Consider the following 84029-nt stretch of genomic DNA (forward strand, 5'->3'; position numbering starts at 1 on the left):
AAAATTTACGATATACGATTTTGGATTTACGATGTGTGATTGTTGATTTTTGATTGATGACTGCTAATTACAAAAGTTGATGACTATTTTTGACAATGAAAATTTACGATATACGATTTTGGATTTACGATGTGTGATTGTTGATTTTTGATTTTTGATTGATGATTGATGACTGCTAATTCAGACTAAAGAACAGAATGGTCATAGATTGTTTCAGAAAATCACAATCCGTATTAGTTATACAGTCCATACATTTCACTAACATGTTTTTTTACTTTATCTCTAAACCATTCTGGTTTTACGACCTCCACCATATTACCCAGTTTCAAAATTTGCATTTCAAATTCGTAATTAGGTTTCAGTTTATAAGTAACTGTTCCCCAGTCGTTGGAGCCATCGATACAGATTTGAGATTTATGAATAGGTAAACTGCGCAAGTATTTGATCTGGTTGTTGTGTGCTCTCAGCTCAATATTTTCTAGTGTGGTTTCGGTATAATTTAAGCCTACCACGTCGTCATATTGCTTTAACTGCTCTTGGAAATTTTCGAGTATTAGTGCATTCTTGTTTTCTATTTTAAGATCAGATAGTCTATCAATACCAAAATTTCGGATGTCATTTTCTCCATCAGCCACTGCAATTAAATACCAGCGATTTGCATATTCCTTAAGGCATAATGGAGAAACGGTGTATTCCTTTTTTGTTCCCCCGTAATAATTTTCCTTTAGGAATGTGAGCTTATGATTTATAGAAATCGCATGAATCAATTTCTCGAAATGTTGTACGCCATCAAATCCAGAACTATCTTCAGGAAGTATCCATTTTTGAAATGATTTATAATCTTTAATGCCGCTTTCGTACACCTCCGCCATTGCGGCAAATTTGGCAAACTTGAAAAACTGATTCAAGGCCTCTTCGTTCTCTTGGACACTATAGCCAAGTGTAGTATAGTTATACTGGATTGAAATACCAAAGTCCGACTCCAAAATACTCTTATCACGTTCAAATGTACGTTCGGAAACATCTACATCATAATCATTGCCCAAACGTTCTAAGAGGTTTTTCTTAGTGATGTCTGGATAGGACTTAATCAGCTGTGCAATACAATTTAATCGCTTGAGAACTTTATAATTGGCCATAGTTGATATTTATTTCAAAAATAGAAGAACAGAAGAATAAAACAAGCTGTTCACATTAATTTTAAAGCTGTTTTTTTAGTACGACATCATTTGGCGAAGTCAGTTCCTTTATTTGTATAACATTAGGAAAAACTAAATTTTAAATACTATTATGAAAAATGATTACTTACTCCAAAAAGAATTTACCAAGTGGTTACAGTTACAAATCGAGACCCTAAGTTTGACGCCTCATTTTTACAGTTCTCAAATAAGTAAACTTTATAAAATCAATTTGTTTGGTTATGGTAGTAGATGTATATGGGATGCCTTAGAAAATGAAATTAGTTGTAATAATTATGGTGGCATTGAAGAAATAATTTTGGAGGTACTAGATAAAATGGAGCAATTAGCATTTCAAAACGACTTAAACGTAACTATTATAGAGTTGGAAGGATTGCGGATTGGGTTGTTAAAATACAGGATGTTTCTTCATCATTATATAGCTGTTCGCAATTCAAATTATAAAAGTAGAAAGCGTACTTCCCATTATTTATCTGAATCAAAACAAGTGCGATTACAAGCATTATTTAATAGCGGCACAAGCTACTCCATACCGATCTATCATGATGTTTATACTTATAATGAACCTCAAATTGACACTTTTTGGAAACAGCTTTTAACAGTGTTTGCACTTAAAAAAGTCGAATCCACAGAAGACCATTTGATATTGAATTATGCTTTAGAAACTTTAATCGTAAAAAGGTGCGATGATAAGAATTTAGAAGTTGTGGACGGAGGAAACTCTTTAATCCTGATTTCCATTTTGAGGCATGTGCTTGCAGAAATTTCAGATAGTAAGAATATATCTGAAATTAAAACTAGAAATCCTTCTCAATTGCTCACATTCCAAACGGGATTAAATGATCAAAAAATGTTTGAGGTAATGGTGAATAATGGCATCATTGTGAATGCGACGACGGCCAACACCATAAGTAAGGGCACCTCTTATCAATTGGAAGAACTTGGTCTAAATGAAGGATATCATTTTTTGCAAACTGCGTTTCGTTTTGTGCAATTAATAGAGATGTCAAAAAATCCACAATTCGACTATTATATTGAAGAATTAGATGTTTTTATAGCCAATGTTTTTGAAACCATGAGCATAAATTGCAAACAGCTAGATTTTGAGCATAGCGACAAAACCTATTTAAATCAGAATATTATTCTATTGGAAAATATTATGGAGTGGTTGTAATAGAATTTAAATATATAGCGAAAATGAAGATAACAAAAATCAATACTATGAATACTAACATTTATTATCTAGTAGAATCCAAATATTGGCGCAGAGAAGTTCCGAATATTCATGATGAAATTTCAATTGGAGTACCAACTTATACGGATATAGCAGAAACGAAAACGAGATTTAAAAACACCAATTCGATTTTGGCTAGAGCGAATGCTTTTAAACATTATTTCAGCATTTTGGATGTGTTATACGATGGGTTAGGGAAGGAGCAAAGCACCGATGCGCAAGCACGAATCGATTTACAAACTTACCTCGATTCTGGTAATGCCATAGAACTTGGGAATGCGGCCAAATTTAAATCCTCTCCTGACTTTGACAAAGGGATTGAAATATATGTGGTTATCGAAAATCTGTCGCAAAAATCTGTAGAGAAATTCTTAATTCACGGCATCCGTTATCTGGAGTATCCAGATCGGTTAGATCCGGGGATACAGGAATCTCTTCAAGGTCTGATTAAGGAATACAGCTACTATACAGAAAATGGATTGGCGTTAAAGCAGCATGTAGAAGATTTAAATTTGGAAACTGTTGGAGGTAAAGAGGTTTCTATAATTAAAACGCCTTTTAACTGGCAAAAGCTGTTATTGGACTATAAGGGGTTTGATTTGTGTGAGGTGTGGTAGGTTATTATACATGAATAATTAATGGGGATTGAAGTTTAAGTGAAGCGTGAAAAATATGTAACTCACTTGGGAAGGCTCCGAAGTACCATTTTTTAATTGCCTTTCAACCTTATGTTCGAATTCTTATAATTAATTCCGATATTGGCAACAACATCATGAAATCAAGGAGGAACAATATACTTCTTCCTTGGCTTCTTGTTTCATTTTTTGCCAAATTTCAAGTTGTATTGATGTCGTATAGGTCTGAGAATTAGTAGATAAGAGATGAGGGGAGTATAGTGATGCAATTTAAAAGTAAAGATTAGATACCGTTATAGGTTACAAAACACATTTATGGCAATAAAGAAAACAGAATTATACCGCTCACTTTGGGCAAGTTGTGATGAATTACGTGGCGGCATGGACGCCTCTCAATACAAAGATTACGTACTCACGATGTTATTTGTGAAGTACATTTCAGATAAAGCAAAACAAGACCAAGACTTCGCCATCGAAATTCCAGAAGGTGCTTCTTTTGATGATATGGTCAACTTGATTGGAAATACCGAGATTGGAGATAAAATCAACAAAGAAATTCTAAATCCGATCAAAGAAGCCAATGGACTGAATGATTTTCCTGATTTTAATGATGAAAACAAATTAGGAAAAGGAAAAGATTTGGTAGATACCGTCTCAAACTTGGTACGTATTTTTAATGATGACGCTTTAGATTTCTCTAAAAACTCAGCTGAAGGCGATGATATTTTAGGTGATGCCTACGAATATTTAATGCGTCATTTTGCTACAGAATCTGGAAAATCAAAAGGACAATTTTATACTCCGGCTGAAGTTTCTCGCATTTTGGCCAAAGTCATCGGCATTACGTTTAACAATGCCACAACGCAAACTACAGCTTATGACCCAACATGCGGTTCAGGATCGTTGTTGTTGAAAGTAGCCAACGAAGCCGGAAAGTCTATTACCCTCTACGGACAAGAAAAAGAAACTACCACCGCCAACTTAGCACACATGAACATGATTTTGCATGGTGCAGAAACAGCAGAAATAGTAGCGGATAATACTTTGACACGTCCTGCTTACAAAGAACAGGATGGCAGTCTGAAGCGTTTTGATTATGTAGTTGCCAATCCGCCGTTTTCATTGAAGAGTTGGAGCAATGGTGTGAATATAGAAAGTGATGAGTACAACCGTTTTGAATTGGGTGTGCCGCCTGAGAAAAATGGCGATTATGCCTTCTTACTGCATATTCTACAATCCATGAAGAAAACAGGAAAAGCAGCCGTGGTATTACCACATGGTGTTTTGTTTCGTGGAAATGCAGAAGGCGAAATACGTAAAAACGTCTTAAAGAAAGGGTACATCAAAGGGATAATTGGGTTGCCAGCCAACTTGTTTTATGGTACGGGTATTCCTGCCTGTATTATTGTGTTGGACAAAGAAAATGCCGAACATCGCAAAGGCATCTTTATGATAGATGCCAGCAAAGGCTTTTTAAAAGATGGCAATAAAAACCGTTTGCGTGAACAAGATTTACGAAAGATTACGGATGTGTTTACCGATATGCAAGAAGTATCTAAGTACAGCCGCATGGTACCGATGAGTGAAATTGCAGATGCCAAAAACGACTATAACTTAAATATTCCTCGGTATATCGATACCCAAGAAGCCGAAGATGTCCAAGACTTATTGGCGCATTTGCAAGGTGGGATTCCTGTGCGTGATTTGGAAGCGATGCAAACCTATTGGAATGTCTATCCAAATCTTAAAAATGATTTATTCTCTCCTTTGCGTGAGGGCTATATGCAGTTGAATGTAGAATTGGGTGCCATCAAAAACACCATTTTTAAACATCATGAATTTAAAGAATTTAATGCCATTTTAGACGTCACTTATCATTCATGGTTGGGGAAACAAATGCAGGTTTGGGAACACATGGCAGAACATGTGAACGGCAAAGAACTCATTGCCGAAATGAGCGAAAGTCTGTTGCAAGCTTTTGAAAACAATAGTTTGGTAGAAGCTTATGATTTGTACCAGTACCTGATGAGTTATTGGCAAGAAGTGATGCAAGACGATGTGTACTCCATTTCTTTAGACGGTTGGAAAGCTGGAAACGAATGGCAGCGAACCGTGATCAAAGGAAAGAAAGGAAAAGACGGCAAACCCGGAAAAGATAAGGAAGTTGCAGGATTGGCTGGTATAGTAGGCCGGATGATCTCACCTGAATTAATTAGCGAAGTGTATTTCAAATCTATTTTAAATAAGATAGAAGAAGCGCAGCAAACAACCGAAAGTAGTCAATCTCTTTTGATAGAAATTGAAGAAGAGCAAAGTGGTGACGAGGGATTATTTGCCGATTTAGATAAAGTAAATGCCACCGAAGTTGGTAAGTTATACAAGCTAAAACAGAAGGAAGAACTAGCGATGGCTGCCGAGCCTAGCGCTTCATATGGCAATAAGGAATCACTAAGCGAAATGGAAATTTTGAAGAACTATATGGATGCCACCGATGACATCAAGAAATCGAATGCAACGATAAAAGCATTACAAGCGAAGTTAGAAAAAGAAGTCATTGCCCAATACGCAAAACTGAGCGAAGCCGATATCAAAGACTTGGTATTGAACCACAAATGGGAAGCCCATTTATTATCCACTTTACACCAAGAACAAGATAAAATCTCACAAGGCTTGACCCAGCACATTCATGCCTTGGCAGAACGCTATGCGACGACTTTACCGGAATTGGAAGCTGAACTTGCTAAAGCCTCAGAAAAAGTATCGTCTCATCTTCAAAAAATGGGATTGGTATGGTAAAGGAAAATAAGATGCAGGAAACGGAGATTGGTTTGATTCCGGAGGATTGGGAGGTGAAGAAACTAGACGAAATTGCCTCATTGAAACGGGGAAAGTTTACCCCACGTCCAAGAAATAATCCGATCTATTATGGTGGCAACATTCCCTTTGTTCAGACTGGTGACGTTACAAATTCTAATGGAAAAATTGTTGACTATTCACAAACGTTAAATGAAAAAGGTTTAGCGGTTAGTACATTATTTAAGAAGGGTACTATTTTGATGACTATAGCCGCAAATATTGGTTATACTGGAATTTTACAAATTAATATGGCTTGTCCTGACAGCTTGGTTTCTATAGATGGCTTTGACTGCATCAACAACAATTTTCTTAATTATTATTTAAGTTTTAGTAGAGAAAGATTAGATAGTCTAGCAACATCAGGTGCTCAAAAGAATTTGAACATTGAGTTACTTTCTCCTTTTTTAGTTCCCCTTCCACCCCTTGCCGAGCAAGAAGCCATTGCAGCGGCATTAAGTGATTGCGATGCGTGGATTGATAGCATCGAACAGCTTTTAGCGAAAAAACGCCTCATCAAACAAGGTGCGATGCAGGAATTGTTGATGCCTAGGGAGGATTGGGAAGTGAAAGAGTTAGGTGAGATCTCAGAAATAGTTATGGGACAATCTCCATTGTCTATTTATTATAACAAAAATGGAATTGGACTTCCGTTAGTGCAAGGAAATGCTGATATCGAAAATAGAAAAACAATTGTTAGAAATTATACTTCTCAAATCACGAAAAGAGGAAGAGTAGGAGATATAATTATGTCTGTCAGAGCACCAGTTGGAGAGATAGCATTAGGAACTTTTGATTCTTGTTTAGGAAGAGGTGTCTGTGCAATCAGATATCAAAACGATTATCTATATCACTATTTAATTTATTCAGAAAATTTATGGGGTCAGTTTTCTACAGGTTCAACATTTGATAGCGTGAATTCAAGTCAGGTTAATCAATTTGAAATTAATATTCCAAAATCTCTTACCGAGCAAACCCGCATCGCCACCATCTTATCGGATATGGATTTAGAAATCGAAGCCTTAGAGCAAAAACTCAACAAAGCCCGCCAAATCAAACAAGGCATGATGCAGGAATTGTTGACGGGGCGGGTGCGGTTGGTTTAAATGAATTTGAAATGGACATGTTTTGGCGTGTTGGGATTTATATTTGGAGGGATAGAAATTTTAATAAAATAGCAACAGTGTATGTCAATAGATAGAAGGTTTCTTTAAGATAATAACATGTTTAATTATTCTAAATCGTCTTACTTTCAATAAAAAATTGGATATATACATTTAAAAAATAAGAATATAAAAGGGCTCTATACGGATAGAGTCTTTTTTATAAGTAATTAACTAAAATTTAAAAACATTAAATTATGGCAACATTTGAAGGGAGTTTAAAGGAATTTAACGATTTCGTAGGTCCTGTAGCAAGAAATATTGTATGCAATTTATCAAGAAAACATAAGCAAAAAACAACTTGTCGACATGAAGGTTGCAATAAACGAAAACCCTTAGAAGCAGCACATATTAAAGGGAAGGAAAGACCAGTAATCATAGGAGAGATTTTGAAATCATTTCAAAAAGATGATGATCTGTTTTTAGTCGATTTAAATATATTCAAAGCTGAATTTATCAAGGCACATACTCCAATTGAGGATGTTATATTACCGATGTGTAAAGAGCACCATATGGAATATGATAAGAAAGAACAAATTGATTCAGAATATCCTATAATATTAGATGAATTTGAAACAGAAGATGGGGATCGTTCGTATACTGAAGAAGAGCTTACTATTCTTGAAAAGAAGGATTTTGAATTATTAAATAAAACAATTCAGAAATCTCTTTTAAATACAGTGAAAGATGAGGTAAGTGGGAAATATGGTATCAATAAATCTCAGATTGCCTTTTCAAGAATTTCTGAATCAAATGGTCTATGGAATTTTGATATTAATAAGCAAAAGTTTGAAAAAGATTTTGCGTTTATATTTTATAATCAAATCACAAAGAAGTTTAATGTTGGTTTAATTAAGGGAAATACACTTGTTGTAAATAATTTTTCAGAAAAAAATGACGATGTTATTCGCTTTTTTGTAAATGAAGATTTAAAGGATCGGTCAGGGTTTGATTTTAATAAATATTTGGTTGAATAAATAAAAGTATAACTATAGATATTGTTGGTTGGAACGGTTGGGATTGGTGTTGCAAGGAAGAATGTGCAGATAGAGTTCGTTGATCTATTAAATGTTGTATTTGAACGTGATAGTTATGATAAATAATCATTAGATTTGGGTTAAATGGCCAAATATCAAAATAAATACCGCAGCGAATCTGCCCGTGCCACCTGGTGGCATTACGGATGGGCCGGGGCGTATTTTATTACCATTTGCACCGGAAATAGGGATCATTATTTTGGGGAGATCATTTCTGAAAAATCGAATAAAATGATTTTGTCCAATTGCGGTGTTTTGGCCGATATTTTCTGGCACGAAATAAAAAACCATGCCAAAAATGTGGAATTGGGTGCATTTGTGGTGATGCCCAATCATATTCATGGGATATTGATATTGACGACGGATTCCGTTGTAGGGACAGGGCGCGACGTTGTAGGGACAGGGCATGCCCTGTCCCTACAATCACCACCACCACCACAACCACCACCACAAACGTTAAACGAAATTCCAAATAAATCCATTGCCCAAAACCGTTTTCAAAATCAGGGAAAAAACACTATTTCATCGATTGTTGGGTCGTACAAATCTGCCGTAACAAAACACGCCAACCGTTTGGGGTTTGAATTTGGATGGCAAACGAGATTTCACGACCACATAATTCGTAATGATGCCGAATATCAACGCATCAATAATTATATAGAATCCAATATTGACAATTGGAAAAACGATAAATTTTTTTAAGATAAATTTTAGATACAGGGCACGCCTTGCATCTAATTATAATTATGCCAAATGATCAACCCAATAGAACGTATTACCCAAAAGCGCATCGTCCAATTGTTCAAAGAACAATTAGGATATTCTTATTATGGCAATTGGGAAGATCGCCCGAACAACAGTAATGTCGAAGCAACATACCTCAGAAGATTTTTGCAAAAGCAAGGTTATACAAATACGTTGGTTGAGAAAGCGATTTCTGAAGTCACACAATTGGCTACCTCCAATGCCGGAAATTTATATGACCGCAACCAAAAGATGTACAATTTGTTGCGTTATGGTGTAAAAGCACGTCCGGAATTGGGAGAGCAATTTGAAACCATTTTCCCAATAGATTGGAAAAATTGGGATAATAATGAATTTGGGATTGCAGAGGAAGTGACCTTAAATAACAAACAACATAATCGACGTCCTGATATTGTGCTGTACATTAACGGCATTGCTTTTGGAGTTTTAGAACTCAAGCGAGGCACAGTTGATATTGCAGAAAGTGTTCGTCAGAATATCTCGAATCAGCAGGAAGTGTTCTCACAAGGGTTTTTCACTACCATTCAAATGATTTTGGCGGGGAATAATACCCAAGGTTTACGTTATGGGACAATAGAAACTCCAGAGAAATATTATTTGGCTTGGAAGGAAGATGAACTAGATAATGAAGATTACAAATTAGATAAATACCTGAAGAAGTTATGTGAGCGATCACGAGTCATTGACATATTATACAACGGTATTATCTACGATGCAGGTGTAAAGAAATTGCCACGTCCGCATCAGTATTTCGGTTTGAAAGCTGCTCAAGATTTTGTGAAGCGAAGAGAGGGTGGGATTATTTGGCATACTCAAGGCTCAGGAAAATCCTTAATGATGGTCATGCTCGGGAAATGGATATTGGAAAACATTCCAAATTCGCGAATTGTCATTCTAACGGATCGTACGGAATTGGATGATCAAATTGAGCGTGTATTTAATGATGTTGGCGAAACAGATATAGCAAAAACAAAATCTGGTAAAGAGTTGATGCATTATTTGCAAGCTTCTAAACCACGATTAATTTGTTCTTTAATCCATAAGTTTGGCAATAAAAATGAAACCGATTTTGAGGCGTTTATTAAGGAGTTAAAAGACAATCCGATACAAACCCAAGGGGAGATTTTCGTTTTTATTGATGAATGTCACCGTACCCAAAGTGGAAAGTTAAATCAGGCGATGAAAGCCATATTACATACGGCTGTTTTTATTGGTTATACAGGAACTCCACTTTTGAAAGTCGATAAAAAAACAACGATGGATGTGTTTGGTCGTTACATTCACACTTATAAATTTAATGAGGCTGTAGCCGATGGTGTTGTAAAAGACTTGATGTATGAAGGCCGCAAAATTGAGCAGAATCTCACTTCGCAGTCAAAAGTAGATCAATGGTTTGATGCGAAAACAAAAGGACTGAATGATTTCCAACGCAATGAGCTGAAGAAGAAGTGGGGCACGATGCAAAATGTATTGAGTTCCAAAGGGCGCATGGAAAAAATTGTCGCTGATATTGTCGTTGACTTTAGTACCAAAACACGTTTAGCTAGTCAAAATGGGAATGCAATTTTGGTAGCAGGAAGTATTTACGAAGCGGCAAAATATTACAATCTTTTTCTACAAACGGAATTTAAAGGGAAATGCGCAATTGTGACTTCATATAATCCAAATGCAAGTGATATTTCTTTAGAAGATACAGGAGCGACAACAGACACCGATAAAGAGTTTATTTATAAAATCTATACGAAATTATTAAAAAATGTAAGTCCGAAAGGAAATAAATCCAAGACAGAAACCTACGAGTCAGATGTAAAAGAGTTGTTCAGAAAGCAACCAGCACGAATGAAGTTGTTGATTGTGGTTTCTAAATTATTAACCGGATTTGATGCGCCGCCTTGTAGTTATATCTATATCGATAAAAAGATGCAAGATCATACGTTGTTTCAAGCCATTTGCCGTGTGAACCGTTTGGATACAGATGATAAAGATTATGGATATATCATCGATTATATGGAGTTGTTTGGCCAAGTGACCGATGCTATTGATGTTTATACTTCCGAATTGGATAGCGAAGGTTTTTCGAACGATGAAGTTTCCATTCAGCTAAAAGACCGATTGAAAGTAGCGGCTGATCGATTGGAAGTCGCTTTGGAGACCTTAGAAGCTTTGTGCGAAAATGTGCCTTTACCAAAGTCAGATTTAGATTTCATCAAATATTTCTGTGGAAATACAGAGATTCCAGAAGATCTAAAATCTCGTGAATATAAGCGAATGGCTTTGTATAAGACGATTGTTGAATACATTCGTGCGTATGCAAATATGACCACAGATTTTGAGCTAGCAGGCTATAATAATAAACAAATTAAACACTTCAAGGATCGACTGGATTTCTATTTAAATGTCCGTGAAGTCATTCGTATTGCCAGCAATGAAACTATTGATTTAAAAGTTTATGAAGCCGATATGCGCTTCTTGTTGGATACGTACATCCGAGCAGATGAATCTGAAGTCATCTCTCCTTTTGAAGATATTTCTTTATTGGATTTGATGGAAACGGATATGGATGAAGCGATTGATGCCTTACCGGACTCAGTTAAAGGAAATAAGGAAGCTGTAGCCGAAGTGATTGAAAACAATGTGAGAAGTAAAATTGTAGAAGATCATTTACTCGATCCAAAATATTTTGATGAAATGTCTGTTTTATTAACAGAACTAATAGAATCACGAAAACGAGCAGCAATTAGCTATCAGGAATATTTAATCCGAATGGCCGAATTAGTGCGTTCAGTAAATAGAGGACAGAAGGATGATATTCCTAAATCAATTAATACCAAAGGTAAAGTTGCATTGTACCACACTCTGGAAGACGAGGCATTAGCATTGGCTTGTGATTATGAGGTGCAATACGCCAAACAGGAAGGATTTAGAGATAATTTAATGAAACAGCGCAAAGTAAAAAACGCCATCAAACGAGTTATTGAAGATGAAGATTTGGTAGAACAAATTTATCAAATTATTGAACAACATAAAGAAGATTATTAAAATGCAAACTACGCATTTAACCATAGGCAATGTTGAAGTGGAAGTGAAGTTCAAGCCTATTAAAAACCTACATTTAAGCGTGCATCCACCGTATGGAAAGGTAACAGTGTCCTCTCCAGAGTTTTTTGATTTGGAGAAAATTCGGGTGTATTTGATTACCAAATTGGCGTGGATAAAACGGGAACAGAAAAAGATCATTCATCAAGAAAGAGAAGGTGAGAAGTTGTTCATCACGCGAGAAAGCCATTACTTTTTAGGAAAACGTTATTTATTAGAATTTAAAGAATCTACTGCCAATAAAATAATTTTAAAACACAGTCACATTGAATTGTATGCCAAACCAGAGGCTTCAGTGGATGCTAAAAGGAAAGTGCTATACGACTGGTATCGGAAAGAATTAAGGTCGCAAATCGCTATTCTTATCCAAAATTATGCCGCGGTTATAAATCTTCCCTTACCTGAATTTGGCATCCGAATTATGAAAACCAAGTGGGGAAGTTGTACCACTGAAAGTAGAAAGCTTTGGTTTAATATAGAGCTGGCTAAAAAACCCATAGAATGTATCGAATACATTGTCGTTCATGAAATGGTGCATTTGATAGAGCGGAATCACAACAAGAATTTCATCATTATGATGGATCGTTATTTGCCTAATTGGCGTACTCAGAAGAATGTTTTGAATGAGTTGCCGATTTAATGGTTTAGGCTAATCGCTTTATATTAAAGATATTATAAAGGTTTTTCTATGCCTAGAAACAAAGAACTCATGCGCATTTTTAAGGACTTGGATTTGGTGGAGCAATTAGGATCTGAAATTCCTAGAATTCTTCAAGCGTATCCTAAAGATTGCTTTCAGTTTTCATATAATTTTTTAAGGATTACAAGGCCATCAGTTCAAGATACCCCTCAAGTCTCCCCCAAGTTGAAGAATTTCTAAAAGTATTTACTGGAATTCATAATAGAAGTGAATTACAAGAAAAATTAGGGTTAACAGATAGGGGAAATTTCAGAATAAACTATTTAAATCCGTCGATTGAGATGGGGCTAGTATCACTTACGATTCCCGATAAACCTACCAGACATAAATAGAAGTGTTATTTAACAGAGAAAGGGAAAGCATTTATTCAACTATGATTTATACCGAATTTATAGTATAGTCTTTAAAAATAAAATGGTTCTTCAATTGTGGATTATGTGCCATGCTTGTTCACAATAAATGACTGTTCATGAATAATGAACATACTAAAAAAGTGAACAAAGTGTTCAACATGAGATCAAATGTTGCATTTAATTTTTGCACTGCGTCAAGAAATGGAATCTTTTGAAGGCTTGGGAATTGATTACGAAGAAAAGGCTTTTTATGATATTTTAATTGCGGTAAGAGAACAATTCCAATTTGAATATCCTGATGATAAAACTTAGGAGTTGGCAAAAGTAATTAAGGCCTATTTTGACATTAAGGAAGAAAAAAGTAAAGTAAAACAGAGTAAAAGAAAATTTTAGAAATGTAGGTTTTTAAAATATAATCCTAGCAATGGGACAAAATTATTGCATCGGAAAGTAAATTCTGTTTCTACACTTTGGTTTATAAACCATATTTTTGATTTTTTTTATACAAAATCAATAAGATTATGATCCATAAAAATCACCTTCTGTTTTTTCTTCTGTTAACTTTAGGTACCCTAATACTATCCGCACAAGAATGTCAAAGTCTTGATCTAAGAGAGGCTCAGAATGAAATAGCAATTATTCCTGGGGAAACCATGGGGCAAAAACTTGAAAGTCTGCTCTTTTGGACGCAAGAGGAAAAAGATCGACGCTTCCCTATCATGCACGAAATTTTTCCAAGTATTCAGGTTTCTAAAGGTATTCGAAGTGCTGCTTTTCAAGTAGAGCAAAATCTTACTCCTAAGTGGCAAGATAAAACTACTGTGGCGTCCTATATGGAGGACAATCATATTCAAGGCATAATTGTGCTTCAAGACAATAAAATAAGGCTGGAGGCGTATGCAAATGGTGTAGATGAATCAACTCTTTGGACCTCTTTCTCCGTTGCAAAATCAGTTTCCTCTATGTTGTTGGGCGTCGCTCTAAAAGAGGGTGCTATTGGCAGTTTAGATGATGCTCTAGAAAATTATATCCCCGAGTTTAAAGGTCAAGATTACGGGAAAGTAACTGTGCGTCAATTATTAACCATGACCTCAGGCATTGCTTGGAACGAAGATTATGAAGATGCAAACTCAGATGTAGCACAGATGTATCAAGCTCCTTGTCAAGGCACAGAGGCTCATATTTTGACTTATATGAAATCTTTAAAGTTTGCCCATGCCCCTGGAACCCATTGGAATTACAGCACAGGTGAAACGGATTTGATCGGTATTTTAATTCAAAAAGCTACTGGAAAAAGTTTAGCGGAATATCTCTCTGAAAAGATCTGGAAACCTTGGGGAATGGAACATTGTGCCTATTGGCTGGCCGATGAGTGTAGCAACTTAAACATTGGAGGCAGTGGGCTTTCAGCTAGTTTAAGAGATTATGCTCGCTTGGGAACGCTGATGTTAAAGGAAGGTAAACTCGGAGATGAGAGCATCTTTTCTGAGGAATATATAGATAATGCTAAATCCCTCCTATATGAAGTCAACGATGAAGGCGGGGGGTATGGGTATTTGTGGTGGCGGAATAATAATGGTAGCTACGCGGCAGTTGGAATTTTTGGTCAGATGCTATATGTGGATCCAGCTAAAAATCTAGTTATTGCTCAAATTGCAGCTTGGCCTAAAGCGGGTTCTAAAGAACTCACACAACGAAGACAGGCTTTTATCGATGCCGTTCAACGCGTGATTGATTAAAGTGAGACTACCCCAAAAAAGTAACACTAATTAAAATCACGTCCGATTGTTGTTTAATGACTCCAAAACAAGTTTTCAACACTTATGACCAATACGGAGATGAATAGCTTCGTGTTTAATTATTAGAAATAACTATTGACTGGCAAAAGAACCAAGACCACTCTGTTGGTAGAACATAAAATATAGACTTGTGTCGTAAAGCACTTAAAACGTTGGTCTTATAATTTAGAAGCAAGTCTAAATGCACATTTTTCATAAGCTTTTCTAATAAAAACAAAAGAATTGCATAGTTGAACAAAACGTTAAAAACCTCTAGTTATAAAAGGTTGCCCGAAGTAGTTCAAGTTTTTTCTATCTGTTTAAAACGGTAACTTTCCTTGATTTTTCTCTTTTACGGGATAGGACGAGCAAATTAAACCATCCATAGATGAAGAAAGACGCCATTCGTCTAAATTCATAAAGGCATATATGGACAAACTTGGTTGACGTTAAAGGTAAAGATGGTTTTAGTTGAAGTAAGTCTTCCAATTTTTTAAAGCATATTAAGGAGCATTGTCCTTTCTAGCAGAGATAAACTTTTGTTCTGGAAAGAGCTAGTAAATCTGCTCAAATTCATATTTTGATTCTCCCATAATATTCTTAAATTTAGCGCCATGGACATTCAATCTTTCAATGATATCAAGGAATTGCTCACTGCTCTGAAAAGAGAAGACAGACTTTTTTATGAAATGTTTGGAAAGCGAAAGTCGTTGGAGTTTAAACTTTCTTATGCTCTGGAACTGGTCGATTATGATGAAGCGCGCATAGATTATCTAGTCAACAAGTCGGTGTTGCGGGAAAACGGGGGACTGTTGGAAATCGATGGTCTATTTTTGGAGTTTTTTGAGCAAGTCCTTGAAGTGAATGAGGAAATTAATTTGGCCTCCATTGATGAAAACATCAAATCCATTCAGGAAAACATTGTTTACTTTTTAAATGAAAATAGCGAGCATAGAAGGCATGCCTATCTACGAGAGATAAAAAGAACTTTTCGCAAAATAGGCGTTGTAACGATCCGTAGCGTTATTGACCTGAGACGTAAAGTTGACAATACCTTTAAAAATGAGCCGAATTTTAAAAATAAGCAACTCAAATTAAAACATCTTGATGAGAAAAGAGTGATGGTAAAAAAGCTGAGTGGTCAAGCACTTGATCTTATTAATGAAAACCAGCCCGTCTTTTTTAAAACCTCCCAAGATGAGGAATTGAAACGGATCATTACAGAGTTGAAGCTTCAGCTGAATGAATGTTCCCATAACTTGATCGAAATTGAAAAACAGATCATTGATTATCTGAATCAGATTAAGCACCAAGGCTTGTTTTTGGAGAAGCTTCGTAAATTAAAATATCTAAAGGATCATTTTACCATTGCAGCAGAAACGGATATCAAACAGCACTTAGCGAAAAGCAATTCCTTAATTTTTGAACGAAGATTGGGCGAACCTCTTAACCTTTCATTGGATTTTATTCTCAATGAAGAAAGGGCTTTTGCATCCATTAAGAAAGTTGCTAAAAATTATAAATCCAGAACACACATCGTTCCCGAGCTAGCAGAAACTATTGCAACCGATTTTCTTGAAAATAATGTGGAGCAAGAAGTCATGATCAATCTGGAGGAGGTACGAAATCATTTTTTGGCCACAGGCGATAATCTGTTCAACTTTATCGTAAACTACAACTTTAACAAGGACGTCGGTTTTGAGGAACGGGTTACAGTATATTGTCAACTTGTGTCCATTTATGATCAGGAATTCACGATTGCCAATGAATTTGAAAATTTTAATGGTGTGGAATACGCTATGGTTTATCCTAAATAAATAAAGATGAAAACAAAATACACCTCCGAAATTTTTGAAGTGCTTCGCCGTGGTCGGTTTATATGCTCCAATAGTCCCGACGATCGTCTAAAAATGCTCTACAACATTCTTGAGGAGGAGGAAACATTTTACGAGTTGCAAAATTATTTCGCCCATATCAATTACAATTTAGAACACGGAAACGAATATTTCTATTTTAGTCGCTTGGAAAGTAATACGGATCTGGATAGGAAACTTAATAAGGCCTTTGGCTGGATTGACTTGCTGGACTTTTTAAAAACATTTGACACTTCTTTTGACGTGGGTTTTAGGTTTTCGCCTGCAGAAATTGTCAATCAACTAAAGAACAATGCCGATTTAAAAAATAAATTGGACAATTTAAAAAGGCTAGGCGCCGATAAAAAGAATTATTCCGAAAGAGTTAAAAAAATAATCGAGCAATTGGTTAAGGACGATTTTGTGGCCTTAGAAAATGAAATGTCCGAAACCTATAAAGTGCTTACCTCTTTCAATTATTTAAAAGAATTGGTTACCGCTATTAATATTCCTGAAGAAATAGAGAATGAGATACCTTAATAAAATTATTTTTATAAACAGCGCATCGGTGGCCTATGCTGAGATTGAGCTTGACGGCAACGTGCATTTGATTGGCACCCAGGGTGTCGGAAAAAGCACGCTTTTACGTGCTATTTTGTTTTTTTACAATGCTAACAAAGTCAAACTTGGAATTCCACGTGAGAAAAAAAACTACGACGATTATTATTTTCCTTATCAAAACTCCTATGTCATTTATGAAGTGATGAAAGATGGCGTTCCATTTTGTGTGCTTAGTTACAAAGTGAACGGCAAAGTAGCTTTTCGGTTTTTTGACTCTGGGTATGAGCAACAGCTTTTTATTGACCATCAAAATCGGGCATTTGAGAACTGGGAGCAGATTCGTCAGGCTTTTGGCAAATCAATTTATTATACGTCTATCATTTCAAGTTATGATGAATTCCGAAGGATTATTTATGGCGATAATAAATCCCTTAAACCTGAATACAGAAAATATGCGATTATAGAAAGTAAGCAGTATGAAAATATTCCGCGCACCATTCAAAATGTATTTTTAAACTCCAATCTGGAAGCTAAATTCATCAAGGACACCATCATTAATTCCCTTAATGAGGAAGAGTTTACCATCGATCTGGAGAATTATTCCAAAAACCATCTTCGTGAATTTGAGAGTCAAATTAATGATATCGCTATTTGGTCCAAAGCAAATAGGAAAGGAGAAGTGCCTATCAGGAAACAGGCGGATAGCATCATTGACCATTACCGTATTCATAATTATTTGAATCGGGAGAAATTGGAGCTATTTCGGAATTTGTTGTCGCGAATGGATTATGTAGAAAAACAAAAGCCACTACTTCAGGTCGATATTTCGGAAGAAAGACAAACAAAGGATAGATTTTACAAAGAATTTGAAAATCTCAAAGATTTACATCAAAAACGGGAACAAAAAATAATTTCTGAAATAGATTATTTCAAGAAACAGATTGCGGAAGCACAGAGGAAACAACAGGAATATCAAAGAATCGAAATTGATATATTGATTTCCAAGGTTGCGGAGAAAGAATCCTTGCAACAGGAAAGTGGCGCATTGGCTGAAGAAAAAAACCTGCTCACTTCAAGATTTGCAGATATCAGGACAAAATATGAAAACTTGATCCGGCAAATCGAAAATGAAAAGCAAGCTTACTTAAACACCAAAACTTCAGAAATCAATCAACTGGAGCAGGAGTTTGGAAATTCCAAAATGGAACTTTTTACCAGCTATCAAAAAATAGTTAACGACATTAAAATCAATTCCGAAGCAGAAAAAACAAATGCGGTAGAAGAGATCGAAAGACTTAAAAATGAGAAACACCGTCTCGATAATCAAAAATCAGAATTAAAATATCAAATATTTTTTGAAAGTGAAATAGGAGCGGGCAAACAAAATCAGGATCAGTTGATTGCCAAGATTTCTGCAGGTAATTCCACAATTACAGATTCAAAGTACCAAATCAAAAATGTTAGAAAAGAATGGGAACTTGAAGCTGAAAGAATAGACGCCCGATTTGAAGTTGAAACGGCAAAGGCGAACCATCAAAGCGCTGAAGTTGAAAACGTGATAAAGGAAATAGAGTCTAAACTATTTCATAGTGAAGATTCCTTTTATGGCTGGTTAAATAAAAATGTTTCGAACTGGGAAAATACTATTGGGAAAGTGGTTGATGAAAATGTTCTTTTTCACTCGGATCTTGAACCAGAACAGTTTGAAAAGGAAACGGAATCCCTATTTGGTGTTCGCGTCAATTTGGAAGTTCTCGAGAATAAAATCAAAAGTGTTCAAGAATATCGGAAGGACATAGAAAGATTGAAAAAACAGCTGGAGCAAATCCAAAAAAATAGTCTTCTGATAGAGGCTGAAAAAGAAACGGAACAAATTAAATTGAAGAGCGGTTACACCAAAAAAATCAAAAGTTTAAATGATTTAATTGCAAAAGAAGACTATCAGTTAAATCAGAATGAGGAAAAACAGAAGATCAATAGCGTCCAATTGAAAGAATGGGTTGAAAAATCAGAAACTGAAAAGAAAATAAGAGCCACCGAAATCGAAAAGAAGTTAGAAAATTGTTCTTATGAACTTTCAAAAGCAACAGATCAGTTAACGGCGGTTAAGAAAAATATTTCTAGAAGGATTTCATTAAAGGAAACGGAACGGGATAAAAAGACTGTTGATTTAGAAGCAAGTAAAAACGAAAAAGTTTCAACCTATCAATCTTCTATTAACAATCACAAAGAGCAATCCGACCTTCGCATTGAAGTACTCCGCAAAAATCAGATGGATGAATTGGAGGATAAAGGTGCAGACAGAAAACGATTGGAAGAAATAGATGGGAAATTGTCTACTATAATAAGTTCCTTGGAATTTATAGCACAAAATGAAAAAACGGTCATCGAATACCAAAAAGATAAACGAGAGTTATTTGACCTTCTTCCGCAATGGAAAACTGATAAAATTACGCTAGAAAAACAACAACTTCATAGTGCTGACACCCACAAGATTGAACTTTCAAAGTCCCGTCAAAAGCTAAGCCATCAAACAGAAAAGGTGAAATCGCTTGAGGATAAGTTTTCTATTTTCGAAATTGATATTTTAGAATTTGAAAAATTCAAAAAATCCGAAGCTTTTGCTGGTATGGAAGACGTTTTGGAGGATGCTTCTGATAAAGAAGAACAGGATATTTCAAAAAAGGCTTCGCTTCTTATTTCTGAAATTAATGACAAATACTATAAAGGAATTGGTAAGTTTCAAGAACTTCAGCGTGCCATTAATGGCTTTGTTGGCAACTTTAATGAAGCGAATGTGTTTCAATTTAAAGTACAATTTGGCAATGATGAAGATTATCTCAATTTCGCACTAAACCTCAAAGAATTCATCGAGGAAGATAAAATCCAAGAGTATCAGAAACGCGTGAACGAACGCTTTGGAACTATCATTAATCAAATAGGACGGGAGACCACGGAACTGACTTCTAAGGAAGCTGAAATTGAGAAAACAATCAAAAAAATCAATGATGATTTTTTACATAAAAACTTTGTGGAAGCCATAAAGGAAATGGAAATGCGTACGCAGAAAAGTTCCAATCCTATTGTCTCCCTTCTTTTGGACATAAAGGATTTCAATGAGGAGAACAGTCTACAATTGGGACAGGTAAACCTTTTCAGCACTTCAGAATCGTCCTCAAAAAACCACCGCGCCGTGGAATTGGTCAAACAGTTGATAAAAGAACTGGAACGGGCCAAGACGTCCACTTTAACCTTATCTGAATCTTTTGATTTGCAATTCCGTATCGTTGAAAATGACAACGATTCCGGCTGGGTGGAGAAGCTTTCAAACGTTGGTAGTGAAGGAACGGACGTTTTGGTAAAAGCGATGATAAATATTCTACTTCTTAACGTATTTAAGGATAGTGCCTCGAGAAAAATAAAAGACTTTAAATTGCATTGTATGATGGATGAGATCGGGAGATTGCACCCCAATAATGTGAGGGGAATTTTAAAATTCGCCAACGAGCGAAATATCCTGCTCATCAATGGTTCTCCAACAAGTCAAAACGCGACGGATTATAAATACACCTATAAATTGGCTAAGGAACAATCGAAAAGAAATCCAAAAAGATATTTGACCAAGATAAATCGATTGATAAAAGTGAATGCAAAAATTTCGAATTAATGAAGTTGACTCCCAAAATAGCACGGATCCTTTTAAGGCTTACTAAAGGTGAAACGCTACCTGCCAGTGCTGCCAAAAGCCCGGTGGTTAGCGAATTGATTGCTGAAAACATTCTCCTTCAAAAAGGGAAACACCGAAAAACCCTAACGCTCAGCAATCAAAAAGCGCTTTTCGTATTTCTTTCTAACCAATTGCAAATCCATAATTTGGAGGATTATATTACTGCACTTGACAATGAGGAGTCCAGCCGTGCTGACTTTGTTAAGGTGGCAACCGACTCAAAAACGTCGAAGGAAAGAGCCTTTAAGGGTTTTTTGATCAATGCCTACGACCACATTAATGCCACTTTAAACGCCAAGGAATATCCTATTTCTCCCCATAATGGCAGTTTTGCATTTATCTATGATTATGAAAACTTCCGCATTCCGGAGGATATCACGATTGTAGGTGTGGAAAATGCTCGAAATTTTCGTCACATTCATGAACAGCGCTATCTCTTTAAAGATATCAACCCGTTATTTATTTCGCGCTATCCACAAAGTCAACACAAGGATGTGATTTCCTGGTTAAAAACAATTCCCAATCGGTATCTGCATTTTGGAGATTTTGATCTGGCGGGAATTGGAATTTATCTCAATGAATATAAGGTTCATCTTCAGGAACGATCCCAGTTTTTTATCCCTTCCAATATTCAGGAATTGATACACCAATTCGGCAATCGTCAACGGTTTAACAACCAAATCCGAAATTTTGATGTTGAAATTGCAAATGAACCGCTTCTTGACAATTTGCTAAAGATCATTGAAACGGAAAAGAAGGGTTTGGATCAGGAATATTTCATTCAAACATTTAAGAAGTTGTGATTTAAAAATGTTTGCTCTCTAAGATATCATTGCAAGGGATCCAAAAGACCATGATTGTGCTGAGCGAAGCCAAATTACGAATATTTTAACGACATTACAGTGCGATGAAGTAAACACGGGGTATTCACGATTACAAAAATCGAAATAATAAGGAATGAGCAATCCCATAATCTTTAGAAAAAATACTTATAAAAACTTTTAGATAACAAATTGACGGCTCCAGAGGGTGGTTTATGGGCTATATAAACATTTGGTTCAACCAAACTCGTCAATGATGTACAAAACTCTGGAATATTCTGATGGGGGAGGGAAAACTGCATCGAGTAGAATAACTTATACAAACATCCTTATTCTAGTTTCCAATAGATTCAAATATTTCTCTTTCATATTCTCTGACAGAAAAGAGATTTCAATTAGTTCTTTCCATTTCGGAGTTGCTTGTTGCATTTGTTGCAGTATGTTAGCAATTGATTTTTCATTGAGTAGGAGTCTTTCTTTGGCATAATAGTCTATAAAGTCAGATGCTTTTAAATTACTTTTTTTCCCTTTCAATGTCAGTGCAATTTCTTCTTCTGGATTTTTAATTGCTATCGTAGAATTTAAGTAATCATATATAGGAGTAAGCGTTACTTTATCATTTTTGGTAATTAGGGAAAAGTTTTTCAAATGCATATCTTCATTTCCTGTAATATAACAAAAAAGAACTCTTTTGAAAAAATCGGCTTTTTCAATGGCGGGAAATGAACAATATTCGTCAAGTACGGGAATGAGTTTCTCCATTGTAAAACGGTATTTTGTGTCTCTTGAATTTCCTGTTAATTGAGCAAAATCTTCGGTTGCCAATTTCTTTCCTTTTCCGTAGCGATCAAAACGCTTAATGAAATAGGATAAACTTCCGTCTTTCCCATAAAGCATCCCGTGAAATGGCACGTTTAAACCAAATACTTTAGCCATTCGCATCGTGACATCTTCATTTTCTGGTAATTCTGGAAACAAATCATTTTGTGGCTTTATAATGTAGGTTCCAAATTGATCCACAATTTTAAATTCTTGATCAACTATTGAAATAGCCGCACTAAGCTTCGGTTGTATGCCTTGAATGGAAAGTTTTTTAGCTCTGTTGGCGGCTTCCTGACGAAGTTCGGCAGCAGTATATGGCAAATCATTTAAATGGGTGAGCTTAGGAGCTATCATTCGGAGTCCTTTTGCACTATATCTATCGGTACCACATAATTCATAAGTAATAGGACATCTATTCATTGTCAGCTAATTTAACCGTTACTGAGCCTACTAAATCATTTCCTGTAGCAATCAGTTGAGAGAAATAATCTTTTTTATCAATCTTACCAATACGTAATAACCCTTCTAACTGGACACCTTCAGGTAATAGACCTTCAAAAAAGGGAGGGAAGGATGTATAGCTGTATTTTTTGTGTCTTGTTGGCATGGTCAATGAAACCGGATCATCTTCATAATTTTGATCATATTCAAAACTATAGTGGTTAGCTGAGATCTCTGTTAAAATTCCAGCTCTTTTTCCGTGGACAAATACGATTGCTTTTCTCATAATTATTTAGTTAAAGGGCTTTTGAATTCTATCTTGATATTTAAAACTTGGAGTACTGCCAATAGATTATTGAAACGCACTGTTTCTTTATTTTTTTCAATATCAAAAACAGTCGTCTTTCCTATACCCGCTAAGTCGGCTAACTGAAGCTGTGTGAGATCTGCTTTTTTTCGGTGGTCTTTAATAAAGGCGCCTAAATCAAGATCATTCATTTTATACTGTTTTAACGGTAAAAATACACAATTTAATTATATCTGTATGTTGAAAGAGGGAAAACATTTAAATATTACTGTTAGGGCAGTAATTTTAGAGGTTTAGTCATCAAAACTTTACTGTTTTGAGAGTTAAACGCTTAATTACTGTGATGACGGTAAATAGTATGCATGTCTAAAAGATTTATACTAGTTCTGGATTTGGCATTTATGAAGGCCATTTCAAAACATACAATAAATATCTAAGTCCAGCCTATAGTTCTCTATCAAATCAATTAGAAAAAATCAATTTATAGTATTCTTCTATATCAGCTATTTCAGGAGTGGATAGTTGTTTGAATTCTTTTCTTTGGCGCGATTTGAGAGTGCGCCATTATTTTGTTCCAAGAATCTAACCAATAAAGCAACCATGTCATCTGGCATTTCGAATATATTATCCAAATACGACTTGAATTGTTCATTTTAAGTTTAATAAAAACAAATTGTACGTGGTTCTCATAATTGCTAATTAGAATGTTGTCGTGGAGTTACAGGTGTTTTTAAGTAAAAACAGGTAAAAAGATGGCATATTCTGTGAAAACGGGTATGAGGTTGGAATAATAGGTATAAAATCATTAAATATCGGAATAATAGGTAGAAATGAATATAGACAATATAAACCACTTTGGAAAAAGTTGACAATTGATTTTTTTTATCTTCACAATAAATTCCATCTCATGTCATTTTATTCAGTATTTCAAAATATAAAATCATCTAGTATTGCTGGGTTAAAGTTTAACAGATGCGACTAAGAGCTATAGGAGCCTATATTTGGTTGGATTTCGTAATGATATAAACAAATTTGTTTACATTTATAATATGAGTCCGTTAATCGAAAAATACAAAGGCATCCACCCTGGAATAATATTAGAGCGTTTACTTAGCCAAAAAGGAATTTCACAACGTCCTTTTGCGCTTTCTATTGGTGAGTATCCACAGACCATAAATGCAATTACTAAGGGCAGAAGGAAGCTTAATACAGCTCTAGCTTTGAAAATTGAAAAGAAATTAAACTTAGAAGAAGGATCTCTTGCGCTTCTGCAAACCTATTTTGACATTAAGGAAGAAAAAAGTAAGCTAAAACAAAATACTCCTGACTTAACGCTTTTAAGAAAGTCTTTATTTTGGGATGCAGATATGTCTAAAATTGATTGACAAAACCAAGGTGTTGAAATTTTAAAAGAGTAAATGAGCAAGGAAATGATATTGAAAAGGAAGAAATTAAACGTTTTCATAAAAATATCCTAAGCTAAAGCACAAGCGATAATAAAAGCGCTAAATAAGCTGCAGAGAGGGAAGTTGTGGTTTGATTAAAGATTAGAAGATACGTTATTTTTTGGCCTGTTGTCATCTGGTATTCAGGCGTTTAATTGTGAAATATCGTATAATAAAATGCTTCTTTTTTGCTGTGATAGGTTGGAATTTTTATGGAGGGGATTATGGGTAAAGGTATGATTTGGATATTTGTTGATGAAATGCGACAGCTCGCGAGCTGTCCGTACTTTGGGAAATATTTCATAATTTTCATTATTAAAATAGCGTATTGAGAATAGAATGAAAAACAGGAAAAGAAATCGATTGAAAGGTTATGATTACTCCAGAGATAATCTATATTTCGTCAAGATTTGTGTGCAGCATATGGTTTGTTGTTTGGGAGAAGTTTTGAAGACTGCAGACCAGCCATCTAATAGAGATCCTGTTGAATTGGATACAGTAATAATCTCAAAGAAACATAACTTCACTGATGCCAACCCCATTGAATTAAATGCCAATCGACCCCATTATAAAATGGTATTGAATACTTATGGATTGATTGTTCACAATCAATTCAATTGGCTGGAGGAGATTGAGATTGATCGTTTAAGGATGAGAGATGTTTTTCTGAACATTAAATCATTATCAAGTTTAATTGGAGCGTTTAAAACCACATCTTCCAAGATGATTCATAATGCAGGGTTTTTGGATTTTGCATGGAAAAGATCATTTCATGATCATATTATTAAGCAACAGAAGGCTTATGATAATATCTCAAATTACATCGAATCCAATCCTCAAAAATGGCATGAGGACACTTTTTTTTCAAATGTTTAAAATAATTCCAATTGGGTTGGTTGAGGTTCTTTTGATACTTCCACTCCCCCCCAAAAGTTCATAATGTTTCCAAATTGTTTGTCTGTTATTCTAAGAACGCTGACCTTTCCAAAAGGCGGTAATAGTGGTTTGATCCGTTTTTCTACATTTTATAAGCTAAGTTTTTTAGAGCTTCCAAGTCTTTAAAATTGCATACCATTAGCATATATGGGTTTTGAAACCCTTAAAGAACACTTTCCAAATCAATTCAAAATCAAATAGGTAAAATTTATCCCAATTGGTTCTCTGTTTCAAAAATTCGATTTTTTTTGAATTCCGGGAACCAATAGAAGGCAATAAATCCTCAACACAAGATATTTCCAACGTAAATCATCGAGATGCCTATCAGTTTTTTATAATAGTTGTATTTTCAGGTAAGTACAAAGGAAAAAATCCTACATTTATTAAAAAAATCACGAGTGCTTATGAAAACGAAAGTCTACCTCTTCCTGCTTGTTTTTAGTTGTATTTTCTGGTCTTGTGACAAAGATGATGATGCCTCAAGTTCAGTCTCCGATTTTTATAAAGGCGCCGCTACTTCTGCTTCCGCTGCCGATTTAAAAGGCGTTTGGGCGATATTCAATGTGGGGTTTCGAGGAAAAATGGCAGAGGTGCCCATCGTTTATCAAGAATGTGGACGAGATTTTCTGGTGTTTTCTGAGAATGGTATCTACTCGGAATACGCCTACCAACAAAGTGACTGTGCATATACCTTAAATAGCTTAGACTGGGTGTTGAACAAAGGCATTATTAGTTTGCATAACCAATTTGGTGACAGTGATGAACTGGTCATTACCAAATTAAATGCTAATGAGCTTGTGTTTAAATCAAAGTTTGATGTGGATGAAGATGGAACTTTGGATGTGGTAAGCTTGTATTTAAAACGCTATACGCCAAAGGAAATTGATATCATAACGCCTACTTTTAGAAAAAATCAAGATACCGCTTTTGAGAACCTTTTGAGTTTTACGTGGCAGCCTTATGAAGGCTTTAATGCTTTTGAGCGCTATGAGATTTACCGTAGCGCCGGCGACAATTGTAGCCTTGCAAATGCCGAACTTATTGCGAGCATTAGCGACGTCAACACCACTGAGTTTACCGATTTATTACCGCCCACTGAAGACCGATTGTGTTACTTTTTCAAGGTCTTTACAAATCGCGGACTATTGGGCCTGAGTTATGCCTATACCATCAACACGGATAACATACGGGCACAACCCGTGACGCTTTATAAGCCCGAAGTATTAAATGCTGCCATTCAATTCAATTGGCAGGCCAGCACGGATCCCTATTTTTCGCATTACGAATTGGCGTTTTCAAATTATGATGGAGGCACTGCCTCTGGACAACAGGTCAATTCGGTGGCTATCATCAAGGATCGGGAGCTTACGTCGTTTTTGGATGAGCATCCGCCTTACCTTGAAAATCCGTATTATGTGTTGTATGTACATAATATCTTCGGCAGCCGCACGACCTATTACAATTCGCAGGTTACTACCTATCATGAGGTAGCTTTTAAACGGCCGGAGATTATCAACATTTCTAAGGTACACTCCTATGCTATTGATGCTGAAAATGCCGTTGTTTATGTTTATGGAAGAGAGAGTGGCACCAGGAATACCATGAATATCCATCGTTTTAATTATAGAACCAATCAAACGGAAGCTATATCCAATTTGGCTCCACAGTACGATACGAGTATTCCCATCCAGTATATTGATTCTGGTTATGGTGGGGAAATTATTGTTGGGCAGGCGACGGGTTTAGCAGTTTATGATGCCACAACTTTAAAGTATAAATACAATTTAGATTTAAAGGGGAGGCGTGCGGCTGATTTTTCGTATTCACCCTTGGGATTTTGGATAGTTGTGGACAGCGATAAGATTTATACATATAGCCGAGATAATGCCAATTTGGATCTGGTGGATTCCAAGACGCATTTTCAAAAACATCAAGGCAATAACAGTTACCGGACTTTTGTCCTTAAAAATAATAAACTCTTGGTGGGCCACTATAATGAGCCTACGAGTTATCTCTTTACCTTGGCCAGCAATGGATCATTGACTCAAGAGGAAATCGTCTCTTTTCCAATTTTGGACAATTGGAAGGGTAAATCCCAATATAATGCGGCCGGAAACTACCTGATCAATTTCTCGGAGAATCGGCTCTATTCAACCACCAACTTTAGTTTAATGGAAAGTTTTGAGTCTCCATATTTTCCAACGGGAACGAGCAAGAATGGCGCCCTGATTTTTGGGTCCAACAATGATCCCAACTGGGAGATTAGATCCAATAGCATTCATGCTAAGGAAGCGGTCATCTATAATAGGCAGAGCCGCAATACCAGCACGGTTTCGACCATTGGCTACCCACAGGTCATTTTTGAAAATGCTTTTGGGGATATTATTTCCATTTCAAGCGGATTGAAAAAGGATAACATCGGTCAAAATATTAATAATAAAGCCGATCTTTTCTTAGAGGTCATTCAACGGCCGTAGGGTGAGGTGTTTATGGAGAAGTTCATAGACGGTTATGCGTTTTACTGGGATCCAAGTTTTGGGAAAGAATTCGATTGTTTACTAACAGGGAACTCACCTAATCATTGGACCTTAAGCTGAGCAACGACGCTAAAGTAAGGCCGGCAACGTTATAAGGTGATCACTTCTTTAGAAGCGGACTTCTGTATGCTTGTTTTTTCATCATGATCATGAAGGTCAAATATCTCTTGGATGATGTCTTCTTACATAAGCGTTTTCATAAGCTTTATAATTAAATATCTAAAGATCAGGGAAAATGAGCAGTAAATTGGGGAGGGTTTCGTAATAGTATAAACAAAATTGTTTACATTTGTAGTATGAGTAGATTAATTGAAAAATACAAAGGTATCCATCCTGGAATAATATTGGAACGCTTACTTAACCAAAAGGGGATTTCACAACGTCCTTTTGCCCTTTCTATTGGTGAGTATCCACAGACCATAAATGCAATTACTAAGGGCAGAAGGAAGCTTAATACGGCTTTGGCTTTGAAAATTGAAAAGAAACTAAACTTAGAAGAAGGATCTCTTGCGCTTTTACAAACCTATTTTGACATTAAGGAAGAAAAAAGTAAAGTAAAACAGAATACCCCAGACTTAACTCTTCTAAGAAAATCTTTATTTTGGGATACGGATATGTCTAAAATAGATTGGCAACAACAAAGCATAGCAGTTATTAAACGTGTATTTGAACGTGGTAATGCTATTGAAAAAGAAGAGATTAAACGCTTCTATAAAAGTGTTAAGATTGAAGAAGCGCTTGCACATGGAATTAGTGAGCCATACACTATTTATAAAAATAAAGAAAACGAATAATGCTTCACTATAGTACTGTAAACGATCTATTGAAAAATAGTTTACTGAAATTAATGAAATCCGATGTGTTTAATGATTTTAGACTTGTAGGAGGTACAGCACTCAGTTTGCAAATTGGTCATAGAGAATCGATAGATATTGATCTGTTTAGTGATTCAGAATATGGCACATTGGATTTTGATGCCATTGAAAACCATCTAACAGAAAACTTTCAATATGTAGATTTTTTAAATATAATCCCAGGAATGGGGAAAAGTTATTTTATTGGAGAAAATAAGGAAAATGCCATAAAGCTCGATTTATATTATACAGACACTTTTATTCAACCTTATATTGAAGTTGATGGGATAAGAATGGCAACTATTGAGGAAATTATAGCAATGAAAGTAGATGTTGTGCAACGAGGAGGAAGAAAAAAAGACTTTTGGGATTTACATGATCTACTTCCATCTTATGATATCAGCCAAATGTTAGATTTACACAAGCAAAGATATCCTTATTCCCACGACGGAGATTTAATTATCCATAATTTTACATCTTTTGAACAAGCAGATGAAGATTTTAATCCTATCTGTTTTAAAGGGAAATATTGGGAATTTATAAAGGAGGATTTTGAAGGGATTATTCTGAAGTATAAAGAATCTCTGTGATATTCTTTTTTTTTAAGTGTTTACTTTCTTTTTAAAACACTGATTTGTGCTACCTAGCCTCTGTGAAGCCCTATAATCACTACATTTTAAAACACTGTATCGGGAAATAAAATTGTTCCCTGATGGTTGGATAGCGCGTATTTCTAATTGATTATAAGTTAGTTAGATTAAATGATTCTTTCTTTTATTAACGTCTTTTTACACCTTAGTTTTCATCGCATTTAAAGAATTCCAAACAGTCATCAAACCCCATTAACATAAATTTTATTGAATTTATGTTTCATGTCGATATTTCCTAGCATGACTATTTCAGCGCCATGAGGAAGTATGGTATGGGCCGATAATAAGGTGACGACTTCAGAATTTTCTTTTATGGCAATGACCGATAATCCCGTTTTAGCACCTATGCCAGATTCGGCAAGGGACATGCCGGCTAACGACTCGGGAATCGGGATGATAAACAAGGTAAAGCCCTCGCCAAGAACGGTTAAATCTTGACCTTTGGCTATCGATAAAACGGCTTCAGAACCTAATGTGGAGTAGCTCAGTACAAAATTAGCACCTGCTTTTTGGATAATATCAACATTTCGAGCTTCGGATATACGGCTCACAATCCTGACGTTCTTGTTCAATTGACGGCAATAGGAGGCCAGATAAATATTCATGGTGTCGTCATGGGTAGATAGTAATACCGACGGCGCTTTTAGAATTCCAGCTCTTTTTATGAGTTCGTAATCTGAGGCGGTTCCGGTAAAAACCTGATTACAATAAGGACTTACTTTTTTACATACCTCCGGATTTTGATCAATGACATTCACTAAAATGCCATTTTTATGTAAAGCCTGTGCCGCGGCCAAGCCTACTCGGCCTGCTCCAATTAACAGAACGGGGTTAGGGTTGACGTTGTAGTCATGGAAGAGCTCATCAATGTTATGAAGCTGTTCTTTATTGCCTATGATGACGAGAACGCTATCGTCGGTTAGCTTTTCTTTACCGGTTATGGCTTGCAATCGGCCGCGCTCCCAAATTCCCACAATACTGACGCCGAATTTTTGTCTTAAGTTGGTTTCCCGAATAAGTTTAGAAACCAATGGGGTATTGTGGATAGGCAATTCTGCAATTAATAAATCTTCATACTGGCCTATTGGCTGAGATTTTGCATGTTGTGCGTTGATCCGGTTGGACAATTGTTCGCCAAGCCATTTTTTTACCGGCAACACGTGGTCGGCGCCGCTGAGTTGCTGTACATCTACCGAGTCGATATCCGTAGCTATGGCGACAATGGGGATGTTGGGGGCAATGTCCCGAATGGTGAGGATGATCTTGGTATTTAAAAAGTCATCTCTATTGATCAAAACCAGTTTTGCCTCCTTAATATTGGCAAGAATGAAGGTTTCCTTGTTATCCAATTCTCCAAATAGAACAGGAACGCCGTCATCATAATTTTTAAGCGCTTTTTCCAGATCGTTTTCGATGACAAAGTAAGCTGTGTTCTCCTGTTTCAATCGCTCGGTAAGATCTCTAGCGATCACATCATAAGAACATATTAAAATATGATCTTTTGTTTTGGCAGGAACCTGACGGGGCACTTTGTTTTTCTTTTTTGACTCTAAAAGAGGGATATAAAAGTGCCTGATAAAAGCAAATGGCAAAACGATCATTAGCATAAAAACGCCAGAAAGCAACACGAGAATACTGAACAGGCGACCGAGGTCGGACGCAAATGTAATATCTCCGAAACCCAGGGTGCTCATCACGGTAAGTGTCCAATAAAAGCCTGTGGTCCAGGAATGATTTTGGCCTTCCAACCCCATTATTACATGGAAAATAACAGAATAGATGACGATAACGATTCCTAAAACGGCCAAATATTTTACTAAGATCTTGGAGTTTTTTTTAAATTCTCTGTCGCTCAAATAATAGGCCATCTGACTACCGATAAATTTCATATGCTGTAATTTTAAAAAGGTTTTACTGGGTGTTCACTTAAGATTCTGAATTATTGTTGTTCGGTTAAAAATTTCGTCGGCCTTCAAAAGATAATCCTGATTAAGATTTTTCAACGTTATGTTCGTTAATGTCATCATTTTTCATTTTTGGGAAATGCTAATAAAACACTAATTTCCTGGTAAATATAAATTTATAAAATCTATGTTTTAAGTGTTTTGCGGTTTGTGTCTTGATTCTTGGTTCTAACAGCGAAGTGGTGGTTACTGAGCCTGTCGAAGAATCTTGATTCTTTTTCCGGACAATACAACTTCTGAATCTATAAATAAAGTTACCATAAATTATTTCAGAAAATCGGAAATATCCTTAGTGATACATCTGATACATTTCATCGATATGTGCTTTCACTTGATCCCGAAGTGATTGTGGTTTTAGAACTTCGACCATAGGGCCCAGTTTTAAAATTTGCATTATAAATTCGTAATTGGGTTTTAATTTATACGTCACGATTCCCCAATCGTCAGCGCCATCCTGACAGAATTGTGATTTATGGATGGGTAAACTGCGCAAGTATTTAATCTGGTTGTTATGTGCTCTCATCTCGATGTCTTCGATAGACGAATCGCTATAATTTAAACCGACCACATCATCGTATTGTTGTAATTGCTCTAGAAAATCTTCCATTTTCAGTGCATTTTCATTTTGAATTTTTAAATCAGAAAGTCTGTCGATGCCAAAATTTCGAATTTCATTTTCTCCATCGGCCACCGCAATCAAATACCAGCGGTTGGCATATTCCTTAAGGCATAGTGGCGACACGGTGTATGCCTTTTTAGTGCCACCATAATAGTTTTCCTTTAGAAAGGTGAGTTTATGATTTATGGAAATGGCATGAATTAATTTCTCAAAATGCTGAACGCCGGTAAAATCAGAACTGTCTTCTGGAAGCACCCATTTTTGAAAGGATTTATAATCTTTAAGGCCACTTTCATAAAGCTCGGCCATCGCAGCGAACTTTGAAAACTTAAAGAAATGGCTTAACGCGTCTTCGTTTTCTTCCATGCTATACCCATGAGAATTATAGCAGTAGGTCATGGCGATGCCAAAGTCTGATTCTAAGATGTTCTTATCGCGTTCAAAGGAGCGTTCAGAAATATTAAAATCATAGTCATTGCGCAAGCGCTCTAAAAGCTGTTTTTTAGTGATATCTGGATTGGACTTTACCAGTTGTGCGATACTTTTTAGGCGCTTGAGAACTTTATAGGTGGACATGATCGTAATTTCCCTCAAAAATAGAAGAACAGAATTGGAAAGCAAGGCATTCTGACCGATTTCAGAAGAAAGATTAAAAGTATTTATTAAGTCCGCCATCCTTTGGCGTTGTGATGAACGGTCTTTGCATGTTATTGCGCTAAAAACATTAAGCTAATCTTATGAAAGACCTAAAATCAAGTATTTATTATTCAGTAGAAGCCAAATATTGGCGCAGGGCAGTCACCAATATTCATGATGAATTTTCGGTTGGTTTACCCACTTACGAAGATGTAGCTAAAACGAAAACGAAATTTGAAAATGCCATTCCACTTGTGGCGAGAGCCGATGCTTTCAACCATTATTTCAGCATTATAGATGTGTTGTACGATGGGCTGGGGAAAGCGCAAACCACAGATGCCCAAGCACGCATTGATTTGCAAACCTATCTCGATTCTGGGAATGCCATCGAGCTTGGCAATAAAACGAAATTTACATCCTCGCCAGATTATGATAAAGCGATTGAGGTTTATATGGTGATTGAAAACCCATCGCAAACATCTACAGAAAAGTATTTAATCCATGGCATCCGATATCTGGATTATCCAGATCGGTTAGATCCAGGAATACAGGAAGCCCTTCAAGGTCTGATTAAAGAGTATAGCTATTATGAGCAAAATGGCTATGCCGTGAAAAAACAAGTGGAAGCATTGAATTTGGAGGCTGTAGGTGGTGCTCAGGTGGCTATACTAAAAACGCCTTTTAACTGGCAGAAGTTAGTTGTGGATTATAAAGGGTTTGATTTGTGTGAGGTGTGGTAGGGGATGATGACGAGCAGTTATTTCTTATGAAACTCATAACTAAGTTCTGATTTATAAATGTTATTTTTGAAGCCTAAAACGTATTATCCTCAAATTTTAGTTTATGACCTATCAAGAAGTGTTTGTCCTTTTTTGGGATCAAGTCAAGGAAAGTATCCATGAAGGACGCTTTGCTAAATTAACTATGGCAAAAACCATTGGTAAACCGAACTTGAAAAACATTTTTGTCCGGCCAGTTTACTCTGAAGACGGCTTTAAGGTGTTAGTGAAATTGCGCTATGCTTCTAAAGAAACCGAAGATGAGGAAAAGGAATTGACTATGGAAGATGCTTTTGAGGTTTTAAAATCGCATCTAAAAACGTCTTTTTCAACAGTGCTTTTATTTACCACCACAAAGGATGTCACTTTCAAAATTAATAAGAAGGGTGCGGGCAGTATTACTGAAAATTTGCCAACATTTCATAACGTTATCCAGGCTAAGACGGATTTTTAATGGCTTCGGGCTCAATATTAAGCTTCGTTGATGCGTGCGATTGGATAGGTCTAGCGCTTCTTTGTATAAGTTTTTTTATGGTCTGACACAGATGGTGTTACTTGATTTTATTGGTCTCAAATGAGGTTAAAACCCCGCATGAATGGATGTCGGGCAAGTATGTACTTTAGTAGATCTCGCTTTAATTTCTAAAAATTTTGACACGAATTTCACGAATTTTCACGGATGCATTCGTTTCCTTAATATACGGGCATAAATTATAGGCTATAAATTTCACGAATTAAACACATTTCAGTCTGTTTTAAAAACCCCGCCAGAACGTTTGTCGATAAAGTATGGCACTTTAGTCCATTGTTTTTCAGTTGAATCCGTAATTTACAATGTGCCAGTGACCAAAACCATGAAGGACTGAAATCGGATTGAATCTTGTGGAATAAATCTTTGTTTGAAGCAAGGGAAATCTGAATTTATTTTAGAGGTTTTTATGAGCTTTTAACTTCTCTTGAAAACTTTAGATTCTACTGGAAATGTAGCACATCACCACTAAAAAGATTGGGGTTTAAAATAGGGTTGCCAATAAAACCCACCTCTGAAATTTCAACCTCACGATGAACTACTTAAACCCTTTCATGGCCGCGATGGTCGTCGCCCAAATAATAAGGCAAGAAAAGAAGATTCCTATCGTATTCGCTAGGAAAGCACGTTTGCGATCGATCCCAAAAAGATAGGCGGCAAGAGTTCCTGCATAAACGCCGGTTCCTGGAAGTGGGATGAGAACAAAAATCATCAATCCCCAAAACCCGTATTTTTCAACATTTTTTCCTGCACCCTTTTTAGCGCGTCGTGCCACAAAAATTGCTGATTTTTTATAATAATACCATTTAAATAAGTAGCGGTTCACTACATCCAAAAAGAAGGTCATGATCGGGAATACCATTACGTTGGCCGCAAAACAAAAAATAAAAGCGACATAAATATTCACCCCATGCAAAAGCGCATAAGGAATGCCAACTTTAGCTTCTCCTAAGGGAGAAACGCTCCAAAGCATCGCAATGAGTAAATCGAAAATCATTTTTCAATATTTGATCGTGTAAAAGTAGCCTTTTAGAAGTACGAAAAGACTTAAGAATTTATTAAAGTTTAGTCTAAAACAGCTGTTTAACACCATCAAAGAGAACTAGAAATAAATTCAGTCCTATCGATTTTAAAAAGGGGTCAGTGTTTCCCTTGCAAGTTAGAGTAGGAGTATCTTGACATTTCAAGTAAGGTTATTGCCAAAAAGGTCATGGCATCGATTGCTTGGACAAATCCCAATAAGCTTCCTCAAGTATTTTAACGGCTTCTTCCATTTCCTGCGGATTAAGATGTGCAAACCCCAGTCTTAAAGCAGTTAGCGACCGATTTTGATAAAGGCAGATACTCGGAATAAATAGTCCTTTTTCTCTAGCTTTTTTTTGTAATTGCGTCAACGAAAAGACCTCCTTAAACCGAATCCAAAAAGCTAAACCGGAAGGTGGAATTGTAAAAGTAATCCGGTTTTGGAAGTGATTGTTGAGCAGTCCGGCAAAAAGTTCTTTCCGTTCAGCGATGACTTTTTTAGATTTTCTTTGGTATCGGTGAATGTCGCCTTGGTGGATGATTTCGCCCAAAGCTTTTTCCATCATTAAATTGGGCTTTCCAAAGATGTTCAGGTGTTTGGCGCCTTCTTGCAACACATCTTTAGGCGCAATTAAAAAATTCATTTGAAAACCGGGGTTTAAAAAGCGTCCGAAAGCACCAATATAAATGATGCGATGGTCACCGTTTTTTCTAAATAAGGATTCGTTTTTATTTTTCACCAATGAAAATTCAAAATCGGAATCGTCTTCAATGACAATGAAGTCGTACTCTTCGGCCAAAAGTAGCAATTGGGATTTTCGTTTTTTTGAAAGGGCGACCGTGGTTGGATATTGGCATTTGGTGTTGATATAAACCAATCGTATCTCGCCGGGCTTAAAATGCTTTTGAATATAATCAATGTCCATCCCGTCGGCATCCACCGGAATCGTTTTCATCTTGGCGCCGGCTTGACTATAGATCATATTGGGTAAAAAGTAGCTGAGTTCTTCTACCAAAACGACATCGCCCGTATTGATCAATAAGCGTGATAGAATGGAGTGAACCTGCTCCAGACCTGCCACGGGCAATAAAAAGTCTCTTGACAGATGAAAGCCTCTGGTCAAATTGAGGTAATAGCTGAGTTGATCCCTAAAAAATAAATTCCCATCGCTTGCATTTGAATAAGTGCCTGAAGGTTTTTTTCTTCGGAGTACCGAGGTGTAGAAGCGTCCCAGTTCTTCCGATTTAATCATACGGTAATCTGGCGTGCCGTCCGTGAAATATAATTTCCCCAGATGTTCTTCTAAAGGCGTATCTAAAATAAATTCCTTCCTAAAATGATAGGGCGCAGTTTCTGGAGGATGTTGAAAAACTTTGGTTTTTTTGGTTTTATCCAAAGAAATCTCAGGATTTATAACGAATACACCCACATTAGGAACCGTTTTTACCCAACCCTGCTCTTGGAGTTCGGTCAAAGCGGCCACAATTGTTTTCCGGTGAACTTGGAGTTCTTCGGCGATTTTACGGCTTCCTGGAAGCTGATCGTCATCTTCTAAAAGGTTGCTTTTGACCGCATTAATAAATTGATAGACAATTTGCATATAGACTGCATCTTTTTTTCGACGATCTATTTTAACAAACGAATGAAAAGGAATTATAACTGGACTACTCATTATTTACATTTAGGACTACCAAAAATACTATTTTAATCCAAACCTTTGCCCTCAGATTCAAATACTACGATTAAAAAAAAACATTTATGAAAAACGTACTGGTCACTTTAGGACTCATAGTTGCGCTACCAAATTTTGCACAACAAAAGCAAACGCTTCCGGATCCGGAAATTCCGAATCACGAATTGGAAGAAGTCATTATTCAGGGCAACCGATTGCAAATCCCTTTTAGTGAATCTACGCGGGATATTCAGGTGATTACACAAAAGCAAATTCAGGCACTTCCTGCAAAATCAATTAATGAGGTGTTGTCCTATATCAGCGGTGTGGACATCAGACAGCGCGGGCCGTTTGGAACGCAGACCGATATTTCGATTGATGGTGGCACGTCCGAGCAAACTTTAGTGTTGATTAACGGTGTAAAGATGATTGACGCGCAAACGGCACATAATATGATGAATATTCCTGTGCCTTTGGATGCCATTGATCATATTGAAGTGCTACGCGGTGCCGCCGCCAGAATTTATGGCATCAATGCTTTGACTGGCGCGATTAATATTGTTACCAAAAAAGCGAAAAGCGCTTCAGTGATTGCAGATGTTCAGACTGGAAGTTCTTTTAAAAACAAGGACGAAGGTGATGGCTCAGGAATTTATGGCGGCGTCGCGGCTGAGGTTACCGGCATCTACGGATCTGAAAACCAAAGTCAACTTTTTTCAGTGGCCCAAAGCGATTACAACGGACAACGGTACAATTCAGCCTCTAAAAACACCCGCCTTTTTTATAGTGGTCATTATGAAATTAATGACCATAATAGCGTTCAGGCGATGGCGGGTTACGCCCGAAACCACTTTGGTGCCAACGGTTATTACGCAGCTCCAGGTGATGTGAATTCAGAAGAACTTGTGAAATCATCTGTCTTTAGTCTGTCTTCAACACATACCTTCGGTAATTTTACGATTTCGCCACGAATCAGCGATCGCTATGGCGAAGATGACTACCGCTATTTTAAACATGATTTGAGTAAAGGGCGCTCGATACATTATACCAACGCGCTGATGCTGGAATGGAACAGCAGTCTTAAAACAGCAATCGGAACTTTTGGTTTCGGCTGGGAATCGCGCATGGAAAAAATCAACAGTTCCAATATTGGCCAACATGAACGTGATAATCACGGCGCTTATGTGGAATTAAAGAGTCGTTTGGGCGAAAAACTAAGAGGAACGGCTGGGCTTTATGCCAACTACAATACCGATTTTGGCTGGCAAATGTATCCGGGAATAGATTTAGCCTATCTGGTGAATGCGCATTGGAAAATTTCGACGAGTATCGGTTCAGGACAACGTATCCCTTCTTTTACAGATTTATACCTAAATCAACGTCCGGGAAATGTGGGGAATGTATCACTACAAGCAGAAAACGCCTGGAACTATGAAGGGAATATTCAGTATAAAAAAGGAAATTTACAGTTAAAAACCGGCTATTTCTACCGCAATATTTCTGATTTTATTGATTGGGTGCGTACCGATGCGTCAGAGCCTTATTCTCCAATGAATCTTGGGAAAAACACGATGCACGGTATTTATGCAAGACTGCAACAGGATTTTGATTTAGGCGAAAAACACGCTATCGGTTATGAAGTGAGCTATAATTATATGCATCCATCTTTTGAGGTGTCAACCGAAACTCAATCCAAATACATCTTAGAATCTCTGAAACATCAATTTATTGCAGGCCTTCATTACCGCATCAATGACTTTTCTTTTTCGATAAAAAACAGATGGTTACAACGAGAACTTGCCAATGCTTATGACGTTGCCGATGTTCGCGTCAATTACACCTATGAAAATTTCCTTTTATACTCAGAGGTTACCAACTTATTCAATGCCACCTATAGCGAAGCTGGAGCTGTTCCAATGCCAACGCGTTGGTTTGGAGTGGGTGTAAAATACCACTGGAAGCAGCGTTAGAGATTGTGTTGTGGAAGGGAATTCGATTGAGAGAATAAAAAATCAAGTACAAAGAATTAAGAATATAGAACATAGAGTCTAGAATATAGAATCTAGAAAAAAACAGGATGGACAAAACGTTGGAGAACTATGATCAGTTATAATTCACAGATGGTTTAAAAATTTAAATCGGACAACACTAATTAATTATTAAAATAGAAAAATGAATAACCCAAAAAAATGGACACGCGATGAAGTCGTCGCTTTATATAACAAACCGATGATGGAGTTGCTTTATGAAGCGGCCACCGTTCATCGACAATATCACGACCCCAATAAAGTACAAGTATCGACTTTGGTCTCCATAAAAACAGGAGGTTGTCCTGAGGATTGCGCGTATTGTCCGCAGGCGGCACGTTATCATACGAACGTCAAAGAAGAGGGTTTAATGGGCGTAGAGCAAGTCATCGCGCAAGCACAACAAGCAAAGGCCACCGGGAGTTCAAGGATTTGTATGGGCGCAGCGTGGCGCAACGTTAAGGACGGACCGGAATTTGATCAGGTTTTGACCATGGTGCGTTCGCTCAATAAGATGGATATTGAAGTGTGTTGTACTTTGGGAATGATTACCGAAAATCAGGCACAGCGTCTTTCAGAGGCTGGACTATATGCCTACAATCATAATATCGATTCTTCAGAAGATTATTACGAGGAAATCATATCGACCAGAGCCTATAAAGACCGTCTCGAAACCATCGAAAATGTGCGAAAAACAAATATTACGGTCTGCAGTGGCGGGATTATTGGTATGGGCGAGAGCGTCGAAAACCGTGCAGATATGTTGATTACCTTGACTAATATGATCCCGCAACCCGAGTCTGTGCCTATAAATTCCCTCGTTCCGGTGGAAGGAACACCAATAGGGGAAATGGAACCAATATCTATTTGGGAAATGGTACGGATGATAGCCACTGCCAGGATTATGTTGCCAGAGACTCAGGTGCGCTTATCGGCAGGACGCAATAATATGAGTCGGGAAGGGCAGGCCTTATGCTTTTTTGCCGGTGCGAATTCTATTTTTGCCGGTGATAAATTGCTCACGACGCCCAATCCAGATGTCAATGAAGACCTGAAGCTATTTGAAGATTTGGGATTGGTGCCACAGCAGCCTTTTGAAAAGCATGCACAACCTAAAACCATAGAAGCCGAAGATGCAAACTATCAAGCCTTAGGAGAAAAACCTAAATGGACGCGACCAAAGCATAAAATTCAGCGTAATTTGGATACGCAGTATAAAAATAAGAAGTGATTGAAACACTTTTTGAAAAGATGTCCTATTGAAATAATAGGGTCGAATTTCTGTTGAAGTTCGACCTTTTTGATTTATATAGTTTTACATTTGGTTTATAAGGATACATACTGAACCTGGCCGGTCAGGCGGTTATGACAAAATATAAGATATTAAAAATATTTAGCTATGATACAAACAGAAAAAGAATATGACGTTATTGTAGAGCGTATTGCAGTGCTTTTGCAGGATAGCAACAACATTGAAAATACGGATGCTAAAGGGTATATTGAGTTAAATATATTGTCTGATCTTGTTGCGGACTATGAGGAAAGTAGCTATCCAGTTGAAAAATCAGCCCTCGTTGAGGTTATAAAAATCCGTATGGCTGAAATGGGACTGAATCAAAAGCGATTGTCTGAACTTTTAGGTGTGAGTCCGTCCAGAGTAAGTGAATATTTAAACGGAAAAAGCGAGCCTACTTTAAAAGTAGCAAAAGAAATAAGCGTTAAACTGGGTATAGATGCTTCTATTGTTTTGGGAGTTTAAATCAATAGCCATCAAGTTATTAAGGTGTGCAGCAATGTAAACGATTTTTATTGGTCTTAAATTAAGTTATAACCCGCCGAACAGACGGGCAGATTAGGGCTCTATCCTGGAATGGAACGCGGATAACGCTGATCTCTTATGATTTAAAAGGATAAACTATTAAGAGCGGAGTTTCTATTTATGAGGCCATATTAGAAATCGCTATTATACGATAAAAGATTTAAGACCACTGCGTTGATAGAACATAGAATATAGACTTGTGCCCTAAAGTATTGAAGGCATTGGGCTTAAAATCCAAGACCCGTCCAAATTCGCATTTTTTATAAGCGTTTGTAATAAAGAATTAAAAAAGTGTATAGTTGAAAAAAAACTATAAAATCCCATATTTATAGAAGGTTACGCGAAGGACAGCAAGTTTTAATCGGACAACAATAAATAGAAACATTTTTGTCCGATTAAAGTTGCGATAATCTAATAAAAATAGTGATAAAAAAAGGTCTTTCAATGTTTTTGATCCTCAATCTCCTTCATTTCGAGGTTTTTTGAAAACTATTGCTAAAACATCATCATCCATTCTAATTGTGAATTTTAAAGCTCTCATTTTCAATTAATTACGTCTTTACTCTTTGTTCTTGGTTCTATTAGCGAAGCGGTCTTAATTCTATTCCGGATAACAATAATTAGAAACATACATTTACTAAAAAGACACAACCTTATATCTTTAACTGTAAATTTCTCAAAATAAATTATTCAAAAGTATCCAAAGTTCTAATCAATACTTTTATATTTTTGCCCAGTAATTAAGGATTCCGACTTTTTTTTTAGAGGAAGTGATTCAAGATTTGATAAAAAAAGAAGCAGTGAAAGGCAGTGAAAATGAATCGATATGTTGGACTATTTGTCCGGAATGTCAAGGACGCGGCAAAAAAAACAAGAGGCTCCCTAAGAAAGCACGTCTTCTTTATCAAAAAACATTGGAGGAGTTTGAAAAATCAAATTCCGAAGGAATTCCTCCAGTGCGTCCTAAAGGACATCTTTATTCCTGCTTGAACTGTGATGGATCTGGCTTGATTCCTTCGGTAAGTTTTCCTTTGGCAGATCATGAAAATTACCCACATGTGGCCATTATTGGTGCTGGAATTGGAGGCGTGGCTTTGGCAGTGGCTTGTTTGCACCGTGGTATTCCTTTTACCATTTATGAGCGCGATGGCAGCTTTGATGAACGCTCTCAAGGTTATGGACTCACTTTGCAACAAGCGAGTAAAGCCATCGAAGGATTAGGGATTTTATCCTTAGAAAAAGGCGTGGTTTCGCAAAGACATGTGGTTCATACGACCGAAGGAAAAGTGGTGGGTGAATGGGGCGTGAAAAAGTGGTTGCCATCCGAAGAAAAAACTTCTACGAAGCGCACCAATGTACATATTGCACGACAGTCCTTGCGCTTAGCGCTATTGGAGCAGCTTGGCGGCGATAAAGTGGTGCGTTGGGGACATCAGTTGGTAGATTTTAAGGAAGACGCTGGCGGTGTTGTTAACTTGAGTTTTCAAGTGAATGGGGAAATAAAGCACACCAAGGCAGATCTTGTGGTGGGTGCTGATGGTATTCGTAGTGCGATTCGGAAGAGGCTGATTGGTGAGGGAATTACCCCTTTAAATTACCTAGGTTGTATCGTGATATTGGGTATTTGTCCCTTGAGTGCTCTCGAAGGTTTAGATAGTGCTTTGTTGGATTCGGCCACGGTATTTCAAACTGCCAACGGGAATGAGCGCATCTATATCATGCCTTATGCGGAAGACTCCGTGATGTGGCAACTTAGTTTCCCGATGTCAGAAAAAGAAGCATCGGCTTTGAGTAGTCAAGGTCCGCAAGCACTCAAGGACGAAGCATGTCGACGGACGCAATGGCACGATCCCATTCCTCAGATTTTGGCAGGGACCATGGCGGCTCAGGTTTCTGGATATCCTGTTTATGACCGCGAATTACCCACTTCAGATATGTTAGAAAAGACAGGTCCAGTGACGCTGATTGGAGATGCCGCCCATCCGATGAGTCCATTCAAAGGGCAAGGGGCAAATCAGGCCTTGTTGGATGCCTTGGCATTGGCGCGAGGAATTACAAAAGGCTGTTGGTCTGCAGAAAAATGGAGAGCAGATGGATTGAGAGAAAGTGTTTTAAAGGAGTTTGAATCTGAAATGTTAGCGCGCAGCGCTTCCAAAGTGAAAGATTCAGCGGAGGCGGCAGAATTCCTGCATTCTGAAGTTGTATTATATGAAGGCGATGAACCGAGAGGACGTTGCTTAAAGAGAAAGGGTAATGAATAATAGCCGCGTTTCCAGTTAGTTTTTCAAAAACTTCAATACAGGTTTAAGACTTTCTGAAGGACTTTCCTCCATCGGTGTATGCCCTGAATTCTCCAAAATCACTAATTTGCTATTTGGTATCGATTCTTGAAATTTATAAGCATTCTCGACTGGAATCAACAAATCTTCTGAACCCCAAATGATGAGCGTGGGTTGTTGGATCTTTTTTAAATTTTCATAAGTGTTTTTGTCTTCTGATATTTTAAACCGATCTACGAAAGCTTGACGATTGCCCGCTCTCAACGTAAGATCAAAATACCGATCGACCAAGACATGGGTTACTTTTGACTTATCGAAAAACACATTTTCAACACTCGATTTCACTAAAAAACGAGGGGTTATATACGTGAATAGATTCTTAAGAACAGGAATTTTAGCAACTTTGAACGCAATGGGTACACTTTTCGAATTTAAAGGAAATCCTGCGGCATCAATTAAAATCAATTTCTCAACCATTTCGGGTTGCTCCAGGGCAAAATTCCATGCGATTTCTCCTCCTAAGGAATTGCCTGCCAATACACATTGTTTAATCTTTAAAGCCGATAAAAAGTCTTTTAAAAACTCTGAATAATGCGCTATCGAATATTGACCATCGGGAAACGGACCTGTCAAACCATAGGCAGGAAGATCCATTCGAACTACGCGATTCGTCTTTTTTAATTCATTGGTCCACGCGTCAAACGTATGTAAACTAGAGGCGGTGCCATGAAGGAGGACTATGGGGATGGAATCGTTTGAATTTCCTTCATCGCGAAAATGGACATTCATGCCATCTAAGGCGATAAAGGAGGATTCTGAATTCGCATACTTGGATTTCAATTCCTCTACGGGAATATCACGATGCCCAAAGAAGATCAGGGTAACAATTATTAGTAAGAGAACGACGATTGAAATCAGCTTTAATCCTTTAATTAAGTTTTTCATTTTTTTGATATTATTTAAAATATTTAGTACATCTCACTATTGCTCGTAAAAAATTTTGACACGAATTTCACGGATTTTCACGAAGTCACTCATTTGTTGAAAATTCGGATGAAAATTATTTACTATAAATTTCACGAATTTAACAGACTTTCAGTCTGTTTTAAAAACCCTTGCCTGAATGTATTTCGGGCAGGCACGCCAGAATGTTAGTTGGGCAAGTATGACTCTTAACTCATAGTTGTTTCTTTGGAATTTGAGCCATGGCATGCTCTGCTATAGCGGTTATTGTCAACGACGGATTCACACCAGGATTGGCCGAAATCATTGCGCCATCAATAACGAACATATTCTGGTATCCAAAAACCTTATTGTCCTTATCGATGACCCCTGTGGTAGGGTTTTCTCCCATCACGGCACCGCCTAAAATATGCGCTGTTGATGGTATTCCCGCTAAGGTTTCTAAAGCAAAGGAGGTGCTGACGCCGTTTATGGCTTTCTGATAAGCTTCTACGAGTTTTATAGATTCTGGGATAAATGGCGTAGGTGCCTTGCCCGAACTAATTGTGGAAGTCATCTGTCCGAAAGCATTGCGTTTGAATTTTAAGGTACTGTCCAAAGTCTGCATAAAAAGCAAAACGACCGTACTTTTCGCCCACCCGTTGACAAAATATATTTTAAAATAATCCACTGGATTTTTCAGGAGTTTTCCCACGGTTTTGAAAAGACGGGAAACAACATTTGATCCCGTGATATAAGGTAAGTGTACCAGTTTCCAAGCATTCGAACCTTCGCCATATCTGCAAATTTCGAGATGGCTGTTTTCATCAGTATCGAGAATGCTGCCAATAGCAATGCCTTCGGAATAGTTCTTGTCTGTGTCGAGCCCGCTTACGCTAATCAAGGTTTCGTTATTACTGCGGATATCTTCGCCCAATTTATCGGATAGATTTGGTAGCGATTTCTCTTTGAGTTTCAGCAGTAATTTGACCGTACCCAAAACGCCACCCGAGAAAATGACCCCTTGCGTTTTGATTTTGTGGTGTTGTTTGAGAAATTTTGTACTGTTTTTTAAGGAGACTTCATAGCCTTGTGACCCATCTGGGTTCGCAATGGGCTGCACATCATAAACTTCATGTTCGGCCAGTATTTCCGCGCCCTGTTTTTGAGCGAGGTAGAGGTAGTTTTTATCTAAGGTGTTTTTTGCATTATGTCGACAACCGGTCATGCAGGCACCACAAAAAATACAGCCAGACCGTTCTGGACCTTCGCCATTAAAATAAGGATCTTTTACCGTTTGATTGGGTTTTCCGAAGAAAACGGCGACACGCGTCGCATTAAATTTTTCGGGGATATTTAGATCTTCCGCTACTTTTTTGAGTCCCAAATCTGCAGCACATAATTTTGGGTTTTTAGTGGCACCCAACATGCTTAAGGCTTCTTCATAATAAGGTTTGAGGTCGTTTTCCCAGTCCTTTAAATCCTTCCAGCTTCCCGACTTGAAAAAAGCACTTTTAGGAGTTGGCAAAGTATTGGCATAAACCAATGAACCACCTCCAACGCCAGTGCCGGAAAGGATGGCGATGTGCCTGAAAATAGAAAGTTTCATAATACCAAAAAACCGCAAGTTGGGCATCCATAGCCATTTCCGGAAGTTCCAATTGGTTTTGGGGAAATCTTCGGCTGCATACCATTTTCCTTTTTCAATCACTAAAACCTTATATCCTTTTTCGGATAATCGTAAAGCGCTTACCGAACCTCCAAAACCACTTCCAACTATAATATAATCGTACGCCATTTTAATTTTTGATAAGGTTTTTGTGAAAGAGGCACTGTGCGTCTTGACAACTAATTTAGTAAAAATAAATTGACCAAAACGCTAAAGTGATTACTGTAGTTAAAGTGTGAAATGGATGCTGTTGAGTCGTATTTTATAGGTCTCAAATTAAGTTTAAACTATGTGCTTTAGGGCATCTCGCTTTAGTTTCTAAAAATTTTTGACACGAATTTCACGGATTTTCACGAACTCATTCGTACACTGAGAACGCTGGCTTAAAATTTTCACTATAAACTTCACGAATACAACAGACTTTTAGTCTGTTTTAAAATCCCAGCCATATTGTTTGTCGGACAGGTATGGCACTTTGGTCCATAGTGATTTAGCTGATGATTAAGCGTGTCATAAGCATTTTGATGGCAGGGAGTTTCTCTCAAAGTTGTCTCATTTCATAAGTTTGAAAAAATAATTCCAATGTAACAATTTTCATGAAGTAACTACCTATATTGTTCAACCAGTAAACTTCTAAACTAAACACCTATGCTTTCCATCCAAAATTTGAATAAAACCTATCCTAACGGAACCAAGGCCCTAAATAATGTCAATCTCGAAATTCATAAAGGCATGTTTGGTCTTTTGGGGCCGAATGGCGCCGGTAAATCGACCTTGATGCGTACCATTGCCACTTTGCAAATTGCCGATAGTGGCTCGATTATATTCGATGGAATTGACGTGTTTGCCCAACCTGAAGAATTGCGAAAAGTATTGGGTTATTTACCTCAGGATTTTGGTGTGTATCCAAAAGTATCTGCAGAAATGATGCTCAATCATATCGCAAAAATCAAAGGGATTCATAGCGCTGTGGATCGTAAAGCATATGTGGCCGATCTTTTAAATCAAGTGAATCTCTACCAATTCAGAAAACGGAATTTAGGCGATTATTCTGGCGGAATGCGTCAGCGTTTTGGGATTGCTCAAGCCCTGATCGGGAATCCAAAATTAATTATTGTGGATGAACCTACGGCAGGTTTAGATCCGCTAGAGCGTAATCGTTTTCATAATTTGTTGAGTGAATTGGGCGAAGATGCGGTGGTTATTTTATCCACGCATATTGTGGATGATGTCGTGAATTTATGTACCAATATGGCGGTATTCAATGATGGTGGCGTTGTGGTGCAAGGAAATCCGCAAGATTTATCAAATTCGCTCAATGGAAAAGTCTTTCGTAAACGTATCGAAAAGATCGAAATTGAACATTGTCAAGCGGAATATATCGTGCTTTCGACCTATTTGCGAAGTGGTCATATGAACGTCAATGTATTTAGTGAGGTGCATCCTGGGGAGGGATTTGAAATCGTGAATAATAATCTGGAGGATTTTTACTTCTACAGTATTAACCAACCTCAAACTGTATAATCATGATCGAAATTTTCTTATTTGAACTTCAATACCGTTTAAGGCGACCAGCGACCTATATCTACATTTTTTTGATGTTCATTATTCCGCTGTTATTGAGTGTTTTTGAAGATTCAGTGACTGCTCAATATACCAACAGTCCCAACGCCATTGCCGGTGTTTTGGGTGGGATGAGTGTTTTAGGTTTGTTTTTTTATGCGGCTATTATGGGCGTTGCCGTGTATCGGGATGACGAACATAAAACGGCCCAAACCTATTTTTCCTTTCCTATTTCTGAAAAGAATTACATTTTGGGACGCTTTTTTGGCAGCTTTACGATAGTTACGGTTATGAATATTGCGGCGGTTATCGGTGCAATGATTGGTTTTGGAATGGGCGCTTTTTTGGAGCGACCTGATTACGGAATCTATACGTCTTTCAGTTTTTTATCGTATTTCTTACCGTTTTTATATTTATTGACTTTCAATGCGTTTTTTATTGGCAGCTTGTTCTTTTGCTTGATGACTTTTTTCAAACGCATGTCCATCTTGTATTTAGGCGGGATTGTCATTCTGATTTTGACGACCGCTTCAGGGCAATTGTTATCTAATTTAGATACTCAATGGTTAAGTATTTATGTCGATCCATTTGGAGGGAAAGCCCACGCTTTTATCACCAAGTACTGGACGATTGACGAGTTGAATTATACGCAATTGGCATTGTCTGGAAAGTTTGCACTCAACAGATTAATGTGGTTAGGCATTGGGTTTGTAATTTTCATCTTTACCTTATTTAAATTTTCTTATAAAGGGTTTTTGACGTCATCTGCTAAGAAATCAGCCAAAGAGTCCAAAGACGCGTATGTGCCTTCTAGTTTTGTTCCGAATATTGTTCAGCAGTTTAATGCCAAAGCACAACGAGACAACCTTTGGTCGTTAAGTAAGATTGAATTTTTATCGATCGTCAAAGAAAGTGTTTTCGGCATTTTGATCGTATTAGGAATTTTGGTCGCAGGATTTGCCACTTATCAATCCAATCAAATTTACGGAACGCCATCTCTGCCCATAACTCGCTATATGGTCACCACAATTTCGGGCGGTCTCATGTTATTTTCCATCATCATTTTAGTGATTTATGCAGGGGAGGCGGTACACAGAACACGACAGAATAAAACCTTTGAGTTTTACGACGCCTTGCCGGTCAGCAATAGCACCTTGTACTTGTCAAAAATTATTTCGCTTGTTGGGGTTGCCATTGTATTGACCTTCCTCAATGTGGTTGTTGGGATGTTGTACCAGTCTTTTAATGGTTATTTCAATTATGAATTAGGCGTGTATTTGATCTATAATTTCACGTCGGTTTTCCCTGGGTTCCTAACCACGGTGCTCCTGGCATTTTTTATTCATGTTTTGGTCAACAATAAATTCTTAGGTCATTTTATTGTCATTATCATTTATATCGGGTTGCCGATTCTTTCAGTGCTCGTGTTTAAAACCTCCAATCCGTTAGTGATCTTTGGCGGAACTCCTGGCGGATTTTTAAGTGATTTAAATGGTTTTGGACATTATTTATATGGACAATTTTGGTTGAATCTCTACTGGATTTTACTCACCTGTATTTTGGCCACTATAGGTATCGTTTTTTGGAATCGTGGTTTTGTGGCTTCTGGTAAAGAACGTTTGCATATTGCCAAAAAACGTTTCAGCGGAAAAACGCTTGGTTTAATGCTGTTTTTAATCTTGGCATTTGTTTCGGTAGGTGGCTATAGCTACTACAATTTAAAAGTCCTGAACCAATTGGAAAATGGTACTTATAGCGAGAAACTCAATGCCGAAGCTGAAAAAAAATATGGAAAATATATTGACAAACCCCATGTTCAAATCATCGATTTAAAAGCATTCATCGATATTTTTCCTGAAGATAGAGGTGTCGTGGCGAAAGGCGAATTTAAGGTCATCAATAATTTTGAAGTCCCGATCGATACGCTTTTGCTGAACATCGGATTTCCGATTGCGGACACCAAAATCACTAAAGTGCTCTATAATGGGATGGAAATAAAACCCTTTTTAAGCGATGAAGAGTTTCGTCTGTTTATCTACAAATTCCCAACCCCTTTGCAACCAGAAGAAACGGCATCATTAGTAATTGAAACCGAAGCCAAAACCCATGGATTTTCATCAGATGCTGAAACCGATATCTTGACCAATGGGACGTTTTTTAGAGATGCCATTTTCCCTTCCTTTCATTATAAACGCACCTTGGTGGACAACGGCGTCCGTAAAAAGTACGGTCTGGAAAAACTGGATTATCTTTATCCACCACGGACGGATAGTATTGCTTTAAAGAAAAACTTGTTCAATGAAGATGGCGATTATTTGAATTTTGAAGCAGTTTTAAGTACGTCGAAAGGACAAACAACGATTGCGCCAGGAACACTGATCAAACAATGGGAAGCCAATGACCGCAGTTATTTTCAATATAAACTAGCAGAGAAAACCGATTATTTTTTCAGTTTTGTATCTGCAGCGTATGATGTAGAAAAGGATGTTTGGACAGCGCCAAGTGGGAAAAAAGTAGCCATCGAAATTTACCATTCTCCAAAGCATACCAGGAATTTGGAATATTTTATCAAAGGTGTGAAAATTGCTTTGGACTACAATTCCAAAAACTTTCTGGAATATCCACATTCGGTACTTCGCGTGATTGAATTCCCAGCGTATGCTACGTTTGCACAATCTTTTGCGACGACGATTCCATATTCTGAAGATTTTGGATTTGTGGCCGATTTCTCAAAAGCAGACAATTACAATTATGCGTTTAGAGTAACGTCTCATGAAGTGGCGCACCAATGGTGGGGACATATTGTCACACCGAGTAATACGTCTGGCGCTAATATCATATCAGAAACTTTGGCAGAATATGCGTCGTTAATGACCATGAAGCAGGAATATGGCGAAAACGGCATCAAATCCTTCTTAAAAAACTCCTTGGACAAGTATTTAAGTAGTCGAAAATTCGATTTTAAACCAGAACGCAACTTAATGGATGTGGAGACCGGTCAGCATATTTGGTACGAAAAGGGCTCGATGATTATGTATGATTTGCAAGATGTGATGGGCGAGGAAGTGGTTAATAAAGGCTTGAAAAACTTTTTGGAAGCCTTTAAATATAATCACCAAGGTTTTTATCCAACCTCCGAAGATTTGTATGAAGCCATTTATGCCGTAACGCCCGATTCCTTAAAATATAAGGTGGACGACGGTTTTAAAGAGATTGTATTGTATGAAAATAGAGTGATGAATGCCAAAACAAAAGCCTTGGCTAATGGCAAATGGGAAACCACGTTTACCGTGAATAGCAAGAAAATCTACTATGATAATAAAGGAAGAGAGGAGAAGGTGGATGATAAGGACAACTTAGTTGATGTTGGTTTGTTTGGCGAAGATGTTGTAAAAGACGTCGTCGCCATTAAAAACCCGTTGTATTTTAAACTGAAATGGTTAAAACCTGGCGACAATACCTTTACCATCATAACGGATAAAAAACCTTTAAAAGCTGGGATTGATCCTTATAATAAATTGATAGACCGTAACTCTGATGATAATTTAAAAACGGTTGAAGAGTAAGGGAAAATAAAATTTCAAAAATAAAATTCCAAATTCCATCTTGATAGGTTTTGTGATTAAACATAGAAAGTTGTTAAAGCGAGGTTTCACCTCGCTTTTCTGTTTTTGTGTATCAAACTACCTTAATCAAGAGTATAATGCGCATGGTTTTTATGGCTTTTAATAATTAAGACCCTAGTGGATAAAAATTGATTTTAACTTCATTAATTTTACAACATGATCATAATAATAGGAGCAGGCCTATCAGGGCTTTTAACGGCGTACCGTTTGAAAAACGAAGGTATTCCCTTTAAGATTTTAGAGGCGAGATCTCGTATTGGTGGAAGAATACATACCGTGTTTGGTGAAGAAAATACACCTGTTGAAATGGGCGCGACCTGGTTTCAAAATCAGCATACACAGCTTATCGCTTTGTTGGAGGAATTAGGGATAAATTACTTCGAACAATTTATGGAAGGCTCCGTATTCTATCAACCTTCTGCGAACGCGCCCGCACAATCCATACAAATCCCAAAGCAAGATCCTAGCTACAGAATTTCTGGGGGCTCATCCCATCTTATTAATGCCTTGTATGAGAAATTAGATCCTGATGATGTCTTGTTTGACCAGGCGGTAACGGAAATTAAATTCTGCGAAAATTCTGTTCAAGTCGTTGCGAAAGATGTTTTTGCGGGCGACCAAATTATTTTGGCAATACCTCCAAAGCTATGGTCCAAAAGAATCCTTTTTGAGCCTCACTTGCCAAACGATTTGATGCAGATGGCGACACAAACGCACACGTGGATGGAGGATTCCATTAAAATAGCAGTAACCTATGCACAACCGTTTTGGTTACCAAAGCATCAGTCTGGAGCATTATTCAGCAATGCAGGACCGATCACTGAACTTTACGATCATTGTAATCAGGAAAGATCTAAATACGCACTCTGTGGCTTTATAAATGCTTCCTTTCAAAATCTTAATGATGAAAAAAGACGCACAAGTGTGCTTCGTCAATTAACATCTGTTTTTGGAGAACAAGCCGGTGATTTTATAGACTATAAAGAATGTGTCTGGAGCAGAGAAATAAACACTTTTGAATACTCGCATAACGAGCTTTATCCACATCAAAATAATGGCAATCCAATTTTTAGGCACTCCTTTTTTGAGGGGAAATTATTGATTTCAAGTTCTGAATCTGCTTCAGAATATCCAGGATATATGGAAGGTGCCGTTTACGCCGGGAATATAACGGCTGAAAAAATAATTGCCGGTAAAAAGGTGCAATAATACCAGAGATTCCGTTTCAAACAAAAGTTCTTAAAGGTTTGGGCGCATGGCTGAAAAAAAATAGCGCCTATATTTATGGCACAAAAGCGATGGCTATCCAGGCCCAAGAATGGGGGCGTGATGACCACGAAACCTGAGAAAATATAATTTCACTTCATCGATTATCCAAAAAACGGCAAGCTAATTATTCGGGGCTTAAATACGGCTATTAAGAGTGTGTCTCTATTTTTTTGATAGCTCGATATCGTTAGAGTGCAAATCGTCTAACACAGGCTATGAAATTGATTTCGCCAATAAAATCATCAAAAATAAATACGCAACGGACCTTGTTCTGGTATATGAAGGAGAATTATCTAGCACACCCTTGCATGTGATCGGACCAAATGAAAATATAGGATTTGTATTATACACAGACAATGCTGAAAAAATACCATAAGGAATGGGTTTCATGATTTATGAAATTAATCTTGGATAAAATATGCAAGTGCATCAGGTTTAATTTATTAAAAATTAGATAAAAAGGAACTGAAGTTCAGTTATTTCGAGCTCAAATTGTTATTTTTGAGTATAAACAAAATGTTATGAATATTCAAGATGAAAAAATAAAATTGGTTAAAATGCTTTTGGATACAGAAAATCCAAAAATAATCGAATCCATTAGAAATATTTTCAAAAAAGAAAAAGTTTCTGACTTTTGGGAGGACTTATCTCCGCAACAACGCAAAGAAATTGAAAAAGCTTCTGCAGAAATAGAAAACGGAGAAATAATAGATTATGAATCTTTTATGCGAAAACACAGATAATTGAGCAGAAAAGTTGTTATTTCAAAAACTGCCGAAAAGAAATTAGAAAAACTTTTTGATTATCTCATACGGAACTGGTCTGTTACAGTTAAAAAAGAATTTGTTGAAAAATTAGATTCATCAATAGACTTAATTAAAAACCAGCCTGAAATATTCCCTGAATCTAAAAAGACAAAGGGATTAAGGAAATGTGTAATTACGAAACAAACGACCTTATATTATCGCTATAATTCCGAAAGAATTAACGTGATTACGATTTTTGATACCAGACAAAATCCGAATAAATTAGATAAAGAATTGTAAAAAAAGAAAGCCCTACAAATATATAAACGAAATAAGGGCTTGAAAGTTTATCCCACAGTCCCTATCTTTTCAGCAGTGTTTCAATAATTCCGAAAAGTAAATCCATACTTTTTATTTTTACTGTGTTTATACAAGTGGTAACTCATAATTTATTGTTAGCTCTGGGGCATTAGGATATTATCGTGGATTTAATAACGGCGTTGGAGAGCTATTGAACAGATATGTTTTATTAAAACATCAGAGCTTCTGGAAGAGGAAATCGAATATCAATTTGTAAATGATTTTCGACAATCTTGACTTTTATGAACGGGACAAACAAAATGTTTTCGAGACGGCAATTTCAATAAAATTTGTAAATCAGTTGAAAAATTGGTGTTGTCAAAAAAGACAAGCGTCATAGTAATAAAAGGTTTTGCGTCTGGCTCGCTGAATTGCAAAATGGAACTTTATTCGGGGCCAAACCGATTATCCGACATTTTGTCAACAAGCTGCAGATGCTAGCGTTGAAAAATGGATCAGTGATTTGATGGCCATGACCGTCAGTTATCTTGATAAAAAAGGAAATATATTACTGGTTGAACCCATTCCACATCCTTGAATTAGGACTTGAGTTTTTTCAGTTAAATGGTTAGGGTCGAGATTTCTTTTTTCTAAAAGATCGCTAGGCGAACATCATTCTTTTAGAATATATCAAGATTAAACTACTAATTAATAAAAATTCCGTTTTTTTAAATCAGACTAAAAGTCTTTTACATTCGTAAATCCTTAGTAAATACTTTAGACCCTGTTTTTTAGCAAATGAATGATTTGTGAAAATTAGTGAAATTCGTGTCCAAACTTTTTGGAGCTAAAGCGCGCAGTTTTCATTAAATTTGAGATTCATAAAAAAGAACATTTTCAAAAAATACCACATCAGTAATGAGTAACAATCAACAATCCATCAAGAATTACGAGGCCAAGCCCAATCGCTATAACGATATGTTATACCGTCGTTGTGGAAAAAGTGGCATCTTATTACCTGCCATTTCGCTTGGCTTATGGCATAATTTCGGACACGCCGATGATTTTACCAACGCACGGCAAATCATACGAACTTCTTTTGATTGTGGCATCACACATTTTGATTTGGCGAATAATTACGGACCTCCTTACGGCGCTGCCGAGGAAACTTTTGGGCGAATTTTAAAAAAGGATTTTCAATCGTATCGCGATGAACTCCTGATTTCGAGTAAAGCAGGTTGGGATATGTGGGATGGTCCTTACGGGAATTTCGGCTCCAAAAAGTATTTGATTTCAAGTCTTGATCAAAGTTTAAAAAGAATGGGACTGGAGTATGTGGATATCTTTTACCACCATCGCCCAGATCCGGATACGCCGTTGGAAGAAACCATGGGCGCCTTGCATCAAATGGTGCAACAAGGCAAAGCACTTTATGTTGGTGTTTCTAGATATTCGCCAGAAATGACGCGTCAGGCTAGCGAGATTTTGGCGAAAATGGGCACCAAATTATTAATTCATCAACCGCGTTATAATATGATGGATCGCAATCCGGAAGATGGCTTATTAAATGAACTTGAAACACAAGGTTTAGGCGCCATAGCCTTTTCGCCTTTGGAGCAAGGGATATTATCGGATAAATACCTTAAGGGAATTCCAGAAGATTCACGCGCCTTAAAAGATAAACGCTATCTCAAAGTAGAACATCTTACGAAAGAAAAACTGGAGACCGTTAAGCAATTGAACGTTATGGCGACTAACAGAGGACAAAGTTTGGCGCAAATGGCTATCGCGTGGCTTTTAAAAGACGATCGCATCACTTCGGTATTAGTGGGTGTGAGTAGACCAGAACAAATCCTGGATAACGTCAAGTCGATTGAGAATTTAAGTTTTTCAAAAGCAGAATTGACTGCGATTGATGAGATCTTAAATGCGTCATATTAAAACGATTGCCGTATGCAATTCCCATCCGAATAGTTTGTAGTAAATTTGCAGTCTATATAAATCTTAAGCAAGCCCCTTATAAATACCATTCAAAAAAATGAGTAAAAACGAAGAAATTTCAAATCTCGAGAAAAAACTTAAAGCTGATCTTGATAAGTTTGAAACGGCAAAAATAAAATGTGGTATTATTGGTAGAAGTGGCGTAGGAAAATCCTCGCTCATCAATGCCATTGTGGGAGAGCATATTGCTGAAGTTGGCGAAGTGGAAACCACGATGGAAGTCGGCAAACCCATCGCCCATAGAGGTTTGAACTTTTATGATTTGCCAGGATGTTCGACCATCAATTTTCCGAAGGAACGGTATTTGGAGGAATTTCAGATCAGTAATTTTGATTGTGTCATTTTAGTAACCTCCGATCGGTTTTACGAGGATGACTTGTATTTAATTGATGAACTTCTGAAAATCAAAATGCCCGTTTTTGCGGTTCGAACTAAAATCGATTTTTCAATTGATAGAGCATTAAGAAGGAATATATCCGAAGAAGAAACTTATACGACCATTCTGAATAATCTAAAAGACAATCTTAAAGGCTATCGCCTGAACGGTATTTATTTAACCTCGGCCGATTATCCGCAAGAATACGATTTAAGCCAGCTTTTGGACGATATCTATTCGAGCTTAGGAAAGATAAAACAACAGCGCTTCGTCGCAGATATCAATATTACCAGCCAAAAAATCTTAGCAAAAAAAAAAGAACTCGCAAATAAGATAGTAGGGATTCATGCGGGCTTATCGGCAGTTAATGGTATCAATCCTATTCCAGGATTGGATATTGGCGTCGATATTTCGCTTTTAACGCGAATGGGATTTCATGTCCGTGATATTTACTGTTTGGGTGAGGCACAGCAGGATTTTATTTCTGCACTCATCGATAAAAAGAATGCCAAAGTATTGGCCGCCAAAGCCGTTCAGTTTGGCACAAAATATTTGGGAAAAGAAGCCGTTATTCTACTTCTGAAAAAAGCAGGAGCAGGGATTGCGGTAAAATCGGCTTCAAAATATTTCCCCTTTGTGGGCATGGCGATTTCATCGACCGTTGGGTTTTTCCTGACCTCCTCCATAGGTAAGGATATGATAAAGGATGCCGAAGCAATTGCCACCGAGAATTACAATGCTCTGAAATCAATTAAAATCAATCGACAATAACAAACCAAACAAATTAAAAGATCAGGCGTTTTACCTGACTGAAATAGGTTTATCTTGCGCGATATTAAAATCACAAAAAATTATGAGTAATAGATTATATACCACCAATGAGATTCAAGAGAAAATCTCGACTGTGGCCAAAGGATTATCCGATTCTGATTTAGATAAATTATGTAAAAAGGATCATTCAAAATCAACGTTTGATATCAGTTATCCTCTTTTTTTAAGAGTGCCAGCACATTTTACACCAGCTGAAAAAGCAGAGGTCTTGAAAGACGCAAAAGGAGTTGTTCGATATACTTGGGAATATGAATTTGAACGCAACGGATTTATCTATGCCATGAGTACGCAGTGGTATGCAAGAAATGATGAGTATGTACAGCGTTGGCTGAGCAAATTTGAATAATTTATAAGAGCGTTTGCAATCCTATAAAATTTAAATCTAAAAATGGTGTACAGAAAAGGTACACCATTTTTTTTTGACTGTTATACAACGATATTTTAATCTTGGAAGGTTATTTGGAGTAAACGCCATCGTTCAATACGTGGGATGACCACAAAGGGAACTTGGGAATGAAATCCCATTTTATTTATAACAGGCTCTTTGGTTACTAACAGGTCTATTTTTGATTCATTTGCTATTTTGAATGGCATGGACAGATTTTACAGAATAAAAGCAACTAAACAAACTAAGAGATTGATCTTAAATATACTTTGAAATTCTCAACAGAACAGAATGATGCAAGTTCATAAGCTTCAGCAGACTTTAAAATTTAATTCTTAAACTGAGATTGGGGGTTAATCCCAGTGATTTATGATCGGTTTTAAGAGTCGTGTTTGAATTTTCAGGATTTACTTTGAAATATCTGTTAATCGTATTTTCTTGGTTTGTTACGTTTAAAACGCCAGCCCTGACCATGCCTTGTATGCCTTTTGAAAATTTAAAATCATAATTTAAAGAAACATCCAACCTCATAAAATCATCAAGATTCTCCTTGTTGGGCGAATCATAGTTTACTCTATAATTATTTCCATCCCTTACGGTTTCCTTTCCTTGAAGGGGCTTTGTGTACGGACTTCCCGTTCGCCAGATGCCGCCAAGTGAGACTTCAAGATTGTCTAAGATATTTAAATTGAATGCCGTCGAGAATGAATGCCGTACGTCTACATTATGTGGAAATTCTGAGGGGGAAAAATTCTCAAAATTATAGGTATTTGTACTGTAAGTATAACTCAACCAAGTGCTATAATTGATGCCAGTTTTATTGATTAAAAACTCTACGCCTTTAGCAGTGTAACCTCCGGTAGCATTGATAAATTGAAAATTATTATAGAAGCCCTGATTGGAAGTGGTAATACCATCAACCTGCTTATAGAAGCCTTCAATATCTACCAACCAATTATTTTTATGATACTCAAAACCAAAGGATCCCTGTTTACTTTCTGAAATAGGAATTGTCGAATTATCCGCTAAAATCCACCTTCTTTTTTCTATACCCAAAAAATTATATTCAAAGTCAATATTCTGATTAACGGATTGGTTTTTAAATTCGCCCTGCAGTTTCAATGCTAATTGATCGATTAATTTCTGTCTAAAATTTAACCGAGGTTCAATAATAAATTTGTTGAATTTTTGAAAGTAATTACCTCTGACCCCCAAACGCAGGTAAGTGGTTTTGTTTTTATATTCCACCTCGCTAAAAAGTGCATGGTTTAATAGAACATCTTTCTGAATGGATACATAGGATGGTGCATTTACCGTGGTTCCATTTAAGACGCCTATTTCGCTAAACTGATAACCATTTAAGAAATTTATGTTTTTAGAAAATTTATACTTGGTCTTAAACTTTAACCCTGTTTCCAATACCTCATTGTCTTGGGTAAGATGTTGATCGGTTTCTATTTTATAATCAATGGCATCTACATTATATTGTGAATAAAATGTCGATACATTTGAGCTGAATTTACGATTCCAAATGGCATCCCAACTGGCTCCAAGCCCAATGTTTTCTTGATTTAAAAAGCTGGTTTTAGAGGTGCTTTGTCCAGAATTAGCTTGGTAGTCTTCTATATATTCCAAATGATTGCTGATACCAATTAGATTGGCTCTGAACTTATGGTTTTCGTTGAGGTCAAAAAGTAGTTTTGCTGTATAATCATAAAAATAGAAATCTGATTTTTGGTTGTTCTCACCAACCTTGCCGCTATTGGCAGAGATTTCACTATCCTGGAAACTACGTTCATAATAATTGTCATAGGTAGGAGAGTTGAAGACATCTGTAAAAGAACGTCGGCCAGAAACATGGAAAGCTAATTTTTTACTTATTGGAACCTCTACAAACGCATCTGCATGAATTGAATTCGCACCAAAACCACCCGAAAATTCAGAATTGATATCGTTTTTGGTAGACATGTTGATGGTGCTGGAAACACCATCACTAAACTCACTTGAGGTACCATTTTTGGTAACCACCACTTTATTGGTCAAATAGGGATTGTAAGCAGAGATGAGTCCGAAAAAATGGCCAGAATGGTACATTTTAATATCGTCCCAAAGAATCAAGTTTTGATCATTGGTACCGCCACGTACATTGATGTTTGCGATGCTCTCATTGATACTTTCCACCCCAGGTAATGCTTGAATGGACTGTAGAATATCTGGCTCAGTAAGTCCTGGAAGAATGCCGAATTTTTCTGCATTTAAAATGGTGCTCCCATCAATTGACTTTTGTAAACCGGTAGTTAAAAATTTAGAAATCAAAATTTGATTAAGCGCTTGATTCTGTTCTTCCATGACTATGGTGATGCAGTCATTTCCAGTCGATCTTAAATCTTTTGCGCTAAAAACTTGAGGCGTAAACCCTAAATAAGAAACGGATAGCATTGCATTAATGGGAAGGTCATCCATTCGAAATTTACCTTGGGCATCTGTAATGGTGCCTTTGGAGGCGTTTAGAAGGGATAAGGTAGCTCCGAACAAGGGTTGATTGTCATTTTCGGCAACTACAAATCCGCAAATGGAGATCGTTTTGTCTAGCGTTGAAACGGTGATATACCGCTCATCTAAAAACTTAAAATTTAATAAGGTTTTTTCGTTTAACTCTTTTATGATTTCAGATAATGGGGCTGAGGGATGTGGTTTGGCGACCCTCACATTTTGAATATCATTTACTGAATATGAGAATTTAACATCAAACTTATTTTCAAGTATTTCTAGTAATTGCACTAACGGTAGTTGTTCCTGTGCTTGCACTCCAAATGACAAAAAGCCACAAAAGAGGAATAAAATAACACGATTTTTAGTTGGACCCATGGTTGTAAAATTCCACTTTTTTGCCATCAATTTTAAAACTTAATTTTAAAGGAATTGTTACAGATTGTAAGGCAATGTTTTTATCTGAATGAGTAAAGGTACCTGAAAATAGTTGTGTGTTATCCACGCTTGATGCGTTGATAGAGATGTCATATTGCACTTCCAGTTCTTTAATAACTTGCCATAAGGGCACTTTGTCAAAACTAGACTCACGGGCCAACCAAGATGGGTTTTTAAGATTGAAATTCTCTATAATCCCAACTTGTCCACGGATCACTCTTATGGATTTTCCTGGAGTCAAAATGACGTCTTTTGATTGTGTACTGACCCTAACTGAGCCTTCGTAACAATGTACTTCAAAATAATCTGGACGTTGTTTGACGTTAAACTGAGTACCTAACACTTCAATAGTACCTTCCTCTGTATTTACGGTAAATTTATTTCCTTTGGTTACCTTAAAAAACGCCTCCCCCTCTAAATTTAAATTACGTGTTTTTTTCCACTCCTTTTTGTTAAAGGTTATTTTAGATTTCGCATTTAAAATAACCTCAGAATTATCGGGTAATGTTAAAGTTTCAGTTTGTGCAATTGCAGTGGAAAAAGAAGAGGTCGTATTGAAAAACAAAAAATAGGAACTTGATAACAGGACCACTAAAACAGCCGCAATTCTTAAGAAATTTTTAAAGTTTAATGGAATTACTTTAGGAGTTTCCTTTTTGAGGTTTCTAGCCTTAAATGTATCTAATGCTTTTTGGGCATCTAATGTAGGCACCTGGATTTGCTTTGAATAAAAGGCCGCTTTTTCTAAAGTTGAAAAATCCTCACCAGGATATTTGTTCTGTAACTCTTGAAAGGATAACTCTCCTTCAAACCATTTTAATATGTCGTTTTCTTTATCCATTTTAAATGCTTTTCACTTATAAGACACTTTAATTTATAATTACCCTATTTAAAAACCTAGAAGTTTACCTGATCTATTTTTTCTCTTATGATTTTTAGGGCAGCAGACATGCGTTTTTCGACAGTTTTTTGTGATATATCGAGTAGTTCAGCTATTTCTCTGTATTTTTTATCTTCTATTCTATTCAACAAAAATACTTCACGTTGCTCAGGACTTAAATCTTCAATGGCTAGGCGTAATTTTTCTTTGAACTCTTCTTCTTCCATTAAATATTCTGGGTTTAAATTTGTTTGATCTCTGTAAGGTGAAGCTTTGGCATAAGCCATCACCACCTTTTGATGTCGCACGAGATTTAAAAAAAGATTATTAATGGTCGTAAATAAATAGGTCTTGGCCTTAGCTGGATCTATTTTAGAGCAATTCTCCCAAATTTTTTGAAAAGCATCTTGTACATAATCTAATGAAGCATCACGATCTCCACCCTTGTAATAGGCAAAATTGCTAGCCGATTGGAGGTGTTCTAAATAAAAAGAATTAAAATGGACTTCTTCACAGAGTTTATGTTTGGGACTACTCATACGACGTTTCGTTTTTAAGATAGGCAAAAATAAGGTAAAAAAACTTATTACTTAAAGTGTTGTTTTACAGTGTTTAAGGTGTGAAGATGAAAATTATTACAAAAATCCGTAGGGTAAATCTACCGTCAAGAGTCTTACTTATAGAAAGGCGTTAAATCGCTTACAAACATTAAATAAAAAAGTGTAACCAAAAAAATGTAAATTATGAAAACCTTCAAATCTTTAATCGCAATCCTAGGACTATCCTTTATAAGTCTAACCTCATGTCAAGATGAAATAGATGTCAATAATAGTGAGAATCCAAATACCAATTCCTCAACTTCTGCTACGGCAAATAAATTAGAGCGTTCAGCAATGTATGATGGTAGTTTTGATGATTTTTTAGACGGGATGTCATGTTCCTCCATCTTATTACCAGTAACTGCAACAATTAATGATACAAAGGTCACCCTTATAAGTCAAGCAGATTATCAACTTGTTTTAAATATTTTAGGACGTTTTACGAATGACGACGATAGGATCCGATTTCAATTCCCATTAAGAGTTAAGATGAGCAATTATAATGAGGTTACGGTGGCGAACCAAATAGAATATGATGCTTTAATGAACGCTTGTAAAAAAGCAGAAGATCAAGCACAAGCTGCCATCAACTGTTTGGAAATTGAAATGCCAATAACTATTTTAACCTATGATTTAAAGGCAGAACAGACAGGTAGTGTAGTTATTGATTCAAAACAACAGCTATATACGTACATGAACAATTTTGATGATAAGTCTCTGTTTGCAATAAAATATCCAATAAAAGCAATAGTTAAAGGAGAAGGCAGTACAAAGGTTGAAATTACTAGTGATTTGGATTTCCAATCTTATATTTCGGAATGTACAGCCACAGAAGTAGAAAAGGATAAAGCTAAGCAGGATGCCAAAAAGCTTGAAACAATTTTAGTCAATGGTAAGTTTAAGGTGAACTCCTTTATAATTGCAGGAGCGAATACGGCAAATAACTATGCAAATTACACCATTGATTTTGCAAATGATTTAACCTTAACCGCTAAGCATACAGTAAACTCAACTGTTCAAGGTACTTACGCAGTAGCATCAGAAGTGGACGTCTTTTTAGACATAAAATTCTCCGGTAATGCAGCCTTTGAACTGCTTAATGAGTCTTGGAAAGTTAAGAGCTATTCGCAATCATCAATTTCATTGCAAAGCAAAACAAATGCCGCAATTACCCTAGTATTATCACAAATCTAATATTAGAACGGTATTTGTAACTAATGTTATGTAAAAAAAACAGCTGTCATTTTAAGGCAGCTGTTTTTAAAATAATTTAAAAAAAACATAAATGAAGTACAAACAATTATTACTTGTGTTAGGAATTATCATCTGCGGCGCTTGCTCAAAAGCCGATGATTTAATCAATGTAGAAAATAGTGTCAATCAGGCGGCAAATAGAAAAGCCACAGGCAGCTCTGCCAATGATCTGCTATCAGATGTTACGTTTACCAATATGATTATTGAAGTGGTTTATGTTGAAGGTTTTGAGCCTTCTCAAACTTCTATAAATAATTTGAAGTCATTTTTAGAACAGCGTGTCTACAAACCTGGCGGCATTATCATTGAAAAACGTGCAATTCCTTCACCAAATAAATCAAAGTATAGTATTCAAGATATTTCTGAAATAGAGAAAAAACATCGCAAACATTATAATACCAAAAATAGAATTGCAGTATGGGCCTACTTTTCTGACGGGAAATCTGACAAAGATTCTGAAGCAGCTGAAACCGTTGTTCTGGGCACAGCATATTGGAATACTTCCTTTGTGATTTTCCAGGAAACCATATCAAACTTCACAAATAGTCCTTTCAAGCCCAGTCGATCTTTGCTTGAAACTACAGTTTTGACCCATGAATTTGGACATATTTTGGGGCTAACCAATTTAGGAAGTCCAATGCAAGTTAATCATGAAGATGACACACATTCAAAACATTGTGAAGAAGAAAATTGTTTGATGTATTGGAAGTCCTCTTCGGGGGCAGGTATTTTCAATATGGTGAACAAGAGTACTGCACCAAAATTTGATGCCAATTGTATAGCTGATTTGAGAACTAATGGCGGCAAATAAAATTTATAAACCAAATAATTTAAATCATTTAAAATGAAAACACTTTATATCACATTAATCCTCGCGCTAAGTCTTGCATTTCAAGGGGGCGCCCAAGAAAATATTTCATTGGATAAATCAAACGCCTCTAACGCCGGGTTGAAATTAGGCTATAATTTGGCCGCTGTAAGTTTTGATGATGTATCAGAAACGGGGCAGCGCCATGGTTTTTTTGTAGGATTTTATGGAGAATCCTTTGTATCTGGTGCTGTTGCCATTCAGATTGAATTGATGTATTCCCAACAAGGGTATGAGCTCAAGGATAATGGCGGCACATTTACCCAAAAATTGGATTATTTGAACCTTCCTTTGATGCTGAAAATTTATCCTGTAAGTCATTTCTTTTTAGAGGCAGGCCCTCAAGTAGGTTTGGCGATTTCCCATAAAGAAGAGTTTGATAGCAATTTCGGGCTCTTTGATACCTCACAGGAGTTTGATCCACAAAGGTTTGATTGGGGATTTAATTTTGGAACAGGATTTAAATCTGATTCAGGAATAAGTTTAGGTGTAAGATATCATTTAGGAATGGGGAGTATCTATGATGAAGGAAGCCCTAAAAACCGCGTATGGCAATTTGCATTAGGGATTGATTTTTAGTGATTTAAATAGTGGTTTTCATCATGATCGTTGTTCCGGTGTCATCCAATATTTACGTTAATTTTAATTTTTTATTGAATTGTCGTAGGGTAAAACCTTTTAGTCGTGTCTTATTATTGAAAGCAATTATAAACTATAAATTTTAAAACATCAAAATCATGAAGACCTTAAAAATTTCAGCGCTATTAGTTATTTTCAGTATATCAAATGCCATCACTGCGCAAACTATAGAATCGTCCAATGAAGCCCATATTGATAACCGTTCTTACTATGAAAAAAGAGCCGCAGAAGACGCGAAATTTGAATTAGAATTTAGTGCAAAGACTAAAGCTGAAGAAGAGAAGTTTTGGAAAGAGCAAAATGCTTATGAAAAAGAACTAAAGCGAAAAAACAAAAAGGCCTATAAGGCTTATATTAGAAACAAGAAACAGGCATATGCAGCACATTATGAGCGTTGCAACCAGCACTGTCACCATAGTGATGATTTCTATTACCATGCTTCGTTTTACCACTACCATTACAAAGGCTATTATTACGAAAGACAACCAAGACATACAACAACCTCTACTAGAGTTATTGTAAACACACCAAGTGTACGTTTAGGTATATTTTAAGGTAGATTTGATATCCTGTTACAACGCCTACTAACTCAAGCTTTTTAAGCGCTCCTGAATAAATGATGGTGGTGCTGCACATCTTACGAGATGAGAAAAAGCAAAGTCAGTAGGCGTTTTATATCGTGTGATCAGACATGAACTTATTTTAGAGTAAGTTAGCAATAATCATGAAGAGGCATGAAACCATAACGACCTTTACGCCATAGAGGTACAGTGCGAGGTGGTCACTTCAACACTCGAACAGGCCATTATAACCGTGGAAGGCTTGTTCCTGAACGCAGGTGCTGGGTTTGACTCAAAAGATTTCAGAAACTCTTATGAGAAAAAAGAAATCAAGGCCAATGTGTGTTTCAACAAGCGCAATGGGAATAATGGTAGGGACGAATATTTTGACCAAGAAATATATAAAAAAAGGATATGCAATTGAACGGACAAACGCTTGGATGGACAGCTATCGCTCACTACTAAATAGATTTGATACAACCAATGCAAGTTGGTTTCAACTAAATATCATTTATGGTAATATTCCTAAAGAAAATGATAAACAAAAAGTTTAAATGACCTAAGTTTAAATCTAAAAATGGTGTGCAGAAAAGGTACACCATTTTTTTTTTGACTGTTATAAAACGATATTTTAATCTTGGAAGATTATTTGGAGTAAACGCTATCGTTCAATACGTGGGATGACCACAAATGGAATTTGGGAATGAAATCCCATTTTATTTATAACAGGCTCTTTGGTTAATTTCTCAATAAAACTATGCTCATAATTAATCATGGTTAGAATATTAATCTTGTTTTCCTTGATGAAATCCTTGATGGCTTGCGCTTTTTTGGCATAATCTGATTTCCAATAAAAAGTATGTGGATCATTTTTTAAATACTCTTTTAGGATATCAAAATTATTGCGTTGTGTATCGGTCAGTTTATCCATGCCGTTAATATGAAGGATGTTAATGGCAGAATGATATAAAGCGGCTAATTTTTTTATGGCCAATAATTCTTCGCCATAAAGTCTATTAAAATCCGTTGGAAAGCCCAGTTGATTCGGAGTTTCAAATTCGTAATTATCAGGCACTAACATGACGGGACAAAGTTTAACCTTATTGATCACGGATACAGAATTACTTCCCCAAAGAAATTCTTTAGCACCTGTCGCACCTTTTGTTCCCATCACTAACAGGTCTATCTTTTGTTTTCCGACGGCATATATAATAGAATCTATCAATGAATCGGTAGTGAAAATGGTTTTAAACTCATGCTCACTATTGGTGCTTTCCCTTATAGCGCGCTCTTTCAGGGCAGCTAGCTGCGCTCTGGAAGTGTCCATCAGTTTATCGATATAATCTGGGGTAATATAGGTTCGGGATCCTGTATTTACAAAAGTCCAAGCGTGTAAAAAGTAAAACGTACAAGGCTTATTGTTATATAGTTTTAAGGCATAAAGAACAGCGCTCCATGCGTTTTCTGAAAAATCTGTAGGTAATAAAATATGATGTCTCATGTGGTTTTGATTTGATTGTTTGGAATAAATAATAGGGCTTTCCTTATAAAAGTAAAATTAAGGATTTACGGTTAGGCATAAAATGACTTTTATCAGATTGTGAAGATAGCTTTTAAATATGTCAGTTATTAGTGGTCTATTCAAGGGTTGTTTTCGAAGCTAAAGGTGCAACAATGGACGACGAAGAAATTGCTGTTAAAGATTATTATGCACAATATGAATGAAATACAGAGCGATTGCTTTGATATAAGTTCATTGAAAAAGTGAATAAAGATGATATGTCAACCGTGAATTTCGAGAAAAATTTTGACGGTGGTCCATGGCTTATCCGATGCCGATTTTGATGAATTAAGCCAAAATCTTCAAAAAAACAAGGCTTATAGTAACATAAACCTTTTTATTTAGTATGATAAAATCAAATTTTGGTCCAATGATATCCATTAATTAATTTTGAGTTATACAATACATTAACTCATACATGGAATGACAAGAAATGGAATTTTGGATTGGAAGCCTAACTGATATCAGCTTGAGTTTTTGCTCTTAGAATATAGAATAATAATGGAAAAGTGTAAATAATAGTATCATTTCTTACCAAACCATTCACTTTATAACATCTCGCTGCGCTATGCATAGGATTGGTCCAACCCAAGTTGAAAAGGCCAGCTTCCATTTGGTTTTAGCACTTCCGATTTATAAGAATTGTCAAGCCTTAAATGCCATTTTCCAGATAAATAAGTGCTGTAGTTATTGGCCTTCAATATCTCGGCAATAGGAGGAATATTGGGCGACAGCTGACCATGATAACCTTTTCGGTGTTCATCAACTGCAGTCATCCCGTTGAGCAGGACTAATTCGTTAAGTTCAATATTTAATTTGGCAGGATGTTTTGATTCACACTGAAAAAATTATGAGGATCATAGACTTTTTTTATTTCAGACAAACGTTTATAGTTATGCTTATAGCTTGCTTCGATGCGCGCTTGGCCTTCATCCATCATAAAATTGGAATAGGCACCTCCTGAAGAATATGGATGTAAGGCTTTCCAATAGTCTTTACACCATGTCGTGATTTGAGTTTTATTTGCAGAATCTGGATCAACCCCTACAATTACTCCAGCATAGTTTGCATCTCGATAGGCCCATGCGGTTTCATCTTTTTTAACTCTGGATGCAGCGCCGTTGATGGGATATAGATGCATTTGGGATAGTAACGTTGGTATTTTATAGCCAAACGTTAAATGCTGTTTTCTTAATTCTGCGCCTAATTCATTAAAAAAATCGGCACGCCAATACCATTGCAAACCTGGAGGATAAAGTCCGTCAAACAATGTTTGCATGGCTGGGTAAGGCATTTCTCCCAGATTTTCAAATAAGGGATTCATTGCCAAAATGGGCGCAAACACTTCTTTTACATGGTTTAAATTTCCAGAATAACACCATACGATACCGCAGAATTTTTTGAAATGTAAATGCTCTGGAAATGGAGGGCCAGGGATAATTAAGGTTGCGAAGAATCCATTTAATTCGTCCGGAGCCTTTTGGAGGAAATCATGATACCATGCCATGATTTCTTCGGTTTTTTCAATAGGCCATAACATTGGCCCTCCATACACGCTTGTTAGTGGATGCGCTTGAAATTTAAACGAAGTCACAATTCCAAAATTGCCACCACCACCTCGAATGGCCCAAAACAAATCAGTGTTCTGCTTCGCATTTACAGTGACCATAGAGCCGTCTGCCAAAACCATTTCAGCTTCCAGCAGGTTATCGATCGTGAGTCCATGTTTTCGAGCCAAATAACCTACACCACCGCCAAGTGTAAGACCACCAACGCCGGTTGTGGAAATAATACCAGAAGGAATAGCCAAGCCAAAGCTATGAGTAACCTGATCAACTTCCCTCCAAATATTGCCGCCACCAACTTTCACGGTATTATCAGCGGTATTGACCTTGACAAATTTTATTCCTGAAAGGTCAATGACCAAACCATCGTCGCATAATCCCAAGCCACCTCCGTTATGTCCGCCGCCTCTAATGGCCACTAATAAGTTGTTTTCTCTTGCAAAATTGATGGCTGCCGTAACCTCCGAAGCCTCTTTACATATCGCAAACATTCCTGGATGTTTGTCTATCATTGCGTTGAATACCTTTCGAGTTTCATCAAAAATCACATCGTTCGGCAATACTATTTTTCCTCTAAAGTCTGCAGCGAATTTTTTGATGATGGCAGGATTGAGGTCTTTTACAGAATTTGTTTTTGAAGCCGTCATTTTGATAGGTTTTAAATGGTAACTAAATCAATGTGGACTTTTATCGATTTAATTTTTAGTTTTATCAATCATATGATTGATAACTATGGTATGTTCATGTTCTGGACTGAACATAATGATTTCGGCATCTTCATTTACCTTAACGTTGTGTCCTGGCTGCATGAAAAATAAATCGTTCTTGTTAATTGTTTCCTGAATGTTTTCTGAGCTGGTTGTAGTAATTTGACCACTCAATAAAAATCCCCAGTGTGGACACTGGCACGAGTTGCCTTCAAGACCAATAAAAATAGGTGATGTATCTACTCCTGCAGATAGACTGAAATATTCAGCGCTAATTTTTCCATAACCAGTAGAATCTCCAAATCCATTTTTCTGACGAATAATTGCGCCTGGTATTTCCAGTTTTATTTCGATATTCTCTTTTGCGATTTTCATTTTAAATTGATTTAATGGAAATTAATAATATGCAGTTTTTACTGCCATAACTACATTCATTTAAAATAAGGGGCGGTTAACATGGTGTTAAGTTGATCTGTTTATAATCACAAATCTTTGACTTACCTATTAAAAGTAGAAAAAGTTAGGTAAATTAAAGTCTACATTTAGTTCAATAAATGCGATTTTCAGCTCATTTATAAGACATAAAGCTTATCCAAAATCGTGATTTTACGAATACATATGATTTCGAGTCCTAATCAGATTTGAAAATTAACAGCAATAGGATTTCAAATAATGTGAAGGCAGGATGCCATAGGTTTCCTGAAAACATTTTGAGAAATAGGCAGGCGTATTAAATCCCGTTTCAAAGGCGACTTGAGAAATATTATTATTTTTTTTATGTAATAACTTTAACGCTTGATTTAATCGATATTGCTTTAAAAATTGATTTTGGGGCTGTCCAGTTATTGAAGTTATCTTTCGATAAACTTGCGACTTGCTATATCCTAAGTGTTGACTGAATTTTTCGACATTTAAATTAGGATTAGACCATTCTTTTTCTGTGTAATTCATTAAGGAATTAAGGAATTTTTGGTCGTTTGAATCAAGTACGTTAATATGTTTTTTGTTGATCGAAATATTTAGATTTTCACTTTCATATAAATCTTTAACCTCAGATGATATTACGATTTCGCCTTGAACAACATCACATAAACGTTTAGCCAATTGAATGGTATCTTCAAAAATGCCCTCTTTTTCACTGACAGGACCTCCAGCACTTATACCAATGTGCAATTTTAAATGTGTATGGTGTTTGAGTTTTAGAGCTTGTTTGAATGTTTTTTGAATATCCAAAGCACATATCACTGCATTTGTGACCGAATCAAACGAAACTAAAAGGTGATCCCAACTATTTCTGACGAGTCTTCCATTGTGTTTGCCTGTAGTTTGAATAATGGAAGTGTATTGATTGTTGATGGTTGCCTTTGTTTGTTTTCCTTCAACACCATTTAGTATCGTCTGTTCTATTGTTGCAACCATAATGGTCCTGAAAGCAGGATCGTTAATGATATTTAATACTTTTTTTTTTGTTTTTTTCGGATCTTCTATACGTCCTAAAAAAGATTCTACTACCGAAGTATCTACTTCAATGACCTTATTTGGAACGGCACCATGGGCATGATTATGCATTTCTGAAATCGCAGATTTATCAGGTGCTTCAATTAAGCAAAACGCGATTTTTCGTTTGTCATCAAACCAATACGTTAGTCCTTTACAGTTGAAATTATGCTGTATTTTTAAATCTTGTTGATGTAAGTTTGCCACAATTTCAGCCGTTACTTCATCTGAAACATCATGGCGATCCATGTAAATAGGCATAACAAAGGTTTTAGAAAATGACTTTTTAATTTTTTTTAATCAGGTCCATCTGTTTTGATTTTTGATCAAATTTTGGATCATAAATTAAAAAGTAAAGCAGTATTTTTAAAGATACGATAATCCGGTTAAAGGTTGAGTTATTTTTTTTATAAATTAATAGTAATGAGGAGTTAAGCTTTGATGAAATATAATAAGAAATAGAACTAAATTCAGAACTGGAGAGTTTTATTTTGATAGAAATGGCATTCTTATACTCTAAAAGTTTTTTATAAAATCAACTCAGAACTTTCAATCCCGCTCACATATTTTTAAAATTCAGATTTTAAAAAGCTATTGTCCGGAAAAGAATTAAGACACTTCGACAAGCTCAGTAACCGCCGCTTCGCTGATAGAACCAAGAACAAAGACTAAACACGTAATTAATTGAAAATAAGGGCTGTGAAATTCATAATTAGAATGGGTTATGATGTTTTAGCAATAGTTTTCAAAAAACCTCGAAATTAAGGAGCTTGAGGATCAAAAACATTGAAAGACCTTTATTAATCACTACTCTTAGTACATCAACACAACTTTAATCAGACAACAATCATTTTTAATCTATAAAGACTAAGATAACATGGTGAGAAGGTTAGTTAGAAAGAAGAACTTGTTAATTTATATTTAATCTAACCTTATTTTTTCATACCTTAATGTTGCAATTAACTTGAAGCAAGGGCTTTATGGAATTAAAGAAAAAACTATTCCCGTTTTTTTCCACTGTTGGAATCTTGATAGTGGTGTTGGGATTGTATGCTTTTAAATCTGACAGTGCAACTACTGAAAGATATGTTGCACAAACCCGTTGGGAAAATCTCAAAGTCCTTCCTCAAAATATTTCAAAGGATAGTTTGGATTATTTGATGAAAAACTACGCCTTGTCTCTTGGTGTAAAATGTACGCATTGTCATGTACCGAGTAAAACTGATCCTACAAAACTGGATTTTGCCAGTGACGAGAAAATTGAAAAAGAAATAGCAAGAGGCATGGTCAAAATGACCAATGATCTTAATGCACTTTATTTTCAACCGCATTTTCCTGAACCAAAACCGAAGCAAGTACACGTGGTAAACTGTGTGATGTGCCACCGTGGCGCGGTTAATCCTGAAAAATATTTGTCACAAATGGGAGAGATGTACAAAACCTACGATCCTAATCGGGACAACAGAAAAGAGATGTTTCTGGAGCAGCAAAAAAAGCAATAAATACCAGAGTTTTTGCAATATGAACGCATTGGGAACTCAGTTATGAGTTTCCAAAAAAAGGAAATCAATGGGACTTCCTTTTTTTGTTTCTCAACGCTGTTAATCTCCAAATGAATTTATCGCACCACATCGAGCGTAGAATAGCCCAAACTGCCTTTTTCGAGTTTAATTTGGGTCGTAATCCGTTCTTTAAGGGCGCTGACATGAGAAATAACACCGACGGATTTATCGCCTTCATTCTGCATTTTTTCAAGAATCGTAATGGCTTGATCCAAGGTTTCCGGGTCTAAGGTGCCAAAACCTTCATCGATAAATAAGGATTCGATTTTTACATTTCGAGAGGCAATGTCAGATAGCGCAAAGGCCATCGCCAAGCTGACCAAAAACGTTTCTCCGCCAGATAATGTTTTTACTGAGCGCCGTGCATTTCCCATATAGCTGTCAAAAATTTTGAGCGTGTCACTTTTTTCGGCTTCCTCAGCGGTAGGAATGTCCAGCAAGTAGCGATCGCTAAATTCTGATAAGCGTTTGTTGGCAAAACCGATCAGCTGCTCCAAGGTTAAATCCTGAACGAAATTTGAAAATTTATTTCCCGTGGCGTCGCCTACCAAATCATTCATGGTTTTCCAAAGCGCCAAATCCTTTTTCATTAAATGCAATATTTCCAGCACTTTTTGTTGGCGTTCACGGGCTTTGGTATCATCGTCCAAACGTTGCGTGATTTTGCCTAAATTGACCAAAAGCGTTTCCCTTTCCGTTTTTGAGGTTTCAAATAAGGATGTCAAAACTTCAAAGGAAAGCTTGTCGTCGTCTTTCTCTTTCAGTTCTTTTAAAATTTTATGAAGGGCGGTTTCTTTTTCTGAAATCCGTGTTTTTCTTTCATTTAGGACGCTTTCTTGTTTGCGAATTCGGCTGGCCACATCTTCAGAAAGAATCGATTTTCTTAGTAGCTCAAGATGTTCTAGGTCTTCTTTTAAAAGAATATTATCGAGTTCCTGCTTCTTTGTCGCAAGATCATTTGTACTGGATTTTAACCTTGAATCATTATCCTTAATTTGCTTTTCAACGGAAGCAATTGTAGCGATAGAATGACTGATTTTAGTCGCTAATTCATTTGATTTTTGATTGATGTCATCTTGTTCATAAAGCGCAATGCGTTCTTTCTTTTTAGCGGCATAGATTTTTAAAGCCCCTTGCCAATGTTCTAAAACCTCCGTGGCGTCGTTTAAAACTGAATGTGCTTGGAATGCTTTTTTAGAGTGTTCTACTTGCTGAATGCTTTTGTTTAATTCGCTGCGTCGATTTTGAAGAAGCTCCAAAGTTTCTTCTGGATTCCATTGGAGTTGGGCTGCAAGCTCAGTAAGTAATTTGTGGTTGTTAGTAGCGTCGGTTGTGGTAGTTTGAATCTCCGATTTCAGACGGATTATTTCACGTTCTTGGAATTTGTTTTTTTCGCCTAAAGTGATGACAAAGCTGGATTTGGTTTCAAGCGCATCCTTTTTTTCTTTCAATAATTCGGCTTTGGCATCAAAATGAGGTGCGTTCAACGCATAGGGATGATCCAAAGAGCCACAGAGCGGACAAGGCTGCTCCGGAGTTAATAGCAGTCGCTGATCCTCCAGGCTTTGGTGCTTTCGTTGTTGCTCCAAATTCGTTTCGAGAGTTTGGACTTCCTTTTTTAAGGCGACCAATTCGGTTTCCATAACCGCTATCTTTTTAAGGTCTGCCTTTAAACTTTCTTCGGCCGATTTTAGGTTTGTGGTATGACTTTCGAGTGTTGTTTTAAATTTTAAAGCATTTTCTTTTTTCATTAGAAAATCGCCCGCTTTTTCGTTTAATTCACGATTGCTGGCTAATGTAGCCTCCAATTGCTCCAATGAATTTATTCCAGAAATTTTGATGGCTTCCTGAACTGTTTTTTGCAAGGCTTCAAATTGCGGTTGAAAGGTTTCGATGTATTCAGCTTTCGGCAATTGATAGCCTAAGGTGTTTATATGTCGCACATAATTTTGAAGCTGCGTTTGATGAAGAGTCGCTTCGTCCTTCTTCTTTTTTTCTTCAGATTCAAGCGCGACAATCTTGCTTCGGAAAGCGTCCAATTTTAAGTTGGCCGACGTGATATCGACATTCTCCTTAATCAATGTTGAAACGGTCTCCAAATAGGTTTTCTGATGAGTTACAGCTTCTGATTTGGATGTTTGAAGTTGTTTTAGTTGTTCTTTAAGATTGTCCACTTCTTTGTTTACAGCATCAAAATCTCTCAAGTGAACGCCGTATTTTGAAAGTTTTTCGTGGGTATCCAGCTTTGTTTTATAAGGCTCAAAAACGTTGAAATCGCTGGTGTAGCTTAATTTTTCATCGTCTAGAGTTTTCCATTCCTTTTCCTTAATCTGTAATTCTTCCCGGGTTTTTATTTTATCAGAAGCCGTCTGATAGGCCTTTTCTATTTTCGGTTTTGTTTCGGTCAATAATTTTATTTCCGCTTTCTTTTCGGCAATGAGTTCGGGCGACAAAAGTTCGATGCTTTCAAGTCCAGCTTCTTTTAAGTCGATATCTTTTTGAATGGATTTATAGCGAAAAAATACTGCTTTTCCAATGTCTCTATACGATCGAGCACCAGTAATGTCTTCCAGTAATTGATTGCGCTCATTACGAGGGGCTTGTAGTAGTTTGCTGAATTCGCCTTGCGATAACACCATGGCTTTTACAAATTGATCATAGCTCAATCCGATAATCTCCAGATTTTTGTCGGGTGTTTTAGTGCCAGATTCAAGAATATGACCTGTGGACACTTCCACCAATTCTTGTTTGCGGGCGTTTAAATTATTGTTTCTATTGCGTTCTATGGACCAATGTGAACGGTAGTCTTTGCCATTCACACGATATTCCACTTCAGCAAAACAATGCTTCATATTGCGGGTCATCACGCCGCCATCGTCATCCAACATGGAATTGCTAACCGGTTTGTCGACTCTGGCAATACGATTGTAAAGCGCCAAAGTGATCACGTCGAGTAAGGTGGATTTCCCTGAACCTGTGGGGCCTGTAATGGCAAATAAGCCTGCTTCGGCCAACGGTCCATTTCCGAAATCTACTTCATGCTGACCTTTTAGAGAATGAATGTTTTCAAATCTGATTTTTAAAATTTTCATAAACTATAGGTTTAATTCTTCTAATATTTCGCGAAAGGCATTCTTGAGTTCTTCAGTGTTTTCCAAGCCACTTTGCAGTTCGAGTTTCTTTTCAAACATTTGCATCGGCGTAACGTCGGCGACATCAGTTCCTACGGCGAATGCATCGCTGGCACCGCGGATTTTGCTTTTGAAATTAAGCCGAGACTTAACAATTTTAAGATGTGGATTGGAGCTGGAATTGATAAGTTCTTCAAAATTTTGAAGTTTCTCTATACTTTCAGCAGCTTCATTTACGATTATTTCGGCCAACGACATCAAAGTGGTGCCTTCGGAATAGGCCTTTATTTTATCTTCCACTTCCTGAAGATTCCCTTCAAAAGTGATCAGGTTTCGATGTTTAGGAATGGGAACGATCTCCACTTGAGAAATCTGATTGTTTTGCACCGTAATAACGTTGATTTGTTTACTGTCCTCTTTCTCCGAAAAACTCAACGGAATAGGGGAGCCGCAATAATGGATGTTTTGTTCAACGGAAATTACTTGTGGTTTATGGATATGTCCTAATGCGACATAATGTGGGACGCCCTCAAACATATGTGCGTCAACACCCGCTTGATTTCCGATTTGGATATCGCGCTCGCTTTCTGAAAGTTCACTGCCCTGCACATATAAATGACCCATTACCATAAAAACGCCGTCGGAATGATGCTCCTTATAATGGCTGTTGATTTCTGAGAAATAAGATTGTAATCCAGATTTGATCTGTTCGATTTTGGTGGCATAAGATTCGCCAGCAACGGATTTTCGGATATCCCGATCTTTTAAAAAGGGGATGGCGGCCACCACTATTTTTTCGTTATTCTTTTCTATCCTTATAAACATGTCGGTTAAGTCGTCGGTTGCGCCGCCAATGACACTAATATTAAAGGCTTTCAATAGTTCAGCAGGCGCATTTAAAACTGAAGCAGAATCGTGGTTTCCTCCCGTTAAAATGATTTTACAATCCAAATTAATCAGCTGTTTCAATACATCATAATACTGCTTATAAGCAGCTTGCGACGGATTTGCTTGATCAAATATATCTCCCGAAACTAATAACACGTCAATGTTTTCAGAGGTAATATAAGCAATCAGCCATTCGAAAAACAAGTCCAGATCTTCGTTTAAATCGAATTTGTGAAGTTGTTTTCCAATATGCCAGTCGGACGTGTGGAGGATTTTCATATCATAAAAATATTAGGAATGGTAAATTTATAATAATAAGGGGTATTAAGAAATTGAAATTGGATTTGTTATGGAAAGGAAGGCTCCGAAAGGTTCAAAGTTTTCTTTAGTGAAGGTTCGTTTATTCCAGTCTTGATAAAGAATTTTTATGGGTATTGTTTAGATCAAAGGCTTTTGATCAGGTGCACTTTCAAATCTTAATGCTGTAAATTATTTGACTTGTGCTGTTTCGTCAAGTGGTTTGAAATGATTGACGCTATGTTCAATTGGTTTTAAAGTATGTAGATATTTATAGATAGCGATCAAATCTGACTCTTCCATCCCAGAAAACATATACCAAGGCATGACGGTATTTATCTCGTTTTTGTCCATGATAGGCAGACTATCGAGATTTTGATAGGCTTTAAAGCGTTGGACAAAATTTGCTGCTGACCATTTTCCGATGCCAGTATTCGTATCTGGTGTAATGTTTGCGGAAATCGATATCCCATTTGGTCCAAGAAATTCACGTCCACCCGCAAATGCAAGCTCTGGAATAATTTGACCTTTTTTTACCTGGGTGTGGCATTCGATACAGGCTGAAGCGTTTGTTAAATAGGCGCCATAGCGGATGGTGTCACTTTTGGAGGGTTTGATGGAGAGTTGAGCTTTTTTTGGAAAGGTATTCACTATGAAATTCATGGGAAAATTTAGTGAGCGTTTAGGAATTTGACTGTCTATTGACGGTAGACTTCGGATATACGCAATGATATCATATATATCTTCCTTGTCCATTGTGCCATAATATAAATAGGGCATCAAGGGGAAGAGTGCTATGCCATCTTTGTTTTCGCCACTTGTGATTGCTCTGAAAATCTCAGCATCCGTCCAGTTTTCCAAGGAGAATGGTGTAATGTTTTTGGAATAGAAATGTCCTGGCATGTCTACTTTTTCATCAAAATATTCTCCGCCTCTGCCTAAGGTTCCCGGAGTCAAAGGACCGGAAAATTTGCTCCAATCCCTTGTGGAATGACAATCCATACATAAGGTCACATGATTTGTCAAATATTCTCCTCGTTTGATCCTTTCAGGGGTAACATCAACCTTAATATCAGATAAAAGCGGAATTTGTGGTAGTACAAATTTTACATAGGAGGCGGCACCCACAATCAAAATAATGAGCACTAGCACAATTGAGAGGACCATCTTTTTCATATCTCAAAAAAATTCGTATCTAAAATACAAAAAATACAGATATGAAATAAAATCCAGAGAGGATTTTTAGTTATAATCTATTGATTTAAAGGGTTTAATTAGCGTGTGTTTTTTGTGGTTGTTCTGAAGTCATTAATGATCAACTTCCATTTTAAAACGATTTTAAACACACGAAATTTAGGCTTGATTTATATTTTTAAGATTAAACTGTCACATCGATCGATCTGCCGAAACCTCCTTAATTGCCTTTAATGCGAGTCCATAAGTCAACCATCATTTTTTTACCATCGCGTTTGTCTTTTTTCTGTTCTATAAATTGGACCGTTCCATCAGCATCAGTAATAATTTCATATTGAAACACAAAATTTTGTGCGCCTTTTTCCATACTTAATAAACCAAATCGGAGATCATTATAAAGGAGTTGATCGTCCATCTTCATAATTGTATACCAGCCTTCAGAAATAGTGATCATACGCTGTACTTTTTCATTTTCTGCAAGATTTCCCAAGAGCTCATGATTTTTAGGGTAGGCTTCGAAAGTGATGGGTTGGGTGTCAAAAAAGGAATAATTGCCTAATAAATAAGCATTTTCGGTTTCAATATTCGCACTCCAAAGAATGGTATTCATAGGAGATGGTCTCGTTTCTATTTGCTTATAGATAATGTGTTGCTCTTTTAAGGCAGATTCAAATTTTGTAAACGCTGTCCATTTTAAAAGAAATGTCAATGCTAAATAGCTTGTGCTAACCATCAAGCCTATATTATTGTACAGCCGTCTTTTTCGCGACGTTTTTTTTTGGAACATCGCCAAAATTAAAAACACCAGAAATGGAAAGGTGTACAGAGGGTCGATGACAAAAATAGTTTTAAAAGCGAATTGTATTTTGATTGGCCATAATATTTCTGTGCCCCAACTGGTGTGTGCATCCAATAATGAATGGGTTATAAAACCTAGAAAAAACAACCAAGACCATGGCTTAATATCCTTGTAGGTTTCATAGCGCGTCACTAACCAGGCGCAAACAGGAGCAAAAAGCACAGAAAATAGTATGGAATGTGTAATGCCGCGATGAATTTCTAAAGCCGATACGGTATCGGTAAAATAGGAAGAAAAGATGTCTAAATCGGGAATGGTTCCCGCAATGGCACCATATAACATGGCCTTATTGCCGATTTTTTTTCCTAAAACCGCTTCGCCCACCGCGGCTCCTAATATAATTTGTGTCAGTGAATCCATAAACGTCTGCAAAAGTAAGCCAAATAATAGAGTAAAGCATCCCTTACACTGGAGGACATGATTATATTAAATTGATAATTTCAGGCTAAAAAGTGAGGGTAAAATCCTTATGCGTAATCATTTTTTTATAATGATTAAACTATATTTCAATGAATTGTATCATTTTTATCTAAAAAAATTACAATTAATCGATAAAACGCTTGTTTTTTTCGTTTAATTACATAAATTTGCCATAGTAAACCCCTAAATATCAATTATGAAAACTAAACTTACTATACTTAGTATGGCTTTTTTGCTGATTACGAGCTTTGGTTTTGCACAAAAGGACCCTCAAAGTATTATCACTGGAAAAGTATCTATATCCAAGTATCACGACCGCTCTGAATTGGAAACCCTTCCAAAAGGAAATCTTTTGACCCTTTATAATGAACGCATAGAAGTTATAGTTAAAATCTTACCTAATATTGCTTTTGCTACCAAACCAGGAGTTACAATGACCTCTTTGGGAATTCCCGATACCAAAGACAACAGGAAAGCATTAGAAGAAAACGTTAAAGCCGTCAACACTTATTTTGAAAGCACCATGTCATTTCAAGATAAGGTATTGCCATATTCTGACAAATCCAACTTAATTTCTGCCATTTTATTTTATGAGGAAACCTTGAAGTCTCTTCATACCTATAGTGAATTCAATAAATATTAAATGGGTTCCATTAAAAAATCGAATTATTTTTATTTTGTTAAATCGGCCTTAAAATCCCAGAGTAATATCTGGGATTTTTTATTGGTATCTGCGGATACCGAGTTTTTAGCAAAGGAGTCGTTGAACACTATGCTAGTTCATTTCAGCTGATTTAATTTTAATTTGAAAGAAAGCGCTTACAAGAAAAAATAATTAATGTATTTCATCGACTTTATTTGTATTTCATAGGGTTTATCCCTACGTTTGAATCAAATAGTTAAGGAAATCTAAATTTATTACTAATTATACGACTTATGAAAAATCTTACTCAAACCTTATGTTTATTACTTTTGGTTGTTGGCAGTAGTTTTGCACAACAAGAAAAGGGGATAATTGGGAAGAATAACTGGTTAAATAATTGGACCGAATTTAAGCCTAACCATATTGAACATGGTGAGCCAACCCAAATATTAAGCGGTAATATAACTCAAGACACTAAATTAACTAAGAGAGATACTTACCTCTTATTGGGTAATGTTTTTGTAACCGACAGTACAACCCTGACGATTGAACCCGGTACCGTTATTATTGGTGACTTTAAAACCAATGGAACGCTGATCATTTCAAAAGGTTCTAAAATTATGGCAGAAGGCGAGGAAACCGATCCCATCATTTTTACATCCAACAGAAGTGTAAAGAAAGAAGGCGACTGGGGCGGCATTTTTATTCTTGGGGATGCGCCTATCAATAAATTCGGCAATGCATCTTCAGTAAATTACGGATTACAACCTTCTTCTTTTAATAATATCAGTTATGGCGGATCAAATCCACAAAGCAATTCTGGTGTTCTAAAATATGTGAGAATTGAATTTGCCGGAAAGCGTACCAAAGACTTTGGCTATTTTAATTCTTTAACTCTTGCGGGTGTTGGAAGCAAAACCCTAATTGAAAATGTTATGGTAAGCTATTCTGATGGCAATTCCTTTAACATTATTGGTGGTGTGGTCAATTTAGAAAAAGTGGTATCCTTTAGATCCAAGAGCAACGACTACGAATTCAATTTTGGTACCCAGTGTAACATTAGAAACTCTTTAGCCATTAGATCCCCTTATGTATCTGGATCCAATGGGTCGCGTTGTATGTATGTGGCGTCCTATGATAAAAAAGAAGAAGTGGATTTTAGTAAGAAAAGCACTTCTGTAAAGGCAGAAAACTTGACCTTAATTAATGTCAGCGAAAACTTAGACTCTGATATTAAAGTAGGATTGGTAAGAGAAGCTTTATATATCGCTGAGAATGCTGCTTTAGATATTAGTAAAAGTGTGATCTCAGGCTTTAATCCGGCAGTTATTATCGATAAAAATGTTCAAATCAATGCTCAGAACCTGGACCTTATGAAATTCAGTGATATGTATTTCAATAATTGCAAAGGAAACATTTTTACAGAACACGATTCCAATAACGCCGATTTAGAAAATTGGTATGGCAACAGATCATTTTTTAATGTCTATTCAAAAGGTTCGGATGCCGAGACTTTTATTGATGTAAAAAACAGTTCAAGACGACCAGATTTTAGGCTGCGCATCAATAAGATCATAGCCTCAAATGCTATTGAGATTGAAGACTAAACCATAAAACTTAAACTTGCACGAAGTGATGCCCAAAATCTTTAACACAGTTTCCAATGTAATACTTGCCAGAGTTCTGGAAGGTTTTCCTGGTAAATAAAACAGTGGTTTTGAACTTTAAAAGGCATTCTTTCTGCAAAGAGTATGAAGTTCCCTAAAATGGAGAATAATTAATCAACTGTGAATGCATAAAACTACTACTCTAACTAGATTATTTTTTGTACTTGGCGTTTTTGTTCTTTTGATATCCGGACAAACAAGCGCCCAGATAGTTATTGGTACACCTAATTTAGGATTTACCCGCGCTTGTGCGAGTGAAACCTTTAACACTTATAATGTCACATTTGTATTTACTCCAGAAGCTGAACTTATGGCGACCAACCAGTTTCGGATTGAAATGTCGGATGCCACGGGGAATTTTTCAAATGCCACCGTTGTTTTTACCTCACAGCCGGGAGCTGTAACCAAATCGCCAGCGACTTTAACTTTTCCAGTGCCAAAAACCACAGCGGGAGAAGGCTACAGACTGAGAGTCAAAAGTACAGCGCCAGCCGCAACGAGCTCAAGTTCTGCTGCTTTTGCAGCCTATTACAAACTTCAGGACAGCCCATTTACCATCAATAATTTAGTTTCTAAAGGCGCTTTTTGTACGGGTGGCAGTTATTTACTGACTATTGACAATCCGGGCACGGGAACAAATGACTCCCCATTAAATTATCCATCACTTACCTATAAATGGTATAGAGAAACCAGTCCTACAACTACTGTATTCGTAGGAGATGGCGCTACATTATCTGTAAAACAACCTGGCAAATATTTTGTTAAAACCAATTATGGAACCTGTACCTCAAATTCATATTCAAACCGCGTTGAAATTAGTGAAGTCGCCACTGGAGACACGGATGCCACCGTGGTTTCGAGCTTAGGAAATCCGTTTTGTTCAGAAAACGGAATGACTACTTTAAGTACCATGGCTGGGGCAAGTTACCAATGGTTCAAAAACGGAACTGCCATAGCTGGCGCAACCAATCAATTGTATCAAACCAATGCCTCTGGCACTTATTCGGTAAAGGTGGATTTGGGAAGTTGTTCAGCCTCAGGTTCTATAAATTTGACAAGCGAAGGTTTTGAAAGTTCCATCAACGTCAGTGAACAAAATACGATGGACTCGGGAGAATCCTTAACTGCAACGGTTACAACCACTGCGAAAAATCCGAAATTTGAATGGTCCCTGAATGGTACTATTATTTCGGGAGCTACGGCTGCAACATTTGAGGCCGCTGCTTTTGGCGCCTATAAGGTGATTGTTTCCCAAACATTAGGCTGTAAGGTTTCTGAAGAATTTACTTTTTCTATTAGTAAAACCATCGAGCCTTTCCCACAGGTCGACAAAATCCCCAATTTCATTAGTCCGAACGGGGATGGCATCAATGACACTTGGGTCATTCCAACAAAATATGTGAACGGCACCCAAACCGAAGTCCTCATTATGAACAATCAAGGTAGGGTGGTGTTCCAAACTACGGCGTATATGAACAATTGGCCTCAGAACCAACTGGAATTAAGCAGTATCAACCAAGTGTTTTATTATATCATCACAACCCAAGAAGGTCAAACTAAAAAAGGATCCATCACCGTAGTTAAATAACCATGAAGCAATTTTTCCTATATATCACGCAGATAAAAGAAGGTCTCTCAGGAAGGTATCAGGTGTCCATTAGGAAAAATATGCGAAATCGTCAATTAAAAACAGTGGTGTTGACATTAATCTGTTTTTGTTCAGTACAACTGTTTTATGCGCAAGAAGACGATGGGATTGTCTCGCTCGCTCTTCCTGTCAGAACCTCTTTAACTTTTAACAGATATATTGTCAATCCCACCTTTAGTTTTGTGCGCGAGCAAAATAAATATATTAGTGCTTTCAATAAAAGGGAATGGGTTCAATTTGATGATGCCCCTCAAACGTATTTATTAGGATATTCCGGCAGGTTTGCCGAAAACATAGGCGCGGGACTTGGTTTGTTCCAACAGGATTATGGCGTGCTGACCACTTTTGGTGGGATTTTAAACTTTGCTTATAATGCTCAATTAACGCGCGATAACAATTTAACTTTTGGTATCAATTTAGGCGTTTATAAAAGCGGCCTCAATACCGGGAAAGTGATCACTAATTTTGCTGATCCTTCATTAAATAATATTCCGTCGCACCTGCTTCTTACGGCTAATCCAGGGATCAACTATGGTACCCTATTTTTGGATTTTGGAGTCTCCATAAATAATCTCGTCCTATATAATGTACAGTCTTCTGAGCTGATTCAGGGTGATCCACGCCAAAGTATTCAAGCCCATGTCATGTATACCGGCTATATGAATGGCCGAGGCTTTTTTAACGATGCCAAATTTTCAGGATTGGTAAGATCTGAATTCGGAAAAGAGATGACCACAATTTCAGGTATTGCGATGATTACCTCTCCAAAAGGTATTTGGGCTCAAGTAGGATTCAATTCACTTTACGGAGGATCTGCTGGTTTGGGACTCAATCTTACCGAACAAATTGCCATAGAATATAATTTCGAAAAAGCCATGGGCGATATGACCAATTTTGGATCTTCCCATGACATTACGCTGGCTTATAAGTTCAAAAGCAATGCCAATTATAAGTACCATGATGATGACGAAATAGGTTCTATTTTCTCTACCGATACTAAACGTGTTTTAGCGTCCAGCCAACCAAAAATGGATGCCGCAACGCGAGCACAGTTAGCGGCCGAAGCAGGAGCAAAACGAGAAGAAATAAAAGAAAGAGCAAAAGAAAAAGTTTCTAAAGATAGAGAGACAGCCCAAGTTAGGGATGAAAAAACGAGAATAGCACAAGAGGAGCTAGCTATTCAAAGTAAAGCACGAATTGAAGCACGAGCGGCCGCCGCAAAAGAAAGATTGGCGGTTCAAGAAAAAGCCAGAGCTGACGCTAAAGCTAAATTAGAAGAAAAGCTCAAATTAGCTAAGGAAGCAAAAGCTAAGGCCGATCAAGAAGCCAAAGAAAAGTTCCCGGCCTTGGAGAGGGCAAATGCACTAGCCAGAGCAAAAGCTGAAGAAAACAATACGTTAACCGCAGATGCAAAAGCAAAAGCCGATCAGGAAGCCAAAGATAAATCAGCTGCCGATGCAAAAGTCAAAGCCGATGCTATCGCTAAAGCGGAAGCCCTTGCGAAATTAGCTGCAGAAGCAAAAGCCAAAGCTGACCAAGAAGCGAAAGACAAATTAGCAGTTCAAGAAAAAGCCAAAGCCGATGCCCTTGTTAAAGCGGAAGCCATTGCGAAATTAGCTGCAGAAGCAAAAGCCAAAGCTGACCAAGAAGCGAAAGATAAATTAGCAGCACAAGAGAAAGCCAAAGCCGATGCCCTTGCCAAAGCGGAAGCCAGCGCGAAATTGGCTGCAGAAGCCAAAGCCAAAGCTGACCAAGAAGCCATAGATAAATTAGCAGCTCAAGAGAAAGCCAAAGCCGATGCCCTTGTTAAAGCGGAAGCCATTGCGAAATTAGCTGCAG

The 84029-nt window shown here is 36.9% G+C and carries 68 protein-coding genes; 46 read left to right on the forward strand and 22 right to left on the reverse strand.

Annotated elements, in window-relative coordinates; genetic code table 11:
- Positions 1-233 precede the first annotated feature (233 nt).
- Positions 234-1139: a helix-turn-helix transcriptional regulator gene (locus tag ACOH2D_RS10705; RefSeq protein WP_449535213.1), complete on the reverse strand. Its 906-nt coding sequence runs from the start codon at positions 1137-1139 to the stop codon at positions 234-236.
- Between the two features lie 151 nt (positions 1140-1290).
- On the opposite strand from ACOH2D_RS10705, the gene ACOH2D_RS10710 reads away from it, so the two are divergent.
- From ACOH2D_RS10710 to ACOH2D_RS10785, 16 genes are all read left to right on the forward strand, one after another.
- On the forward strand, positions 1291-2373 hold the full coding sequence (locus tag ACOH2D_RS10710; RefSeq protein ID WP_449535214.1) for a hypothetical protein: 1083 nt from the start codon (positions 1291-1293) through the stop codon (positions 2371-2373).
- A gap of 47 nt (positions 2374-2420) precedes the next feature.
- Entirely contained in the window at positions 2421-3050 is a 630-nt protein-coding gene (locus ACOH2D_RS10715) for a hypothetical protein (protein WP_449535215.1), read from the forward strand.
- A gap of 333 nt (positions 3051-3383) precedes the next feature.
- Positions 3384-5864, forward strand: a complete 2481-nt coding sequence (locus ACOH2D_RS10720) for a type I restriction-modification system subunit M (protein ID WP_449535216.1) — start codon at positions 3384-3386, stop codon at positions 5862-5864.
- Positions 5858-7027 (forward strand): restriction endonuclease subunit S, encoded by a 1170-nt coding sequence (locus tag ACOH2D_RS10725; protein ID WP_449535217.1) that lies wholly within the window; start codon positions 5858-5860, stop codon positions 7025-7027. Before ACOH2D_RS10720 ends, ACOH2D_RS10725 begins: the two co-directional genes overlap by 7 nt.
- 254 nt (positions 7028-7281) lie before the next feature.
- Positions 7282-8061 carry a hypothetical protein gene (locus ACOH2D_RS10730; protein WP_449535218.1) on the forward strand — a complete coding sequence of 260 codons (780 nt, stop codon included), beginning with the start codon at positions 7282-7284 and terminating at the stop codon, positions 8059-8061.
- 144 nt (positions 8062-8205) lie between these two features.
- Positions 8206-8823 (forward strand): transposase, encoded by a 618-nt coding sequence (locus ACOH2D_RS10735; RefSeq protein ID WP_449535219.1) that lies wholly within the window; start codon positions 8206-8208, stop codon positions 8821-8823.
- A gap of 51 nt (positions 8824-8874) precedes the next feature.
- Positions 8875-11925 carry a type I restriction endonuclease subunit R gene (locus ACOH2D_RS10740; RefSeq protein WP_449535220.1) on the forward strand — a complete coding sequence of 1017 codons (3051 nt, stop codon included), beginning with the start codon at positions 8875-8877 and terminating at the stop codon, positions 11923-11925.
- Position 11926: 1 nt separating this feature from the next.
- Positions 11927-12622, forward strand: coding sequence for a M48 family metallopeptidase (locus tag ACOH2D_RS10745; RefSeq protein WP_449535221.1), 696 nt, complete (start codon positions 11927-11929; stop codon positions 12620-12622).
- A 48-nt stretch (positions 12623-12670) separates the two neighbouring features.
- Positions 12671-12862: a hypothetical protein gene (locus ACOH2D_RS10750; protein ID WP_348035058.1), complete on the forward strand. Its 192-nt coding sequence runs from the start codon at positions 12671-12673 to the stop codon at positions 12860-12862.
- A 14-nt stretch (positions 12863-12876) separates the two neighbouring features.
- The gene (locus ACOH2D_RS10755) at positions 12877-13014 is read left to right on the forward strand and encodes a Fic family protein (protein WP_449535256.1); all 138 of its coding nucleotides are present in this window, start codon (positions 12877-12879) and stop codon (positions 13012-13014) included.
- A gap of 189 nt (positions 13015-13203) precedes the next feature.
- A complete protein-coding gene (locus ACOH2D_RS10760; protein WP_348035057.1) occupies positions 13204-13347 on the forward strand; it encodes a hypothetical protein in 144 nt (47 codons plus the stop codon).
- A gap of 407 nt (positions 13348-13754) precedes the next feature.
- On the forward strand, positions 13755-14774 hold the full coding sequence (locus tag ACOH2D_RS10765) for a serine hydrolase domain-containing protein (protein WP_449535222.1): 1020 nt from the start codon (positions 13755-13757) through the stop codon (positions 14772-14774).
- 653 nt (positions 14775-15427) lie between these two features.
- Positions 15428-16630, forward strand: a complete 1203-nt coding sequence (locus ACOH2D_RS10770; RefSeq protein WP_449535223.1) for a hypothetical protein — start codon at positions 15428-15430, stop codon at positions 16628-16630.
- Positions 16631-16636: 6 nt separating this feature from the next.
- Positions 16637-17206 carry a condensin complex protein MksE gene (locus ACOH2D_RS10775; RefSeq protein WP_449535224.1) on the forward strand — a complete coding sequence of 190 codons (570 nt, stop codon included), beginning with the start codon at positions 16637-16639 and terminating at the stop codon, positions 17204-17206.
- Positions 17193-20894, forward strand: a complete 3702-nt coding sequence (locus tag ACOH2D_RS10780) for an ATP-binding protein (RefSeq protein ID WP_449535225.1) — start codon at positions 17193-17195, stop codon at positions 20892-20894. The genes ACOH2D_RS10775 and ACOH2D_RS10780 overlap by 14 nt, the downstream gene beginning before the upstream one ends.
- The gene (locus tag ACOH2D_RS10785; protein ID WP_449535226.1) at positions 20894-21757 is read left to right on the forward strand and encodes a DUF7281 domain-containing protein; all 864 of its coding nucleotides are present in this window, start codon (positions 20894-20896) and stop codon (positions 21755-21757) included. Before ACOH2D_RS10780 ends, ACOH2D_RS10785 begins: the two co-directional genes overlap by 1 nt.
- Positions 21758-22090: 333 nt before the next feature.
- Here ACOH2D_RS10785 and ACOH2D_RS10790 read toward each other — a convergent pair whose 3' ends face one another.
- The 3 genes from ACOH2D_RS10790 to ACOH2D_RS10800 are packed head-to-tail and all read right to left on the reverse strand — an operon-like array spanning position 22091 to position 23536.
- The gene (locus ACOH2D_RS10790; protein WP_348036061.1) at positions 22091-23017 is read right to left on the reverse strand and encodes a HipA domain-containing protein; all 927 of its coding nucleotides are present in this window, start codon (positions 23015-23017) and stop codon (positions 22091-22093) included.
- Positions 23010-23324, reverse strand: coding sequence for a HipA N-terminal domain-containing protein (locus tag ACOH2D_RS10795; RefSeq protein ID WP_348036060.1), 315 nt, complete (start codon positions 23322-23324; stop codon positions 23010-23012). The genes ACOH2D_RS10790 and ACOH2D_RS10795 overlap by 8 nt, the downstream gene beginning before the upstream one ends.
- A gap of 2 nt (positions 23325-23326) precedes the next feature.
- Entirely contained in the window at positions 23327-23536 is a 210-nt protein-coding gene (locus ACOH2D_RS10800) for a type II toxin-antitoxin system Y4mF family antitoxin (RefSeq protein WP_348036059.1), read from the reverse strand.
- A gap of 858 nt (positions 23537-24394) precedes the next feature.
- Here ACOH2D_RS10800 and ACOH2D_RS10805 point away from each other — a divergent pair.
- From ACOH2D_RS10805 to ACOH2D_RS10825, 5 genes are all read left to right on the forward strand, one after another.
- Entirely contained in the window at positions 24395-24730 is a 336-nt protein-coding gene (locus ACOH2D_RS10805; protein WP_348036058.1) for a helix-turn-helix transcriptional regulator, read from the forward strand.
- 399 nt (positions 24731-25129) lie between these two features.
- Positions 25130-25666 (forward strand): transposase, encoded by a 537-nt coding sequence (locus tag ACOH2D_RS10810; RefSeq protein WP_449535227.1) that lies wholly within the window; start codon positions 25130-25132, stop codon positions 25664-25666.
- A 464-nt stretch (positions 25667-26130) separates the two neighbouring features.
- Positions 26131-28203, forward strand: a complete 2073-nt coding sequence (locus ACOH2D_RS10815) for a lipocalin family protein (RefSeq protein ID WP_348036056.1) — start codon at positions 26131-26133, stop codon at positions 28201-28203.
- 356 nt (positions 28204-28559) lie between these two features.
- Positions 28560-29057, forward strand: coding sequence for a helix-turn-helix transcriptional regulator (locus ACOH2D_RS10820; RefSeq protein WP_449535228.1), 498 nt, complete (start codon positions 28560-28562; stop codon positions 29055-29057).
- Positions 29057-29707: a nucleotidyl transferase AbiEii/AbiGii toxin family protein gene (locus ACOH2D_RS10825; RefSeq protein WP_449535229.1), complete on the forward strand. Its 651-nt coding sequence runs from the start codon at positions 29057-29059 to the stop codon at positions 29705-29707. The genes ACOH2D_RS10820 and ACOH2D_RS10825 overlap by 1 nt, the downstream gene beginning before the upstream one ends.
- Before the next feature lie 242 nt (positions 29708-29949).
- On the opposite strand, the gene ACOH2D_RS10830 is transcribed toward ACOH2D_RS10825, so the two are convergent.
- Both ACOH2D_RS10830 and ACOH2D_RS10835 read right to left on the reverse strand, forming a co-directional pair.
- Complete coding sequence (locus tag ACOH2D_RS10830; RefSeq protein ID WP_449535230.1) at positions 29950-31656, reverse strand: potassium channel family protein; 1707 nt, start codon at positions 31654-31656, stop codon at positions 29950-29952.
- A 364-nt stretch (positions 31657-32020) separates the two neighbouring features.
- Complete coding sequence (locus tag ACOH2D_RS10835; protein ID WP_449535231.1) at positions 32021-33025, reverse strand: helix-turn-helix transcriptional regulator; 1005 nt, start codon at positions 33023-33025, stop codon at positions 32021-32023.
- A gap of 62 nt (positions 33026-33087) precedes the next feature.
- Here ACOH2D_RS10835 and ACOH2D_RS10840 point away from each other — a divergent pair, with 62 nt between their 5' ends.
- Entirely contained in the window at positions 33088-33726 is a 639-nt protein-coding gene (locus ACOH2D_RS10840; protein ID WP_449535232.1) for a hypothetical protein, read from the forward strand.
- A gap of 103 nt (positions 33727-33829) precedes the next feature.
- Entirely contained in the window at positions 33830-34219 is a 390-nt protein-coding gene (locus ACOH2D_RS10845; protein ID WP_348062900.1) for a hypothetical protein, read from the forward strand.
- 613 nt (positions 34220-34832) lie between these two features.
- Here ACOH2D_RS10845 and ACOH2D_RS10850 read toward each other — a convergent pair.
- Positions 34833-35291, reverse strand: a complete 459-nt coding sequence (locus ACOH2D_RS10850; RefSeq protein WP_449535233.1) for a COG2426 family protein — start codon at positions 35289-35291, stop codon at positions 34833-34835.
- 211 nt (positions 35292-35502) lie between these two features.
- Positions 35503-36990 carry an aminotransferase-like domain-containing protein gene (locus ACOH2D_RS10855; RefSeq protein ID WP_449535234.1) on the reverse strand — a complete coding sequence of 496 codons (1488 nt, stop codon included), beginning with the start codon at positions 36988-36990 and terminating at the stop codon, positions 35503-35505.
- Between the two features lie 86 nt (positions 36991-37076).
- Between ACOH2D_RS10855 and ACOH2D_RS10860 the strand changes: the two genes are divergently transcribed.
- The 4 genes from ACOH2D_RS10860 (at position 37077) to ACOH2D_RS10875 (ending at position 43097) form a co-directional block, all read left to right on the forward strand.
- Positions 37077-38960, forward strand: a complete 1884-nt coding sequence (locus ACOH2D_RS10860; protein WP_449535235.1) for a TonB-dependent receptor plug domain-containing protein — start codon at positions 37077-37079, stop codon at positions 38958-38960.
- Between the two features lie 202 nt (positions 38961-39162).
- Positions 39163-40248 carry a biotin synthase BioB gene (gene bioB / locus ACOH2D_RS10865; RefSeq protein WP_449535236.1) on the forward strand — a complete coding sequence of 362 codons (1086 nt, stop codon included), beginning with the start codon at positions 39163-39165 and terminating at the stop codon, positions 40246-40248.
- Positions 40249-40416: 168 nt separating this feature from the next.
- Positions 40417-40776: a helix-turn-helix domain-containing protein gene (locus ACOH2D_RS10870; RefSeq protein WP_449535237.1), complete on the forward strand. Its 360-nt coding sequence runs from the start codon at positions 40417-40419 to the stop codon at positions 40774-40776.
- Between the two features lie 860 nt (positions 40777-41636).
- Positions 41637-43097, forward strand: coding sequence for an FAD-dependent oxidoreductase (locus tag ACOH2D_RS10875; protein ID WP_449535257.1), 1461 nt, complete (start codon positions 41637-41639; stop codon positions 43095-43097).
- A gap of 15 nt (positions 43098-43112) precedes the next feature.
- On the opposite strand, the gene ACOH2D_RS10880 is transcribed toward ACOH2D_RS10875, so the two are convergent.
- Both ACOH2D_RS10880 and ACOH2D_RS10885 read right to left on the reverse strand, forming a co-directional pair.
- Positions 43113-44060, reverse strand: a complete 948-nt coding sequence (locus ACOH2D_RS10880) for an alpha/beta fold hydrolase (protein WP_449535238.1) — start codon at positions 44058-44060, stop codon at positions 43113-43115.
- A gap of 232 nt (positions 44061-44292) precedes the next feature.
- Entirely contained in the window at positions 44293-45855 is a 1563-nt protein-coding gene (locus ACOH2D_RS10885; RefSeq protein ID WP_449535239.1) for a GMC oxidoreductase, read from the reverse strand.
- Positions 45856-46374: 519 nt separating this feature from the next.
- Between ACOH2D_RS10885 and ACOH2D_RS10890 the strand changes: the two genes are divergently transcribed.
- The 9 genes from ACOH2D_RS10890 to ACOH2D_RS10930 all read left to right on the forward strand — a co-directional run bounded on the left by ACOH2D_RS10890 (position 46375) and on the right by ACOH2D_RS10930 (position 56784).
- Entirely contained in the window at positions 46375-47250 is an 876-nt protein-coding gene (locus ACOH2D_RS10890; RefSeq protein WP_449535240.1) for an ABC transporter ATP-binding protein, read from the forward strand.
- Between the two features lie 2 nt (positions 47251-47252).
- Positions 47253-50855 (forward strand): ABC transporter permease/M1 family aminopeptidase, encoded by a 3603-nt coding sequence (locus ACOH2D_RS10895; protein WP_449535241.1) that lies wholly within the window; start codon positions 47253-47255, stop codon positions 50853-50855.
- Positions 50856-51071: 216 nt separating this feature from the next.
- Positions 51072-52124 (forward strand): flavin monoamine oxidase family protein, encoded by a 1053-nt coding sequence (locus tag ACOH2D_RS10900; protein WP_449535242.1) that lies wholly within the window; start codon positions 51072-51074, stop codon positions 52122-52124.
- Between the two features lie 581 nt (positions 52125-52705).
- The gene (locus ACOH2D_RS10905) at positions 52706-52927 is read left to right on the forward strand and encodes a hypothetical protein (RefSeq protein WP_348036513.1); all 222 of its coding nucleotides are present in this window, start codon (positions 52706-52708) and stop codon (positions 52925-52927) included.
- Positions 52928-53230: a type II toxin-antitoxin system RelE/ParE family toxin gene (locus ACOH2D_RS10910; protein ID WP_348036512.1), complete on the forward strand. Its 303-nt coding sequence runs from the start codon at positions 52928-52930 to the stop codon at positions 53228-53230.
- 448 nt (positions 53231-53678) lie between these two features.
- Positions 53679-53828, forward strand: coding sequence for a DUF1398 family protein (locus ACOH2D_RS10915; RefSeq protein ID WP_449535258.1), 150 nt, complete (start codon positions 53679-53681; stop codon positions 53826-53828).
- 320 nt (positions 53829-54148) lie between these two features.
- Positions 54149-55171, forward strand: coding sequence for an L-glyceraldehyde 3-phosphate reductase (gene mgrA / locus ACOH2D_RS10920; RefSeq protein WP_449535243.1), 1023 nt, complete (start codon positions 54149-54151; stop codon positions 55169-55171).
- A 97-nt stretch (positions 55172-55268) separates the two neighbouring features.
- Positions 55269-56378 carry a GTPase gene (locus ACOH2D_RS10925; protein ID WP_449535244.1) on the forward strand — a complete coding sequence of 370 codons (1110 nt, stop codon included), beginning with the start codon at positions 55269-55271 and terminating at the stop codon, positions 56376-56378.
- A gap of 82 nt (positions 56379-56460) precedes the next feature.
- Positions 56461-56784 carry a hypothetical protein gene (locus ACOH2D_RS10930; protein WP_449535245.1) on the forward strand — a complete coding sequence of 108 codons (324 nt, stop codon included), beginning with the start codon at positions 56461-56463 and terminating at the stop codon, positions 56782-56784.
- Positions 56785-57144: 360 nt separating this feature from the next.
- On the opposite strand, the gene ACOH2D_RS10935 is transcribed toward ACOH2D_RS10930, so the two are convergent.
- The 3 genes from ACOH2D_RS10935 to ACOH2D_RS10945 are packed head-to-tail and all read right to left on the reverse strand — an operon-like array spanning position 57145 to position 61170.
- Positions 57145-59718, reverse strand: a complete 2574-nt coding sequence (locus ACOH2D_RS10935) for a TonB-dependent receptor (protein WP_449535246.1) — start codon at positions 59716-59718, stop codon at positions 57145-57147.
- On the reverse strand, positions 59678-60592 hold the full coding sequence (locus ACOH2D_RS10940) for a FecR family protein (RefSeq protein ID WP_449535247.1): 915 nt from the start codon (positions 60590-60592) through the stop codon (positions 59678-59680). Before ACOH2D_RS10940 ends, ACOH2D_RS10935 begins: the two co-directional genes overlap by 41 nt.
- 56 nt (positions 60593-60648) lie before the next feature.
- A complete protein-coding gene (locus ACOH2D_RS10945; protein WP_348036507.1) occupies positions 60649-61170 on the reverse strand; it encodes an RNA polymerase sigma factor in 522 nt (173 codons plus the stop codon).
- Between the two features lie 204 nt (positions 61171-61374).
- Between ACOH2D_RS10945 and ACOH2D_RS10950 the strand changes: the two genes are divergently transcribed.
- From ACOH2D_RS10950 to ACOH2D_RS10970, 5 genes are all read left to right on the forward strand, one after another.
- On the forward strand, positions 61375-62424 hold the full coding sequence (locus ACOH2D_RS10950) for a hypothetical protein (RefSeq protein ID WP_348036506.1): 1050 nt from the start codon (positions 61375-61377) through the stop codon (positions 62422-62424).
- 91 nt (positions 62425-62515) lie between these two features.
- A complete protein-coding gene (locus ACOH2D_RS10955; RefSeq protein ID WP_449535248.1) occupies positions 62516-63295 on the forward strand; it encodes a membrane metalloprotease in 780 nt (259 codons plus the stop codon).
- A 33-nt stretch (positions 63296-63328) separates the two neighbouring features.
- Complete coding sequence (locus tag ACOH2D_RS10960) at positions 63329-63931, forward strand: porin family protein (protein ID WP_348036504.1); 603 nt, start codon at positions 63329-63331, stop codon at positions 63929-63931.
- Positions 63932-64089: 158 nt separating this feature from the next.
- Positions 64090-64545 (forward strand): hypothetical protein, encoded by a 456-nt coding sequence (locus tag ACOH2D_RS10965; RefSeq protein WP_449535249.1) that lies wholly within the window; start codon positions 64090-64092, stop codon positions 64543-64545.
- A 320-nt stretch (positions 64546-64865) separates the two neighbouring features.
- Positions 64866-65105, forward strand: a complete 240-nt coding sequence (locus tag ACOH2D_RS10970; RefSeq protein WP_348036502.1) for a hypothetical protein — start codon at positions 64866-64868, stop codon at positions 65103-65105.
- A 107-nt stretch (positions 65106-65212) separates the two neighbouring features.
- Here ACOH2D_RS10970 and ACOH2D_RS10975 read toward each other — a convergent pair whose 3' ends face one another.
- The 5 genes from ACOH2D_RS10975 to ACOH2D_RS10995 form a co-directional block, all read right to left on the reverse strand.
- Positions 65213-66052, reverse strand: a complete 840-nt coding sequence (locus ACOH2D_RS10975; RefSeq protein ID WP_348036501.1) for a universal stress protein — start codon at positions 66050-66052, stop codon at positions 65213-65215.
- Between the two features lie 626 nt (positions 66053-66678).
- Positions 66679-66888, reverse strand: a complete 210-nt coding sequence (locus ACOH2D_RS10980; protein WP_348036500.1) for a hypothetical protein — start codon at positions 66886-66888, stop codon at positions 66679-66681.
- 35 nt (positions 66889-66923) lie between these two features.
- The gene (locus ACOH2D_RS10985; RefSeq protein WP_348036499.1) at positions 66924-68324 is read right to left on the reverse strand and encodes an FAD-binding oxidoreductase; all 1401 of its coding nucleotides are present in this window, start codon (positions 68322-68324) and stop codon (positions 66924-66926) included.
- Positions 68325-68372: 48 nt separating this feature from the next.
- Complete coding sequence (locus ACOH2D_RS10990) at positions 68373-68759, reverse strand: cupin domain-containing protein (RefSeq protein ID WP_348036498.1); 387 nt, start codon at positions 68757-68759, stop codon at positions 68373-68375.
- Positions 68760-69032: 273 nt separating this feature from the next.
- Positions 69033-70142, reverse strand: a complete 1110-nt coding sequence (locus tag ACOH2D_RS10995) for a nickel-binding protein (RefSeq protein WP_449535250.1) — start codon at positions 70140-70142, stop codon at positions 69033-69035.
- A 719-nt stretch (positions 70143-70861) separates the two neighbouring features.
- Between ACOH2D_RS10995 and ACOH2D_RS11000 the strand changes: the two genes are divergently transcribed.
- Positions 70862-71383 (forward strand): c-type cytochrome, encoded by a 522-nt coding sequence (locus ACOH2D_RS11000; RefSeq protein WP_348036496.1) that lies wholly within the window; start codon positions 70862-70864, stop codon positions 71381-71383.
- Positions 71384-71499: 116 nt separating this feature from the next.
- Here ACOH2D_RS11000 and ACOH2D_RS11005 read toward each other — a convergent pair whose 3' ends face one another.
- From ACOH2D_RS11005 to ACOH2D_RS11020, 4 genes are all read right to left on the reverse strand, one after another.
- Positions 71500-74535, reverse strand: coding sequence for an AAA family ATPase (locus tag ACOH2D_RS11005; protein WP_449535251.1), 3036 nt, complete (start codon positions 74533-74535; stop codon positions 71500-71502).
- 3 nt (positions 74536-74538) lie between these two features.
- The gene (locus ACOH2D_RS11010; RefSeq protein ID WP_449535252.1) at positions 74539-75741 is read right to left on the reverse strand and encodes a metallophosphoesterase family protein; all 1203 of its coding nucleotides are present in this window, start codon (positions 75739-75741) and stop codon (positions 74539-74541) included.
- 210 nt (positions 75742-75951) lie between these two features.
- On the reverse strand, positions 75952-76935 hold the full coding sequence (locus tag ACOH2D_RS11015; protein WP_348036493.1) for a c-type cytochrome: 984 nt from the start codon (positions 76933-76935) through the stop codon (positions 75952-75954).
- Between the two features lie 238 nt (positions 76936-77173).
- Positions 77174-78172, reverse strand: a complete 999-nt coding sequence (locus tag ACOH2D_RS11020; protein WP_348036492.1) for a metal-dependent hydrolase — start codon at positions 78170-78172, stop codon at positions 77174-77176.
- Positions 78173-78428: 256 nt separating this feature from the next.
- On the opposite strand from ACOH2D_RS11020, the gene ACOH2D_RS11025 reads away from it, so the two are divergent.
- The 4 genes from ACOH2D_RS11025 to ACOH2D_RS11040 all read left to right on the forward strand — a co-directional run.
- Positions 78429-78875, forward strand: coding sequence for a hypothetical protein (locus tag ACOH2D_RS11025; RefSeq protein ID WP_348036491.1), 447 nt, complete (start codon positions 78429-78431; stop codon positions 78873-78875).
- Between the two features lie 293 nt (positions 78876-79168).
- On the forward strand, positions 79169-80482 hold the full coding sequence (locus ACOH2D_RS11030) for a beta-helix domain-containing protein (RefSeq protein WP_449535253.1): 1314 nt from the start codon (positions 79169-79171) through the stop codon (positions 80480-80482).
- Between the two features lie 184 nt (positions 80483-80666).
- Positions 80667-82130, forward strand: a complete 1464-nt coding sequence (locus ACOH2D_RS11035) for a T9SS type B sorting domain-containing protein (RefSeq protein WP_449535254.1) — start codon at positions 80667-80669, stop codon at positions 82128-82130.
- 2 nt (positions 82131-82132) lie between these two features.
- A partial coding sequence (locus ACOH2D_RS11040) for a PorP/SprF family type IX secretion system membrane protein (protein WP_449535255.1) occupies positions 82133-84029 on the forward strand: 1897 nt, incomplete at its 3' end.

This window comes from Gelidibacter sp., from assembly GCF_053579655.1.

Bases quoted from the DNA above. Each gene is read 5' to 3' on its own strand.
- ACOH2D_RS10705 (WP_449535213.1), bottom strand. From the start codon at position 1,139: ATGGCCAATTATAAAGTTCTCAAGCGATTAAATTGTATTGCACAGCTG.
- ACOH2D_RS10710 (WP_449535214.1), top strand. From the start codon at position 1,291: ATGAAAAATGATTACTTACTCCAAAAAGAATTTACCAAGTGGTTACAG.
- ACOH2D_RS10715 (WP_449535215.1), top strand. From the start codon at position 2,421: ATGAATACTAACATTTATTATCTAGTAGAATCCAAATATTGGCGCAGA.
- ACOH2D_RS10720 (WP_449535216.1), top strand. From the start codon at position 3,384: ATGGCAATAAAGAAAACAGAATTATACCGCTCACTTTGGGCAAGTTGT.
- ACOH2D_RS10725 (WP_449535217.1), top strand. From the start codon at position 5,858: ATGGTAAAGGAAAATAAGATGCAGGAAACGGAGATTGGTTTGATTCCG.
- ACOH2D_RS10730 (WP_449535218.1), top strand. From the start codon at position 7,282: ATGGCAACATTTGAAGGGAGTTTAAAGGAATTTAACGATTTCGTAGGT.
- ACOH2D_RS10735 (WP_449535219.1), top strand. From the start codon at position 8,206: ATGGCCAAATATCAAAATAAATACCGCAGCGAATCTGCCCGTGCCACC.
- ACOH2D_RS10740 (WP_449535220.1), top strand. From the start codon at position 8,875: ATGATCAACCCAATAGAACGTATTACCCAAAAGCGCATCGTCCAATTG.
- ACOH2D_RS10745 (WP_449535221.1), top strand. From the start codon at position 11,927: ATGCAAACTACGCATTTAACCATAGGCAATGTTGAAGTGGAAGTGAAG.
- ACOH2D_RS10750 (WP_348035058.1), top strand. From the start codon at position 12,671: ATGCCTAGAAACAAAGAACTCATGCGCATTTTTAAGGACTTGGATTTG.
- ACOH2D_RS10760 (WP_348035057.1), top strand. From the start codon at position 13,204: ATGTTGCATTTAATTTTTGCACTGCGTCAAGAAATGGAATCTTTTGAA.
- ACOH2D_RS10765 (WP_449535222.1), top strand. From the start codon at position 13,755: ATGCACGAAATTTTTCCAAGTATTCAGGTTTCTAAAGGTATTCGAAGT.
- ACOH2D_RS10770 (WP_449535223.1), top strand. From the start codon at position 15,428: ATGGACATTCAATCTTTCAATGATATCAAGGAATTGCTCACTGCTCTG.
- ACOH2D_RS10775 (WP_449535224.1), top strand. From the start codon at position 16,637: ATGAAAACAAAATACACCTCCGAAATTTTTGAAGTGCTTCGCCGTGGT.
- ACOH2D_RS10780 (WP_449535225.1), top strand. From the start codon at position 17,193: ATGAGATACCTTAATAAAATTATTTTTATAAACAGCGCATCGGTGGCC.
- ACOH2D_RS10785 (WP_449535226.1), top strand. From the start codon at position 20,894: ATGAAGTTGACTCCCAAAATAGCACGGATCCTTTTAAGGCTTACTAAA.
- ACOH2D_RS10790 (WP_348036061.1), bottom strand. From the start codon at position 23,017: ATGAATAGATGTCCTATTACTTATGAATTATGTGGTACCGATAGATAT.
- ACOH2D_RS10795 (WP_348036060.1), bottom strand. From the start codon at position 23,324: ATGAGAAAAGCAATCGTATTTGTCCACGGAAAAAGAGCTGGAATTTTA.
- ACOH2D_RS10800 (WP_348036059.1), bottom strand. From the start codon at position 23,536: ATGAATGATCTTGATTTAGGCGCCTTTATTAAAGACCACCGAAAAAAA.
- ACOH2D_RS10805 (WP_348036058.1), top strand. From the start codon at position 24,395: ATGAGTCCGTTAATCGAAAAATACAAAGGCATCCACCCTGGAATAATA.
- ACOH2D_RS10810 (WP_449535227.1), top strand. From the start codon at position 25,130: ATGAAAAACAGGAAAAGAAATCGATTGAAAGGTTATGATTACTCCAGA.
- ACOH2D_RS10815 (WP_348036056.1), top strand. From the start codon at position 26,131: ATGAAAACGAAAGTCTACCTCTTCCTGCTTGTTTTTAGTTGTATTTTC.
- ACOH2D_RS10820 (WP_449535228.1), top strand. From the start codon at position 28,560: ATGAGTAGATTAATTGAAAAATACAAAGGTATCCATCCTGGAATAATA.
- ACOH2D_RS10825 (WP_449535229.1), top strand. From the start codon at position 29,057: ATGCTTCACTATAGTACTGTAAACGATCTATTGAAAAATAGTTTACTG.
- ACOH2D_RS10830 (WP_449535230.1), bottom strand. From the start codon at position 31,656: ATGAAATTTATCGGTAGTCAGATGGCCTATTATTTGAGCGACAGAGAA.
- ACOH2D_RS10835 (WP_449535231.1), bottom strand. From the start codon at position 33,025: ATGGCGGACTTAATAAATACTTTTAATCTTTCTTCTGAAATCGGTCAG.
- ACOH2D_RS10840 (WP_449535232.1), top strand. From the start codon at position 33,088: ATGAAAGACCTAAAATCAAGTATTTATTATTCAGTAGAAGCCAAATAT.
- ACOH2D_RS10845 (WP_348062900.1), top strand. From the start codon at position 33,830: ATGACCTATCAAGAAGTGTTTGTCCTTTTTTGGGATCAAGTCAAGGAA.
- ACOH2D_RS10850 (WP_449535233.1), bottom strand. From the start codon at position 35,291: ATGATTTTCGATTTACTCATTGCGATGCTTTGGAGCGTTTCTCCCTTA.
- ACOH2D_RS10855 (WP_449535234.1), bottom strand. From the start codon at position 36,990: ATGAGTAGTCCAGTTATAATTCCTTTTCATTCGTTTGTTAAAATAGAT.
- ACOH2D_RS10860 (WP_449535235.1), top strand. From the start codon at position 37,077: ATGAAAAACGTACTGGTCACTTTAGGACTCATAGTTGCGCTACCAAAT.
- bioB (WP_449535236.1), top strand. From the start codon at position 39,163: ATGAATAACCCAAAAAAATGGACACGCGATGAAGTCGTCGCTTTATAT.
- ACOH2D_RS10870 (WP_449535237.1), top strand. From the start codon at position 40,417: ATGATACAAACAGAAAAAGAATATGACGTTATTGTAGAGCGTATTGCA.
- ACOH2D_RS10880 (WP_449535238.1), bottom strand. From the start codon at position 44,060: ATGAAAAACTTAATTAAAGGATTAAAGCTGATTTCAATCGTCGTTCTC.
- ACOH2D_RS10885 (WP_449535239.1), bottom strand. From the start codon at position 45,855: ATGGCGTACGATTATATTATAGTTGGAAGTGGTTTTGGAGGTTCGGTA.
- ACOH2D_RS10890 (WP_449535240.1), top strand. From the start codon at position 46,375: ATGCTTTCCATCCAAAATTTGAATAAAACCTATCCTAACGGAACCAAG.
- ACOH2D_RS10895 (WP_449535241.1), top strand. From the start codon at position 47,253: ATGATCGAAATTTTCTTATTTGAACTTCAATACCGTTTAAGGCGACCA.
- ACOH2D_RS10900 (WP_449535242.1), top strand. From the start codon at position 51,072: ATGATCATAATAATAGGAGCAGGCCTATCAGGGCTTTTAACGGCGTAC.
- ACOH2D_RS10905 (WP_348036513.1), top strand. From the start codon at position 52,706: ATGAATATTCAAGATGAAAAAATAAAATTGGTTAAAATGCTTTTGGAT.
- mgrA (WP_449535243.1), top strand. From the start codon at position 54,149: ATGAGTAACAATCAACAATCCATCAAGAATTACGAGGCCAAGCCCAAT.
- ACOH2D_RS10925 (WP_449535244.1), top strand. From the start codon at position 55,269: ATGAGTAAAAACGAAGAAATTTCAAATCTCGAGAAAAAACTTAAAGCT.
- ACOH2D_RS10930 (WP_449535245.1), top strand. From the start codon at position 56,461: ATGAGTAATAGATTATATACCACCAATGAGATTCAAGAGAAAATCTCG.
- ACOH2D_RS10935 (WP_449535246.1), bottom strand. From the start codon at position 59,718: ATGGCAAAAAAGTGGAATTTTACAACCATGGGTCCAACTAAAAATCGT.
- ACOH2D_RS10940 (WP_449535247.1), bottom strand. From the start codon at position 60,592: ATGGATAAAGAAAACGACATATTAAAATGGTTTGAAGGAGAGTTATCC.
- ACOH2D_RS10945 (WP_348036507.1), bottom strand. From the start codon at position 61,170: ATGAGTAGTCCCAAACATAAACTCTGTGAAGAAGTCCATTTTAATTCT.
- ACOH2D_RS10950 (WP_348036506.1), top strand. From the start codon at position 61,375: ATGAAAACCTTCAAATCTTTAATCGCAATCCTAGGACTATCCTTTATA.
- ACOH2D_RS10955 (WP_449535248.1), top strand. From the start codon at position 62,516: ATGAAGTACAAACAATTATTACTTGTGTTAGGAATTATCATCTGCGGC.
- ACOH2D_RS10960 (WP_348036504.1), top strand. From the start codon at position 63,329: ATGAAAACACTTTATATCACATTAATCCTCGCGCTAAGTCTTGCATTT.
- ACOH2D_RS10965 (WP_449535249.1), top strand. From the start codon at position 64,090: ATGAAGACCTTAAAAATTTCAGCGCTATTAGTTATTTTCAGTATATCA.
- ACOH2D_RS10970 (WP_348036502.1), top strand. From the start codon at position 64,866: ATGAGAAAAAAGAAATCAAGGCCAATGTGTGTTTCAACAAGCGCAATG.
- ACOH2D_RS10975 (WP_348036501.1), bottom strand. From the start codon at position 66,052: ATGAGACATCATATTTTATTACCTACAGATTTTTCAGAAAACGCATGG.
- ACOH2D_RS10980 (WP_348036500.1), bottom strand. From the start codon at position 66,888: ATGACTGCAGTTGATGAACACCGAAAAGGTTATCATGGTCAGCTGTCG.
- ACOH2D_RS10985 (WP_348036499.1), bottom strand. From the start codon at position 68,324: ATGACGGCTTCAAAAACAAATTCTGTAAAAGACCTCAATCCTGCCATC.
- ACOH2D_RS10990 (WP_348036498.1), bottom strand. From the start codon at position 68,759: ATGAAAATCGCAAAAGAGAATATCGAAATAAAACTGGAAATACCAGGC.
- ACOH2D_RS10995 (WP_449535250.1), bottom strand. From the start codon at position 70,142: ATGCCTATTTACATGGATCGCCATGATGTTTCAGATGAAGTAACGGCT.
- ACOH2D_RS11000 (WP_348036496.1), top strand. From the start codon at position 70,862: ATGGAATTAAAGAAAAAACTATTCCCGTTTTTTTCCACTGTTGGAATC.
- ACOH2D_RS11005 (WP_449535251.1), bottom strand. From the start codon at position 74,535: ATGAAAATTTTAAAAATCAGATTTGAAAACATTCATTCTCTAAAAGGT.
- ACOH2D_RS11010 (WP_449535252.1), bottom strand. From the start codon at position 75,741: ATGAAAATCCTCCACACGTCCGACTGGCATATTGGAAAACAACTTCAC.
- ACOH2D_RS11015 (WP_348036493.1), bottom strand. From the start codon at position 76,935: ATGAAAAAGATGGTCCTCTCAATTGTGCTAGTGCTCATTATTTTGATT.
- ACOH2D_RS11020 (WP_348036492.1), bottom strand. From the start codon at position 78,172: ATGGATTCACTGACACAAATTATATTAGGAGCCGCGGTGGGCGAAGCG.
- ACOH2D_RS11025 (WP_348036491.1), top strand. From the start codon at position 78,429: ATGAAAACTAAACTTACTATACTTAGTATGGCTTTTTTGCTGATTACG.
- ACOH2D_RS11030 (WP_449535253.1), top strand. From the start codon at position 79,169: ATGAAAAATCTTACTCAAACCTTATGTTTATTACTTTTGGTTGTTGGC.
- ACOH2D_RS11035 (WP_449535254.1), top strand. From the start codon at position 80,667: ATGCATAAAACTACTACTCTAACTAGATTATTTTTTGTACTTGGCGTT.